The following is a 115,343-nucleotide window of genomic DNA, read 5'->3' as shown; positions in this document are numbered from 1 at the left end:
ATCCGGTCTGTTTGCCATCAAGGGTCCCATTGGTGGGTTGAATGCTGAATTCTTGGGCTATGAATTGCAAGGGATAAAGATCGCGGATAAAGATACTATTATCTTGCTTATGGAACCGTCCAGGACGTCTCTTGACGAAACCGTGGTGGTTGGTTATGGAGCGGAAGTAATCAAACCTGAGCCGTTAGCGGGCTGGCGGGCGTACCATCGTTACCTGAAGCGGGGTGTCGGGCAAGCTGGTGGGTTTAAAGGCACCGTGCATTTAACCTTCACCATTGATGACAACGGATGTCCCATTGATATCCAGCTTGTCCAAGCAACCGACCCAACCTTGGGAAAAAGGGTTACCGAGCTGGTCAGCGATGGCCCGAAATGGAAGCTTGGCAAAAACGGTGAACGGAAAGCCGAATTGCAGGCGACGTTTTGACACCTCGCTTCGTGCTCACCGTTAATGAATGTTAAAAAATGGGCGATGCCCCGCAAGCTGCATATCTTTGCCGCTATGAGACATCGTGTATCCCTACCCATCGGCTGGCTGCTCCTTCTGCCCTTTTTAGTATCGGCTCAGCCGGCTGATGACTGGGGTGCCTTTGCTCAACGCGTTCCGGTGGAGGCGCATCAGGGCAAACATTTCCGGCTTCAGGCGGCCGTAAAGGTTGAACTTTTGGATTCGACGGCAGAAGCCGAGATCTGGGCGCGGGTCGACCGGAAGAACAAACGTACCGGTTTTTTTTACAACATGATGGATAAGCCCATTCGAAACAGCCAATGGCAGGTATATGCCATTGAAGGAACCATCGATCTGGATGCGGAATTCCTGGCTTTTGGCGGGCTCTATAGCCGTCGAGGCCGATTCTATTTCGACGACTTTCAGTTATTTGTGGAAGACAGCGACGGAACCCTCACCCGTATACCCATCCCCTCCGGCGATTTTGAAGGCGATAGCGTGGCGCATCATTGGGGATACCTGAAGCAACACGATGCATTTACACTTTCCGGTACCGGAGAATCTCCATATCTAGGCAAGCGATCCGCAGTGGTAGACGGTTCAGACTTCAAGAACTAAAAAATTCGAGTTCCGGTTTATGTACGCCATCCGGCGTCGTATAAAATGGTCGGCCTTCGATAACCGCGTGTTTTTGCGGATCAATACCCAGGGCATGATAGATGGACTGGTGCACCTGTTCGATGCGTATGGGCTTTTCGATGGTTTTGCAGGGACGCTCATCCGCAGTTTTTCCGTACACGAATCCCTTTTTAATGCCACCGCCGAACATGAGCATCGAACACCCGTCGGTAAAATGCCGGTGCATCCCGTAGTTTTTAATGTCGTTGATAACATCGGGTTGATCTACCTGGTGTTTTACTTCGGCGCCGGGGCGGCCTTCCATAACCATGTCACGGCTGAATTCGCTTGCAATGATCACCAAAGTACGGTCAAGATGTCCGCTGCGGTCCAGATCTTTGATCAGCTGGGCTACCGGCGCGTCAATGAGCTTTTTCATATCTCTTGCACGGGTATGTCCGTTTTCGTGTGTATCCCAGCCCATAAACGGTTCGTATTCAGTTGTTACACTGATAAACCGCGCCCCTTGCTCGATCAACCTGCGTGCCATCAGGCAGCCAAGACCAAACCTCCCGGTGTTGTAGATGTCGTAACTTTCCTTCGGTTCGTCGTGCAGGTCAAATGCCTTAGCTTCGGGCGATTTGAGCAACATGTAGGCTTGTTCCATCGATCGCTTGAATGACTCTTTTTGATAGTCACTACCATAGGCTCCAATGGCGTTCTGGTTCAATAGATCTGTGTACAGCTGATTACGCCGTTCAAACCGGCTGAACGACATCCCTGCCGGAGGTTTTACCGCATCCAAGCCGGAAGAAGGATCAGGTATCATGAACGGACCGTATTCGCTGCCCAGGAATCCGGCGGTATGAAAAGCTTTAAGTTCTTCGGCCTCTCCCACAGTCATCCGTTGGCCGATGTCGATAAAGGCAGGGATTACCGGGTTTTTTGGCCCTAACTCCTGCGCGATCCAAGCGCCGATATGCGGAGCGGCTACGGTTTGCGGGGGCTCGTAGCAGGTATGCCAATGATATTGGTGCCTCGAATGAAGGATATGTCCCAAATCGGCTGCCACATAGGACCTTATCAACGTACCCTTATCCATCAACGCCCCGATGGATTCCAGTCCCTCGGAAAAATGGATGCCGTCAAGTGCTGTGGGTACGGATTTGAACGTACTCAATACACGATTCGAATCCAATCCCTTCTCAAAGGGCGTATATGCTTTCGGGTCAAACGTATCAGTGTGCGCCATTCCGCCGGCCATCCACAGCAGAATGACCGCATCGGCGCCGCCCTGTTTGCCGGAACAGGAACTTAGAAATCCAGAAAGCGGCGCTCCCGCGGCAAGTGCCGCCAATGTTCCGGCACCTGCCGTTTTTAAGAAATCTCTTCTATTATAGTAATGCTTCATGACTTTCACTCAATAAATTGAAACTCAGGCAATAATATGACAGCCCACAATAAATCCTCTACGGCATTGGTATCCACGCCGTTGGTTAATATCTCTTTTGCGATGCGCCGTTCATCCTCTGTAGGCATGCGTCCGAAACTTTGTTTGAATATTCCCTCGGTAAGTGATTCGGGGTTCTCATAACCGGCTGCCCATTTCTGTGCACCCGCTATCAGGGTTTCGTTCAGCAAGGCTCCGTTTGTTAGCTCCATGGCCTGCAGCAGAGTCGCCTGGCTTTCGCGCACGCTTGTAATGTTTTCGCGGCTTGGGCGGCCCAATGCAGTTAGAAAGGGATCGTTCTGCACGAAGGCAGCACGCACAAAAGGGTTCGTGTTTTTGAAACCTGCTTCATCGCCTTGGGGATTGTACTTAAGCGCCGCCACTGAATAGACCGGATGTACGACCATACTTACCGCATCGGCAAACTGCTCTGCGGTAAGTTTGCGCTTTAACATCCCGTTGAATACAAATTTATCGGTATTGATCGTCGCCGGATCAGCAACTGATACCGAAGGCAATTGATACGTTCTCGATGTCGTAATCAGGTAAAGAAGTTTTTTGATATCGTATCCCTGCTCGACAAAATAGACCGCCATCCAGTCCAGCAAATCTTGGCTCCAAGGTGCTTTGTCCATTTCATCGGTGGGGGCCACAATTCCCCGTCCCATCAATTGCGCCCATATACGATTCACCAACGTGCGATAGATCCGTCCATTTTCGGGCTGGGTGAGCGCTTTGGCCAGTTCTTCGGATTTCTGCTGGATGGAAGCACCGGCAGAAATATTTCCCAACTCAGGCCACAGCAACCGTGTATCCGCCATCTTTCCAGTCGGAATATCACATCGATTGATTTCCAATGGTTTTTCCGAAAAGATATTGGCGAATGCGTAGGCATCATCCAGCTTCCAATCGCTGACAAAACTATCATGGCATGACGCACATTTGAGATTGACCCCCAATAATGCCTGGGAAACGTTCTGTGCTGCCTGCATCGCCGTGGTTTGGCTGCTATTTACGGCTCCGCGCCATTCGATACCTTTGATGAACCCTTTCGATGCCTCATTGGGTGCAATCAGTTCCCTCACAAACTGGTCATAAGGCTTGTTGTTGACCAGCGATCTATATAACCAATCAGAGATGTTGAAACGTCCATTGGTGATGTAACCGGGGCCCGTATAGTCGTTGCGCAACAAATCATTCCAGAAGGTGGTCCAATGCGCAGCATAATCGTTATCCCGGGCCAATAATTCTTCCACCACGCGTTGGCGTTTGTCAGGATCGGGATTCGATTGGAAATCGGCCAACTGCTGAGGGCTGGGTGGCAGGCCAATCAAATCGAAATAGACGCGTCTCAGAAATACCCGATCGTCCACGACAGTAGGCCATGGAAGTTTGTTCTTTTTGAAGTATTCATTGACCCATAAATCCAAGGGATTTTCGAGTCCCGCTTCCGCTACCGGCAGCTGAGGGTGCCGTGGTGCTAGCGGCGCCACCCGGAAAATGCTCGTTGCTTGGTCTGGCCAGGGAGCACCTTTTTCGATCCAAAGTTTTATCAGGGCGATGTCGTTTTCACCCAACGGCTTGCCCTTTCCCGGCATTGCTTCCTTGTGCCCCGCCGGCAGCGTGATACGCCGCACCAGTTCGCTTTTCTGAACGTCGCCCGGAATGATAACAGGACCTGATTCACCTCCTTTGAATACCAGTTCCTTTTGATCCAGCCGTAGTTTCCCCTCGGTTTTGTCACTGCTGTGGCACTGAAAACAATGATGAGCGAGGATCGCCCGAACCGCCAGATTCAGATTCGTTTCCTGTTCGCTATCCAAGCTGTCCAAGCTTGCAAAAGATTGCCATTCGACCGGTGTTGAAGGACCACCGATGCCTGCTAGCGACTCATCGCCTTCCGAAGCCCACGGAGTGACGCTGAGTAAGTAATCCTGTCCGTGTGTGAGCGAACCTCCGTAGTGGCCGGCCACCGATACGCCAACCGTCGCGAGTATTAACAAGGCTTGATAAGCCTTTACGTAGGCTGCCTGCTTGCTGCGGATTCCCATCCAAAGAAATAGGGCGGTCAGTCCCCCCAATACAGCCGTGGCGATGCCGATCCACTGATGTGCCGCAAAGGTATCTCCGCCGTAGCTGCCGGACGAAGCCAGCAGCCACCCAAAAATAGCCGCTATGATGCTACCTCCCGCTCCGATGAAAACCAACCAATTGATGCCGGCACGTAGAGGCGATTGGAACTTGCGGAACGTCAGGATTTCCATAGCCGCAGCGATCAAGAGCAACGATACCGGAAAATGAACGATGATCGGGTGTAATCGCCCCAAAAACTCCCAGCCCCACCAAAGGTTTTCTGCAGACGTGGCTGTTTCTGTAACGACGGGTTCTGCAAAGACTACCGTAGTGTATACCAGAAAAGCGCTAACAGCTCCAATTATCTTCCCGTACCTAAAAAATGCCACGTTTTAGTTATTTTGGTTTATAAATATGCGGATAAAAATACGAAATACTTTTGACGGGTTATCCTGTGCTTTCCTGTATGCGTTTTCCGGTCAACCATCCGTTCCATGCCGACGGTTTCCCATCCGTATCTTTTGACTCGGTAATTCCCAAATTGGGGGCCAGATGTGGTAAGCTAACGATACATGTTTTGCCGGCACAATATTGACAAAAGTGAGAACGTTATTAACGATACAGACTGTGATTATCTATAGTGATTATTCGGAACAAATGAACTTAAAAGAGACATCCCGTAACCCATCGTACTTACCTGTCGCCTGGGAGTACCGGGAAGTGATTGAGGAGGAGATCGAAAAAAAGACGCAGGGTAAGATCTTTTATTTCTGTTCTGATGAAGGAATTTGCGAAGCTGAGGGCATTGTTTTACGTATGGAAGAAGAGAAAAATCAGGGGCTGTTTATTACGTTGAATACCGAAACCAAAATACGCGTAGATCGGATCATTACGCTGTTTGGTAAGCCCGGTGCCGCCTATGACGAGTATGATGCCTATGCAAATGCTTGTATGGATTGCATGGGCGGTTATGAGAAAGACGAACTTTAAGCGTATTTGCAACAGACAAAAACCAACCTTAGCTATTTTCATTTGAAATACTAAAATAAACGTTTACTTTTGCAGCCATTCGGAGAGGTGTCAGAGTGGTCGAATGAGCACGCCTGGAAAGTGTGTATACGTGTTGAGCGTATCGAGGGTTCGAATCCCTCCCTCTCCGCAACACAAAAGAAGCCCCGCAACGCGGGGTTTTGTTGTTTAAGACGGTGAGTCAGGCTTGCTTGGGCAAACGGACTAACAATAAAGACAACGTTCTATCACGTATATTTGAAGCCCATCCCTACTGGATCACAGGCCCGATATTCGTTGTTTTCTTTTGCATTTTACTATATTTACCTTAGTGTAAACGAAAGTCGGCAACCATGGAAGAAAAAATGAATGAATCGACGCCACAACGTCCGGAAGGAGAACGGTTGGTGGATGCACCTTTAGTGACTATCGACCTTCCAAAATTCATGAGGCAAATTAAAAGTGAACCCGCATGGCTGAACGGTACCCGGAATGCGATCACAGTTTTTAAGTCGGATCATATGCGTCTGGTACTCATTGCGCTGCATAGCGGTGCGGAACTCCCTACTCACACAGCAGATGGTACCATTAGTGTGCAGGTTCTGGAAGGAGATATTCAGTTCGGAACGACGGATGAAGCGGTGCAATTGCGGGAGGGCCAAATGGTTACCCTGCATGAGGGAATACCGCACAACGTCCGGGCGATCGCGGATAGTCTGTTTCTATTGACACTCGTCCCCCGTCCGAAGTAATGATACCATATGCCTATTGATTGGAAGACGGACGTAGTTCTTCTATCCGCTGCTTGACGTACGTACGGTATCGCTCTTCCGCTTTCGTTGGCTCCTGTTTGAGGTACAAACGGTAGTATCGTAAGGCATGGCTGGAATCATTCAATTTCCGGTCATAGATCACGGCGAGGCTGTAATAATGGAGAGGTATGGTTTCAAACTGAAAGCTCCGCAGGTAACTGGATGCGGCTGCGGAAGGCTGATTGGCGAGGTCATGGAGGTCGGCCTTGCGTCCGTAATAAAAGGCTGTGTTTGGCGAGACCGCCATTTCCAGCACCTTATCCATATACGTCAGACCTTGTTTGTATTGCTTCATGCCTTTATAGGCCATGGCAAGATAATAATAGTCTATCTCCCCCATCTCCTTATACAAGGCCACCAGGTGATTGTATGTTTTTTCACAATCCGCCAATTTATCGGTGTGAAAATATCCGCGGGCAAGTAGCGAAAGCACCTGTTGACTTTCGTCGCCAAGCGTACGCAATTGCTCGCCTATTGTGACCATTTCCGGGTAGTTCTTTCGCTTTTCGGCAACCCGAAGTTTACCTAATAGGAGTAATCCGTTGTCTGGATCCGTTTCCAACGCTAACTGCAAGACCGAATCTGCTTTTGCATATTGTTCGACGTTTACGCACAGCTGCGAAAAATTATAGGCAATATCGCTGTTTGAAGGCTGGAGATCATTTGCTCGTTCCAGATACGTGTAGGCCAGCCCTAGGTCTCCCTTCCTTTTCATTAATTCCGAAAGTGCTTCATACGCTGCAGCATGCGTCGTATCCAGTGCTATGACCTGTCGGTAGTATACCGTTGCTGGCAGATACTTCCGACGCTGCACATTGATGGTTGCCAAATTTAACAACGTCGAGATCCGTAAGCTATCCAATCTGTACAACCGGAGGTAGTAGCGCTCGGCTTCCGCATAATCACCTGCCATCCTGTAACAGTAACCCAAGCGGCCCAGTACTGCCGGATCAACGATTGTGTCGGAATAGAACGTTTTTAGATATTGAGCCGCTACCCGATACTGCTGGGTCTGGTAAAATTCGAGCAGTTTGTTGTTGTCGGGTTGCATAGGTTGTTGTGCATGTGCAATGAAGCCACAGAAACGTAAATAAAATTGAAAAAAGGCAAAAACCAACCATTTCATAGAGCCTCCGATATTATCAACTAAAACTTTCGCAATATAACTAAATTATTAGTTTATCAAAAACATTTTTCCCTATTTGCTGTTTAATCACAATAAAAACGGATGTTATGGATAAATTAAAGAAATTTGAGTTGATGGAAAAAATCGTCCGAGAATTGGAAGATTTAAAAAGAAGTGGACAAGCGGTATTGGAGAAAATCGGCAAAATCGAGGTGGATAACATCGAATTAGGCGATAGCCGGCTGGAAAAGATACTGCCGGACATCTACCAACGCACGGCTGAAAACTCCGACGCCATTACGGAACTGTTAAATGCTTTTGCCGAGACAACCGAGGACTTCGGGGCTAAAAATAATGTGGATCAGCTCCGCCAACAACAGGAACTAGAAGGAAACCGGAACGGATAAGCGATTACGGATTGGATTGTTTATCTTGTCCGGAACGAAAAGCATTTTTGATCTATTGGATAATATAATCCATAATTTGATTAACTTATTCATTGGTTACAGTTAGGTTGTTTCCGTCATTTGTTGTTATAAACACGAATATGATGGAAGCAGCCTTGAATGCATTGCCCAATTTGGACGATCGGTATGAGATCCACGATGAACACGTCCAAGAATTTAAGCGAAACGGTCATATACAGACGTTAAATGTACTGAATGCGGGAGAAGTAGCGGCGTATCGGCGCGTAATAAGCAGCGCCGTGAATCAACGCAACGAAGAAAAGCGAAGTCTGTCTGAACGCGATACGTATGGTAAGGCATTTCTACAGATAATGAATCTATGGCGTGTAGAGGACACGATCAAAAAATTCGTGTTTGCCAAACGCTTCGCGCACATGGCAGCTACCTTACTGGAGGTAAAAAATGTGAGGCTATATCACGACCAAGCACTTTTCAAGGAACCGGGGGGTGGTCCTACTCCCTGGCACCAAGATCAAAACTATTGGCCGTTGGCCACGAACAAAACAATCACGATGTGGATGCCTTTGGTAGACATTCCAAATCCGGAAATGGGAATGCTGACTTTTGCTTCCGGATCCCATCACAATGGAGCGGTATCCGATTTGGTGATCTCTGACGAATCAGAGGATGCATTTGAACAATATGTCCGTCAACATCGATTTCCGTTGGTTAGGCCCGCAGCCCTGAAAGCAGGGGACGCTACCTGGCATACCGGTTTCACCATTCACAATGCCCCCGGGAATCACAGCGATCGGATGCGTGAAGTAATGACGATTATCTATTACGCAGACGGCACAAGGATTTCGCCGCCGCAACATCAGTTTCAGGAGAATGACCTGAAAACCTGGTTGGACAATAAGGCTCCGGGATCACTTGCCGACTCACATTTGAATCCGTTGTTACTTTAGTGTTGGATAAACCGGCGCCGATAATCCGACGGACTGAATTTCATCATTCTTTTGAATGCGCGGTAAAAAAATGATACATCTGGAAACCCGCTTTGGAATGAAATTTCAGACACGGGCTTATCGGTCTGTGTCAATTGTTGTGCGGCGTAGTTGATTCTATATTCCATAACCGTTTCCATAAATGTCTTTCTGGTGGCCTTTTTGAAATACTTACAAAAAGCTTGCGGGGTCATATGGGCAAGGGATGCTGCTTTTTCCAAAGAAACCTTGCCTCGGTAACTTTCTACCAAATAAGCAAAAACAGGGCTTAATCGTTGTTGAGAAACGCTGTGCTGGATGGCGACCGCATTTTGCGGACTGAATACCGTACATGTTGGGGCTTCCGAAAGCTGTTGTAAAACTTCCAACAATCCGGTAAAGCGATAAAATTCCGTCTTTTGGTCCAAGATACGCAGTTGCTGCCCTATGCTTCCCGAAATAGAATTTTCAAAGCAGACGCCAATCGTTGCATATTCCAGGAATTTGGAGACGGCTGCCAATTCTTTTTTGGTTAACAACGTTGCTCCCAGCGTAGCTTCCGAAAACTGGACGACAATTGCTCCGGCATCAGATTGATCGGCAGGTTCCAGTTTCCAGCAATGGGGAATATTTGGACCAATAAGCACCAGGTCGCCCGCGCCGAAATCATTCTGATGGCTTCCGATATACCGTTTTCCAGTGCCATTGACAATATACGTTAATTCGTAGGCGGGATGAAAATGGTAGGGCGCCTCAAAAGCTTCAGGGCCGAAATTTCGCAACCAAAACGAGTGGTTGTCTTGGGAATGGAGGTATTCAAGGGAAGCCTTCAACATGATGTCTTATTTTATACAAGCCGCCGATTATGTGTGAATTACGGGTGCGGGGAAACAAAAAGCCCCGGTTACCTCACAGCCCCGGGACCTGTTTAAGTTTATAATTAGTTCGTTTGCGCAATAAAAATATGGAAAATTTATTGACTTTGTCAATAATTTATCCAAAAAAGTCAACATTTTTTACACTTTCGATTTAACTATTTGTTAATCAATCAATTTAACGAAGTCAACGATACTTATCGGCGAAAAATCGTATGGAAATACAGGAGTTGATAAACGATGGACTGCTGCCAATACGCCCAATTATGTGCGCCGGGCCCGGTGATATACATATGGGGAATGTTTCTGTCCAGCAGCTTCTGATGTAATTGTTCATTGACAGGATAAAAGAAATCACTCGTGCCACAGTCAATCACCAAGGCTAACGTATCCGGCGTGAGTTTGTGTAACTGATTGATTACCGTGTGTGCCTCCCATCTTTCGGGATGGTCTGCATACCTGCCAAGACGTTTGGCCATATCCCAGTTAAGTGGAAACGGACGAATATCCACGCCCCCGGCGGTACTACCCGCCGCCCCGTAGACATCCAGATGTCGCATAGCAAGATACAGCGCGCCGTGTCCACCCATACTCAGTCCGGAAATTGCCCGGCCTTTACGGCTTTTCACTGTTTTATAGTTACTGTCGACCCAATTCACCAGTTCCTGCGATACAAAGGTTTCGTATCGAAACGATTCGTCAATCGGACTGTCCCAGTACCAACTGCTGTATCCTCCATCAGGGCACACAATCATAAACTGGTACCGATCGGCGAGCTCTTTAATTTCGGGCACTTTGGTTACCCAATCCGCATAGTTACCACTGTACCCATGCAAAAGGTATACAACGGGCAAAGAATCGAGCGTCGCATAATTCTCTGGCACAATGACCACGGTTTTTACGGTTTTATTCATCACGCGGCTGTTCACGGACACGGTGTCTACCTGGCTTGCGTAAACGTCAGCCAGGCACAAAGTCGCCAGCAAAGTTAGTACGAGTTTCATTCGATAATTTGTTTTTTTAACACACGGAAAGCTGCTTGCATTATTTCTGTTCATTTGCTCATTAGTGATTTGATTGCCGCGGGTAAAAGTACAAAATAGCCGTGAAACCCAACGGGGCTTCACTTAATGTATAATAGCCCCGTCCATCCCGCGAAAAGGCGACCGCTTCCCCCTGCGGTTCGGGTCGATACGGTAACCGGACTGCCGGCCGTTTCAATGACTGCGGGATGGACTCACCGGGCGATCGTTGCCAATAAAAAACATTCAAAAGGTTCTTCATCAATATCTCGGTCCCATCTTCACTAAGATCTGCCGAAGTAATAAACGTATGGGGTAACGTGCCTACGTGCTTTAAAACCAATGTATCGGTCGGTGTTTCCGGAAAAACCGTCCGATAAATGCCCGATCGCAATTCTCGTTTGCTGATCACATATAAGTAATTGTCTATCGGATCGAAAAATAAGGATTCGGCGTCACGCGGGCCGTCTTCATACTTCAATACATAGGTGGCAATGTGTTCCCTTGGGATGGTATCGATTGAGATTTCCCGGCGGTGCATCACCGGTTCTTCAATCCTATGCACCTTTATATATGGGCGGCGACCTCCGTTGTCGCCGATATCGCCCACCAGCAGGTAATTTCGTTCCGACCGTGCCATCGTGCCAATGTCTTCCCAATCGCGGGCGGTAACTCCCTGCAAATAATAGGTGGCTTTAAGCTGTGCCGAATCGTCAATCAAAAATATTCGCGCTGCGTCGCCACTGTCGTTATGCGTCCAAAGGAAACCGGGATTTTTTACCGAGGTCACCAGGCCTGAAGCTTCATTGATTTCTGCATGAGAAATTTTGCCTTTCGCCCGGCCTTGTGTAAAAGGACTGTCGTCTTGCGCCCAGGCGCCGAATGCCGCCAGGCTACCTAGCATACACGCTACGAGTTTTTGGTCCAATGCCATGTGCCCAAAATACAAATTAAATCCACAAAAAACATTTGCCTATCTTTGTTTCGTAAATGCCACACAGATGAATGTACACCAATTTTATGACGAAGGACTGGCGCAGGCTTCCTATGCCATCATCAGCCAGGGCCAGATTGCATTGATAGACCCCGGGCGGGCCCCGAAACCTTACCTTGATTTCGCGGCGAGCCATCATGCACGGATATCCGTGATTATCGAAACCCATCCGCACGCAGATTTTGTTAGCTCGCATATGGAACTGTACGAGTTAAACGAAGCTCCGATTTACACCAGCAGCCTGACCGGTGCGGAATACCCCCACATACCCTTCGACGAGGGCGATCGCATTCCATTGGGAAATGTAGTGTTACAGGCCATTCATACTCCAGGTCACTCCCCCGATAGCATCAGTGTCCTGCTATTGGATGAACAGGGCCAGCCCCACGCCCTTTTTACAGGCGATACCCTATTTGTGGGAGATGTGGGAAGGCCGGACCTGCGGAAAGACGCAGGAAACATTCAGGCGGAAGCCGATATTCTTGCCCGGCAATTATACCATACAATACGTGAAAAGCTGATGAAGCTTCCACACAACGTACGGGTATATCCGGCACACGGACGGGGCTCGCTCTGCGGCAAAAATATAGGTGACGACCGCTACAGCACGATTGGCCGGGAAATTCGCGAAAACTATGCCTTTCAGCCCATGACCGAGGAAGCGTTTGTGGCGCTGATATTGGACCAGCTACCTTTCGTTCCGAAATACTTTCCATACGATGTGAAGCTTAACAAGCGGGGTGCAGCCCCTTTCTTGCCGAGCATTAAAGCAATCCCGACACTAACCGCCCTAACGGAGTTAGCATCCGGGATAATGATCGTGGATGGCCGTGCTGCGGAGCAATTTCGATCGGGGCATGTTCCGGGCTCCATCAACATACCGGATGGACCCCGATTTGAAACCTGGCTGGGGTCTATTATCAGTCCCGACGAAAGGTTTTATCTGCTGGCTGTCGATCAGGATCACTTGCGAACCCTGCTCGAAAAAGCCGCTAAGATCGGTTATGAGCAGTTGATCGAGGCAACGTTACCAATTACAGATGGTCCCTTGAAATCGGCGCATTTCGACCCCGCGCACTTTGCTGAACATCAACAGGAATACCATATCGTGGATATACGGACCCGCCAGGAATCGGCATCCAAGCCAATTTTTGAAAACGCAATACAGATTCCTCTACCGGAGTTGCGTGAACGCCTGAATGAAATCCCTACGGACAAGCCGATTGCGGTGCATTGCGCGGGCGGGTATCGTTCGGCCATCGGTTCCAGCATTGTGGCGGCGGCTTTGACCGGTACAGCCGTGGAGGATATGGGTACAAACATTGTGGATTTTGAACGAGCGGCCGACTAATGTGGAAGCTATTTGCGCTGGTGCACGTGATCTGCGGAGGCTTGCAGCAGGACTCAACGATTCATACCGAGTTTGCTGATCGGCTTAACAGTGTATACCGACACAGTGTACCCGCCGTGACGGTCGAAGAATTAAAAGTATTGATAAAACAGGGAGTTACCTTGCTGGATACACGCGAAGATGATGAATTCGAGGTAAGCCACATCCGGCATTCACGTCATGTCGGCTACATTTGGTTTGATATGCGAACCGTCTACGACATTCCGAAGACCGATACGCTTGTCGTGTATTGTGCGATCGGTAACCGAAGCGAACGCATCGGAGAAAAACTCCGAAAGGCGGGCTATCGGCATGTTTATATGCTGTTCGGCGGCATATATGAATGGATCAATCAGGGAAACCCCCTCTATAATAGCCAAGACGTACAAACCACCGAGATTCACGTGTATGATAAAAACTGGTCTCGATGGCTTGAAGCGGGTTCGCCGGTCTACTGACGAGATAGCTTATGCGATTGTATATTCCTTGGCTGCTAGATAGCGCTCGGCTTCCAGGGCTGCCATGCAGCCCGTTCCTGCGGCTGTCACCGCTTGCCGGTATATGTGATCCTGCACATCACCGCAAGCAAATACGCCTTCGATATTGGTGCGTGTGCTGTCCGGTTTTGTGATTAGGTAACCATTGGCATCCATATCCAATATCCCATGGAACAGTTCGGTGTTGGGTTTATGACCGATGGCGACGAAAAAACCGGTAACGGGCAATACGCTTTCTTCCAATGTTTGATTATTGTAAACCAATACCCCTGTCACGTTTTGTCCGTCCCCCACAATCTCTTTGGTCTCCGTGTTATAATGGATCACGATATTGGGGGTGTTTAACACACGGTGCTGCATGGCTTTCGAGGCCCGGAATTCATCTCGTCGCACCAACATGTGCACTTTACTGGCAAGCTTAGCGAGATACGTCGCTTCTTCAGCGGCTGTGTCACCGGCGCCTACGATCGCTATGTCCTGACCTTTAAAAAAGAAGCCATCGCAAACAGCACAAGCGGATACTCCGAAGCCATTGTACTTTTGTTCGCTTTCAAGCCCCAGCCATTTGGCGGTAGCTCCGGTAGCGATGATGACCGTGTCAGCGGTAAGCGTTCGCTCACCATCCACGACAACTTTATGCACATCGCCTGAAAAATCCACCGATGTGATGTAACCAAATCGTATGTCGGTCCCAAAGCGTTCTGCCTGTTTCCGAAAATCTTCCATCATTTCCGGTCCCTGTACGCCGTCCGGATAGCCCGGAAAATTTTCTACTTCAGTGGTCTGTGTCAATTGGCCACCTGGGACAATGCCCGTATACAATACGGGTTTCAAATCGGCACGAGCGGCATAGATCGCAGCTGTATAACCTGCTGGACCTGAACCGATAATTAGGCATTTAATATGTTCACTTTCTTGTGGCATGGTAAGAAGTCAAAGTCAAAACCGAGCTAATAAGCCCATCAAAACAAATAAAACGCAAAGATAACGGATTCGCCGAATCCATTCAACATCCCTTTGTCATTTCCCAAACTTCGCCTGTAGGCTTTTCAGCATATCATCGGTGATCGGTCCGGGCTTTTGCTTCGCCTGTGATTGCTGTTGGCGATGCGGTCTATCCGGGCGCTTGTCGGGACGACGAGGCGCCGTTGAGGTGGTTTCATTCGCGGCAGCTTCCTTCGGGGTAGGTGGTGCCTGGCGCTGTTGCTTCTGCTTAATACGGAACCGTTGCCATACTTTATCTACGCACTTTTTGGTGTATAATGGAAAATCACCCTGCATTATCCACGAGTAATAGCTAGGTTCTATGCTGAACACTTCTTCAACGGTTCGCCCTTTGTGCTTTCCAAAATTGAAGACCTCTTCCCCCTGCTCGTTGAATACCATTCTCCCGGCAAAGTCTACCGGACGGCTCAGATTTGTAAAATGATGCAAAGCTTCGACATCATTGACGACGGGAACGCATTTATTGCCGGTCTTGTCCTCCCATTCTACATCTTTATAGCGATCTAATTGGGATTTCAATACTTCATACGTGGCACGGACATCATCCTCGGCGCTATGTGCGTTCGTTAATTCTTGTCCGCAATAAAAACGGTAAGCCGCCTTCAACGTCCGCTGTTCCATCTGATGAAAGATGTTCTGTACGTCAACAAAACGTCTGCCCTCAAGCGAAAAATCGATACCGGCACGGATAAATTCTTCCATCAGCATCGGGATGTCAAATTTGTTGGAATTGTAACCTGCGAGATCTGCGCTCCCGATAAAAGCGGCCAAATCTGCGGCAACCTCCTTAAATGTAGGTGCATCTTTGATGTCTTCGTCATAAATTCCATGAAACATCGATGATTCCAATGGAATCGGGATCTCTGGATTTATTTTCAGTGTCTTGACGGCTTCGACATCTCCGGGAGAAACCTTTAGAATGGAAATTTCAACGATTCGATCCGTGGATACATTCACACCGGTGGTTTCCAGATCAAAAAAAGCCAACGGACGTTTCAAATTGAGGTTCATTGTTATTTGCTTTGCGGAATACGTTAGGTTTCGATATGTGGTAAATTGAAAATCAGCTAAATATAATAATACCTAATAGAATGCCAACTGCCATAATTACGTAAAGCAGTATTTCATTTCCGGCAAAACGCTTATACCTCGTCCAGAAGCTGTACTCTTCTCTTTCGGGTTGTTGGATTTCCATTATGGGACAAAGGTAAACAATATTTCTCATCCATCAATCATCGATGGCCGTTGCCACCAATTGTCTGAATTTCCAAGCGGTTTGATCATCTACAGGACCCTGTGTCTGTTTCATCAGGATGCCAATCGTCTGTTCTTTCGGGTCGGCAAAATATTGGGTATTGAAGTATCCGCCCCAAGTGAACGTTCCTTGACTGCCCTGTCCGCCTTTGGCCGACCCTTGTTCAGTCAACACACCGAATGCCAATCCATAGTATTGATCGGTTCCCATCAGATTACCAACCTGATTGGCTAGTATGCTGGCCACCGTGGTACGGCTGAGTATCCTTACGCCATTGAGTTCACCTCCATTGAGATACATCTGCAGGAAAGTTGCGTAATCTTTGGCTGAACCGACCAGGCCGGCACCGCCTGCGAAGAATTTGCGGGCGCCCGTAACCGGGTAATCTGGATCATAAAACGTTTTCGGGTAATTTGCCCACTGGCCATCCTTCCGATACTGGACAGCCACCAAGCGGTCTGCTTTGTCTTTCGGCAGGTAAAACCAGGTATCAGTCATACCCAACGGATCAAATAGCCGTTCTTTTAGGAAGCGGTCAAAAGGAAGCCCCGATACCACTTCCACAAGATAGCCCAGTACATCGAGACCCATGCTGTAAGTGAATTTTTCGCCCGGATCGTGATGAAGTGGCAACTTAGCCAATTTTTCCACCACACTTCCTATCGATACATCCGCCGTCGTAAACAGGTCCGTGGTACCCGCTTTCTGATAGATCAATTTCATGCGCTCGTCGCCGTCAATCACGCCATACCCCAGTCCCGACGTGTGCGTAAGCAGGTGCCTGATCGTGATTTCCTTGTTTGCCGGACGCGTTGTAAAACTGGTATCTGTGTACCGGAATGACTGAAGAACTTTCGGGCTTTTGAATTCGGGGATGTATTTGGATATCGGATCGTCCAACTGAAACCTTCCTTCTTCCCATAGCATCATGACGGCTGTTGCGGTGATTGCTTTCGTCTGGGAAGCGATACGGAAAATATCATCCACCTTTTGTTTCCGTCCGGTTTGTGCGTCGGCCGTGCCAAACGCCTTGTGATATACGATTTTGCCGTTACGCGCAATCAAAGCAACCGCGCCGGGGATCTGGCCGTCAGATACGGATTGTTGAAGCATCTCGTCGATCCATTTTAGTCGATCAGGCGAGATGCCTACATTCGCTGGCGCTGCTTCGGTGAGGGGTGCGGATTTTTGAATAGAAGGCGTTTGCGCAGCAAGCATAGATACGGCTGCCGCAAGCAGGAAGGTCCCAAAGATTTTCATTTGAATCATTATTCATTATCTATTTGCTCAATTGGTATTCGTGAGACCGCTTCGCTAACGGCGTACAGGAGATCGCCCCGCCGGTCATGTCATACATCATTCCGCTAATATAGAAAAACCGGGTTATAATTCGTATTCCAATTGTTCGTAGGCAATGCCCGCCTTCGCCAGAAGCTGCTCAATGGTCTGCGAATGATGCCCATGAGCCTCAATCCGAAGAATCCTGTCACAATCCTCCAGATCAAACGTCCACTGTTTGATCGAGGTATCCGCTTTAAAAAGCGCACTTACCTGCTGTACATGTAATGAACTGCTTACGTCGGTTTTGTAAATAAATACGCTCTTCATGGTCTGCTCTCGTTAGATTTTTCTCCGTTATCACGTACCTCGGGATGTTCAATAGCTTCTCCTCGTTCCGGTCTGGGTTCCCAGTGACACCAGCTTTCCCGCATGTAAGCTTTAAACCGCTCCTTATCGGTCTCGCCCATCCGGTCGAATTTTCTGCGCATGGCTGCTTTTTTCCATCGCGGACCGCCGCGTCCCGGGCCGCCCCCTCCGAATCCGAACAATAGCTTACAGAGAAAGAACAAGGCCATAGACTGCCAGAGATTGATGGTCCCAACCCCCAACAATGCCGGTAAGGTATAATTCCATAGGTGCATCACCACAAAACTTACCAGGAAAAGAAACCCAATGGCGAGGATGGGGATGAAAATAAACCGGATTCTACTTCTAAATAACCTTTTCATCTTTTTTTATTTATTACTTAATTATTTTGCTCCTAACTCATCATAGAAAATCTTCAACCGTTTCCGGAGATGCATGACAGCGTAGTGCTTGCGCAATATCAATTTGCCAGTCGGCTCCCCGGTGATTTCGGCAATTTCGGCGAAAGACAGTTGTTCCAATTCATGCCAGATAAACACTTGCTTTTGCGCGGGCGGGAGTTCTTCCAGGGCCTGCCACAACCGTTGCCATGCCATGCGGCCTTGGTACGCTGTTTCCGGATCGTCATCGGCTATCGGCGTGAATCGGCCGAATTGTGCCTCCTCGCGGTCGACGCCTGCTGCGGAATTCCAAGTCGATTCCGATTTCTTCCGCTTTTTGTCGATGATCCTGTTTTTTGCCACCCGGTACAACCAGGCGCCCACTTGTTCTACCGGCCGTGTATTGATCACTGCACTCAGTTGGTACCATACATCTTGCAGGATATCTTCCGCGTCGGCATCGTTGTGCACGTGTTTTCTAATGAAGCCGCGCAACCCTTTCGCGTAAGAAGTGACGGTTGCCGTTATTTTAACTTGCTTTTCATTAGTCATTTTACCTGCATCAGTTAACGATCTCTGGACCTTTTGTTTCTTATAGACGAACGAACCCGGAAAACATTTCAAAAAAAATTCACTTTTGCATGACCCCGATCTAACTGCTAATCTTCGTACCTTTGTTCCATGCAAGTGTATTTTGACAACGCCGCCACAACGGCTCTCGATCCCCGGGTAGTCGAGGCAATGGTTGAAATTATGGAGTTCAATTATGGCAACCCATCGTCCATCCACGCACATGGGCGGCAGGTGAAGACCATCGTCGAACGTGCACGCAAAACGGTGGCTGGATTGTTGAATACCTCGCCATCTGAAATCTTTTTCACTTCGGGCGGAACCGAGGCCGATAATACGGCGATTGCAAGGGGCATTCTCGACAACGGCATTTCGCACGCCATCACTTCACCGCTGGAGCACCATGCTGTATTGCACACGTTGGAGGCGCTCGAACAAAGCGGTGCCATTAAGCTGAGCCTACTGGACGTGGACCGGCTGGGGCGTGTGGATGTGCAGCAGTTGGAACAATTGCTGGCAAATAACCCTCGTACATTTGTATCGTTGATGCATGCCAATAACGAGATCGGCACGCTGACAGATATCGAGTACATATCGGCATTATGCAAGCAATACCGGTCTATTTTTCATTCAGATACTGTACAGACTATGGCGCATTATGTGCACGATCTGACCAAGCTGCAAATTGATTTCGTAACCGGTTCCGCACACAAATTCCATGGTCCAAAAGGCGTAGGCTTTCTATACATCAATCACCAAACAAAGATAAAGCCGTTCATATATGGAGGTGCCCAGGAGAGAAACATGCGGGGTGGGACGGAAAATGTCTATGGCATCGTGGGCTTAGCCAAGGCGCTCGAAATAGCCTACAGCGAAATGGATGACCATCAACGATACATACAAGGATTGAAGGATTACATGATCGCCCAACTGAGGGAGCATATCCCGGACGTTCGATTTAATGGCGACATTACGCCGGAAAACAGCCTCTATACGGTGCTGAACGTTTCGTTTCCCTGCACGGATATGTCAGACATGATGCTCTTCAGCTTGGATATATCCGGCATATCAGCGTCCGGGGGAAGCGCCTGTAGTTCGGGGTCCGATATAGGTTCCCATGTGTTGCAGGCAATTGGTGCCGATCCGGGCCGCCCCAGCGTCCGTTTTTCGTTCTGCAAAAACAATACCCGTGAGGAAATTGATTTCGTGATAGGTAAACTGAAAGCACTATGCCTCGAAAAGGCATGATTTTGCAAACAATGAACCAAGTCGGCTGTTGTCCCCTACAGTAGGCATCAATAGAAAGGAGAACAGACGATGAATCGAAAAAATCAAGCAACAGACCCTAAGCAGGATACGTATAACAAGCCCCTTACTAAAAAAGGAAAGGACGAAAATGAGGTGGTGGCAGAGGCCGAAGAGGTAATGGACATTGACAAGGAAAGTTTTGCCGACCGGAAACACAAAAGAAGGCACGACTCCCCTGCCGATGTCAGCAATCCCGGCACGGTGTAGTCACTCGTCATCCTCATCCATCTCTACGGCCGCACGATAAGCGGCCTGCAATTCGGACAGTGCATGCATATCGCGTTTAGCCCGCGCATTATGCATGCCTTTTTCATACGTTGCGATTGCGTTCTCCTTTTGATCCAGGGTTTCGTATAACTTGCCAAGGTGATAGTATGTGCCCACGTACCCAGGATGTTTTTCCACTAATCGCTCGTAATACCGCAGCGCGTTTTCGACGTGCCCCAATTTAAGATATTCAGTAGCAAGCGCATAATTGAGAAACGGATCATCCGGAGTCTCTGCCAAAAAATCAATCAATTGCTGTAAGCGGTCAGTCATAACGAACGATTGAACTATCTAAGCGGCAAACTTAGATAAATTGACGTTTAAATGCAATCGTTCCGGCTGTCAGTTGCGGTAAGCCTACCACTCCATTTTTGGCTTGCATATCCCCGGAAGTTTGCCGATGTTTGTATAAAACCCTTGTTTTATGAAGATACTAGTTTGCATCAGTAACGTGCCGGACACGACCTCCAAAATAACCTTTACCGCCGATGGTACCGAACTCAATACAGCGGGTATTCAATACATCATTAATCCATACGACGAAATAGCTTTATCCAAAGCTGTTGGGCTGGCCGAGGAGAGCCAAGGTACGGTGACGGTTATCAACGTTGGTGAGGCGAATACGGAGGCAACCATCCGGAAGGCGCTGGCCATCGGCGCTGCCGAAGCGGTTCGGGTAAACGCGGCTCCTCGCGACGGCTGGTTTGTTGCCAACCAAATAGCGGCTTATGCCAAGGATAAAGGATTTGATCTCATTCTTACCGGCAGGGAATCAATCGACTATAACGGCGTTCAGGTTGCCGCCTATGTGGGCGAATTGCTTGGTATCCCTTCGGTCTCCACCGCTAAGAAAATAGACATTGCAGACGGCGTGGCAACCGTAGAACGGGAAATTGAGGGCGGGAAAGAAGTGCTTTCCATTCCGTTGCCATTCATAGCGGGTGCGGCCGAGGGAGTCGCGGAACCCCGTATTCCCAATATGCGTGGTATCATGGGCGCACGTACGAAACCGCTTGACGTCATTGCCCCCATTGAGGTTCCTATGTTATCTAAGGTGCTCAATTACGAAACCCCTGAACCCCGGGGGGCCGTTACATGGGTAAATGCGGAGGAAGTAGAAAAACTGGTGGACCTATTGCACAACAAGGCAAGGGTTATCTAACAATCATTTTCAATTCTCGTTCAATTTCAATTTTCATTCTTTTATCATACCGACTATGTCTGTCCTAGTATATGCCGAAAACACCGGCGGTTTGTTTAAAAAATCCGTTTACGAAGTAGTTTCTTACGCCAAGGCTATTGCCGATAATTTGAATACCACGGTCACGGCTATCTCCATTGGGAATGTGGAGCAACCGGCATTGGCTTCATTGGGCAACTACGGCGTCTCGCGGGTACTTAATGTATCCGGCGATCAGCTCAAGCAATTCGTTAACCAAGCCTATGCGTCGGTGATTGCCGCTGCAGCGAATCATCTAGGCGCAGACATCGTGATTATTTCCAATTCCTTCAGCGGGAAAGGATTAGCGCCGCGCGTAGCAGCGAAGCTCGAAGCGGGATTGGCAGATGGAGTGGTCGAATTGCCTAACATCGACAATGGTAAGATGACGTGGAAAAAAGCCGCGTTTTCCGGCAAAGCCTTTGCCATTACCGAACTTCTATCGGCCAAGAAAGTAATTGCGCTAACGCCAAATTCGTTTGAACTCCGGGAAACCGGCGGCCATGCAGAGATCGAGAGTTTCCAACCCGATATCCCGGGTGGAGATTTTGCGTCAGTTGTGCGGGACATTGTCCGGGCGACGGATAAAGTGACACTACCCGATGCCGAAATCGTGGTGTCGGCGGGCCGCGGACTCAAAGGCCCCGAAAACTGGGGCATCATTGAGGAATTGGCAGATGCATTGGGTGCAGCTACCGCTTGTTCAAAGCCGGTTTCGGACGCCGGATGGCGGCCACACGCCGAACACGTCGGCCAAACGGGGATTGCGGTGAGTCCCAACCTGTACATCGCGATCGGGATTTCGGGCGCTATCCAACACCTGGCCGGTGTAAGCGCTTCCAAAACCATTGTCGTCATTAATAAGGACCCCGAAGCGCCCTTTTTCAAGGTCGCCGATTACGGCATCGTTGGGGATGCTTTTGATGTGGTGCCCAAACTTACCGCGGCCATTAAGGCGTATAAAGGGTCAGAATGATAAAAGCACGTAAAATAACTGTATTTTTAAATAACTATTCGCATCTTTGTGTGTCCCGTACGGGAATTACGTATGAAGAAGATAAAGTTAGATATTGTCGGTTTGTCCTATAGCCAGACCCAATCCGGTGCTTATGCGCTCGTGCTAGGGGAAGTGTCAGGCCGCCGTCGCTTACCTATTATTATCGGTGGTTTCGAAGCTCAGGCCATTGCCATTGAAATCGAAAAAATGACTCCGAGCCGCCCCTTAACCCACGATCTGTTTAAGACCTTTGCTGAAACTTACCACATCCGGATTGATGAAGTGATCATTTATAATCTGGTGGACGGCATTTTTTATGCAAAAATTATCTTCAACGACGGACAGAAGCAAACTGAAATCGATGCACGCACGTCAGACGCCATTGCACTGGCCGTGCGCTTTAAGGCACCTGTGTATACGTATGAATTTATTCTTGCCTCGGCAGGTATCGTCATCGAAGGGAATGACTTCGTGTTTCTTGAAAATATTGAATCAGCCGGATCCGGTGATCCGGAAACCGTTGCTTCCAAAGACACTTCTTCTTTCGCGTCAATGACCGATGAGCAGTTGCAGGAAACTCTTTCAAAAGCCTTGGCCGACGAACTGTACGAAAAGGCCGCCCGCATCCGGGACGAAATTAGCCGCAGAAAATCATCCTAGATTTGCGCCATGCCGATAAAAGTCAGACTTACCGTGATGAATTTCATTCAGTTTTTCATCTGGGGTTCCTGGCTGATTTCCCTCGGCGGTTATATGGGGAGTCAATTAAACTTTTCGGGCTTACAGATTGGATCGGTCTATTCGACCATGGGCATTGCATCGGTGTTCATGCCTGGGTTGCTGGGCATTGTTGCCGATCGATGGGTGAATGCTGAGCGTGTATTTGCCATGGCGCATTTTATAGCCGCAGGTGCGCTGATCGCTGCAACCCGTGTAACCGACTTTCAGACTTTTTACGTGCTGATGCTAATCAATTCATTGTTTTACATGCCAACCTTAGCGCTTTCCAACTCGGTATGTTATAACGTGTTAACGCGAAAGGGATTTGATGTGGTAAAAGCATTTCCCCCGATCCGGGTGTGGGGAACGGTGGGGTTTATTGTTGCCATGTGGATTGTGGACCTGCTTGGATGGACCAAGAGTACCCATCAGCTTTACGTTGCCGCGGGGGCCGGGCTATTTCTGGGTTGCTATGCATTTACCGTGCCGCCTTCTCCCCCATTTCTTGATGAAACCCGCAAAAAATCTTTGATTTCGTCGCTCGGATTGGATGCCTTTGTTTTGTTCAGAAGGAAAAACACCGCATTGTTTTTTGTTTTTTCCTTGCTGCTGGGAGCTGCCCTACAGATTACGAACGCGTTCGGTGGTCCCTTTTTGGATGACTTTAAAACCACGTACCCCGATTCATTCGGCGTACGGCATCCCAATCTGCTACTTTCCATTTCCCAGATTTCAGAAACCTTTTTTATTCTGCTGATCCCTTTTTTTCTCAACCGTTTTGGGATCCGCAACGTCATTCTATTTAGCATTCTTGCCTGGGTACTTCGTTTCGGCTTTTTTGGTTTGGGAAATCCGGACGATCGACTGTACCTACTGGTCCTATCCATGATCATCTACGGAATGGCCTTTGATTTCTTCAACATTTCGGGCTCGCTGTACGTCGAAAAAGTCGCGGATTCTAAAATCCGTTCCAGCGCGCAGGGACTTTTTATGATTATGACCAATGGGTTTGGAGCCATCATTGGTGGCTATGGCAGTGGTTGGGTAGTAGACCATTTTACAGGTGCCGATGGAACCCGGAATTGGCCGAGCATTTGGTTTACGTTCTCGGGTTATGCACTGGTGTTGGCGATACTCTTCCTTGTGATATTCCGAGATAACGATAAAACGATCAAAGCTTGATATGCGTCTACTGCATCTTGATACGGATAAGACGATTGTCGATCGGTAATTGCTCTACAGAGATAACCGCCACCAGATCGTGATACCCAGGAAATAATGGATTGAGCAGGCAGTTGAATTCTTTGGGATTGACGGCCGATCGTACCCGGATTCCCAAATATTTGGCTTCCCGCATCCAGCGATTGCCGAGCCGTTTGTTTTCCAGGTGCCCCAACCGGGTCCAATGTTTCGGATAGTCCGAATCGGGCAGTGTATGGATCAATCCAGGTTTGCCGCCAACCTCAATCGCCATGATGTAAAGTTTGGGCGGAATGATATCCGAATCGAAATGTACCAGGTTCTCCAAATAAGCTAGTGAGCTGTTCTCACTGGTATAAAGCATATAGGTTCCGGGATTGTTCCAGCGTCCGCCGAATTTGTAGGCCCCCATTCCTGACAGGTCCGTAGCGCGCTGCCTCGATTTGGCGATTCGATACAACAACATCAGGAGTATACTCCCTCTTCAATGCGTCCCAGGACGGTATTGACCAGTGCCAATCCCGTAGGCATGTGAAATAGCTCCAGTGGACGCATCCCATTAATAGACCGGTTGGGCGTAGCCAACCAATCCCGCACCTTATCTTCATCTTCAAAGACCGCCACCGCATGTTCCACCACTTTGGCGATCTCAATAACGTGTGATGAGGTATGCCGGTCTAACCGGTCATCGCTCCGCTTGCGTTCGATCGTTTTGATCGATAAATCCAGAACGCTTTCTACAAACTGCTTTTTAGGCATTCCCAGAAAGGAAATAAGGGCATCGAGCGATGCGCGCTTCAACCCCTCATTGCTCAAGGCAATCAGATCAAATTCTGTTTTGACGCCTGTGCCGAGTACTTCCCTTCCTCCCAACAGCGACACCACGTCCCAATAAACCTTCGTTTCTCTTTTATTGCTTGTAGCCATATGCGACATTTTTTCCAAAGTTAAGGATAATTTGTCGTTTTTCAAAATCACCGACTTTAAGGCTGTGGGATGGTCCCTACAACAAGCCCAGCAACGCATCTTTATCCAGCGTCCGAAAAAACGACGCACCACCTCCTACCAATCCATCCGCTAGCGTGCTTTTGGTGTCCTGCAATTGCACTATTTTTTCCTCGACGGTGCCTGGCGTTACCAACCGGTAGGCTACGACCTTCTTTTCCTGCCCGATACGATGCACACGATCTATAGCCTGATTTTCTACTGCCGGATTCCACCACGGGTCTACCAAGTACACCACTTCGGCAGCCGTCAGATTTAACCCCGTTCCCCCGGCCTTTAGGCTCACTAAAAAGACCCGAATCTCGGGGTCCTGCTGAAAGGCATTGACTACCTGTTTCCGTGCCCGTGTGCCGCCCGTAAGACTCACATAACGGATGCCAACGTCATCCAGCATCTGTCCGATGAGGTGCAGCATGGATACAAACTGCGAAAAAATGACCACCTTATGGTAGGGCGATTTATCCATGATCTGTTCTCTCAACAGTTCGATCTTGGCGGATACGGCTATATTTAACATCCCGTCAGGCAGCAACGCGGGCGAATTGCAAATTTGCCGGAGACGGGTAAGGCCGCGCAGGACATGCATGGGACTATGGTCCAGCTCGTCACCCGACAGCGCACAGACGAAATCCCGGAATTCTTTTTCGTAAGCTTCATAAATCTTCCGTTGCTCCGCCCCCATTTCGCTGTATAAGACCAAAGCGACTTTTTCGGGCAGATCGTCTGCCACTTCCTGCTTCGTGCGCCGCAGAATAAAAGGCCGAATTTTCTGCTGAAGTTCTTTCCGTCGCTTCTGGTTTTTGAACTGGTCAATCGGCTTGCCATATACGTCGCGGAAATACCGCTTGTCACCCAATAATCCCGGACATGCGAATGATAGCTGACCATACAGGTCAAATGAACTGTTTTCGAAGGGCGTGCCGCTCATCGCGATACGATTGCGTGCCCTCAAAAGACGGACCGCCTTGTACCGCTGCGAATCGGAATTCTTGATGTTTTGGGACTCATCCAGGTATATATAGTTAAAATCAATCTCCTTCAAAAAGCGAACGTCCGTTAACAGCGTCGTATATGACGTCAATACTACATCATGCTGTACGATGGTTGTCGCTGATTGCGGGCGGCCAGAACCGTACAGCGTCAAAACACCGAGTGAAGGTGCCAGTGCCGCCAGTTCATGCTGCCAATTAAAAATCAACGTGGCGGGTACCACCACAAGGTCTGTACCGCTCCGGCCACCCTCTCGTTGTGATAGCATAAATGCGATAATCTGCACCGTTTTTCCGAGCCCCATTTCATCCGCAAGAATACCTCCGAAGTTCATGCTGTCCAGGAAATGAAGCCAGTTCAGTCCCTGCCGCTGATAGGGCCGCAGTGTGGTCTGTAGGGCTATAGGTTCCTTCACAGACGGGTTGGCATCGAAGTTATTGAGTCGCTGGCGAAGCCGTTCAATTTCTGCGGCAACCGCTTCGTCCAGCATTGCAGCGTCATAGAGAGCGGTTACTGTTTCGAAATTGGCTTTAGCAAAACGGATGGTTTCGTCATCCACCACTTCGCCTTCCTCGAAATACTTTGCAAACTTTTCCAGCCACTCCTGAGGTAGGATACCCTGGGTACCATCGTCCAATGTTACATACTTGCTTTTGTTGCGCAGTGCTGCCTGGATTTTTTTCAACGATGCCTTTTTTTTGCCAAAACGCACATCGTGCATAGCATTGAACCAGTTGACCCCACTGATGACGTTGATCGAAATGGCTACTTTATTAGGATTTAGTCGGTTGCCGCTCAACTCGTTAAACCCAAAAACCTCAATTCCGGCTTCTCGCCAAATATCGAGCACCGGAAGAAACCAGTTTTCGTCGAGGAAGTATTTCTTATGCAGATAAAAATAATACAGCTGGTTATCCAGTTGCTCGAGGAAATTGGGATGCTGTTTGACCAGCAAAGTCAGGAACGCCTGCTCAACCTCATCGTTCCGAGGCACGCTGAAATCATTCCCCTTACTGTCCACGGCCTTCAGTTGCTTTTCGGTACGGATGGCTACCTCTGCCTCGCCATAACGAACAACAGGAATTATCATCACATGCGGACCGAAGTCAGATAGGTAGATCAGTCGCTCAGGAGAAGCCAAGAAGCCGGTTTCCGCCAGTTGTGCAGGTGTCCCGGACGCGACGTCCGGATATTCAACGCGTATACTTTCCGACAATTTATCGAGTAACTGTCGTTGGAAATCTCGGTATTTGCTGGCATGGATCAGCAGCTTGCCTCCCTGTTCGCGCAGCAATGCCACGACGGAGAGCAGCAGCGAGCTATCAGCCAGATAAAGCGTATTTTTCAATTGGAAAAAACATCCCAACTTAAGGGGGAGTTCATGCAGCGCATACGATTTGCCGCCTAACTTAATCCCCCCGGTTATCACATAGAAAGCTCCCTCCGCGCGAATGGACAGATAGACGGTATTGGGCATCACCTTCGCCTTCACTGGCACCAACGATTTGGAAGAAAAATTTTCGCCCATTTGCTCGTCGTGGTAATAAAATGGATAATCGGAACCGGTATTGATCACAGTACGCAACGCTTTGAGATCCGATGCGATGCGGTCGCCGGTTTCCACCTGCTGGATCTGGGCGACCGCCGCGTAAAACTTCGCTTCGTCGATTCCGGTCGCCATCCCAAGCTGTCGAAGTGGCTCAATACGGTTAAAAGGGGGCTTTAAGTTGCCCGACTTCGTTCGTTCGGCAACAAAGAGCTCCACCACCGGATTCCGATAGTATTTATGTCGGCTAAAGACCAGGATAGTCTGTTCGGTTTGTATTCCTGCCCATGCTTGTGGATGTTGGCGATTTTCGGCCTGCTCCCTGAGTTCACGTAGCTTGGGCGAGGTAAGTGGCAACAGCCCTGCCAAACGCGGCCGGATAACCAGCCGTCCTTCGGCAAAAACCAGCATGAGGTATCGGTCTAGATCAGGCTCATGTTCAAGCCCATACGCAGGGGCTGCCTGTTGCAACCGGCGCCGCCGCAGCGAAGGCCTGAAAAAAACGCCCAACTCGTCCCTCCGCAGGAGTGCCACCAACACGGTGGCCTCCGCTATCGTAAGGGTTTCTGCCTGGCCATTCTGATCGCTGGATACCATCAGATGCCCGTTTTCCTGAATCACGCTTACGGTCGCTATCCCACCGCTTGGTAAGGAGCAGGTAAATAACCCCACATCTACATTCAACTCCGCAGGCTGTGTCGACCCAATGACGTGAGATTCCACCCAGAAACCACGTTCACAAGCAGAGATAATGCCGGCTTCGGAAAGTTGTTCGACCGCGGTATCGCGAAAAATAAAAATATGGGATTCCCGAGTTTCCAGCATATCCGCAAATATATCCTTTTCCTATCTTTGCTCACAATGATGGCGCATTTTAATCCATTCACAATAGATTTACCGATTACCGAATCCCTCCTGCAAATAAGGCAGCTTCTTTCAGCGCATAATACCCTTGTTCTCAGTACGCCTCCGGGAGCGGGAAAAAGTACCATCGTGCCACTCGCGCTGTTGGATGAACCCTGGCTTCGGGGCCGGAAAATCATCATGCTCGAACCGCGACGGCTGGCAGCGAGCAGTATCGCCCATCGCATGGCATCCCTTTTGGGCGAAAAGACCGGCGATTCCATTGGGTATCGCGTCCGCTTTGAAAACCAAACCTCGTCGCGTACACGTATCGAGGTCGTCACCGAAGGCATTCTCACCCGTATGCTCCATCAGGACAATGCGTTGGAAGATGTGGGAATTGTTATCTTCGACGAATTCCATGAGAGGCGCCTGCATACGGACCTATCCATGGTATTGTGCCGAGAGAGTCAAGAAGTATTGCGGCCCGACCTCCGGTTGCTGATCATGTCTGCCACATTGGATACGGATCGACTTGCCGCGCTTTTGCAGGCTCCGGTAGTGGAAAGTCGCGGGCGCATGTACCCCGTTGAGATCATTCATACGCAGGAACCAGATTTACGCGAGCTCCCGCAGGAATGTGCCCGTACGACCGTCCGGGCCCTTCGGGAACAGCAGGGCGATGTACTCGTCTTCCTGCCGGGCGAGGCGGAGATCCGCGCGTGTGAACAGCTGCTCCTCACCCATACAACGGGCGCAGCCATCCACCCACTCTATGGGCAACTGTCGCTGGCTGAACAGCACGCCGCTATCCAACCCAATCGCCAAGGCCAGCGGAAAATCGTGTTGGCCACCTCCCTCGCAGAAACCAGCCTGACCATTGAGGGCATCAGCACCGTGGTTGATTGTGGCTACACTCGGACGATGGTGTTTGATCCACCTTCCGGTTTGTCGCGCCTCAAAACCATTCGCATCTCCAGGGATGCGGCAGACCAACGGGCAGGCCGCGCGGGGAGGCTCGGACCAGGAACCTGTTACCGCCTGTGGAGTACGGCCACCGAACAGCGCATGGCCCCTTACCGGACCCCGGAAATCCTCGAAGCCGACCTCACCTCCCTCCTGCTTGACACCGCCCAATGGGGCGTTCAGGACCTCAATCAGCTAAACTGGCTTTCGCCGCCTCCACCCGCCACGATAACACGAGCACACGACCTGCTGGTCAGATTGGGCGCACTTGACGGCAGGAAGATTACGCCACACGGCACAACCATCCATACGCTACCCTGCCATCCCCGCATCGCCCACATGTTATTGGAAGGCAAGCGTCTGGGAATGACCAGCCTTGCTACCGATATAGCTGCCCTTTTGGAAGAACGCGATCCATTGGGCCGTGAGGACGGTACAGATATCAACCTGCGCATTGAGGCATTGCGCAGGTACCGAACCGGGGATAAGCCGGGAAAACGTCTGGAGAATATCGAAAAAATAGCCCGTTCCTACCGCCGATTACTTGGTGCGAAAGAAGATAACGGAACAATTGACACCTACTCCACCGGCCTTCTCCTGGCATATGCTTATCCTGAGCGTATCGCCAAGGCACGAAACGATGGCACGGCAACCTATCAGCTGGCTAACGGCAAGCGGGCTAGGATGCCGACCGATGACGATCTTGCCCACCAACCGTGGTTGGTCATCGCTTTGCTCGATGCACGAGAGGGACTGGGTAAGGCATTCCTAGCCGCTGCAGTCAATCCGGCCGACCTTTCGCCATTTGTTCAGGTGTCGCAACGCATTGTTTGGGATGCCCACAAAGGGGGCGTGATTGCTTCCAATGATCACCGAATCGGCAGCATAACACTGGAGTCGGCACCGCTGTCGGCACCAGACGAGACCGCGGTTGTCGACGTGCTTTGCGGCGCCATCCGCAACGAAGGTGAACAATTGCTAGGCTTCACAGAGGCTGTGGAACAATGGCAAAGTCGCGTACTTAGCCTCCGGTGCTGGCGTCCAGGGGAAGCGTGGCCTGATGTATCTACCGGCAGCCTGCTCCGCAATCCCGAACAGTGGCTTGCGCCGTATCTGACCGGGATCCGAAAAACTGAAGATTTAAAAAAGCTGGATCTGGTTAACATCCTACAACACAGCCTCGAATATGAGCAGCAACAGACACTGAATTACCTAGCGCCTACCAATCTCGAAGTTCCCAGCGGTTCATCCATAAAACTACGCTATTCTCCCATCGGTGAACCGCCCGTATTGGCCGTCCGTCTACAAGAAGTGTTCGGGCTGCTGGATACACCTCGGGTTAACGATGGCAGGACATCCGTGGTACTTCACCTCTTATCGCCGGGATTCAAGCCCGTACAGGTGACCGCCGATCTTCGAAGCTTTTGGCAAACGGCCTATTTTGAAGTGAAAAAGGAATTGAAAAGGCGATATCCTAAACACGCCTGGCCGGAGGATCCCCTGCAAGCACAGGCAATACGCGGTGTGCCTAGGAGCCATCGGATTTTGAAAACCTGACGAGTTAGAAGACCTTCAAAAGACAGGAAGGGTTTGTGTTGTTAACCTCCGAAGTGACGACGACTGTCACCGAAATTTCTTACTTTTGGACCATGAGCAATCCTTTATTGAGCCCGTTTGGCACCCCCTTCGACAGTGTGCCTTTTGAATCCCTGAAACCGGAACATTTCAAACCGGCTATTCTTCAGTTGATTGAAGATGCCAAACGGGAAATCGACGCCATCGTCTCTAACCCCTCCGCGCCGGATTTTGCCAACACCATCGCAGCATTGGAGCGCGCCGGAAAGCGGCTTAATATTGCATCTGCCACATTTTTCAATCTTGATTCAGCGGAAACGAACGACGAGATCCAGCAGCTTGCACAGGAACTGTCTCCGATACTGGCGGAATACGGCAACGACATCATGCTAAACGAACAGCTGTTCCAACGGGTGAAACAGGTGCATGATGACATGAACACGGCTGAGCTGACACCTGAAGAAGCCCGGCTGTTGGACAAAACATACAAAGGATTTGCCCGCAACGGTGCATTGCTGTCGGCTGAAAATAAGGAAAAATTGCGCGATATTGACAAACAGCTTGCCACGCTGACCATGAAATTCTCGCAGAATGTGCTTCAGGAAACGAATGCCTATCAGCTGCACATACAGGATCTACAGCAATTGACCGGTCTGCCCGATTCCATTCTGGCTGCCGCTGCAGCGGAAGCCGAGAAACGCAAGTTGGCAGGATGGGTATTTACCCTCCATTTCCCCAGTTATGTGCCGTTTATGAAATACGCGGCCAACCGCGATCTGCGCAGAGAATTGCACTTGGCGTCGGCTACCCGCGCCCTGAAACCCAACGAATACAACAACGAAAGCATCGTACATAGTATTGCCTCGCTGCGCAGCGAGCGGGCCAAATTACTGGGCTTCGGCACCCACGCGGACTTTGTATTGCAAGAACGCATGGCAGCATCCCCAACCATTGTACTGGATTTCCTGAATGATCTGCTGACAAAAGCCAAACCCCGTGCACAGCAAGAGATTGATCAGCTGAAAACATTGGCACGGCAGGACGGCATTGACGAATTGATGCCTTACGACCATGCTTATTATGCGGAAAAACTGAGGGAGGCCAAATTCGACTTGTCGGACGAAACGTTGAAACCCTATTTTCCACTGCAACGTGTTCTAGAGGCCGCTTTTAATGCCGCTAACCGCTTGTACAGCCTGACATTTAACGTGCGTCATGATATCCCCAAATATCACGACGAAGTAACCGTGTATGAGGTAATGGAAAATGGACGGCACAAAGCGTTATTGTATACCGACTGGCATCCCCGGGAAGGCAAACGGGCAGGGGCATGGATGACCGCTTATCGAGGGCAGTGGAAAGAGGGCGACAGCGAGGTGCGTCCGCACATTTCCATAGTCTGCAACTTCGCACGGCCCGTAGGCGACATTCCATCTCTCCTGACCTTCAACGAGGTGACCACGCTCTTCCACGAGTTCGGGCATGCTTTGCACGGCATACTGGCTGATACAACTTTCGAAAGCCTTTCCGGTACCAACGTCTACTGGGATTTTGTGGAGCTTCCCTCCCAATTCATGGAAAACTATTGTTATGAAAAAGATTTCCTGCGTTCCTTCGCACGGCACTACCAAACCGGCGAACCGTTGCCCGAAGGGGAAATAGACAAAATCGTCGCGGCTGCCAATTTCATGGAAGGCTACCAGACCGTTCGTCAGGTTAGTTTTGGGCTATTGGATATGGCGTATCATACCGGCAAACTGGATAACAATACCTCTATCGAGCGTTTTGAAAAAGACACATTGCGTGAAACCCAGCTTTATCCCGACGTGCCCGGCACGGCGCAAAGCCCTTCCTTCTCCCATATTTTTGCAGGCGGTTATTCCGCAGGATATTACTCGTATAAATGGGCCGAGGTACTGGATGCCGATGCGTTCTCGTATTTCAAGGAGACCGGCATTTTTGACGGGGAAACGGCGGCCAAATTCAAAAGGCTTCTCAGTAGCGGCGGCACGGTAGATCCGATGCAACTTTATATCGAATTCCGAGGCCGCAAGCCTGAACCCGAAGCCTTGTTGAAGCGGGCAGGATTGATTGGATAGGACGATTTGGCAGAAAAGTGTGCACATAGGGACATTACACCTTTTTTCATACCTTTGCGCTAATAAATTAACATCATGAGCGACCGTTCTAAGAAGATTTTCCTCGTTATTTGTATTATCGTACCCTTTTTACTGTATTGTTTTTACTATTACAGCCAGATGTTCAAAAAAGCACCGTTTCGTTTTTCTGATTTTGAGTCGATTGTGCTAAAATACGGTGAAGGAAACGACCTAATCAATCAATTTGATTCAGAAACCGGCCAGTATCAATACCTGAATACCAGGGACTCGCTGGTAACAGACACCGTACGACTCCGTAAAGACGATCTGCAATACCTACATGGAAAAGCGACGCAATTGGGATTCTGGAATTTGCCCGACGACATGACCGGGGATACGACGACTGGAAATAAGGTTGCCCGATTCTACCTGCAATATAATTACAAGGAAAAGAGCAAGGAGGTGACGCTGGACACCGATTTCAATGGAAATGAAAAAATGCGTGATGCGGCCAAAACCATGGTCGACGAAGTGATGCGGGTTATTAACGACGCCCGCGACCGTTGATGGGCTTCACGGGAGCCACGGGCCGCTTTACTATTCCGGAAACTGAAGGCTTCTCGATTGGTCTACTGCTCCGCGCGATAGGCGAAGGCTGCGTATGTCATCCGACGCAGGCGCCTCAAATACTTCAAGTTGAAAATAGTTAATGGCAGACAATAAATGATCGAAAATATCCGACATGATATCTTCGTATACCGCCCAACGGATATCCGATGTAAAGATATACACTTCAATGGGCAAGCCATGTTCCGTGGGCTGTAATTGGCGGACCAGCATCGTCATGTCTTTGCGTATTTGCGGGTGATTTTGGACATAACGATTGATGTATTGCCGGAACAGTCCCACGTTTGTCATGTTACGTCCATTCACCGGCATCGACCGGTTCACTTTAGTTTCCTCGTTATACCGGTCGATTTCCGCTTGCCGTTCCTGAATATACGGAGCTAGCAATTGAATAGTAGCCAAACGATCAATTTCGTCTTTGCTCAGAAAGCGGATCGACGATATCTTTACATTGATCGACCGTTTTATTCTACGGCCACCGGCATTCTGCATACCGCGCCAGTTTTTAAAAGAGTCGATAATGAGGTAATAGGTCGGGATGGTGGTGATTGTCTTGTCCCAGTTCTGAACTTTTACGGTATTCAGATTGATCTCTATGACATCTCCGTCAGCTCCATATTTGGGCATTTCGATCCAGTCGCCGACCCGAACCATATCGTTTGTCGATACTTGTATACTCGCCACGAAACCGAGTATGGTGTCTTTAAACACCAGCATTAGGACCGCAGAGGCGGCACCTAAAGCGCCCAAAAAGGCCCAAGGTGATTTGCCTGTAACCATGGAAAAAATGACGATGCCCGCAATGAAAAATAAAAAGATATTGATCACTTGCAGGTAGCTGTCGATGGGCTTATCCTGAAACCCTGTTCTGGTTCGCAAATGATCACGCACCGATCGGAAAAGTGCCCGGAGCAGCAGCACCCAACCAAACACCAGCAATATATCGATAAATTTACGTGCCGGGCCAATCCAATCTGGAAACCCGGAAAACACGATCGGAATAAATTGGATTGAGATAATAAGCGGTATCAATCGGGCAAAATGCACCAATGCTTTATTCCGTACCAGGTAATCGTCAAACTGGGTGGAAGATCGCTTCGCCACGGACATCAACAGATTGACCAATACTTTGCGCACGATAAAGTCAACAATCCCTAATAATACAACGAGCAGCCCCAACAACACAAAGAAACTGACCAGATTTGCCTGCTCAACGGGTATGCCCCAGCTGATCAGCTGGTCGTAGGTCCATTGGTAAATAGCTGATTGGTAAACAGTTAAAGAATGAGCAGTGTTATGCAATTCCATGGGCTACTAACGATAAAAGATTAGCGGATTGTAAAAAGATGTAGTGCGCAAAGGTACGAATTACTTCTTTTATGACAAAATCAGCTGAGCTTGATTCTGGTATGATAAGGTCCAAAAAAGATTATATTTTCACCTAAAAATTTCTTATTTTCGCATGCGCAATAAGCGAACCTGCTTATATCTGTTTACGCGCAGTGATTTAAGAGAACTGAAAACGTATAATGGCTGAAGAGACAGAAAACGAGAACAACCTTGTTCCGGCGAACGACCGGATCATTCCCATCAACATCGAAGACCAAATGAAATCGGCATACATTGATTACTCAATGTCTGTCATTGTTTCCCGTGCACTGCCCGATGTGCGGGACGGGCTGAAACCCGTACACCGTCGTGTATTGTATGGCATGCTTGACCTGGGGGTAACCAGCGGCAAGCCCTACAAAAAGTCTGCCCGTATTGTCGGCGATGTACTTGGTAAATACCACCCGCACGGGGATTCCTCCGTATACGACACCATGGTTCGGATGGCACAGGATTGGAGCCTGCGATACCCTTTGGTGGATGGGCAGGGAAACTACGGTTCGGTGGACGGAGATCCGCCGGCGGCCATGCGTTACACAGAAGCACGATTGAAGAAAATCGCGGAAGAATTGCTTTCCGATATCAACAAGGATACGATCGACTATCAGCTTAATTTCGATGACTCCCTCGAAGAGCCAACGGTATTGCCTACCCGTATCCCCAATCTCCTGGTAAACGGCGCTTCCGGTATAGCGGTGGGCATGGCTACGAATATGGCACCTCATAACCTGTCGGAAGTGGTGGATGGCATCGTCGCCTACATCGACAATCGCGATATCGAAATCTCCGAATTGATGCAATACGTCAAAGGTCCGGACTTTCCGACCGGCGCTATTATCTACGGTTACGCAGGTGTACAAGAAGCTTTTCATACGGGACGAGGACGTATCGTCATGCGAGCCAAAGCTGAAATCGAAACAACAAAGACGGGACGTGAGCAGATCATCGTCACCGAAATCCCTTATCAGGTAAACAAATCGGATATGATCAAACGCACGGCGGATTTGGTCAACGAAAAAAAGATCGAGGGGATATCCGAGATTCGCGATGAGTCCGACAGGCACGGTATGCGTATTGTATACGATATTAAACGAGACGGGAATGCGTCAATTGTCCTCAACAATCTGTATAAGCACACTGCCTTACAAACCTCGTTTAGTGTAAATAACATCGCCTTGGTGCATGGGCGCCCTATGCTGCTCAATCTTAAGGATATGATTTACCATTTTGTCGAGCATCGTCACGAAGTGGTAATTCGTCGCACCAAGTTTGAATTAGCAGAAGCCGAAAAGCGGGCGCACATTCTGGAAGGTTTGCTCATTGCCCTGGATCACCTTGATGAGGTAATCCGCCTAATCCGCTCATCCGAAACCCCTGAAGACGCCCGCGTGGGATTGATGGAGAAATTCGGCTTAAGTGACATCCAAGCCCGCGCCATTCTTGATATGACGCTTCGACGGCTCACTGGACTCGAGCGGGATAAGATCAAGGAGGAATACGCAGAGCTGATGAAGACCATTGAATACTTGAAGTCCGTATTGGAGGACGAAGGTTTGCGGATGAAGATCATCAAGGATGAGTTGCTGGAAATCAAGGAAAAATATGGCGACGAACGCCGTTCCACCATTGTCCATTCCGCAGAGGATATGCGCATGGAGGATTTCATTGAGGATGAAGAAATTGTCATCACCATTTCCCATGAAAGTTACGTAAAACGCACGCCGCTGACCGAATATCGTAGGCAGGGCCGCGGAGGCAAAGGATCGTTGGGCAGCAATACGCGTGAGGAGGATTTTACCGAGCATATTATTATCGCATCCGCTCACAATTATATGCTCTTTTTCACCGAAGCGGGACGTTGTTTCTGGCTACGAGCGTTTGAAATTCCCGAAGGTACGCGGACCTCTCGGGGCCGAGCGATACAGAACATCATCAATATCCCCAAAGAAGAAAAAATCAAGGCGTACATTAAAGTGAAAAATCTTAAGGATACCGAATACCTTGAGAATAATTTCATCATCATGTGTACGAAACGCGGCACGATCAAAAAGACTTCACTCGAAGCGTATTCACGTCCGCGTGCCAACGGCATCAATGCCATCAACATCAACGAAGGCGATCAATTGCTGGAAGCCTGCTTAACCGATGGCAGCAGCGAAATTGTTATGGCACTACGCTCAGGACGGGCCATTCGCTTCAACGAATCGACCGTGCGTCCGATGGGACGGACGGCGACCGGTGTCCGGGGTGTGACGCTGGCCGGTCCGGACGACGAAGTAGTTGGCATGATTAGTGTTAATAATTCTGAGACAACCGTATTGGTTGTGTCGGAGAAAGGATACGGAAAACGTACGGATATCGAAGATTACCGGGTAACCAATCGGGGTGGTAAAGGCGTAAAAACCATCAATGTAACCGATAAGACTGGTAATTTAGTGGCCATCAAGGACGTAACAGACAACGATGACCTGATGATTATCAATAAGTCCGGCATTGTGATTCGAATTGCAGTCAGTGAGCTGCGCGTCATGGGCAGAGCAACACAGGGAGTCCGGCTAATTAGCCTGAAGGGCGACGACGAGATCGCCTCGGTAACCAAAGTGGAGCATGAAGATGAAAATGAGGAAAATCTGGAAAACATCAATAATAGCGATGAGAACAACGGTGAAACGGACGAATCGGCTCAGACCGAAGAATAATCTGAACGTATTGCTAACGATTACCGGGTTATTAGTCGGAGGCGTATTGCCCGTGGCGGCTCAGTCTAATCTGAAGGAGGGTAACAACAATTTTGCGCTTTATACGAAGTCCAAGGATTTCAAGTATCTGGAAGCGGCGCGCAAATTCGCTGACGAAGCTTATAAGACCAAAAGGGATTCGGTCAGTTTCCGGAATATTTTGTTACGCGGACTGGTTTACAGTACCCTCGCGGTAGTCGACTCAAATCGCACGCAGAAATATACCGCGGATCCTGCTGATATCGGACTGTCGGCATTGAGACGTCTGACGAACAAATCGCAGAATGCGGAATATGGCCCCGAAATCAATTACATTAAACGATCGCTGGCAAATGCGTATTTAATCAAGGCGAACCGTGCAGTAACGGGCGCAAATTTTGAAGAGGCCTATCGTCAGTACCGTAAAGTTGATTCCATCAGCGGATCTGCCATCGATGTGAAGCACAACCTTGCCGTATTGAGTACCAAGATCGGTGGAAAAGAAGATGCCATAAAGCGTTATCAAACCTTTACCGGTCAACGGGAAACTTCCTCTCCGGCTTATATTCTTGAGCTGGCCGAATTATATCGCCAACAGGGTGACAACCGGTCTATGCTGAATACGCTGCTAACAGGAAGGGAACAGTTTCCGAAGGATAAAGAAATCCTCTTTACGTTGATTAATACGTACCTTGCTAACGAGGCGTATTCGGCAATTGTACCTCTTGTCGAAGAAGCGATTGCACATGAACCTGAAAATGTGAATCTCAACTACATTGCGGGCTACGCAAACGAAATGGAGGGTAACGACGCGGTGGCCAAAGCCTTTTATGAGAAAGTCATTAGCCTGGATGCCAACAACTTTCAAGGTAACTTGGAACTGGGGCTGATGTATCTGAAAGAATACATAGCCAACCCGACCGACGAGGAAAAACAAAACAAAGCGCAGGATTATTTGTTAAGAGCAAACCAAATACAACCCTCCGAGGTAAGAGCGTTGAAATCTCTCGCCGTATTATACGATCAATCGGGAGACATTATTCAAAAAGAACGGGTAAATAGCATTTTAAATCAACTCACACAATAGACTAAGATCATGAAAGTGAAATCCATTTTATTAGGTACACTGGTTCTCGCCTCCTTGACAGCGTTTTCGCAAACCAGCAACCTAAGGAAAGCAAAAACAAGCTACGATAAGTTCAATGAGGTGAAGTCCGTCGGCAATGCTGCGTTGGGCGTAAGTGATTTGAATATTGCCAAGGAAGCGTTGGAAAAGGCAATTGAACATGAAAAAACCATGAATTTGGCGGAAACATGGACCTACTATGCGCTGGTAAATGCCGATTTGGCTTTGTTGGATTCTACAGAAGCCTCAGAGCAATACATCCAAAAGGCTGTTGAGGCTCGGGAGAAAGCAATCAGTCTGGATACCGAAAAAGAAAACGCGCAGAACCTAAATATCCTCGGATCTATTCTTGCTCAATATGAACTGAACAAGGGTGCTAAACTTTGGGATAGCCAGGACTTTCAGGGAGCATATACTGCGTTTGATAAGGGGCTGACGTACCTGCCGGGCGATACTACGCTATTGTATTATTCAGGGATGGCGGCTGTCAATGCACAAGATTACGACAAAGCATTGGCAAAATATGTTGAATTGGTGCCGATTGATAGCTTTTCCAACAATCGGCAGATTATCTTGGATGTCTCCCGCCTTTATTTGATGCAGGGTGATACCGCCAATGCGATCAAATACGCCGAAATAGGAACCCAGAAGTATCCAGGAGACGCTGAATTGGCCACGCAGCACATCGAACTCAACCTGATGGCGGGTAACGACGATCAAACCATTAAAGCCATCAACGATCAGGTGAGTAAAGATCCGGACAACAAAAACTTGCACTATTACCTCGGAATTGCATATAGCGAAACCGGTGATACCGAGAAAGCTGAAGCTTCTTACAGAAAGGCACTGGAAATTGATCCAAACTATCTGGATGCGAATATCAACTTGGGTGGATTGATCTTGAATAAGGGAATTGATCATTTCAATAAGACGAACAACGCCAATCTTCAACAAGCTGAATACGATGCTGAAATCAAGAAAGCTTATGACATCTTCGACACGGCCCTACCCTATCTAGAAAAAGCAGTAGAGATCGACGGAAAATCTCAAGTGGCACTGACCAACCTAAAAAGGTATTACGAAATCAAGGAAGACCAAGCAAAAATTGATGAGTTACAGGCACGCTTGGATGCGTTGCAATAGGCTATTGACTTAAAGCTTAGTGTAGCCCACAGAATTATGATCTGTGGGCTATTTTTTTGCCGATCTGCTTAATGAGCGCCGGCCCCTCGTATATAAAGCCGGTATACAATTGGATCAAAGCTGCTCCCGCATCCAGCTTCTCCAGCGCATCCTCCGGCTTATGTATTCCGCCGACGCCAATGATCGGGATGGTTTGATTGGAGTGGGTCGAAAGGTAGCGGATGATATCCGTTGAGCGCTTTGTCAACGGAACGCCACTCAAGCCCCCTGCTTCCGAGGCCTTGCGAACGTCTTTCAATCCCTCACGTCCAACAGTAGTGTTAGTCGCGACGATCCCGGCAATTCCGGTTTCCTGGACAATCGCAATGATATCATCTAACTGGCCATCTGTTAGGTCTGGCGCGATTTTGAGTAATATGGGACGCGATATCCCTTCTTTTTGATTGCGTTGCTGCAAGGCATTCAAAATACGCATCAACGGTTCCTTATCTTGAAGCGCTCGTAATCCGGGCGTATTGGGTGAACTGACGTTGACGACAAAATAATCCACCACATCAAAAAGTGTGTCGAAGCAAACGATGTAATCCTTTACCGCATCTTCGTTGGTCGTTGTTTTATTTTTACCGATGTTGCCTCCAACGACTATCGACGTATGCTTCTTTAAGTGCCGCAACCGGTTTGCGGCCACATCCACCCCCTGGTTGTTGAATCCCATCCGGTTAATCAGTGCTTTGTCATTGACCAAGCGAAATAGCCTCGGTCGCTCATTACCGGGCTGCGGTTTTGGGGTAACGGTCCCGATCTCAACGAATCCAAAGCCCAATGCGTCCATTTCTTCTACGAAAGCGGCATTTTTGTCAAACCCCGCGGCAAGCCCGATGGGATTTTTGAAGGTCAGCCCAAATACATTACGTGCAAGTTTGGGATGCTCGTAAGCATAGATGGATTTGAGCACACGCTTCCCGCCCCATACCTTGCAAAAAGATCGCAGACCGCCCGAAACCAAGTGATGTGCTTCTTCCGGATCGAGGGAAAATAAAATGGGTTTTACCAGTTTATACATGGCCACAAAGGTAGGTTTTAGAGCGAAAAAAAACGTACTTTTGCATCCGAAATGATTGCGATAAATAACCTTACATTTGAAATAGGTGCCCGTGCGTTGTATGATGAAGCCAACTGGCATATAAAACCCGGTGACAAAACTGGTCTTATCGGAGCCAATGGTACCGGCAAAACGACATTGCTAAAACTGATTGTAGGCGAATATGCCCCAACGTCGGGAACCATCTCAATGGCCAAAGACCTCAAAATCGGATACCTCAACCAGGATTTATTGTCGTATGAATCCAACAAAAGTATCCTTCATGTTGCCATGGAGGCTTTCGAACGCCAAAATCAATTGCACGCCGAGATTGAGCGGCTGCTTAAAAAACTTGAAACGGACTACTCCGATGACATTATCCAAAAGCTGAGTGACAAGCAATCTGAGTTTGAGGCGCTGGACGGATATAGCATTGAATACCGGGCCCATGAGATCCTGGCTGGCTTGGGCTTTAGCGATGATGACCAGAAACGACCGCTCTCTGAATTCTCGGGAGGCTGGCGTATGCGGGTAATGTTAGCGCGAATATTGCTCCAGGCACCTGACATCCTGCTGCTCGACGAGCCAACTAACCACCTGGACTTGCCTTCCATTAAGTGGCTGGAAAGTTACTTGCAAGCATTTGACGGGGCCATCGTCATCGTATCGCACGATCGCTACTTTCTGGATCGTGTTGTCAATATCATTGTGGAGTCTAAACGCGGAAAACTTATTCAGTATGCCGGAAATTACAGCTTTTACCTAGAAGAAAAAGCGCTGCGAGAGGAAATCCAAAGCAATCAATATAAAAACCAGCAGGCTAAAATTAAACAAGAAGAACGTTTAATTGAACGGTTCCGGGCAAAAGCCAGCAAAGCCAAAATGGTGCAGTCGCGCATTAAGGCCCTGGAACGCATGGAACGAGTGGAAGACGTGGACGATTATAATCCGACAGTCAATTTCCGGTTTAAATTCAGCAAGCAATCCGGGCGGCACGTGGTACGGCTTGAGGACATCAGTAAATCCTATCCAGGCCTGCCCATCCTTGAGCATACGGATGCAATCATTGAAAAGGGCGATAAAATAGCACTGATTGGCGCCAATGGAAAAGGAAAATCAACGTTGTTGCGTATTGTGGCAAACGCCGACAATGATTTTACAGGAAAAAGCGAAACGGGCCATAATGTCACGCAGACTTTCTTCGCCCAGCATCAGCTCGAGGCGCTTCACTTGGATCACGAAATTTTGCAGGAACTGCAGGCTTTCGCGCCGAAGCACACCGAAACGGAACTCCGTTCCATTCTGGGATGCTTCCTATTTACCGGTGACGACGCATTCAAGAAGATCCGTGTATTATCCGGTGGGGAAAAATCGCGTGTAGCCCTGGCAAAGGCACTCACCGCAGATGCCAATTTTCTGGTGCTGGACGAGCCGACCAATCACCTCGATATTCAGTCGGTAAATATACTGATACAGGCACTACGACAGTTTGAAGGAACGTTCATTGTCGTTTCGCACGATCGCTACCTGCTCGATAACGTGGCCAATAAAATCTGGTACATTGAAGACCGGAAAATAAAGGAGTATCCCGGCACTTACCAAGAGTTCGAGGAATGGCAGTCAAAACGTACGCTAACGGCAGCTCCGGAAAAAGCAGCGATCAAACCTCTTAAACAACATACGCCCGCGCAATCGGCATCGCCCAAGAGTGAAGATCGCGACCGGCAAAACAAAAAATTGCAGAAAGAGTTGGAAGGGGTTGAACAGCGCATTGCCGATATCGAACAAACCATCAAGGAAACCGAGGGCCTTATGGCACAGGAAACCATTTATACAAATCCCGAAAAGCTAAAAGAAGCTTCTAGGCACTATGAAACGCTAAAAAAAGAACTTATGGAACTCCAACAGCAATGGGAAAAATTAGCGGAGGAGATTATTGTCAGTGATTAGTTTTCAACTAGTAATCTTACCAGGTTTGAGGAAATTAATATTGATAATCGTTCTGTCACACATCTGTTTGGGGTTAATTGCCCAGAAGCAGAAAAAAAAACGGACATCTCGTGAACGGAGCCCGCAGCAAGAGTTGGTGTACGACAACATCAATTACCTGCAGACCATTAAATCGGTTCAGTTTTATCCAGTGGACCAAGAAAACGCATTTCCCGTCATCGAACTGTTCAGCGACGATCAATTGATGCTGGCATTCGATGACTTACGCGGGGACGTCCGTAATTACTATTTCAGTATCGAACATTGTGACGCCAATTGGGTTCCTAGCAGACTTTCACCGTTGGAATATGCCGAGGGTTATAACGAAGACCGCATCCTTGAATACAGCACTTCCGTGAATACCCTTCAGTCTTACGCCCATTACCGTGTTAATTTTCCGTCAGAGAACGTTAGGCCTAAGTTAGCAGGCAACTATTTGCTGAAGGTCTACGAAGATGCGGATAAGAGCCGCTTGATCATCACCAGACGCTTCTATGTACTAGCCCCCTTAATGTCGGTTTCATTCCAATTGGTCCCTTCCGTGGACGTCGCTAAACGAAATAAAAATCAGAAACTGAATGTTACGGTAAATACCGGAGGGCTTACGGTAAACAATCCTTATCAGGATGTCAAAATCTTAGTTCTGCAAAACCAGCGTCCTGATATTCAACAATGGCTTACTACGCCTCAGTTCGTAAATAATAGCGAATTAAGGTATCATGACAACCGTACACTGGATTTCGGAGGAGGCAATGAATTCAGATATATCGATTTACGCAGTCTGAGATTGGCTTCGGAACGGATGGCCAATATCCAGATTGACAGTACCGTCCGCGTTGATCTTATCCCTGACGAAAATTACAGCAATGCCTCCTATGCCTCAACTTTCGATGAAAACGGACATTTTTTTATCCGTAATCAGGATAAAAATAATGCAGATACCGAGTCAGATTATATAAACGTGCAGTTCACCTTGGCCAGTGATGCAGTGACGGAAGGAGCTATTTATGTCGTTGGGGGCTTTAACGGCTACCAACGGGACGAAACCAATAAATTACAGTATGATCCCGGCCAAAAACAATGGAAGGGGACGCTCTTGCTCAAACAGGGATTGTATGATTACGAATACGTATACGTCAGTCCGTCCGGCGAGGTAAGTACGACTTTCTCAAGCGGGGATCACTTCGAAACCAACAACACCTACCAGGTTCTCGTCTACAATCGCCGACAGGGTACTACTTGGGACGAATTAGTGGGATTTTCGGAGGCGAAGTAAGTAAGCGTTGACGTTTACATTGCTAGCGTTCAGCCCTGCATAAGCAGTAATTTCTCCTGTAACATACGGGAGATACGGTTGAAATAGCGCTTCTGTTTATACCCCATTACCCACTGAACGCCATGTATCGCATTGGTATGGAATATCTCATCTGCCTGGCTCATGATAGCCGGACTGATTTGAGCTTCGATTACCTCCAATCCGTCTTCCAGCGCCATTTCAATCACAATCCGACGCATGACGCCATCAATGCACCCTTCGCTAATCGCTGGAGTGTAAAGCTTCTTTCCATACCAAATAAAGATATTCGAACTGAGGGATTCGCACAGAAAACCCTCCTGATTAAGAATCAGAACATCATCCAAACCGTTCTTTTTGCGGTATAAACCCGCCATCACATATACCAAGGAGTTGGCCGATTTAAGCTTGGAAAGCTCACTGTAAGGCTTCCGAAAATCGGAATATACGTCAACTATCAGCCCGATTTTACGGTGTTTGACATCGTCCGGATCGAGTTTGGCGACACTCATCACATAAGCGGCTTGGTTCTGCTGCGGACTATAAAGCCCTCCGCCATCTCGGTATACCTGAAGACGAATGCGCACATGATGCCCTTCCAACCCGTTTTTTCTAATAAGTTCAATAGCGCGCGAACGGATAAAATGTGCATCAAAATCAGCAGGACGTTCCAATTGCAGAAGACGCATTCCGTCTTGTAGTCTTGATACGTGATGGGAAAGAAAGCGGATATCTCCATCCATCCAACGCATGGTTTCGAAGAGTCCGTCGCCATAACGGAAAGCTCGGTTTTCGACAGTAAGAATGGCTTCTCCTTCGGGTACTAATTGATTATTGAAATCGATGTAATGTACGGGCATTTATGCTTCTGTGAATTGAAAGTTTGAATTGAAATTGAAAGTCTGCTCCGCGTTTATGAGTCACTGTTCGTTGCGTACGCCCTCCATTTCTCCAGGCACGAGCTGAAATCCGCCGGCAACGGCGAAGTAAATTCCATTTGTGTTTTGGATGTAGGATGCTGGAATCCGAGACTCTGTGCATGCAACGCTTGACGCGGGAGCAACGCAAAACAGTTCTCCACAAATTGTTTGTATTTAGTGAATACCGTCCCTTTTAGGATCCGATTTCCCCCGTACACCGAATCGTTAAACAACGGATGACCAATGGATTGCAAATGGGCGCGAATCTGATGGGTACGGCCGGTCTCCAATTGACATTCGATCAGCGTCACGTAATTGAGCCGTTCCAATACGCGATAATGTGTAACGGACCACTTTCCGTTATCTGGCGTATCGTATACCGCCATTACTTTCCGGTCTCTCTGGCTTCGGCCGATATATCCCGTAACGGTACCATCTGCCGAAAGATCGCCCCAAACCAATGCGATGTATTTGCGGGTTATGGTGTGGTCGAAGAATTGTTTCGCCAGATAAGTTAATGCCCATTCGTTCTTGCCGATAACCAAGAGACCGCTGGTGTCTTTATCGATCCGATGCACGAGCCCCGGGCGGCCATCGTTGCCCGGCAGTTGCGGGAATCTCGAAAAATGATATACCAAGGCATTGACTAGGGTGCCCGTGTAATTGTTGTACCCCGGATGTACGACCATGCCGGCCGGCTTGTTTACGATCAGCAAATCGTCGTCTTCGTAATATACATCGAGGGGAATATTCTCGGGATAGATTTCAGTATCCCTTGGCGGATGCGGCAACACCACTGAAATGACATCCGACGGCTTTACTTTGTAACTGGATTTTACCGGTTGTCCGTTGACGAGTACTGTTCCGGCAGCAATCGCATTCTGAATACGATTCCGGGAAGCATTCTCAATCCTGTTTATTAGGAACTTATCGATACGCAGCAATGCCTGCCCCCTATCCACCACGATACGCAGGTGTTCAAACAAATCCTGTTCGTCGGATTCCTGCAATTCCAAGTCGTCAACCATGGCGCAAACTTAGGCAAAAAGCGAACCAAAATTCAGTATTTTTGCAAAAAACGGCATGTTTCCATTCGACTTCTACAGCCCCATTGAACCGCTTGATTTCCCCATCTTCCGGGAGAAAGGACTAACCCTACACATCAAGCGTGATGATCTCATACATCCCTTTATATCAGGCAACAAATGGCGAAAGCTAAAGTATATACTGGAAGATGCGGCCAACCAACGGAGAACGCACTTGGTTACATTTGGCGGTGCCTGGTCTAATCACCTTTTGGCCACAGCGTGTGCTGGTGCCAAGTTCGGATTCAAAACGACCGCATTCGTTCGTGGCGAATCGGTATCGAACGCAAACTTGTCGCTCTGTGCGCTATTCGGGATGGAATTACGATTTGTGGATCGCGCCGCATACCGGGACAAGCATGATTTATTTAATCAAGCCTTTGGCGGAGAACCAACCGCATACTTTGTCGACGAAGGCGGCTATTCGGGCGAGGCATCTAAAGGATGCGGTGAAATCGTAAGCGAGTTGTCAGAGCGCTATGACCATATCTTTTGCGCAGTCGGCACGGGCACTACCTTAGCCGGAATCACGGATGCCCTGGCCACAAAAACATTAAACACGCGCGCACACGGGGTTTCTGTGCTGTCGGGAGGGACTTTCTTATACGGGCAAGTTGCCGATTTATGCTCGCAAGGGGGTATCGACCTATGTACCCTGCATACCGATTACCATTTCGGAGGATACGCCAAAACCAAGCCCGAACTCAATGCATTTATTAGTTATTTCTGCCAAAAAACGGGCATTCTGATTGAACCGGTGTATACGGGCAAGCTGTGTTACGCTGTATTTGACCTCGCACGGGCTGGCTATTTCGCTGACGGTGACAAGATACTTTTAATCCATACGGGTGGGCTTGTCGGAATATTGGGCATGGAAAAAAGTTTGCATGCGTAGCGTCAAAAAGCTATATTTGAAAGAACCAGCCCGTATGAATTATGTACAAAATCACGGTCCCACCCGATCAGGTGCGTCAGACGTTGGCCAAACATATATTGGCGGATGGTTACGACCTAACTTTTGATTTGGCCCGAAGTCGTGGAGTCACCATATATGACTCCAAGCACCAGCGCGAACTACTCGATTTTTTTACTTGTTTCGCTTCCGTTCCTCTTGGTTATAATCACCCAAAAATGTTGGACGATCAGGCGTTTAGGCAAAGTTTGCTGAACGCCGCGTTGGTCAATCCATCCAATTCTGACATCTATACCGTTGAGTATGCGCATTTTGTGGAAACGTTTTACCGTATAGCAGTCCCGGATTACCTACCACATGCATTTTTCATATCGGGAGGCGCGTTAGCCATTGAAAATGCGTTAAAAGTTGCCATGGATTGGAAGGTGCAAAAAAACTTCAAGAAGGGTTATAGATATGAAAAAGGAGGAAAAATACTTCACTTTGAACAGGCATTCCACGGACGGTCAGGCTATACGCTAAGTCTTACCAATACCCAGCCTAATAAGACGAAGTGGTTTACAAAATTTGAATGGCCGCGCGTAAGCGCTCCCAAGTTGGTTTTTCCGCTGACTGCCGAAAACATCGACGACGTAATAAAGAGAGAGCTATACAGCGTGGAACAGATAAAACAGGCTTTTATAGAAAACAAAGATGACATCTGTGCCATTATCATTGAACCGATACAGGGCGAAGGGGGCGACAACCACTTCAGAACCGAATTTATGGAACAATTGCGGATTCTTGCCGATGAAAACGAAGCCTTGCTGGTCTATGACGAAGTGCAGACCGGTGTAGCACTAACCGGCAAATTTTGGGGGCATGAACATTTTGGAAAAGACGCCCGGCCAGATATCCTTGCCTTCGGCAAGAAAATGCAGGTGTGTGGTATTCTTGCGGGCACACGGGTGGATGATATCGAAACCAATGTCTTCCGTGTCCCTTCCCGTATCAATTCAACCTGGGGTGGCAGTCTGGTTGATATGGTCCGCGCGACGAAAATCCTGGAAATTATTGAAGAAGATCAATTGCTTTCCCATGTGAATCGTGTGGGCAATCACCTCCAGCACCGGCTGCTCGAACTGGCGGCCCGCCACAACCAATTGTCTAACGTACGCGGGAAGGGACTTTTCTGCGCATTCGACTTACCCGACAGGTCAAAACGTGATGCGTTCTTGAAAACCGGGATGGAACACGGCGTATTGTTCCTGGGGTGTGGCGAACGGTCGGTCCGCTTCCGGCCCGCGTTAATTATTCAGCAAACAGATATTGACAAGGGAATGGCAATAGCCGATCGGATTTTGTTAGGTATTTAGTAACTTTAGTTCGATTTTTCTATCCATTCTATACATGAAATTGAGTATTCACAATAATTTTAATTACTATGGCAAAACGCATCTTATTGTTAGTAGGTGATTACGTAGAAGATTATGAAGCAATGGTTCCGTACCAAGCCATGTTGTCTGTTGGCCTTTCCGTTGACACTATCGCCCCTGACCGAAAAAAGGGTGATACGGTGCCGACGGCGGTGCACGACTTTGTAGGCGACCAGACGTACCGCGAAACACCGGGACATAATTTCGGGATCACGGCTGACTTTGACGCCGTTGATCCGGCAACGTACGATGGACTTTACATTGCTGGGGGGCGGGCACCCGAATACATCCGTCTTAACAAACGGGTGCTCGAAATTACACGTCATTTTTTTGATGAAAATAAACCGGTAGCAGCTATCTGTCATGGTATCCAGATTCTAACCGCCGCGAAAGTGCTTTCTGGCCGCACACTCACGGCATACGTAGCGGTAGGACCGGATATCGAATTGGCGGGCGGCACTTGGAAAAATATTCCGGCTACGGAGGCCATTGTCGATGGCAATCTGGTCACCTCCCCGGCTTGGCCTGGCCACCCCGCTATCCTGAAGGAATTTTATCGATTGCTGGGTTTGCGTATTGAATAACCGCCCACGAGCGTATTTTTTAAAACAAAAAAGAGCTGTAAACCAACGTATACAGCTCTTTTTTGTTGCGAAGGGATAGGTTTGTCGTCTCTTAAGGCCTGCTATGGTAATTAGGCGCCTCTTTTGTGATGGTAATGTTATGGGGATGACTCTCACGTAAACCTGCTCCGGTGATCTTTACAAATCGTGCTCCCTGCAACGCCTGAATTGTCGCGGCACCACAATATCCCATACTGGCTCGCAATCCACCGACGTATTGGTATACGACTTCAGCCAACGTCCCTTTGTAAGCCACCCGTCCAACAATCCCCTCCGGTACCAGCTTTTTAATGTCATCTTCCACATCCTGGAAATAGCGGTCTTTGGATCCCTGCTCCATGGCCTCGACAGACCCCATCCCGCGGTAAGATTTGAATTTACGGCCTTCGTAAATAATCGTTTCGCCCGGCGCCTCTTCCACTCCCGCAAACAGTGAACCCGCCATGACGGTATCGGCACCCGCAGCAATCGCTTTTGCAATGTCACCGGTCTGTTTGATGCCTCCATCGGCAATAACCGGAACCCCGCTTCCGCGGAGCGCTTTTGCAACCTCATAGACTGCATACAACTGAGGCACTCCCACTCCGGCAATGATACGGGTGGTACAAATTGACCCCGGACCGATTCCTACTTTTACCGCATCAGCACCGGCAGCCGCTAGCGCAAGGGCAGCTTCCGCTGTAGCGATGTTGCCTACAATGACCTGAAGATCCGGGAATGTAGCTTTCACTTCCTTCAATTTGTCTATCACCCCCTTTGAATGCCCATGTGCTGTGTCGATCGTAATGACATCGACACCGGCCTTTACAAGCGCGTCGACGCGGTCCATTGTGTCGGCGGTTACACCAACGGCTGCTCCCACCAGCAGTCTGCCATGACTGTCCTTAGCGGCGTTGGGAAAATGCCTGTATTTCTGGATATCTTTGAATGTAATCAATCCCACAAGTACGTGGTCATCATTGACCACGGGCAACTTCTCGATTTTATGATCCTGTAGGATGGTCTCCGCTTTCAGGAGGTCCGTTCCGATCGGTGCCACGACTAACCCCTCTTTGGTCATCATCTCGGCGATGGGACGCCTCATGTCTTTCTGGAAGCGAAGATCGCGATTCGTCACAATACCCACCAATTTATTATTGCGGTTGATGATGGGAATTCCCCCGATTTTGTGCTCCTTCATAATCTGAAATGCATCGCCTACGGTCGCATCCTCGTGCAGGGTAACGGGATCCTGAATCATACCGCTTTCCGACCGCTTTACTTTGCGTACCTCAGCCGCTTGGTCTGCGATGCTCATATTTTTATGTAACATACCCAATCCTCCGGCCTGTGCAATCGCGATCGCAAGGTCTGAGCCGGTCACCGTATCCATGGCCGCCGATATGAGGGGAATCTTCAATCGAATCGTTTTAGTCAGATGTGTACTGGTGTCCACATCACGGGGCAGGACTTCTGAATAAGCAGGTATTAAAAGCACATCATCGTAGGTGAGGCCCTCAGCTACGAATTTTTCGGGATCTAAATGCATGGCAAATATGTATTGGAGTTACTATTTGCCGGGCAAAATTACTAAATTTTTATCTCTTCTACAAGTAAAAAAGTCATCAGGTAGGAGAACGGAAATTCACGCAAAGCATGCAAACATTTCTTTAGAGCTGTACCCAGAACATACAGCATCTTTGCAACCTTTGCGTGAATCCTGGCATTAAAAGGAATAGCTTAAACCTATCTGAAACACCCGGTTAAGCGAAACCTTATCTGGGTCATCGAATATTCCTAAGAAATAGTCATTGTTGAAGGCATCCAGCAATCCGGTCTTGAAACGCCCTTCGACCGTCAATCCGAATGGCAGTGTATAACCAAGGCCAAGGGCGATTCCGAGGTCGACCCCACCATAATCGTCGTCGTCGAAATCAATGCGGGGAAAATTTTTCCCGATTTTCATATCGAGCGAAGGACCAACCAACCCGTGAAATCCTTCAACAAAATAGAATTTATTGACCACTCCCAACGAAAGATACTGAATGGTTACGTCTTCGTGTCCGTTGGGCTGTCCGGTCTCTTCGTCCACAAAAGCAACGCTATTAGCACCCTGCCGGGTATAGATCAATTCTGGCTGCAGGGTATAGCGTTGCGCTAAATTGAGGCTAAGGATGGCTCCAGCGTAAAAATCGGTCTTGAAATCGGCGTCGATATTGCTTAACGTCGCGATATTGACTCCCGCGCGTATGCCGGGCGAGACCTTCTTTTGCGCGTACAAAGGCGCGGCCGCAACGAATGCGACCACAGCCAATAGTAATATGTTTTTTCTCATGATAAGCGGTTCAGGCGGCCCGTTATTTGAAGGTAAACTTAAATCCTAATGTGAAACGTGCCGGCTCGAAATGGCTGTTATTGGATAAGTTCCACCAGGGTTTCCAATCGAAATGGAAAGCGAAAGGTGCGGACGGGATTTTGAACTCCAAGCCCACAGCTGGACGAATGGCTACAAACGTTCTATTGTCATCCCAATCGTCATCGTCGTACCACCACCGGCCATTGTCTACAAAGGCCAACTGCGGACCGACACCTACGTACCAGCTTAGGCCGTTTGCCCCGCGAATAGGTTGGTTGTACGAATAATCCACACCCAGCACCGTAACGTTATCGCCGAACAATACTTGTGCGTTCCCCGCGTTAGTCGCATCGAAAAAATGTTTAATTTGTGGTCCAACTAACGTCGGGCCGTCGCCCAAATCGATCCCCAGCCCTAAAGCGGTCCGATAACGGCTTTGAGCGTCGGCATCTTGTGTCCCCAATGCCACGATTGAAGCAACCAAGAAAAGTAAAAATACGTTTTTCATCTGATTAATTTGTTTAATGGAATTTATGTAATGTTGTTTTTAGCGTGTCGGTAACCGCACACCTAGTCAGGCGCATCACGCTGCATATGCAGGTTATTATACCTCGTATTTGCAGCTGCTGCAGTTCGAAACGCCACGGATACGCAAGCAAATAGTTTGCCAAACTACTGCATCGTTCAGGTGTGCCCAGCGAACTGACTTCTTGTTACGACCGATAAAACGTGCCTGACAGCCGGATAGGCAGTGAAGAAACTGTAAAATACACTTTCATTATCTAAAAATTTTATACCTTTGCCGTCTTAACTAAATTTTGTAAGGAAATAGATAGATTAATACTAAGCTAACGTAAGAACATGCAAGGTAAAGGGCTGATTAAATTTTTGGTGATAGTGGTCACGATCGCGTGTCTCTATTCCCTATCGTTCACATTCGTCACCCGCAAGGTGGAACGGGATGCCGTGGCATATGCCAAAGGTGATTTTGCGAAAGAGAAGGCATATTTGGATTCCATGGCCGGAGAAGTGGTGTACAACTTGGGTATTGCCAAATACACCTACCGTGAAGCCAAAGGAAATGAAATCGCTTTGGGATTGGATTTGAAAGGCGGAATGAACGTAACGATGGAAGTATCGTTACAGGAATTAGTGCGTAATCTGGCAAATAATCCGAAGGATGAGAACTTCAATAAAGCATTGGAAAATGCCAATATCCGGAGCAAGAACAGCCAAAATGGATACGTAAGCCTCTTTGTTGAAGAGTTTAAAAAACTCAGCCCAAATGCAACGTTAGCTAGCTTTTTTGCCACAAAAGACAACAGTGCCTACGTAAATGCAAATAGTACGGACGGCCAAGTGGAAAGTTTTCTTCAACGGGAAGCCACCAATGCAATCGATAATTCGTTTAAGGTACTACGTACCCGGATCGATAAATTTGGTGTGACTTCGCCTAACATCCAATTGCAACAAGGGACCAATCGTATCCTTATTGAACTGCCGGGCGTTACGGACCAAGAACGTGTTCGGAAACTCCTGCAGGGTTCCGCAAGGTTGGAATTCTGGGAGACCTATCACAATGTTGAGATTTACCCGATGCTGGAAAATGTGAACAGCGCATTGGCCGCTACGTTGAAAGAAACGGAAAAAGCAGCCGGAACCGCCGCTGACACAACCAAGGCAGACAGCACGGAAGCGGGACTATTGGCAACCTTGGGAGCAAGCCAGGATTCTCTAAACGCATCAGATTCCTCGGCCAACCTGCTGGCGCTCCAAAATCCCCTATTCAATGTTTTGCGTCCGGCTACCGCAATGGGGCCTAATAATCAGCCGATGCTGGCATCTGGGCCGATTGTCGGATATGCCCAGCTCCGCGACACGGCCAAGGTTAATCGGTATCTGGAAAATCCGGTTGTCAAGCAGATCATTCCTACGAATGTGAAGTTGCTTTGGGGCGTGAAGCCGAATCCGCAGACGCCTGAGCAATTGGAGCTCTATGCGGTTAAGCCAAGTGGTGTAGAAGCCGGGCCTATTCTGGGCGGTAACGTGATCACCGATGCGAAAGACGACTTTGACCCGCAGTCCAATAGCCCGATGGTAACCATGTACATGAATAGCGAGGGTGCCCGGGAGTGGAGAAGGATTACGGCTACGGCTTCCGCCGATGCAAATAACAAGCAAGCGATCGCCATTGTACTCGATGGCGTGGTATACTCAGCGCCTACCGTACAGGGCGAAATTCCGAACGGAATTTCTCAAATTACCGGCAACTTTACCATTGAAGATACTAAAGACCTCGCTAACGTATTAAAGGCGGGTCGTCTGCCCACGACAGCCAAAATCGTGGAAGAAGCTGTAGTTGGACCGTCCTTAGGGCAAGCCGCTATTGATGCGGGAATTAACTCGTCGGTTATTGGATTGATCGTGGTGTTAATCTTCATGATTCTTTATTATAACCGTGCGGGATTGGTTGCGAACATTGCTGTCGTTTTTAACGTATTCTTTATCATGGGGGTGTTGGCATCGTTAAACGCGGTATTGACACTTCCTGGGATCGCGGGTATTGTGCTGACAATTGGAACGGCTGTAGATGCAAACGTGCTCATTTATGAACGGATTCGAGAAGAATTACGGGGTGGCAAGTCTATCCGGCAGGCGATTTCTGATGGGTATAAACATGCCATGTCGTCCATTTTGGATTCTCAGATCACTACATTTCTAACTGGTGCCATTCTCTTCTTTTTCGGAAGCGGCCCGATTCTCGGATTTGCAACAACCTTAATGATTGGTATCATCACGTCGTTGTTTACTTCGATATTTATTTCGCGGATTATCTTCGAATGGATGCTTACCAAGGGGTGGTCGATTACGGTTTCTCATCGTTGGAGCGAGCATACCTTACAAAATGCCAATTATGGATTTGTGCCAAACCGGAAAAAATTCTATATTGTTTCTGCAGCAGTTATTGTGATTGGACTGATTTCTATCTTTACTAAAGGTTTTAGTCTCGGAGTAGACTTCCAAGGCGGGCGAACCTACACCGTCCGGTTTGAACAACCTGTAAATCTGGAGGAAGTCCGGTCCAATCTTAACGAAGCGTTTGAAATGAACACCGAAGTGAAAACATTCGGTGGCGATAGTCAGGTGCGGGTTACAACGGCTTATCAAATCGAGGAAACCAGTGACGAAGCTGATCAAGCGGTATTGGACAAACTAAATAGTGGCCTGTCCAAGATTCAGGGCAATAACTACGAGATTGCGAGTTCGCAAAAAGTTGGTCCTACCATTGCAAATGATATGAAAACGCGAGCCATCTATGCAGGTATCGCATCGATTATCGTAATTGCGCTGTACATCTTGTTGCGTTTCCGTAGGTGGCAGTTTAGCGTGGCCGCGGCCATTACTACGGTTCACGACATCGTGATTATCCTCGCCCTGTTTTCGTTGTTAGACGGGATTGTTCCGTTCGCATTGGATATCGATCAGCATTTCGTTGCGGCCATCTTGACGGTCGTCGGATACTCGATCAATGACACGGTGGTTGTATTCGACCGCCTGCGTGAGTATCTGGGGCTGTCTAAATCTAAAAAGGATATTGGTGCAACGGTAAACGAAGCCATCAACAAAACGCTGAGCCGGACGGTGATTACTTCGCTAACGGTTATTTTTGTATTGGCCGTGCTTTTCGTGTTCGGTGGAGAAGTGATCAGAGGGTTTTCATTCGCTATCTTGGTTGGGATTATTGTGGCCACTTACTCCTCGATTTTCCTGGCAGCACCATTGATCGTGGATTTGGACAGCAGACAGCCCGCTGAGCCGGCAATAACAGATGCAAAAAGTAAGGCCGCATTGAAAACTGCTAAGGCCTAAGGCGTTTGGTGTACAGACTAAACATCAAAAGAGGTTGCAGAAAAAGAACTGCGACCTCTTTTTTTTTACTATTGCCGATTATAATCTTATTTTTGTGTCGCTGCTGCTCACAAAACTATTCGCTAGTCGTCTCAGCATTACCTAAAAAGCGTATTTTATCCGAATGAAGCTACACACAAAGATTTTTATAGGTATGATATTCGGCATCGTGGCCGGATTAATTGTAAAAAACCTCGGACTTTCACCCGAAACCTTGTCTACCGTTGTAAAATGGGTCGAACCGATCGGAAAGATCTTTATGAATCTGATCTTTATGATGGTCATTCCCCTTATCCTGTCGGCATTGATACTGGGCATCGCCGAAATTGGCGATGTGAAAAAATTGGGCCGTATGGGAATCAAACTGTTGATTTACACGATCATTGTAAGCTTTGTTGCCGTACTCATCGGGGTTACGATGGTTAACGTATTCAATCCCGGAAAACACATATCGGACGAAACCAGGGAATATTTGGTCAGTGAGTTTGGTGCTGAAGCCGCCAAAGCGGCGGTCCAGGCGCAGGCGATTGAAGCCGATGAACGGACAGTAGGTGATATTTTGGCGCAGATTATCCCGCGCAATCCGTTTGACGAAATGGCGAATGCATTTAACTCCAACCACACCGGAGGCGGCCTTTTGTCGGTTATGTTCTTTGCATTGATTTTTGGGGTGGCTATGGCTGCCGTGGGCGAGGAAAAAACCGCCACACTGAAAAGTTTCCTCGAAGGGCTATACGAAGTGGTGATTAAAGTGATCGGTTATGCGATGGCCCTCGCACCGTACGGGGTGGCCGCCTTGCTGTTTAATATGGTGCTCAACGTCGGTGCAGACTTTCTTATTTCCCTGCTTTGGTATGTGCTCATCGTACTCGGCGCATTGGCAATCCATCAGTTTGTGGTATACTCCATTGTTCTCAAATATTTCGCTAATCGCAACCCGATCCGTTTTATGAAGGATATGGGCGAGGTAACGCTTACCGCGTTCTCAACCAGCTCGAGCAACGCCACCCTGCCTACCGCCATACGCGTAAGTATTGAGAAGCTGAAAATTCCAAAGCCCATCGCGCATTTTGTACTAACCATTGGGAGTACGGGAAACCAGAACGGAACCGCATTGTTTGAGGGAATCACGGTGTTATTTTTGGCACAGGTATTCAATGTTGACCTCACGTGGGGGTCGCAAATCACGGTCGTACTGCTCTGCATACTGGCTGGAGTCGGTACCGCTGGCGTGCCCGGAGGATCCTTACCAGTCATTGTTACCATTTTGATTTCAATCGGAGTCCCGGGCGAGGCGATTGCGCTTATCTACGGCGTCGATCGCATTTTGGATATGTCTCGCACTACGCTCAATGTCAATGGAGACATCACAGCGGCGGCGTACATACAGCATGTCGAGGAAAAAGCGGGACGAGTTCACGAGTAACGACCTCACGAAAAGCAAGTTACTGGAAAAAAAACACTTTGTGAACCGGACGGTACAGGATCCGTTTGGTTTTGTCGCATTGATTTCATATATTTGTTGTGCTAATTATTATCGTGCTAATGGAACAATATAACGCGTATTCTTTTCTCCTAGATCGCACGGCCCGCCGCGTAAAACAGTATGCTCAATATCAATTCAATTGCCAACAGTTCGGTATTACCGTCGATCAATGGGCTATCTTAAAAAATCTCGGACAATACACAGACTTGTCCCAAAAGGAACTGGCCGATTACTGCGGAAAAGACCAACCTACGCTCACCCGTATTGTTGATATATTAGTCAGCAAAAATTTAGTGGAGCGCAGGGCTAATCCGACCGACAGACGTAGTTTCGTGGTTCATTTAACCAAAGCGGGCGTCCAAAAAATCGAAGCCCTGTCAGCTCAGGTAAGTGAGATTCGGATGCAAGCCTGGAAGAACCTTAACGAGGAGGACTTTCAGCACTTAAAACGGATATTAAATACAATATACAATAACCTGGAAATTGACAATGGAAACACAGAAATTTCAAGCTAACAATCCAGCGGCCTTGGCCGACGACCATATATCAACTGACATCTGTATCATTGGGGCCGGTCCCGTAGGCTTATTTGCCGTGTTTGAGGCTGGACTGCTTAAAATGCGATGTCATTTAATTGATGCACTGCCCCAAGTGGGCGGGCAGTTATCGGAAATCTATCCACATAAACCCATATACGACATTCCGGGTTATCCCGCAATCAGTGCGCAGGAGTTGGTGGATAACCTAATGGAACAGATCCAACCTTTCCAGCCGTCTTTCACGCTCGGCGAACGCGTGGAGACGCTGGACCGGCAGGCCGATGGTTCTTACTTGGTAGTTGGCAGCGAGAACACGGTTATCCATGCGCAGGTGATCGTTATCGCAGGTGGGCTCGGTTCATTTGAGCCCCGGAAACCTGAGATACCCGGACTGACAGACTTTGAGGGGCGCGGAGTAGCCTATATGGTTAAGAATCCCGAGCATTACCGGGATAAGCGCATTGTTATCGCGGGCGGAGGCGATTCGGCACTCGACTGGACGGTATTTCTCAGTGATGTCGCCCGCCAAGTAACCTTAATCCACCGGAGCGATAGCTTCCGTGGCGCTCCAGACTCGGCCGAAAAGGTTTTTGCCTTAGCGGCAAGCGGAAAAATACAGTTGCTCCTACAAAGTAATCTCAGCAGTGTCCGTGGCAACGGTGTACTAAGCCAGGTGGGTGTGACCGATAAACACAAGCAGGAACAGTTCATAGAGACCGATGCGCTCATCCCGCTGTTTGGATTAAGTCCGAAACTGGGCCCGATTGCTGACTGGGGACTGAGCATCGATAAGTCCGCGATCGCCGTGGATACGAAAGATTACTCGACCGGGGTCGAACGTATTTATGCCATTGGTGATATAAACACGTATCCCGGTAAGCTTAAACTCATCCTTTGCGGTTTCCATGAAGCCGCATTGATGGCACAAAGCGCCTTCAAATACGTGCATCCGGAACAGAAGTTGAGTTTTAAATACACTACCGTCAACGGCGTAAATGCTTTTTAACACCCTATAAAATGGACGAAATTATTCATATCACAGTAGAGGACCAACACGGTGGTATCCGTCAGCTGGAAATCCCCGGGGGCATTAACCTCAGTTTGATGGAAGTGTTGAAAGCTTCCGAGTATGATATCCTGGCTACCTGCGGGGGAATGGCGCTGTGCGCGACCTGCCATATCGAGGTGCTGGAAGGCAGGGAAAATCTCGATTCGCTCAGTGAAGCAGAGATGGATATGCTGGATACCCTTCCCGACGCCAGTGAGATGAGCCGGCTAGCCTGCCAGGTGCGGCTGACCCCGGCGCTGGACGGATTGAAAATCCGGGTATTTGGAAACAATTAAACCTGTTAACCGTTCGTACTAATAAATCGGGGGACGTTAATTATCTGAACAATGAATACAAAATATTCCAATCATAAATTTCCACGGGTGGTTATCATCGGTGGCGGTTTCGGCGGCATAGAAGTAGCAAAGGCACTTAAGAACAAGGAAGTTGAAGTCATGCTACTGGATCGTAACAACCACCATACCTTTCAACCGCTCTTGTACCAGGTCGCTACCGGTACATTGGATGCCCCTTCTATCGCCTTTCCGCTGCGTAAGATGTTTAGAAAGCAAGAAAATTTCACGTTCCGGATTGCCGATGTGTTGGGCATCGACGCAAAAAATAAAACCCTCGATACCGACATCGGCTCCATTTCATACGACTACTTGATCATTGCAACGGGTGCAACCACCAATTTCTTCGGGAATCAAGACATTGCTTATAATGCGATGCCCATGAAGAACGTCAAAGAAGCCGTCAACATCCGCAGCTTTCTCCTGCAGAATATCGAAGAGTCGCTCTTAAAGACCAATGCCGAAGAGCGCGCGGCTTTCCTTAATTTTGTGGTGGTGGGCGGAGGTCCTACTGGGGTCGAACTTTCGGGGGCCATTGCGGAAATCCGTAACCATATTCTCGCCAAAGACTACCCGGAACTGAAAAAAGAAGACATGAACGTGTACCTTGTGGAGGGACTTCCCAAAATACTGGCAAACCTGTCTCCCCAAGCTTCCGAAAAAGCAGAACTCTACCTGAATGAATTGGGCGTAAGGGTGTTGTTGAACGTGCAAGTAACCGGCTACGATGGAGATGTGATTACCTTTGCCGATGGCAACCGGATCAAAACCAAGACGGTGCTTTGGTCAGCCGGCGTAATGGGGCAGTTTCCCACCGGTATCAATCCGGATATCGTGGTACGTGGTAACCGCATACGGGTCGACGAGGAATGCCGTGTGGTAGGTATGCAGGACGTCTATGCGATCGGGGACGTTGCCGCCATGATCACCGATGAATTGCCCCGCGGCCATCCTGGAGTAGCTCCTGTTGCCCAACAGCAAGGTCGATTTCTGGCAAAAAACATCATCCGCATGTTGAACGGGCAGCCTACAGAAAAATTTAAGTATTTTGACAAAGGATCCATGGCTACCATCGGCCGCAACAAAGCCGTAGTCGATATCGGGAAAATCCGCTTTCAAGGGTTCTTTGCCTGGTGGGTATGGATGTTTGTACACCTGATGTCACTCGTCGGTTTCCGTAACCGGGTGGTCACATTTATCAACTGGACGATCAATTACCTAACCTTCAATGCGGGTATACGGCTGATCATCCATAAATACAGACGGCCGGAACGGATCCGCGAACACGCGGAATAGAACCGATCAAAAAACTTTGCGAACTTTGTATGAAACGCGTAATTTGCGGCAATGAACAACAAGACGATCGCAAAAACCATCCGGTTATACGCCCAATTGATGGAATTGCATGGGGAAAATGCGTTTCGGACCAAATCCATTGCAGCGGCAGCCTTCAAATTGGACAAATTGCCTTTTTTGGTTACGCCGGAATCAGTAGAGAAGCTCAACGAAGTACCAGGCATCGGAAAAAGCACCGCCGAAAAAATTTCGTCGTTGCTCTCTACCGGATCATTCCCAGAGTTGGACAGACTGCTAAGTGCTACGCCCGAAGGGGTACGCGAAATGCTGACCATCAAGGGCCTGGGGCCAAAGAAAATCCAGGTTATTTGGCGTGACCTGGGGATAGAAAACCTCGGAGAATTGTTTTATGCCTGCAACGAGAACCGTTTGATCGAAGCCAAAGGGTTTGGCCTGAAAACCCAAGAAGAAATCAAACGAGCCATTGAATTTTCCATGGCAAACCAAGGGTGGTTCCTGTATGCCAATGTCGATCAGCTTGCGGAAGAAGTAATCACCTCTTTAAGAAACTCGCTGCCTAACGATCGAAAAATTTCCTATACCGGTGATTTCCGCCGGAAATGTGAAGTCCTGGAATGCGTAGATATATTGGTTGAGGCTTCGCTCAATGAACTTACTACGGCCGTTATGAATATAGCGGGGTTATCCGTCCTGTCGCTGACCGACTCCCCGCCGCTGGAAGCGCAGACAGAAACGGGTATCCGCTTCCGCTTCCATCCTACTGATCCGGCATCATTTTACCGGCAGTTGGTCATTTCAACAGGGTCCGACGCACATTTACGTCAACTGGAAGACCGATTAACGGCTCCCCAGCTACCCGAATTTGATTCGGAAGAAGCGATTTATCAATCGATGGGGCTGGCATATGTTGAACCGGAACTACGCGAAGGCACCAACGAGCTCGTATTGGCCGAAGCCGGCCTCCTCCCTACCCTGATCAATTACGCGGATCTCCGGGGGGCTTTACATAATCACAGTACCTACAGCGACGGCGTCAATACACTGGAAGAAATGGCGCTTTATTGCCGGGACGAATTGCGCCTGGAATACCTTGGCATAAGCGACCACTCGAAAACGGCTGTCTATGCCAAAGGGCTGACGATTGAACGTGTACTGGAACAATGGGCCGAAATCGACGCACTCAATGCCCGACTGGCCCCCTTTCGCATTTTTAAAGGGATCGAGTCCGACATATTAAGTGATGGCTCTTTGGATTATCCTGAGGAAATCCTCGCTGGATTTGACTTTGTGGTGGCATCGATCCACGCAAACCTCAGAATGGATGTGAATAAGGCCACAGTACGGCTGCTCCGTGCCATTGAAAATCCCTACACCACCATCTTAGGCCATCCCACGGGACGTCTGTTGCTCAGCAGGTCCGGATATCCGATCGATTATGCACGTATCATTGACGCCTGTGCGGCTCACGGCGTTGCCATTGAGATCAATGCCAATCCGCTGCGACTCGATCTGGACTGGCGATGGCATCGATATGCCGTCGAAAAGGGTGTACTGCTGTCCATCAATCCCGATGCGCACCGCAACGCTGGATTCCATGACATGCAGTACGGCGTGCTGGTAGCCCGTAAAGGTGGCCTCGCTGCCGAAAATTGCCTTAATACATTCACATTAGGACGAATAAAGGAGTTTTTCAACGGTAAACACACATAGCGAAATGAAACGACTGTTGTTTTTATTCCTTTTTGTATCCGTGGCCATGGATGGACAGGGGCAGTTGCTGAAAGCCCGTGAAATTTTTAACCGTGCCGATTCATTACGCGGACAATTGACTCCGTTCCGTACATGTTACGACATCAATTACTACCATCTCGATGTACGCGTGGATCCCGACAAACGTTATATTAGTGGCTCCAACCGCTTCCAGTTTACAGCGTCAGAGGATTTTTCACGGTTACAATTTGATTTGTTTGATAACCTTTCCATCGAAAAGGTCGTGTACCACGAGCAAGAGCTCCCTTTTACGCGCGAATACCACGCCGTATTTGTTGACTTTCCTCAAACGATCCGTAAGGGGCTCCAAGATTCCTTTACCGTCTATTATTCGGGTCAACCGGTACAAGCCAAGCGGGCACCTTGGGATGGTGGCTTTGATTTCAAGAAAGATAGCCAAGGTAAACATTGGATCGCTACCGCCTGTCAGGGCTTAGGAGCCAGCGTATGGTGGCCGAACAAAGACCACCTATCGGACGAAGTGGACAGCATGTTGATCAGCATCAGTGTGCCAACGGGCCTCACCAATGTATCCAACGGACGGTTCAGGGGTAGCGAAGACCTGGGCGACGGCTATACGCGTTTCAATTGGTTTGTCAGCAATCCCATCAATAATTATAACGTAGCCATAAACATCGGTGACTACATCCATTTTGCCGATACACTTCACGGTGAAAACGGCGTGCTTGACCTCGATTATTGGGTGCTCCGTGAAAACGAGGCCAAGGCCAAGTCTCATTTCGACGCTAATGTTAAACCAACACTTCGCGCATTTGAACATTGGTTTGGACCGTATCCGTTCTACGCGGATGGCTACAAACTGGTGGAAACGGCCCATCTCGGCATGGAACACCAAAGCGCCATTGCTTACGGCAACAAATACCAAAATGGTTACCTTGGCAGGGATGGCTCCGGCACCGGATGGGGCAATAAGTGGGATTTCATTATCATCCACGAAACAGGTCACGAATGGTTCGGAAATAACATTACGGCGGCCGACCTTGCCGACATGTGGATACACGAGAGTTTTACCAACTATTCCGAAGCACTTTACATCGATTATCACTATGGAAAGAAGGCCGGTCGGGAATATATACACGGCAATCGCGGCGGCATCCAGAACCTCACGCCACTCGTGGGCGTTTACGGGGTAAATCACGAGGGCTCAGTCGATATGTATAACAAGGGAGGGGTGCTGCATCACATGGTGCGTACCGTCATCAACGACGATGAAAAATGGCGACAAATTTTACGTGGATTGAATAGACAGTTTTATCACAAGACGGTAAACTATAAAGACATTGTCGATTATATGAGCAAACAATCTGGGCGGAATTTGGCCCCGATATTTGCCCAGTATGTGCGTCATCCCAACATTCCAACGCTGGAGTTTTATTTTAATTCCGACGGAAAGGCATTCTGCCGATGGATTGCTGACGAAATCGACTTTGATATGCCGGTACGCATACGCGTTAAAGGTGGTGAATATCGCTTTATTCATCCAAAACGGCATTTTACACCCATTGATATGCCCGGGCTGACACGTAGCAGCCTGGAGGTCGATACGTTCAACTTTTACATCGGTGTCCTCGTCGAGTAACGCTTACCTCGTGGCTAATAATGCCTTACGGTTATCCAGTTTATATATCCGGTTGACGAACTCGCTGAATTCAGCGTATTGGTCCGCCGGAAAAGTACCTTCGCGGAGAAGGAATTTCCGATGATAGATAAGCTGATTTCCCTTTTGTTCAATCGTAGCCTGATAATGGCCGAAAGGACTATCAATGGTTTCTTCCCAGCTTCCAGAAGTCAATGTGCAGCCGTCGGGCAAAGCAAAAACAAGGTGGTCTTCGTCGAGATACCCCCGATTGATATAGACGGGAAGCGTCCGGTTCTTCAACATCGGGATCGTACCCCGGCGATTGAATACATTGGGAATGAGGAATACCTGCTCCTTGTTGGGGGGCGCATAACCGGTTAAGGTAACGTCGAAGGTTTCCAGCAGGATCGGCGTATCGGATTCCTCTTTCTGGTAAACGATGTTGTGGAAGCTGATGTGATCAATGTCATAAGTGTCCTTCAACCGCTTCATCTGTTCAGGGCCGCTGCTTTGGGCAATTTCGAGGTGATTGTCATACTGGCCAGCAATGAATTCCGTTGACACGGTCCCGGTGAGCGTACCATCATCCTTCAGTACCAATGTGGCTTCCCGCCGCTGGAGATTTGCCTCCTCTGCATAACGCGGCGTCCGTAGGAGTTTGCCGCCGTTAGGCGTGCAGGCAAATACCGTTCTGTCATCGGTAAATGAGCCCAGAAAGCCAAACGGTGTGCGTTGGCTGGTGCATTCCAGCCAGGTGGTATCGTTTTCGAAGGGCAAGCAGAGGATGATATGGTTTCCCTGTTCCATACCCGCGAAGTCTGGCTGTATATCACGTTTGGCGCTGCCCGCCTGTACTACGCAATAGTATGAAGGGATTCCCACTACATTCAAAAGTGCCTGCATATAATTGACCAGTCCCTTACAGTCACCATATCCAAGCCGGTCCACATCGCTTGCGGTGGTGGGTTTGAAACCGCCGATGCCAATCTGGACACTGACATATCTGGTTTTTCGCTGGAGGTACGCATACAGTGTTCGGGCTTTTTCGCGGTCGGAGGTCTTGTCACTTACCAATTGCTTAACTTCCCGGATGGTGTTTTCGGGAAGAGTCAATCCATCGGCCAAAAGGGCGTTGTAAACCCATCCACCCAGCTCTGTCCAATCGGAATATTGCCCCCGGTGCTTGTAATAAACGAAATCGACCGGAGCAACCCGCACGGAGGTGCAGTAAGTATCCGGATCCGGACTATAGGGTTCCTGCCGCCGTGCCGCCAGGTTGGACACCTCCCAGGTCAGGACTTTCCGGCCATCTATATCGTCTCTAACAGGTTCACCCGCATAGTTCATGGCCTTGATACGTACCTTGTCGGCTGTCCCGCATACAAACGTATACCGACTGTGCTGAATCGCAACATCCGGATAAGCGTCCGGCCGCCAAGCCGGAATAATCAGGTTTTGCTTCAACTCCAGTTCATATTCGTATTCAACGGTATACGGATAGTGGGTTACTGCGGGAAGAAAATACTTTACCCGATTGTCTTCATACAACGAAAAGCTGCTCACTGCGCTTTCATCCGTGAAATCACGGTGTGTGAATTTACCTGTCTGGAATCCATCTGCGTCGAACACCCGCCCCGCTATACGCTTGATCTCCGTACTCTTGTCATAATAGATAACCAGCCGGGCCTTGTCTTCACCCCCTTTATTAAATACCGTGATTGCTTGTTTTACCTGATAGTACACTTTAGTTTGCGCTTGCATGTCTACGTTAATGGTTTCATTCCGTACCACCGCATCTGCCCGGGCTTTGAGCACAGCAGGTATGTTCGCGATCGCGTAGTCGGATTGCACTTGACTCCCATAGGCGGCGATCGCTATCGCGATCATCGCAATACTACTTCCCAATATCTTCATCTATCGGTTACTTCGGTTATTTTATTGAATACAACATCGATTTTCTCCTGCCGGATGATCCTGCCGAAAAGTTCCTTTAACGCAAAATAACTCTCAGGCGGATAGGTAGTGTGGTTAAGTGTTAGCAGTTGCGAAAACGAGAATGTATTGCCAGCCAGTAGCGTTTGCGTAACGTACCGGCCGCCGTTATCTTCCAGGGTTAGGTTGCAATCCTCGGGTTTCGATCTCAACACGTAGCCGTCCGGCAATTTAATCGTCATTACCACGCGATCCTCACGTGCGGCTCCTAAATCTACGGGATAGGTACGTTCCTCGAGATTGAACGGATTTTTGCCGATCCGATTGAGAAAAAATGGATTGAAGAAAACGGTTTCAGCGGCTAAGCTATCATACAATTTCATCTCTACCTCGTAGCGCTCCGTCAACGGCACCTCTAAGTCCTCCTTTCCGTCGATTTCGCAAGCAATCATATGGAAGCCGGGAAGCTGTTCGTTCCTGTGTTCCATGTATTCCTCCACCGTATTGTAGTCCGCGAGCTCCCGCCGTTTGCGATGCGCGGCGTAACCGAGGCTTTGGGACATCAACTGTCCCTTGAGTGTCCCGTCCGGGAGCAATTCTGCCATCAGCGTATACCGGATCGTCGATTTTTGCGAAGAGGTAGGTTCGATCCAATACGAAGGTTTCTTAAGGTTGATCACGCGGGCCTTTCCGTTGATGCAATGCAGCGGAAGGAGGCCGAACGGCAGCAGCGGGTCTGTGGCGTCCAGCAGGTAATAATTGTCCCCAATATTTACCTTGGCAACAACGTAATTGAAATTGCTTAAAACCGGATGCACGTCGTTAACCAGACCGTTATCGCGTGTCGACAGGATAACCGCCTCGGCATCCAGTCCGGCCGCGCTCAGTCCGGCAATCAGCGCGAGGTTAATGTCTCCGGTATTTCCGGACCGATGTTCAAGGGCGTCCTTGACCCCATTTTCACTGTATTTCCCTAGATAACGGTTCCATTTGATGTTCTGTTGGATGTAGTGGTAGAGCGCCTTGGCTTTGCCAAGATCATCCGTCGTGCCTTCCAAAATCTGCGGTAACATCGATTTGAACACTTGGTCGCGTTTCATCTGGCCGCCGAATCTTGCATCGGTGGCTAACTCATGATCCACATTCCGCCATTCCTTTGTGATTTTCAGGTTAGCCCCGTTGAGCCGATATATATCAGATAGTTCAAAATAAATAGCTGACTTAAAGTTGCTTGCAGCGGTCATATAATCTTCTGCAACAAAGGCTGGGATGCGTCGCATTCCGTACGTCATGTGCGAACAGTCGATATCCCGGCCCGCAATCCGGAAAGCTCCCCGGTTCAGCTTGGCATCCTGCGTAGTCAGCGGATAAGGACCCCGCAACGTGACGTTGTAGGTATACACGGCCGGTATGATCGCTTCAAACAGGCTATTGATTTTCGGAATATCATCCTGAAGGTGCCACGTCTTAAAATTGAAAATATGCGGAGATATCAGTCTGTAACTGTATTCGATGATGCTTCCGTCTTGAAGATCCGGAAAGGTGAATTTTGTAAGCGTAAGGTATTTACTCATATTTTCCTTGTATATACGGTCTTTCTCCAACGGGATGGAAACCACACGTCCATCTACAATATTGATGGTTACGGCCTTGATTTCCAATAAAGCATCTGTCCGCTCGCCGCTTTCATCCCTGTAGGCTGGCAACTCGATATCGGCGTACCGGTAACCGTCCCGGTTAAAGAGTTTGATACGCACGTGGTAATCTACGATCAACTCGGTGTACCCCCTTGTATCGTTGTACACCATAAAGGCTTTGCCGTATTCATTCAATACCGCAGCATTGGAGAAGCTGTCTAGGTCATTTTTGGCAAGCTTGATCTCTTCCGGCGTTATTGAACCGAATGCAAAATCCTGGCCTACCAAATACCAGGGAAGTAAAATGAAAAAGATGAAGGTTACGAAGGTTTTTAACATGTCAGGAATAAATCAATTGTTACTGGTTAAAGTTATCAGTTTTTTTGGTAGGTTTGCACCTAATTTAAAAATCTTATCATTTTTGCCGGATGGGCTTATTTAACTGGTTTACACAAGAAGTTGCTATTGATTTAGGTACCGCCAACACACTCATTATTCATAATGACAAGGTGGTCGTGGATGAACCTTCCATTGTTGCGTTTGACCGTACGACTAACAAAGTTATTGCAATCGGGAGACAGGCCATGCAAATGGAAGGCAAGACCCACGACAACATCCGTACGGTACGGCCATTGAAAGACGGGGTAATTGCTGACTTTAATGCTGCAGAACACATGATCCGGGGCATGATTAAGATGGTGAACAATGGTAAGGGGTGGTTTTTCCCTTCCCTGCGTATGGTGATCTGTATTCCTTCCGGCATTACCGAGGTGGAAAAGCGGGCGGTACGTGATTCGGCGGAGATCGCCGGAGCCAAGGAAGTATACTTGGTGCATGAGCCAATGGCTGCAGCCGTAGGCATCGGTATTGATGTGGAAGAACCCATGGGCAACATGGTCATTGACATCGGCGGTGGCACTACTGAAATTGCGGTCATTGCCCTATCGGGAATTGTCTGTGACCAGTCTATTCGGGTAGCCGGAGATAACTTCGATTCGGATATCGTTCAGTATATCCGTCGGCAGCATAACATTATGATTGGCGACCGTACGGCAGAGAAAATCAAGATCGAAGTCGGATCGGCCTTGCCGGAATTGCAGGACCCTCCCGCCGACTTCGCGGTACAGGGGCGGGATCTTATGACGGGGGTGCCTAAGCAAATAACGGTTTCTTATACGGAAATTGCACATTGTCTGGATAAATCCATTTCTAAAATCGAAGAAGCAATTCTGAAAGCGCTAGAAATCACGCCTCCTGAACTGTCGGCCGACATTTACCAGACCGGCATCTACCTGACGGGCGGTGGAGCGTTGTTGCGAGGTTTGGATAAACGCGTTCAGGCCAAGACAAAATTACCTGTTCATGTTGCCGAAGATCCATTGCGCGCCGTAGTGCGTGGTACCGGTATCGCGTTGAAAAACATTGGCACGTTCAAGTTTTTGATGCAGTAATCAGGGCCGCAAACGGTTAGCTACAGGCCCACGTCGTTAGCTCTGGCTATTTGTCACGGCTTAAAATAGATTCATAGCATGAAGAACCTTTGGCTAATTCTAACTAAATACAACGCGTTTTTTTTCTTTGTCGTGTTTTTTGGATTTGCCTACTACCTGGTTGTTCAAAATAATACATTTCAACGGGCGTCAGCAGTAAACTCTTCCAACCAATTGGTTGGCGGTGCCTACGCAAAAATCAATGGTTGGAAAAGCTACCTCCACCTCAGTGAAGACAATGCCTTGTTGGCGGAGGAAAACGCGAAGCTCAAAGAGGAATTGCAACGACAGATGGCTCCCGATAGTCTCGCTCAGGGAACGGTGGTGGATTCGGCTCAAAATGTACAATACCATTACATCGTAGCGAAGGTGACCAACAATAGCATCCACCAGAAAAACAACTACATTACCTTAGACAAAGGGCGTATACACGGAATCAAGAAAGGCATGGGCGTAATTTCGGCCGGTGGCATCGTAGGCATTGTGCTCAACGTGTCCGATCATTTTTCTACGGTGCAATCGCTGTTACACAGCGAAACTCGTGTCAGTGCCGCGTTGGAAGACAGCAAAGCCTTCGGGTCGTTAACTTGGGGCGACAGCTATGACGCCAGAATCGGGATGTTGAAAGATATTCCCAACCATGTAAAAGTCCGCAAAGGCGAAGCGGTCTTCACGTCGGGATTCTCTCTTTTTCCTCCGGGTATTCCCATCGGCAAGGTAATCGAAACCGGCATATCGGGTGGAGATAGTTTCTTAGCCATTAAAGTTGAGCTAAGTACCCCTTTTCATAACCTCCAGCATGTCTACGTGGTTGATGACCTGTTAGCCGACGAACGAACCGAGCTGGAATCCCAAAACGAGAACAATGGCTAAGGTTTTTGTATATAACGCAGTCCGTTTCGTTATTTTGGTTATTTTGCAAGTATTCTTATTTAAGAATATCGGCTATTACAATTTAGCCACCCCTTTTCCCTACATCCTGTTTATCCTGCTTCTCCCCGTAGGAATTCCTAATTTTCTATTGTATTGTCTCGCATTTGTCACGGGCATCACCGTTGATGCATTTTATGATACGTTGGGCGTCAATGCCGCGGCATGTGTTGCCTTGGCTTGGGCGCGGATCAATCTCGTCCGGATCTCGCTGCAAACAGACCATTATGAAAGCTATCTGACGCCGCTTTGGGGCAATGTTCCCTTCCGGTGGTATTTCCTGTACGTGTCTGTACTCACCCTTTTTCACCACGCCGTCTTATTCATGATGGAAACCTTTTCTTTCCATCAATTCCATTACACAATCGTCCGTATCTTATTAAGTTGTATATTTACGGTCATTATCATCTTGTTGTTCAGCTTGCTGTTTTATCGAAAAAAACAGCGCTAGTACTACCATGAAGTCTACTGCGGGTAAATGAATAGTTTTTTTGAACGGAAGTACGTTATTCAGGGCATTTTCATAGCAGTGGCAATTATCATTGCCGCCCGGTTGTTTTACCTCCAGCTGATTGACGAGTCGTACCTGCTTTCGGCCAATAATAACGTCTTGAGAAAGATGGTTATCTATCCGGCCCGGGGCGTCATACTTGACCGCGACGGAAAAGTGCTCGTCCAGAATGAACCGGTTTATGACTTGTTGGTGACTCCGCGGGAGGTACATGATATTGACACGGCATTGTTGTGTGAATTGGTTGGCATAGACAAAGAAGGTTTTATTCGCCGGATGGCTACCGCACGCAGCTATTCTCCCTATAAAGCCTCTCAGTTTGAAAAGCAGATTCCTGCCACTGCCTATGCCAAGTTACAGGAACATTTGTATAAATTCAGGGGATTTTATGTGCAGAATCGGACGGTTCGTAGCTACCCGGATAGCATCGCTGCTCAATTTCTGGGTTACATTCAAGAAGTCAATGACCGCGATATTGAGCGGTCAAAAGGCTTCTATCGACCGGGCGATTACATTGGAGCCAGTGGGGTCGAAAGTGCATACGAAGACCTCTTACGGGGTCAGCGGGGAATAAAAAATGTGATGGTTGATGCGTTCAACCGGCCACAGGGCGTTTTTGCCGACGGAAAGTACGATACCTTAGCTGTGGCGGGCGATGGATTGGTATCGTCGTTGGATAAAGATTTGCAGATCCTTGCCGAAAAATTAATGCGTAACAAAATCGGCAGCGTGGTAGCTATCGAACCGGCCACGGGTGAAATACTCACGTTTGTTAGCAGTCCCAGCTACGATCCAAATATGATGGTAGGGCGTGAACGAGGCAATAATTACATGAAGCTTCTCCACGACCCCTATAAACCCATGTTTATCCGTCCTATACAAGCGCAATATCCGCCGGGCTCTGTATTCAAGGTCGTTAGTGCGCTAACCGCTCAGCAAGCCGGCTTAATTGACCAACATACCATATTCAACTGTCCGGGTGGGTATCGGTACGGAGGCGGCCGAGCGATTATGCGCTGTACACACGTAGATGGCCCAATTCCTTTGATCACTGCCATCCAGCGTTCATGTAATACCTATTTCGGTTACACATATGCCCGGATGATCGATCACCGTGGCATGCCGACGGGCGAAGCGTATACGCTGTGGCGGGAAGCGTCGATGAAGTTTGGCATCGGCCACACATTGGGAATCGACTTACCCGGCGAAAAGAGTGGGCTTTTACCCACAGCCGACTTCTACACCGAACGATATGGAAATGCGAAATGGGGATCCGGCTACAATATTTCCCTGTCCATCGGACAGGGAGAAATGGGTATAACGCCGTTGCAAATGGCCAATATCATGGCTATCGTGGCTAACCGGGGGTTCTATTACCGCCCACATCTTATTAAGGGAATCGGCGAAAAAAAAATTATTAAACCTGAATTTACCGAGAAAATCTCTGCCGGTGTGGATGAAAAATACTACGAGCCCGTAATCGAAGGGTTAAGTCGTGCGGTGAATGTCCCCGGAGGTACGGGATACTCGGTACGAATTACGGACATTGAGATGTGTGGGAAAACCGGGACAGCGCAAAATCCGCACGGCGCTGATCATGCGGTGTTTTTCGCGTTCGCACCGCGAGAAAATCCGAAAATAGCAATTGCGGTGGTCGTGGAAAACGCCGGATACGGAGGGACATGGGCGGGCCCTATTGCCAGTATGTTGATTGAACAGTATTTGAAGGATACCATCACGCTTCCCAAATACATCCAGGATCGCATTTATAACGCTGATTTATTGCCGAAGCCCAAGACGGAAAAACCAAAGGAAACGGTTCGGGCAGCTCCCCAGCGGGATCCGATGCCGTTAAAGGATCCCGACGAAGACGTTCAATTTATTCACCACAGTTTATTAGCAAACAACCGATATGAGTAACCACCCCAAGCATCGATTATTTGGAGGTGACGTCGACTGGTTCACCGTGTTACTGTGGTTTGCGTTATGCATCATCGGCTGGTTCAACATCCATGCTGCGGTATTCGATCCAGAATATCCGAGCTTGTTCAATCTGAACACCAATTACGGCAAGCAATCCATCTATATTTTTTCAGCAATTATCCTTGCGGTCACCATCTTGATTGTGGACGCGAAATTTTACAGCTCGGTCTCTCCTATTCTGTATGCGATCACGATTCTGTTGCTCATTACCGTACTGATTGTTGGCCGCAACGTCGGTGGCAACCAGGCATGGATACCGATCGGCTCATTCAGGCTACAGCCTTCGGAGTTTGCGAAGCTGGCGACTTGCCTGCTTCTGGCTCGGTACCTCAGTGCGCAAAGTACCAAAAGCCCTACCCTGAAAAGCCTCTTTTTTGGCGCAATTATCATCCTTTTGCCGGTCTTTTTAGTATTGCTGCAACCCGACACGGGATCCGCGCTGGCTTTTTTCGCGCTGATATTCGTCTTTTACCGTGAGGGTTACATCTCAGGCGCATGGATGCTATTCGGCGCACTGTGTATTTTACTCTTCGTACTTGCATTGGCCTTCAATCCATGGATTGTCGTGTTGATCTTGGCGGCAATCTGCGGACTTGGCATCTATTACCTCCGGAAGAAAACCAAGATCATAATCAATCTTATTGTCTTGTTTGTGCTATCCGCCCTCTACATTTTCAGCGTTGAATTTGTGTATGAGAATGTCCTCCAATCCCACCAGCGAAATCGCATTGATGTGATATTGGGAAAAATAGACGATCCCCGCGGAGAGGGATACAATCTCAACCAGTCCATGATCGCCATCGGCTCCGGACAGTTCTGGGGGAAAGGTTACTTGCAGGGTACCCAAACCAAATACAACTTCGTTCCGGAGCAAAGCACCGATTTTATCTTCTGCACAGTTGGCGAGGAATGGGGATTTGTTGGTTGTATGGTCGTAATAGGCATTTACCTAACACTCTTATTGCGTATAATCAACATCGCCGAGCGACAACGTACCGCGTTTGCGCGTATCTACGCCTATGGGGTCGCCTGCATTCTGTTTTTTCACTTCGCCATCAACATCGGAATGACCATCGGCATCGTGCCGATCATCGGGATCCCACTGCCCTTCATCAGTTACGGCGGATCGTCCTTATGGAGTTTCACGATCCTTCTGTTTATCATGATTAAATTTGACGCGAATCGGAAAGGAATTGTTTAGTTACCAAATGCGCGGCCCTGCAAGGGTCGCAGGGCACTACGCAAATGGCTGCACACATGAATGACGACAAATTTAATAGATTAATAACAAAATCCTAAATTTTTTGAAAAATTTTTATTATCCTCAAAAAACGTTTACAAATCCGCTTGTTCCTCCACCGGAACACTTCGAATGAAGTCCTCATAAAACGGATTATCCTGGTCTGAATAGGTACCGTATGCGTTAAGCAGGTAGCCCACCTGGCCATCGTCTGCTCGAATCGCGTAGATAACCGCCATATCGGCCGGATCGGATTCGCCTTCAAATCGATAAACCTTAATGATGGTAAGTGAGGACGGCTGGTAAATCATCGATTGCCCTTCAAAATAAGCGCCTTCATTGCCGATCTTTAATTCTTGGCCGTACCCCTTTTCACGGAGACGCTCCATTACGACAGACAAGGGGGTCATGGATCTGGATGTGCTCATACGTTCTTTTTTTAACTAAACAAGCACAACCGCATAATGTTTAGGCTTGCCGCTTCATCGTAGGTAAATGCGTCTCGCATAGTTGCCGGTTCTATCCAGATTTTTTTTATCTTTATTCGCTTAATAATTCGATCCGAAAAGAATCCATATGAACCGTAGACAATTTATCGCCGCAGGCGCCGCGTCCAGTGCTGTTTTAGCAAGCCCCCTTAAATTTGAGGCAGGTTCTCAACCAGAAAAACGCTATCAAAACGGGGTAAGTCCGTGGCCTATCTGTTTGGATACGGCTACCATCCGCCCCGCTTCCTCGCTTCGTGAAAAGGTAACCATTGCGGCAAAAGCAGGGTACGATGCCATCGAACCGTGGGACAGTGAACTGGAAAAATTTGAGGCCGAGGGAGGCAATCTGAAAGATTTGGGCAAGGAAATTAAGGACCTGGGGCTTTTTGTTCCGAGTGTCATCGGTTTGTGGAATGCGCTTCCTCCTACCAAGGAGTTATTTGAAGACTCGCTAAAAGACACCCGCAATCGGATGCGAATGGCAGCGGACATTGGATCTCAACATATTCAGACCATCCCCAATACTGTAGGTGATCCCTATGATCCCAAATGGGTGGCTGCACGCTATCGCGATATCATCGAGATGGCAAAAAATGACTACAACCTGGAAGCGGCCCTCGTGTTTGTTAAGTATTTTCCGCTCAAAACGCTTGGCCAGGCCATGGCCATCGCATTGGATGCAAATCATCGGGGAGCCTTAGTAATTCCAGACACTTACCACATGTATATATCCGAGGGGGGCTTTGACGGATTGCCGCTTATCAGTGGCAAAAGCATGGCTATTTTCCAGTTTTCTGATGCGCCGGCATCCCCTGCCATTGACCAATTGGAGGACAAGCATCGGGTTTATCCGGGCGATGGTGTATTACCGCTCGTCAAGGTGCTTCAAGACCTCAAGGCCATTGGTTTCGATAAATGCATATCGCTTGAATTGTACAATCCAGAATACTGGAAACAGGATTTGCAGCAAGTTGCAAACACCGGACTTCGCAAAACGCTATCGGTCATCCGCGAGGCGGGTGTATAAGCTGCCTCAATTTTGCACCAGCAAGCCCCGAGAACCCGCTAATAGGCCCAGCTATGCACGCGGCCATCACCGATACCAATACAATTGCCGGCACGTCTGTCAAGGCTGGGAATCCGGCAGTGAAGATGCCAACCACCTTGGCAGTCAACTTGGTTTCAGTGCTTAGGTGCAGGTAAATAGAATACCCCACCCACAGCGTAATGCCGGCAAATGCAGCAGACCAGAATGCCAATGCCGTTTTCTGTGGAAGGAAGAAGCAGATTATAAAACAAATCGGGGCAATCGTCCACCAAGGTCCGAAATAGGAACATATTCCGCCAAAAAGTAGCATCAGTAAGTATGGCATGGCTATCTATTCTCGGGCTTCAATGAAAAGCGATGAACCAGCCTTTCCGATTCCGCATTTACTTCTTTCATAAATATTAATGTATCTAACTGACCAGCTGCCCAGCGGTCAATCATATTATCATAGAATTTGCTTCCCGGATTACCGGATTGCCCGCCAGGATATATACCATATGCCACCGGCCAATCTTTATCCAACTGTACCACCATGCGCCATGAAGGCCCGTGCGTACCTGAAGTAGCATTGACCACACCGTTTCCACCGCCGTTTATAACGTCCGAGCGGCCAAACGATGTGAAATCTGGAACTAGGTGCCTGATTCGGGTATGCTTAACCTTGGCCCATTTCCAGTTATCCGCCGATAACTCCCCGAAGCGTTCGCGCAATTTCCGTATCGCCGTTTTAAAACTTTCACAGATAATATCGTCCATGGTTTCAAGGGTATCTGGCGTATCTACACGATCAAACCACTTAGCATCCGGTTCATTGTCAATGAGTTCAAACGTGCGGTCCAAACTTGGATATAACATCTGTGCATCTGCTGGAAAGTCGTCTCCCCATATGCCAGTGAGCAGGTCATCCAGCCAGTTCTCAAAAATAGATGCCCCGACAGCATCCGCGTTATTGTGGTAGTCCCATCGTTCGAGTGCGTCATATTCGGCCGAGCGTTTTATGGAATTGTCTGACGCCAGCGAAACCAATAAACGGGGCAGTATCCGTCGCGCATCTATATTATAGTTGTCGTTCTGCAATACACGCAGGCTGTCTGCGGTAGCATGCACCATCGCATCCAAACGTTCATTGATACGTATGGCTCGGCTGGAGTGAGCAAATCGCCACCCTAAGTAGTAAGGATAGGTTGTATCGGCGGGAAATTGGTTGGCAGAACTGACAAATCCCCGCGGAGGGTTTTTTACACCCGGATTTTGGCCTCCCGGAATCCAACCCTGCCAGTCGTGTGCAGCAAGCGTACCATCCAAAAGATACTTTCCTTGTTCCTTCCACTTTAGAGGTAGTTTTCCATTGGATATAATCGCGATATCACCCCCATTACTTGAAAATACAAAATTCTGCGCCGGAGCGGTAAAATAGGTTAGCGCTTTGCGATAGTCTTCGTAACCTGTCGCGCGATTAAGATAGTGGAACGTCAATAGATCTGCGCCATCTGCTTCGTTGGCAACCCAACGCATAGCATAGCCTACTGGAATGTTTGACGAATAATTGGTCGGCCGCGCTTCGTGGTAAACGATGGGCCCGTGGTGTGTGTAGTACAATGTATCCGTCACCGTAGAGCCACCTTTCATCCGGTACGTTTCGATATGTGGAGTTGTCGGCTTCCATTTCCCATCGTGCCAATAGAACCTCCATGTGGCATCTCGGAAGCGTAGTCGATAGAAATCCATTACATCGGACCCCGTATTGGTGACGCCCCAAGCAACATCCTTATTAAAACCGATAATGACCGCAGGTGTCCCAGGCAGTGCTACCCCATATACGTTTACATTGGGAGACGCCAGTTGCATCTCGTACCAGATGGAGGGCAGGGTCAGCTGCAAGTGCGGATCATTGGCCAGAATAGGTAGACCTGTAGCAGACTTGCTTCCGCTCACGGCCCAGTTATTACTTCCAACCTCCGGACGCGGCGCAGGCACATAAAAGGCAATTAAGTCACTTTTGGGAGGGGCTGCCATCGTATCAGGCGCACCGGGTACCGTCAATGGCGAGAATTGCCAGGGAGTCCCTGGCGGCACAATAGGCGACTCAACGGCCGGGTAATCCGGGAAAAGATTGGCCACAACGTCGGCCCCATAGGTAGCGAGTACGTTGGTCAGGCGGTAATCAAAACTTCCTCCATTCAATGTATGGCGCATGTTCATCAACATCAAAATGGACTTGTACGGCGACCAGCGTTCGGGTTTATAGTTGAGTAGTTTATATTCAACCGGCAGGTCTCTTCGGCTCAATTGATCAATGTACGCATTCACACCGGCGGCATAGGCTTCCAGAATCCGGTTAGCAACCGGATCGCCCTTTAGTTTTTCAGTGATTTCTACAGCCGTCCGTGCCATTCCAATGCGCCGGTTGTATCGGTCGTATTCCAGCGCCGCCGCCCCGACCACCTCGGTAAGCCTTCCAGCGGCAACTAATGTATAAAATTCCATTTGCCAAAGTCGGTCTCTTGCGACAACATACCCTTGCGCGAAGTAGAGATCTTCGTCATTCTCGGCAAAAATATGTGGAACCGCACGATCGTCATACCAAACGGTGACTTCGCCACGCAGCTCCTCCCCGACCACTTTTGCGTCGTGAATCTCAGGCGGTCGCTCCGCGTTCTGCAGAAACCCGACAAACGGATTGAACAGGTTACCCAACGGGGGGACCACTCCCCACGACCGGTGGAAAAGGTAAAGGAAAAATGCTGCTAAAAAAAGGGGCCAAAGATGTCGGATTAATTGCATCACTATTTAGGTGTCGTTTACCGGGGACCTATTCATCCAAACATAAATAAACAAAACGACACCGCCAAATCCGATTGGAATTTGTTTAGTAAAAGCCTTTTTTAAGTCGCAAAGCGCAAATAAGCATACAAAGTCTACCAATATTGTATATATTTGCACCTCCAAAAGTGACAGGAATGGTGATTACCTTTACAAAGCGCCTCGTGGCAAAAACGTTTGGCTTATTTGCCGGGCTGGCGTTCGTGCTGGGCAGCTGCGCACCGAAAAACTCATCCGGTTGGGATCCGGAGAAGGGGTTGCAAGGGACGATCAGCGTGTCGGGCGCCTTTGCGCTGTATCCACTGGTCGTGCTGTGGAGTGAACAATTTAAGGAAATTCATCCCCACGTTCGATTCAATATTTCGGCAGGAGGTGCCGGCAAAGGCATCGCTGATGCCCTTACCGGAATGGTTGACATCGGACTGGTTTCGCGTGACATTCACCCCCAGGAAATTGACCGCGGCGGCTATGTTATCCACGTGGCGCGCGACGCAGTCGTTGCGACCGTCAGTGACCAGAATCCCAACTTACATCACATTCTCCAACACGGGATCAAGCAGGCGGAGTTTAAGCGCTTGTTTATCGACGGAACAGCCTCGCTATGGAACCAGATAAATCCTTTGTTTTCCAGCGATGATCTGCATGTGTACGTCCGTTCAGATGCTGCCGGAGCGGCGGAAACCTGGGCGGCTTATCTCGGAAAATCGCAGGAAGACTTAAAGGGCATCGGGATCTTCGGTGATCCAGGCATGGCCCAGGCCATCCAAAAAAATCCAATGGCTATTGGATTCAATAATATCAATTACGTCTACAACATTAAAACCGGCAAGCAGTTTGAAGGCATTCGCGTCGTTCCCATCGACCTGGATAACGATGGCACGCTCGGACCCGATGAAAATTTTTATGGCCAACTTGACAGCCTCACAAATGCGGTCGCTACGGGAAAATATCCTTCGCCTCCATCGCGTAATCTTTCGTTTCTGGTGAGGGGAAAACCAACGGATGCAGTCCTTATTGAATTTATCAAATTCGTACTCACAAGCGAATCACAATCGCTGCTATTGGAAAACGGCTACATCCCTTTGAATAATGAACAGTTAATGGAAGAACAAAAAAAACTGAATTAATTTGAATTTTAGAATAGTAAAAGACAAGCTGATTGCGAATACGATGCTGATCCTTTCGATCTCGTCGGTTTCTTTTGTTTTTCTGATCGGCATCGGCCTATATATACGCGCGGCACCCTTGTTTGAGGAACACTCGCTATTTTCACTGTTCCGCGGGAGCGATTGGGCACCGTCAAAAAACCAGTTCGGTTTCTACCCATTTATCATGGGTACCCTATGGGTTACCGTGATCGCCATCGTGGTAGCGCTGCCTTTGTGCTTACTAACGGCTATCTACCTGACTGAATACGCCAAATCAGGTATCCGGAAGGTCATGTTGCCGCTGATGAATATTCTTGCCGGTATTCCTCCCGTAATCTACGGTGTATGGGGTATTTTCTTCGTAGTACCCATTGTTCGTGAATACGTAGCACCCCGGTTTATGGAGTATTCCAGCGGTTATACCGTGCTTACGGGAGGCGCAGTGCTGGCGGTAATGATCTTTCCGATCTTGGTCAGCATTGTCTCTGAAGTATTACGCACCATCCCCAAAGAATTGAAAGATGCCTCACTTTCTTTGGGAGCAACCAAATGGGAAACCATCAGAAAAGTGGTGGTAAAACGTGCACTTCCGGGTATCGTAGCGGCTACGGTGTTGGCGGTTTCCAGAGCGTTTGGAGAAACGATTGCCGTACTGATGGTGTGCGGAAATGTCCCGATCGCTCCTGCATCGGTATTTGACGGAGGATACCCCCTACCCGCTTTGATCGCCAATAACTTCGGAGAAATGATGTCCATTCCGCTATACGACTCGGCCCTGATGTTTGCCGCTCTGCTATTGTTTGTGATCATTTTCCTATTTAATTTAATTTCACGCATCATTCTCAATCGTATCGAACACAAATACAGCTCGTGATGGGTATCAGAAAAAGAAAAGCCGAAGAAACGTTTTTCAAAATATTGATGGTGTTGGCCTGCATCATTGTCGGCTCCAGTTTATTTTTGATTGTAGGCACCATCGTTGTAAAAGGCGTTCCGTATCTCACCTGGGACATGGTGTCCAAAGCTCCGGAGGGCGGCTTTTACATCGGTAAGGAAGGAGGCGTACTCAATGCCATCATCGGATCGCTCTATGTAGCCGGAGGAGCTACTTTGTTGGGATTGATCATTAGCATTCCTATTTCGGTATACCTGAACATTTACCTGAAAAGCGGAAGCCTTTTGAGTAAGTCTGCCAAGCTCGCCTATGATGTGCTCTTCGGTATCCCTTCGATTGTATATGGCGCTTTTGCATTTAGCATCATGATCTGGCTGGGCGTTCGGGCGTCCTTGTTGGGCGGCGTCATTGCGGTCACGTTGCTCATTATTCCGATTTTGGTCCGCACATTGGACGAGGTGATTGCTACGGTGCCGCGGGAGCTTAAGCACGCCGCCCTATCGTTGGGTGCTACGCGGTGGGAAACCGCCCGTGTCATACTACGGCAAATTAAACCGGGTATCTATACCGCTGTATTACTGTCTTTCGGGCGAGGAATCGGTGATGTAGCGGCGGTGTTGTTTACCGCGGGTTTCAGTGACAATATTCCGATCTATATCGACGAACCTGCCGCGACGCTGCCCTTGGCGATCTTCTTCCAATTGAGCAGTCCGATACCCGAAGTACAGGGACGCGCTTACGCGTCTGCACTCATCCTCACCTTAATTATATTGGTGATTGTTATCCTATCTCATTTTCTAGCAACAAAGCATAAACACAAAATATAAGCATGACGCAGCATCCACTTATCCGTGTCAGGGACCTGAATGTTCATATTGACGGACATCACATTTTAAAGAACATCAATATCAGCATCCCGGACAAAAGTGTGACTTCCATCATCGGTCCGTCGGGATGCGGTAAAACCACCCTATTAAAAACATTCAATCGGCTGTTGGACGACACCGCTAACGTGACGGTCTCCGGAAGTGTATTGGTAGATGACGAGGATCTCTATGCACCTCAGGCGGAAGTGACCCACATCCGGAAAAAAATGGGATTGCTATCCCAGCGCCCCTATCCCCTTCCAATGTCGATTTATGATAACGTAGCTTATGGTCCTCGAATACACGGCATACGGGACAAAACTACACTAGATTCGATCGTCGAAAAGCAATTGAAAGATACCGGTTTATGGGACGAAGTGAAAGATCGTTTACACGGACCGGCGAACAAGCTTTCCATTGGGCAGCAACAACGATTGTGTCTAGCTCGCGGTTTGGCCGTGGAGCCGGAAATTATTCTGGGCGACGAATCAACATCCGCACTTGATCCCGTATCCACGCACACCATTGAAGATCTATTTGTTCGGCTCAAGGAACAATATACCATCGTGCTGGTCACACACATTCTACGTCAGGCACGCCGTATTTCGGATTACATCATCTTTGTATACATGGGCGAAATTGTTGAGTTCGGACCTACGGACGAGGTGCTGCTTCATCCCAAAGAAGAGCTCACCCGCCAGTACGTGAAAGGATTTATCAGTTAGCGGCCTTCTATTTACCGCTTACCTGGTTCCTGAAAAGTCAAACATAGTTTTTCAGCAAGAGCCTCCACCGTGGCGCATTTTGTCAAAAGGATATCGATTGACGAAAATTGCGGAATCGTTTGTAATTTAAGTAAATCCCTTCGATCGGCAAACAAGGCTAATTTCGCGTCTGGAAGCCGTGTTCGGAGCTGTCGGATACAGGTCCTGTCCACCGGATTTAGTACGAGACCTGCTTCCAGTATTACGAGGTCATAAGCGGGTTCGTGTCGGTTTAATTCTTCCGTCAATTCATGCGAGTTCAGGGTCTTGGTGGCCGACTCGGGCAGGTAGTGCCGCGCAATCTCGAGAAGCAACTGGCGCTCCGTTGCGAAGTCGTTAACAATTAAGACCTTAAGTCCCTTTTTAGGGTAGGCAAGGGAATCGATGTATCGGGTGATTGTTTTGGGAAAAAACATGATTTGTCATTTTTATACGGCTACTCTATGATAAACCTACGGAACATGTGTTGTAGATTTCCACCAGGTAAGCTCACGATATCGATCATTGAGCCCGGGAAACCAGTCCTGCGGAATGTACGTGGTAAGGCCGCAGTGGGCATCGATCCTGAAGCCCAGCTGGCCAGGAATAAATGAGGGCGTAGCTGCCTGATAAACAACGATGGTACGAAGCAGCAAATCCAGCCCAGCACGCTCCGAACTCGCAACTTTCCGACCATAATAATCGACGAAATCAAAAAACAGACGGTGGTTTGGATATCTGTCAAAATGCTGTATATCCGCAAATTCATCTGTCGCAACCGGTCCGGTCGCATGTTGCCTTATCCACGCTGCTAAAGCGGATAGGCCTGAAGTATTGACTACGGTCACGGTCGCAGAGCGATAATCGCCGGATTGCGCGTTCCAAAAGTCAAAATACGATCTCGCGAACCCAACCAGATCGGGTTGGGGCTGATACAGCAATGGTAACGCGGTGGGGTAAATCGGTAGAAAGCCAGGTGAGACGATTTCCGCAGAAGATGAAAAGATGTAATCGGTTTTATCTTTGAGTTCGTAAAGTACCTCAATACCTGCCATAAAACAGGCTTCAAAGCCGATAAAATCAAAGAAGTGATCAGGAATCGAAGCTGCGAACGCTTGCAGATCCAGTTCATCTGAACCATCCATTGCGATCGTGTAAGTCTGTATGGGAGCGACGTCCATCGGCAAAATAGCTGATTCAGGACGAGCAAGGGTACCTTTGGGTAACCAACCGGAGGCGTGAGAGAACAGTATCAGTCCGTAGGAGGCTGCCGGAAACAAGCGTTCAACATCGTCCAGAACCGATTGAAAGATGGTACCGGATGCACTGTTTCGTTCAGGATAGACTTTTACGGTACGTATTTGATTTTGACCGGTCGCATCAACATAGACATTAAGCAATTCCGGCGATCCGTGACGGCTATCTTTGTAGATGACCAAATTATTGCCACGCCCGGGAAAACCCGAACGCAAGGCACCGATTTTTTCGTCGGCCTCTGCGTACAGGCTATTGTCGGCCGCTAAATAATACAAAATAGTGCGATTAGGTAAATCAGATCCAAGCTTTATATCGCCTTCTCTGCTGCATGATATAAAAAGGAAAAGGCTCAAAAACGCTCCGATAAAATGTAATCGGTATAAAAAGTATGCTGCCATGCTTTCTGCTCCTATTTATGGATCGTAGTAATCGTGTATTGGAAACCCGGAGTCCCAAAGAAGGACGACCTTCCCTTGTTAAAGGCTCCCTTCAACGGTAGCGACGGAGAGCTGAATGCGTCTTCGGGCATTTCTCTTGCAAACGAGGTTCCGTTCGCCGCTACGATATTGATAATGTACCTATTATTACGTAAAATCGGCACGAGATCATGGGTGTCATTTTTAAAGTCAATCCGATAGTAGTATTTCCTCTCCGGCTCGGAAGACGAGGGAAATTTACCGCCTACCACCAACGCGGTAGCATTAAGGTCAGGGGTTCCCAAATCGGAACCCGCCGGTGCTTCAAACAAATAAATCGAATTTATCAAGCCATTGGGCGATTCGGGAACCGGCGTATAGGCTACGATTTCATTCCCAATAGCGCCAGTTGGCAGGCTTGGGCTATATGAATTGGGAATGACAAGCCCACGAGTCTTGCTATTGTAAACGTACACATCTGTAAGTATAAAGTCCGACGTAGCAACTTGATTGATGACATCAACTACCGCCATTCCACGTAACAAGTTAACGCCGAGGACCTCCGTGCCTTCGTCGATACCATTGATTACAACGGATTCCCCCCACATGGGTACCGCTGCATTCCATGGTGTTCCCGGCGTTTTCTCATAGATTAGATTTTCGGCGAAATCGGTTTTGGTTTGGCCAATATGAACGTTAAAAGCATTTAATTGTCGCCGCATGTTTGCCAGGACAACCAAGCGATAATTTCCTTCTCCTTTTCGTAAACTCGTTTGGAAAAAGATCTCACCCGGAGCCGTCCCCGGTCCGATTTCGGTGGCCACACTACGATGACTGAATCGCTCCTTACTGTCTACTTTAAACACAAGCACGTCCACCTCGTTGATTTCTTCCTCCATGTCGGCATATGTCTTAACGCCGGTTTGAGCGATCGGTATGTGTACGGAGAACCTAACGGGGATTTCTTCTTCGCTGGATTGAATGCGGTGGTCGTCGGATTTACGACAAGACGACAAAAAACTGAATTGCAAAAGGATGCACAACGACATCCCCATAAAATGCATGGATAAGCCCTTATAGTTTTTCGAGTAGCTGTTATTGCAATTCATAACCCTTCTCAGATACCAGCCATTGGTTGATGTATATTCTTATTTTTAGATTTGCGGTATAAAGAAAACCGATATCAAAACTGGAGGCGCATTCGGTATCCAGTCCGGGTACACGTTCAAGTAATTCATGAAGATTCTCGTCGATTAGCTTAAAGCCCGTATCCGGGTTAATGACCTGTATTCTGGTAAATAGTCCTTCACGATTCAAGGGCCAATTAATCTGTGACTTTCCTATTAGGATGTTATCCTCTGCTTCCATCAAGGGCACAATGATTGGCGGATTACCCGTCAAAAAGAACGGTCTATTATCAAATGTGTATCGGGAAGCATTTCCCGTTAAAACGACCTGGTAATCTTCATTGCCGTCGAGTCCGTCAGCTGTGATATTTAAAGATTTTGTCCGTTGGATCATGGTAATCATGTGCGTTTGTTCCGGCGTATCGGGCGACACGGTAAGCGAGGTGACACCTTGGTAAAGCGTGTATTCAGCAGATCGCAAGATACCATCCGGTTGTTCGAAATAAGTGGCTACCGTTACCTCTTTTAAAGACGTAACTCCCGGAATAAGCGGAATTCCGGTCAATTGCTCTTCCTCGTAACCCGCTACGGCGACCAACCGATAGCTGGGGGCCGGTAACAACGACACATCCATCTCGTGTGCGAATCCAAGAAACGCCGTGTCCAGCCGCTGCACAAACAGTCCATTTTCGTCGAAGATGAAAAGCGTCAATCTGTTTACATTTTCCAATGCAGTTACCGCTTCGTCACAATCTATGGAACGAATAAACGTAAAAGCAACCCGGACCGTTTGAGGCAGACAAAATTCCATAGCTTCTTTGATGCAACTTGTAAACGCTAGTATTAGCCATATACAACCGCATAATCTGAAATGATAGAAGATGCCCATGAATGTATCTTTGCCTGGTCCCGGTTAAGGGTATGGCCGTCTTTTTGAAGTAGACAAGGCCATACCCATATTTCAGTGTCTTCGCTATTAATATAGTTCGTAGTCGCTCGGTGCAGGCAGGTTCCAAGGCACCAAGCTCAATGAAGTAGTCAGAGGTTCTCTTACAATAGGCACAATGCGATCCGATGGTGTAATAACCGGATTGACCTCAGGTATGGGCGCACCGGGATAAGTTGGCGTGTTAAGAGATCCCGGCAACACATCCGGACCACTAGTGCCGATTGTATTGATGTGTGTTATTGTGGCGACATAAATATTATTTCGGTAAAGACCATAGTTTCCACCCTGATTTAGGTATATGCGGTAATAGCAGTAACCGCTGGTATAGGTGTGAACCGTTGGAGCGGCGATTGCTGGGTTGGCGGCGACATATGCAATCGCATTATCTTCGTCGTAAAAATAGCGCTGTCCAATACCATCCTCGTCGTCATTTCCGGTAAATACGGCGTAGAACGTACCGTCCCAAAGGGCTGGCTGGTCGGCAGGATCTTCAAACTGATTGGGTTCAAACTTTGCCCTGACACTCACATACGTTACATCATTGTGCTGGGCTGCTCCACCTGCGTCATCAATCGTGTTTTCGGGAGCATATACTTTTTGCGTAGCATCATCCGCCCAGTTCGTTACTGATGCCGCATTAACCGGAACGTACGATGCGTCATTTACGAGAGCAAGTTGCAAAGCAGCAGCAGCCGAACCATTTAAGTAATTTGGATCGGCAGGTTCGTCGCCCGCTTTATGTATTAAGGGCAGAACGTAGGCAACTTGGTTACGTTGGCCGATGGTAAATTGCAAATCGGAGAGCGTACCTCCAGAAGCATCCACGGTAAGTAGATCCGCTGCTTGTTTAACGATAATTTTAGAAACCAATCGCGCTACTTCTATGGTAACCTCATTGGTTCCGCCTTCAACAATATTAAAGATATGTTTGCTATTGTTATGAGTGCCGTCGTCATCAATATCTGCGTTAAAAAAGGCAATATTTCCATTTGCATTCACAAAATTGATACTTGAAAATACTTCATTTACGTAATGGCCGGTCTTAAGTCTATCAACGATTTCATCCGGAAGGTTTACCCCTACATATATTTGCTTCCTACCGGTTCGGACATCAAGTGTAGGTGTAATTTCCCGGAGATTAGGAAAAGGGACCGTACCGACGCCAACTTCAGCAGCTGTATAACGTTTGTAGGTAAGCCCAAACCCATCTCCATCGTCATAAACGAACACATCCACGTAATCAATTTCAGTCTCCGAAATAGTTGCATTGGGATCGGACTCGCCGGCGTAGGTCTGTATGATGTTCGGCAATGTCAATGACAACTTTAGTTTAGCCGGCATTCCTTTGGGGCCGGCAACATCGGGATTTTCATGTTGAAGTTTGTTACAAGCGCTCAGTACCAATCCGATTAGCGACAGAGTTAATAATTGTCTAGTTTTCATAAGTAAATTAATTGTTTAACATTTGATTGTTTGAGTTAGTAAATATGTGGAACTAATAAAGTGCATAAATTGCCGTCAAGTATACAATGGATAGCGACGACTTACCTGGTCCGAGGTACCGTCTTGTACCCGAGCCCTTGAAGGCTCCACAGGTCTGACATTCGTAACTATCGTACCAGAGATACGAAAAAACAAGTGTCGTCCCGATTTCACCCCGCCATCTACCCCCTAAGCCAAATTGATTCGCGTAGGTAATGCCTCCCCCGGCCCCTTGCCCCTGATAACGGGTATTTTCGGAATCGGGAAACATGTTAAAAGGAATCGCAATTCCCCCTGTATTGTAATACAGGTAATGTAATTGAACGCCAACGAACGATTGTACGTTGATAAACGAGCCGCGAAAGGTTTCTCCAAACCATAATCGGAACTCGGGCTGAAAAGCCAGGTGCTTGATTTTTTTGTTGCTGTTAAACGTCCAAGGATTGTAACTGACAGGGAGACTAACACTGAACCGGCTTTCCGAGAACAGTTCAACTCCGATATTCAACGTACTCGTGGCCAATTCGGTTACATTAGCCCTGATTGTCAACGTCGGACTCACCCACCGACTTCCACCGATCTGGGTGGGCGACGCTGTCGGAAAAAACGTAGAAAATGTCTTCGCTCGAGAATTCCCCGGCATGAAAGCCTGGTACGTATGCACCTGCTGTGCATGGACGTTGCCAGCGATGAACATTGGCAGGACGATAGCCATTCCCGGCGCCAACCGACACGCCGACGTTATGACGGAAATCGCTTTTTTTACCCAAACCACAAACAAACTGGTATATGAATGAACTGAACAAAAAATAGTATAGATGGCAAGAGATATTAATTTTAACTTGCTGGCATTACCTAGCTACCGCTGCTAAAGCCGTGGACTTAAAGGTTGAAAGGTAATAGGTGAATATTAAGAGTTACATCATAGTAAGGTTTATCGATGATTAATTAATTCTAGTCAACGCTGATTAGTTTAGTATGTATTTCCATGGACGATCGATTTCTGTTTGGCATTATTTATGGTATAACGAAACAGAATTTATCAAAAGTTATATTTGTGTTTTCATAGGCAATTTTATTAAAAAACGACGATAGACGCCACTAATATATAGAATATTTTCTACATACAATAATTCAATAGAAAATTTTCATGACTTGCTCACATGTTGAATCCATTAAAACGAATTAAGGATTATCTTGACTATAAGGGGATTAAAATAAGCTCTTTTGAAAAGTCTGTAGGACTTTCCAATGGCTCCTTTGGTGGTCAGTTAAAAAAAAATCGAACCATAGGGATTGACAAATTAGAGAATATACTAAAAACATATCCTGACCTTAATGCTGATTGGGTATTAACCGGGAGAGGGGATATGCTAGGAGGCAAACACGACCCTGTGCAGACACAGCCGTCGTTGACCAACGCTTTGTCATTAAACCAACTCAACTACGAACGGACAATTGAGTCGTTGAATCAGGTGATTGTGGCTCAGCAGAAAACAATTGCTGCTTTGGAAAAGCTAATGGAGATGTCGGCTTTGGTCAACCAATCACAAAGCGGCACGCAAACGCACTAATTTAACCAATAACTCTTCCAACAGATCCAAATGCAACATATTTGCTCCGTCAGATTTGGCATTGGCCGGGTCGGGATGCGTTTCAATGAACAAACCGTCCGCGCCAACCGCTATTGCGGCTTTTGCGATTGTTTCAATAAGTTCGGGCCGTCCGCCGGTGACTCCTGAAGATTGATTGGGTTGTTGCAGCGAGTGGGTGCAGTCCATAATAACCGGTACACCAAACGTTCGCATTTCGGGTATTCCCCTGAAATCGACAATCAGGTCTTGGTAACCGAAGGAATTTCCCCGGTCGGTTAGCAATACACGCGCGTTACCCGCGTCTTTTACTTTATCGACGGCAAACCGCATAGCGCCTGCTGACAGAAATTGACCTTTCTTTATGTTTACGGTTTTGCCCGTTTTTGCCGCAGCTACAAGCAACTCCGTCTGTCTGCACAAAAAAGCCGGTATTTGCAGCACATCAACGTACTCCGCTGCTACGGCGGCTTCATGGCTCTCGTGGATGTCCGTAACCGTAGGAATACCAAACGAGCGACCCACTTTCTGAAGAATGCTTAAAGCTTTTTCATCGCCGATTCCGGTAAAAGAATCCACGCGCGAACGATTGGCCTTGCGATAGGAACCTTTATAAATGTAGGGGATATCCAGTCGGTCGGTAATGGATACGATACGCTCAGCAATGCGCATAGCGATGTCTTCCCCCTCGATCACACACGGACCTGCCATCAGGAAAAAATTTGCAGAATCAGCATGCTTGATACCAGGTACAGTATGTTGCATTATTTTATTCGTTAATAATTGTTGGGTACCAGGTGCCGGAAATCAATTCCCTAACTCCGACATAAATTTGATCCGCATCAGCTGGATTTCTTCATACGTATAGTCTTCGGGACCCAAGTCGCGAAGCGCTTGATCGATCGAGTCTATTTCGGCACTGCGGAAATAATCGAATACTTCATCCTGACGATCTTCGTCAATAATTTCGTCTACGAAATATCCGAGGTTAAGCTTCGTTCCGGAGTTAACGATGGATTCAACCTCCTTCAACAGGTCTTCGTAAGTGATTCCCTTTGAGTGCGCAATGTCTTCCAAACCGATTTTCCGGTCGATGTTTTGGATAATAGAGACTTTCAAGGCAGATTTATTGGCTGTACCTTTGATTACCAGATCCTGTGGCCGGTCGATCTCATTTTCTTCTACATACTGTTTGATGAGTTCCACAAACTGGCTGCCGAATTTCAGCGCCTTGCCGGCCCCTACGCCATGTATTTGCTTCAGTTCATCGATGGTCACTGGATAATGTGTACACATCTCGTCCAACGAAGGGTCTTGAAACACGACAAACGGGGGTAATCCTTTTTGTTTGGCGATCTTCTTTCGCAGATCTTTCAGCATCTTCAGCAACTGCGTATCCACGGCGCCTCCCCCCTGTTGTGTCGGTTCGTCCCCACCGTCTTCGGTCGCAGCTTCCATCGGCTTATTCAAAATAAAACGGATACCATACGGATTCTCGATAAACCGTTTACCCGACTCGGTCAACATTAACAACCCATAATGGTCAATATCTTTTGCAAGAAAATTATTTAGCACAGCCTGCCGGATTAACGACTTCCAATAGATGACGCCGTGTTCCTTTCCGCTGCCAAACATGGGATGTACATCGTGCTTATAAGACGATATAGGTTGGTTATTTTGGCCAACAAACACATTAATTATGTGGTGGTCGTCAAACTTTTCGCCCTGTTCCTGAATAAATTTCAGCACGTTCAACAACGAGCCCTCTGCATCAAATTGCGTTTGCTGGCTGCCGCAATTATCACACATGCTGTTACAGCCCGTCTCGTCAAAATTCTCGCCGAAATAGTGAAGGATCTGTTTCCGTCTGCATACCGAAGATTCCGAATAGTCAATTACTTCCTTGAGAATCTGGGTACCGATCTCCCGCTCTGAAACCGGTTTGTCCTTCATGAACTTAGTCAGTTTCTCGATGTCTTTTTCTGAATAGAATGCCAGGCAATATCCTTCGCCTCCGTCACGCCCCGCACGTCCCGTTTCCTGGTAATAGCCTTCCATGCTCTTCGGGATATCGTGATGTATGACATACCGAACATCGGGCTTATCGATTCCCATACCAAAAGCTATCGTTGCGACGATCACCTCCACATCTTCCATCAAGAATTTGTCCTGTGTCTCGGCCCTTGTCTTCGCATCGAGCCCAGCGTGGTATGGACGTGCCTTGATCCCATTGATGTTAAGCACTTCCGCTATTTCTTCCACCTTCTTACGGCTGAGGCAATAGATAATTCCGGATTTCCCTGCATTGTTTTTGATGAATCGCACAATTTCCTTCACGACGTTGCGCTTCGGCCGTACTTCATAATACAGGTTGGGGCGGTTAAACGAAGACTTGAATAGCGTCGCGTCATTCATCTGCAGATTTTTGCGGATATCGGACTGCACCTTGGGTGTTGCCGTAGCAGTTAGTGCTATTACGGGAATATTGCTGCCAATCGAATTGATAACCGACCGGATTTTACGATATTCCGGACGGAAGTCGTGCCCCCATTCCGAAATACAATGGGCTTCGTCAACCGCTACAAACGATACGGTGATCAGTTTTAAAAATTCAACATTTTCGGTTTTGGCCAGCGACTCGGGTGCTACATAAAGCAATTTGGTCTTACCGGCCATTACGTCTTGCCTTACGCGGGTTATATCGCTTTTGTTTAAAGAAGAGTTTAAAAAATGGGCGATGCTGTCATCACCGCCAAATGAACGGAGTTGGTCGACCTGATTCTTCATCAATGCAATCAGCGGCGAAATAACAATCGCCGTCCCTTCGCTCATTAATGCGGGCAATTGGTAGCAAATGGACTTCCCGCCACCTGTGGGCATGATGACGAATGTATCCTTCTTTTGCAAGATATTGGTGATGATCGCTTCTTGATCACCCTTAAATGTGTCAAATCCAAAAAATTCCTGTAAATTATCAAATAATCTTTTCTCTATTTCCATTGCGCCTTTCGCAAAAATTAGATAGACTCCTATCAAAGAATGCCCAAAATAACATATTTTTGCGCATATCAGTATCTAAAATTAGAAAATATATTTGTGAAAAGCAATTCCGAAATCAAAAATATCGCAGCAAGTGTACTAAAGCAAGAGGCGGATGCTTTGAACAAATTAACCGAACGGATTGATAGTGATTTCATTGCCGTCGTAAACGATATTATTGCGCTTCGCGGGAGAGTCGTTGTGACCGGAGTGGGCAAAAGTGCAATCATTGCTCAAAAAATTGTGGCCACGCTGAATTCTACGGGCACACCTGCTATTTTTATGCATGCTGCCGATGCCATACATGGAGATCTCGGCATCATCCAACAGGACGACATGGTCATTGCCGTTTCGAAAAGTGGCAACACACCCGAAATTAAGGTACTGGTTCCCTTGCTACGCCAAACATCCAACCGGCTGGTGGCGTTGGTGGGGAATACACAATCCTACCTGGCTGATCACGCCGACTACATTTTGGATACAACCGTTGAAAAAGAAGCCTGCCCGCATAACCTAGCGCCTACTACCAGCACAACCGCCCAATTGGCAATGGGGGATGCGCTTGCGATCTGTTTGCTGGAATGCCGCCAGTTCAGTGATCGCGATTTTGCACGCTATCATCCGGGCGGAGCGTTGGGCAAGCGCCTGTACCTAAAGGTTTCCGATCTGGCTACACAGAACAGCAAACCCTCGGTACGCCCCGAGGCCACCGTGCGGGAAGTTATCATATCCATCACCCAACACCGGTTGGGCGCCGTTGCCGTAGTCGACGGTACACAAGTAGTCGGCATTATCACCGACGGAGACATCCGACGCATGTTGGAAAACCACACGCACATCGGTCAACTTGCCGCCCAGGATATCATGGGGCGAACGCCCAAAACCATTGACAGAAACGAACTGGCCGTACATGCGTTTGACATCATGCGAAAAAACAACATTACGCAACTTTTGGTGTTACACAATCAATTATACGACGGGATCATACATTTACATGACTTATTGAAAGAAGGCATCATTTAAATCGAACGCAGATGACACACAGATTGCCACAAATTTTGCATATTTGCCCCAATGGCTTAACGTTTGAAACCAAAAAACAGATAAATTAAACGCTGATAGTTGACAGCGGACTGCTGAAAACTGAAAGGAACCATACATGAAGAATTACTATGCCATAATTATGGCCGGTGGGATCGGAAGCCGCTTTTGGCCCGTGAGTCGCACACAATTACCCAAACAGTTCATTGACATGATGGGTACGGGAAAAACGCTTATTCAGGCAACGTACGACCGCTTCCGTAAAATTGTACCGAAGGAAAATATTTTCGTGGCCACCAATGAATCTTATGCAGGTCTGGTACGGGAGCAGTTGCCGGAGTTATCTGAACAGCAACTTATCTTGGAGCCCATCATGCGCAATACAGCACCCTGTATCGCTTATGCGAGTCATAAGATACAACAATTGAATCCGGATGCAACGATGGTCATCGCCCCAGCAGATCACCTGATCCTTGAAACCGATGTGTTTATCGACGACATCACCAAGGGATTGAAGTGTGCCGAGAGCAATGACTGGCTGATTACATTGGGCATTAAACCTTCCCGGCCCGATACGGGCTATGGTTATATTCAGTACGGAAAAAGCGCAACGGTACCGGGATTAAAAAAGGTAAAGACATTTACGGAAAAGCCCAATCTGGAACTCGCCAAAACGTTCCTTCAAAGCGGTGATTTCCTCTGGAATGCAGGCATCTTCATCTGGTCCGTCAAATCGATCATCCAGGCATTCGATAAATACCAGACGGAGATGAATGAGGTGTTTAGGGAAGGCAGCGAGGTATATAACTCCGACCGGGAAGCAAAATTTATATCCGGAGCCTTCGTTCGCTGTGTCAACATCTCGATTGACTTTGCCATTATGGAAAAGGCCGACAACGTGTATGTGCTACCGGCCGACTTCGGTTGGTCAGACTTAGGTACGTGGGCTTCGATTTATGAAATCGCAGAAAAAGACTATCTGGGCAATGTATCTACTTCATCCGAACATGTGATCGTATACGATTCGTCGAATTGCATGATCCACGCGCCCAACAATAAGTTAGTTATTGTTAAGGGATTGCATAATTTTATTGTTGTTCAGTCGGACGATACACTCATGATTTGTCCTAAGGATCAGGAGCAGGGTGTCAAGCAAATTGTCGCCGACGTCAGGGAAAAATTCGGAAATAAGTATGTTTGACAGGCATGGATTCAGGATTTGTAAAGACGGAAATCAGCGGCGATGGCCTCGCAACGATAACGTTTGGACATCCCGCTCACAATTCGTTGCCATTGGATTTGCTCAAAGAAATGAGCAGACAAATTCAATCTGCCGGTAACCACTCCGATACGCGACTTATCCTGCTACAAAGCGCGGGCAAAGGAACTTTTTGTGCGGGCGCAAGTTTTGATGAACTACTTGCCATAACCGATGCGGAAACGGGAACGCTTTTTTTTTCGGGGTTTGCCGATGTAATTAACGCAATACGTACATCGTCGAAACTGGTCATCGGTCGGGTGCAAGGAAAGGCGGTAGGCGGCGGCGTCGGACTGATCGCAGCGTGTGATTATTGCATGGCAACCGAACATGCGGCTGTGAAGCTCAGTGAAGTGAGCATCAACATCGGCCCTTTTGTCATTGCACCTGCTTTGGAACGCAAAATAGGCATATCGGCGTTCACACAGCTTTCGCTGAATCCCACACGATTTTTCGACGCCCAGTGGGCACTGCAACGCGGACTTATCCAGTCGGTATTCCCAACGATGGCTGAAATGGACGGTGCCGTCCAGCAGTTTTGTAAATCCTTAATGGATAAAAGCCAGGAAGCGCTCACCGCGCTTAAGCAAACCTTGTGGCGAGGTACCGAACATTGGTCCAGGCTGCTCTATGAACAGGCAACCATCAGTGGCCGGTTGGCGCTGGGTGCGGAAAGCAAAAAATTGCTCAGGGAACTTAAAGGAAAATAACCGCATATTATGCTAAGGTTCCTATATATCTGTATGTTATGCAATATGCTATTTTGCTTTTTAGGGTATACGCAACCACGGTCATCAAACAAACGGGCGCAGGCAGCATTCGAAAAGGCGGGCAGCCAATTGAGAAACCATCAGTATGACCAAGCCATCGCTTCGCTGGAATCCGCTATCGCCCTGGATGGTGGGTTTGCAGCGGCCTATCAACAACTTGGTGACATTTATCGCAAGCAACATAATTATATCAAAGCTGCCGCGAATTACAACCACGTTATCCGGTTGGATTCGACATTGACAACCCTCACTTGGTTTGGATTGGGAGAAAGTCTCCTTCACACGGGGCAATATCAGGAAGCTCTGTTGCCCTTCCAACGATACGTGGCTACACCCGGGTTGAATGCAGCAAGTAGACGGCTTACCATGAAATACATAGCGGATTGTCAATTTAGCCTTCAGGCACTCAAGCGACCGCAATTGTTCCGTCCGCACAATCCAGGACCGGCGATCAACAGCACTTATGACGAATATTTTCCGCGGCTCACCGCAGATTACCGTAACATTATTTTCACACGCAAGGAAAACAACCGTGAGAATTTTTACGAAAGCACCCAAGATAGCACCGGAGAATGGCAGACAGCGCGGCTTTTACAGGGGGATATCAACTCTGAGCTATACAACGAAGGCGCCCACTGCATTTCTCCCGATGGCAAATATTTATTTTTCACTGGATGCAACCGACCAGATGGCAGGGGAAGCTGCGATATTTATGTGTCCCGACGGGAAGGAGACCGTTGGGGGGCTCCACATAACCTCGGAGCCCCGGTAAATAGTGGCGGTTGGGAAGCGCAGCCAGCACTCGCTGCAGATGGACGTACGCTTTATTTCGTGAGTAATCGGCGCGGCGGACAAGGCGGTTATGACATTTGGAAATCGACACTTCAGAGCGACGGACAATGGGGCGAGCCACAGAATTTGGGGCCGACGATCAATACCGTTTATGACGAGAGTTCGCCCTATATCCATGCCGATAACCGCACGCTTTACTTTGCCTCAGACGGGTGGCCGGGATTTGGGAATAAAGACATCTTCCGAAGCCAATTGGATAGTGCCGACAGGTGGCAGGAGCCCGTCAATCTCGGTTATCCCATCAACGATCACCACGAGCAAAGTGCCCTCACGGTAAGTATGAATGGCAAACAAGCTTTCTTTTCGACACGCAGAGAAGATGCAATAGGCGGATTGGATATCTATGCGTTTGATCTACCCCAGGCGGTGCGCCCTCACCCGGTAGCATACCTGAAGGGAATGATTGTAGATGCGGAAAATGAATCGCCGATTCAGGCAAGCGTAACACTGACCGATATCGTCGCCGGTCGGGTTGTGTATAATGAACAGGCGGATTACGAAGATGGTTCTTTTCTAGCTCCCCTACCCTTTGGGAAAACTTATGCTTTGCATATCAAAGAGCCTGGGTATCTGTTTTTCTCCGAAAATTACCCGCTTGACGACAGTACCAAAATCAACGATGCTTATGAAATCCGTATTGCCCTATCCCGTATCAAAGTCGGCAGTACGGGTACACTTAACAATATTTTCTTTGATGTTGATCGCTACGAGCTGCTTCCAAAATCCAGAATCGATCTCGATAACCTCGTAGAATTTCTGAATCTGAATAACACCGTACGGGTGGAAATCAGTGGGCACACCGATAACACGGGCAGTGAAACACACAACCAGACGTTATCAGAAAACCGGGCGAAGGCGGTACGTGATTACCTGATTCACGCAGGCATTGCCGCGTCCCGCTTGACCTACAAGGGGTACGGTCAATCGCAACCCGTTGCCAGTAACGAGACGGAGGACGGCAGGCAGCTCAATCGCCGTACCGATTTTAAAGTGATTGAATGATTTTGGCAACCGAATAATTTGAATAACAAGGAAACCTGCATGAGTTACCGCTCAGAAGTGAACGCGAATAAAATAGCTCACGCAAGCTTCATCACCGATAAAGAGCAAAATTTAACCAGATGAAAAATTATACGCTGATTGTCTTACTAGCTACTTTCACAGGCTTCGCAGTGAACGCCCAAGTAGTAGAATCCGGCGCCCAACTACAGCTGATTGCTGATCATTTTAAGTTTACTGAAGGCCCCGCCGCAGATGCAATGGGAAACGTCTTCTTTACGGACCAGCCGAATAACCGCATATGGAAATACGGAACGGACGGAACGCTTTCCGTTTTCATGGAACCAGCTGGCCGGGCAAATGGCCTGTATTTTGATCGGGAGGGCTACCTGATTGCTTGTGCGGATGAACACTATGAGTTGTGGCGGATCGGAATGGACAAACAGGTCCAGAAGTTAGCGGTCAATTACAAAGACTCCCTCTTCAATGGCCCCAACGACGTGTGGGTATCGCCGTCGGGAATGATCTATTTCACGGATCCTTACTATCAGCGGGATTATTGGACACGCACTTCACCCAAAATGCACAACCGAGCTCTATATGTGTATAACGACGGTCGGGTAACACGTTTAGATAGCCAATTCAAGCAACCGAACGGTATTATTGGCACACCGGATGGCAAATTCCTCTATGTCGCGGATATTGGAGACAGCAAAATCTATCGCTATGCGATCCAGGCCAACGGCACGTTAGCTGATAAACAGCTATTTGCTTCCCAAGGATCCGATGGAATGACCATCGATGCCGAAGGCAACATTTACCTTACCGGCAAAGGCATTGATGTGTATAACCCCGCTGGTCAGAAAATTGAACATATTGATATTCCTGCCAACTGGACCGCCAATGTCTGTTTCGGCGGGCCAAACCGGGATTTGCTTTTTATTACCGCCAGTGAAAAAGTATTTATCCTAAAAATGGCAGTAAAGGCCACTCATTGAAAGCCGGTATCTGCTAACCGTAAAAAGCTGAGCGGTAAATTTTCCCTATCGGAATGCAATCGCCCATTATTATTAAACTATTTTTTGTCATTACATCGATATGTATTCGATTAACCATGTATGAGCGGTGCACCCGAGCAAACGAATCGGATGGTAATGTACCCCCCAATTGCTTCATGGTCATGTAAGTCATAAAATTACCTTTGCTCGTCCGCAGTTGGATGTAGTCTTTAACCGACCGGGCATAATAGATATCTCGGTGGAAAATCTTAACCAATTGGCCGGATATTTTGAAAAATGAATAATCTTTTTTTTCTTCCGGCTCTTTTAATGGCGACTTATGCAGGAAGCGCTCGATGCCCCTTGAAAAACGTTCATAGGTAATGGGTTTCAGCAAGAAATCAACGGCGTCCAACTCATAACCATCAATGGCATGTTCAGAGAATGCCGTTGTGAAGATAACCTTCGGCGGATGTTTAAGTGATTTCAGGAAATCAATGCCATTAATGGATGGCATCCTAATATCAAGAAACATCAAATCTACCTGTTTGGTAAGTAGTACATCAAATGCTTCCAATGCGTTGGGACATTTTGCCAGCAGCTGTAGCTCGCCATTGCGAATAATGTGTTTCTCTAAAATTGAAATGGCAATGGGTTCGTCATCTACGATGATACAGTCTATGCGTTTCACGACAATGTCAAATTTATTAGAAAAAAATCCGCTTCGTCTACAATTGCCAAGGTATGCCGTTTTGGATACAACAAGGTCAATCGTTGTTTCACATTATACAGTCCAATTCCTCCCTTGCTTTCGGTCATAACCGAACTGGATATCTTGCTATTCATTACTTGAAAATGCAGTTCTCCACCAAATGATATGAACACGATGCTCACAAACGAACGATCCACGGTGTTACTGATTCCGTGCTTAAATGCGTTTTCCACGAAAGGTAAAAAAATCAACGGGGCTACAAGTACCCCTTCAACGTCTCCTTGCATATCTATCTCTATTGAAGCTCGGTTTGTATGTCTGAGACGTTCGATGTCCACATAACTTTTCAAAAAAGAAATTTCCTGTCGCAAAGGTACCATCGGGTTTTGGGCGCGGTAAAGAATATAACGCATCATCTCGGCTAATTTCCCTACCATGGGGGCCGTATCTTTCGAACCTTCTAGCGCCAATCCGTAGATGTTGTTTAACGTATTGAAAAAAAAATGGGGCTGCAATTGAGCTTTCAGATACTTAAGTTCTGAAATTAATTGATCCTCTCTCAAGCTGTTGAGTTGTTCACTTTGTCTTAAAGAGTGAACAAAATAAGACAAAGCACTGATTACCAACATCTCGCGAAATACATAAACAAAACTGTAACCTATCGATTGTGATTCATAAAACCTTAAAACGCTACGTCGAAACTCTTCTGAAAAAAAATCAATACGGGCATACAGGAAATAAACTGCCTTTTGATAGAAACCATATCCGACTAAAAACAGTATGACGAGAATCACAAATGTCCAAACACGTCTTTTTTGAATACAAGAGTGCAAGCCCTTATAGAACAAAAGAAAAGCAGGCAAAGCTGCCGTTCCAAAAGCCAAAACGGACTCAATATCCTTCCAGGAAAGGCCCGTATATTGTTCTTCCCAGAAATTGTATTCTAGATCTGTCAGTATACGAAAACCAAAAAAATAGGTTAGAAAAAATACTACCTCTATCTTTGTATACTTAGAAAAGCCAACCAACGGACTCTTAGACATAGCCACAAGGTAAAAATAATTTTCAAAGCTAATTTCTGGTACGGAAGGTATTTCGACAAAAGGCTTCGTTTTTTCGACCAATGGCCATTCACGTGTTCCTGTCTAATTATTTTACGCATTTGTCTAAAAGAAAAAACATGAAAGTCGGTACCCATTATTTTTAAAGAAAAGTACAGAAAAGACAATGAAGCAATATCCAATCCTTCTTATCCTAACTTTAGTGTTCATGAATGTCACAAATGCGCAACGAACATTCGAAGCGACAGATGTATTAAAAAAGACCTGTGAAACATTGAACAACCTTAAACGGATTTCTTACTCAAGCCATCGAGAAATTAGCAATATCAGGAGTAATGATTTTGTGAAAAACTCAGGGGATTCCTATTTTGAGTATCATCCAAACAAAGAGGGAAACGTTTCCAGATTTCAGCTTTATTCCACAGACGCTTTCCAAGTCTACAATGGAACAGAGTACTTCCTTTTAAACCACAAAGACTGTACGATTGATCTACAAAAAGCCACAATAAATAAACTGGGAAATTTGACACTGCTCCATAACTCAATTACAACGCTTCGTGTTGCATTGCCGTTGCTAATAGCCAACGATTCGATACCAAAGTCTATCCAAGATACTTTAATCGATAACAAGTCGTACTATCTGATAAAATTTGAATTATATAAAAAGACATTGGATTTTCCTAAAGGCGTTTGGGGTTTGAAGTCTGATGTCACACGTTTTTATACGTTGATTGTCGACAAAATGACTTATCTTCCTTATATCGTATTCGACAGTAACAGCATTGAAAACGATCGTTATTATACCAAAACTGTTTTTACAAATATTAATACCGATCCAATGGAACCTACGGAAAATTCTTGGTTTTTTTCGAGTTATAATGGCTATAAACCGTTAAAAGATGAGGCCCAAAAGCCAATGATATCCGTTGGACATGCGTTGCCGAATTGGAAGCTACCCGAAATCAAGAAACAAACCACGGATACCCTTACATCCAGCGATTTCAAAGGAAAAATGATACTTGTCGAATTTTGGATTAAAAACTGCGGATACTGCTTGGCCGCCTTTCCAGAACTCAAAGCGTTACAGGAAAAATACGGAAAACAGATCGAGATTTTAAGTATAAATGCATACGAAGCAAAAGATGATGTCACATTTTTTTATAACCGCGAAAGCCCTGCCTACAGAATGCTGTATGACGGTCAGGCATTGGCTGATAAAATCGGAATCTATGGTTATCCCACCATAATTTTAGTTGACCGAGCCGGAAAAGTCGCTTATGTCTCATTAGGGTTCAATACAGAAAAGATTGAAGCAGCAATAAAAAAAGCTTTATAGGTTATCGTGCATAATCACCCCGGCCGAAAAAGTTTCTGCCAGGGTGATCGAATCCATTGCCGATCGTTGTAGTTTCGATCAAGCATGCTGCCCCGCGTGTTTTCCCTCCGCAAATTCCTCGATAACCTTTTCGTTGAAATCAGGAAGGTCATCCGGGGTGCGACTCGTGACCAGCCCCTGGTCAACCACCACGGGGCTATCTTCCCAAAGCGCCCCCGCGTTGATCAGGTCCTTGCTGATATTTTTTACGGACGTCATCTTCCGGCCTTCCACCACTTCTGCATCAATGAGTACTTGCGGGCCGTGGCAAATTGCCGCTACCGGCTTTCCAGCATTAAAAAAAGCTCTTACAAAATCCAATGCTTGCCCGTTAACGCGAAGCTTATCCGGATTGATCACACCACCGGGTATTAATAACGCGTCGTAATCGTCGACGCTTGCCCGGTCCAACGGCACATCCACATCGAAATCAAGGCTCCAATCATTCCCTTTCTTGGCCCGTACAATATCTTGGTTGGGTGATACAATATCGGTGATTCCACCCGCCATCTGTATGGCGTCCCGCGGGCTTGTCAATTCGATTTCTTCAAATCCATCTGTCGTTAAAATTGCCACTTTCCGATCTCTTAGTTCATCAGCCATAATTAATCCTCCTTTTTAACTCTTTTACTATGAATAGTTACGGGGAATGGCTGCAATTGTTTTGGAAAATGGAAAATCAAACTACCCATTCCAGCACTTTGTCGCCCACCGTTGGATAAATACGCGCGCCGCGTGCAGGCTGTACCATGTGAAGTCCCGTCAGCATGCCAAATGCCGGCAATACGAATATTTGCTTGTAGAAATAAAAGCACGGTAAGCGGTAAGCCTGTTTCCCTTTTGTGGGAATAAGACATCCCGGATGAACATGGCCAGCGATGTTCAACCGTCCGGCAAATCCATCCCCTGCTGGGTGATGAGTGCAGTGAATGTGCGGTGCAACAGCATATGAGGACACCACATCAACCGCTGCGTTTTCCAATAAATCATCCGGCAAAATATCGTGGTTGCCACGGGTAAGAATAAACCGTATAAATGGATTAGCGGTTCGGAACCGTTCAAACACTAACCATTCGCTATTGAAATCGCTGTGAAACAGATCACCAAGAAAAATCAAGGTTTCGACCTCGTATCTATCCAGCAACGCCTGGAGGCGCACCAGATCTTTATCAACCGGCAACACCGGCATGAAAATACCTGCCTTACGAAAGTGTGTCCCCTTGCCCAAATGCCAGTCGGCAACCACCAAGGTGCGGTATTCGGGGAGCAGCAAAGCTCTTTCAGGTAATAACATGAGCCGTGTGTCCATCAGTTGGATTGTCTTCCCCATACCGCTATGTCTCCAATTGGGTTTTCAATTTCTCTAACCGAGCCTGCCAATCTTCATTGCTGTACCGCTCACGGAATGACTCGGCAAATACGGGAAAGGCAAACGGCGTGAGCTGATCCGGCCGTTGCACAACGATGCGATGCGTGCTGATCCGCTCGAATGCTTTGTGCATGCGAGAGGCCTCTAATTGGAAGTCATATACTTCATCGTAAGCTTGCCGGAGCAGCAGATTTCCAGAATCATATTCCTCGAATACCGAAAAAAACAAGCCTGAATTGGCTTGTATATGTTTTGTTTTCATCGGCTTACCCGGATACCCCTGGAACACGAGACCCGCGATTCCGGCGATGTCACGGAACTTGCGTCGTGCCATCTCCCGAATGTTGATACCACTCCGTATATCGTCGAATAGTTTTGCGGTTGAAAACAACCCCGCTTGCAGTGCTTCATCCAACGGCAGCGGGTCATCGCAGAGCAGCTCAAAACCATATTCGTTACTGGCGATGCTGAAGGTCGCTCTCCGGATGCTGCTCAGCCGATACGCCACTACAGCCGCCATGCCCTCGTGCACCAACTTTCCCTCAAACGGGTAAACAAACAAGTGATAGCCGTGGCGGGTATAAATGTATTCCACCAGCAATTCGTCTTCCCCCGGTAGCGCCGAAACCCGGCGCTGTTCGGCAAAAAGAGGTTGTAGGTACCGCAGCTCTGTGGGAAGGCTGCTGCTCTTCCGGTGAATCTCGGTAAACGTATGCCGAAGCGCTGCCCCGAAATTATCCGATATGGGGAATCGGCCGCCCATCCACGATGGGACAGCGCCTTTTTTACCGGCGGCCGGCCGGACAATAGCCTGGATGTCCTTTACCCGTACCAGTTCAAGCAGCCGTCCCGAAAACCAGAACGTATCGCCGGGTTGCAGACGGGAGATGAACCATTCCTCGATGGTACCAAGGTATTTGCCACTCAGGAACTTTACGCGCATCATCATATCGGACACAATGGCCCCGATACTCAGCCGATGCCGCATGGCAACACGCTTGCTGGTCACTTTATACACACCGCTATCTATGACTACTTTGTGAAACTCTTCGTACGTATCCAGTGTGCGGCCGCCCTGGGTCACCATCAGCAGGCATTCGTCAAATTCATCGCGGTTGATGGAAGAAAAGCAGTGGGTTTGCTTAATCTCGTTATATAGTTCATCCGCACGAAAGCCATCGGATACCGCCAGTGTGACCATGTACTGCAACAGTACGTCAAACGAGCGAACGTAGGGCAGCCGCTGCTCCAGCAATTGATGATGTACCGCATATCGGATCGCTGCCCCCTCCATAATTTCCAAGGAGTGCGTAGGGAGGAAATAGATTTTACTCGTTTCGCCTGGGCGGTGGCCACTTCTGCCGGCGCGCTGTACAAATCGAGCGACACCTTTGGGCGACCCGATCTGCACCACACAGTCTACCGGCCGGAAATCTACTCCTAGGTCGAGGCTGCTCGTGCATACAACCGCCTTAAGTATTCCGCGATGCAGCGCATCTTCCACCCACAGGCGTAATTCATCGCTGAGCGATCCGTGGTGGATGGCCAACGCGCCGGCGAGCTGCGGTGCAGCATCCAACAATCGATGGTACCAGATCTCTGCCTGCGAGCGGGTATTGGTAAACAGCAAGGTAGACTGATGAGCATCGATGATGGGTAACACCTTGTCAATCATCGTCGTACCCAGATGACCCGCCCACGGAAAGCGTTCCAAGACGTCGGGTAGCAAGGTTTCCATGTGAATGTCCTTTTTCAGCCTGGCACGAACCAACGTACCTTTGTCCTTCCCACCCAACAGGATTTCCATGGCTTCTTCGAGATTGCCAATGGTAGCGGAGATTCCCCACACCTGCAGATTGGGACAGATCGCACGAAGCCTGCTAAGGGCAAGCTCTACCAACACGCCCCGTTTGCTGCCCATTAATTCATGCCACTCGTCGATCACTACAAACTCCAGCCCGCTGAAATACTCGTGGTAACCTTTTGATGCCATTAACAAATGGATACTTTCGGGGGTAGTAATAAGTGCCTGCGGTGCTGAAGTTTTCTGCCGTTGCCGTTCGGCAGCACCGGTATCGCCGGTGCGCAATCCAATTCGGTAATCGAGCTCCAGGTCGTCGCTTACCGTACGGGTTGCTTGGAGTATTTCTGCAGAAAGCGCCCGTAACGGAGTGACCCACAAACAGTGAAGCCCTTTTTTTCGCCGCTCTTTCCGATAATAGCGCTGAAGTACACCGAACCAAACAGCGAAGGTTTTCCCATATCCTGTGGGTGCATTCAGTAGCCCCGACCGCCCCTTGGCAATGGCCGACCAAGTTTCCTGCTGGAAGCGGTGGGGTTGCCACTGTTGATTGAAGAACCAAGTTTCGGCGAATGTATTCAATGATATGGGTTTCCTTACGTTAGTGGTTCGCTTTTAATCTCTTGCCAGTAATGCTGGTCGGTCTACAAAGGTACAATTTCATCCATTGACCGCCGCAATGAGCTGCAGCAAATCAGCTTTGGTATTTGCACTTTCGGGTGTCTTGTCTCGTCGCCACCGCAGGATGCGGGGAAAACGTAATGCCACGCCTGATTTATGCCGACTACTTTGTTGGATTCCCTCAAAAGCGATCTCAAAGACATGGTACGGCGTCACGCTGCGTACCGGGCCGAAGCGTTCAGTTGTATTCCGTTTAATCCAGCTATCCAATTCCACAATCTCTTTGTCGGTGAGCCCCGAATACGCTTTGGCGAAAGGCACCAACGTTCCGGTTTCGTCCCATACGGCAAACGTATAATCCGTATACAGGTTTGCCCGGCGCCCATGACCACTTTGCGCATAGATCAGCACGCCATCTGCCGTCAGCGGTTCGGTTTTCCATTTCCACCAGTTTCCCCTTCGACGACCGTTGCCATAAGCACTGTCGCGACGTTTGAGCATGACGCCCTCACAATGAAAATCACGTGCGTGCTGGCGAAAAACGGCTACTTCCGCCCAGTTGTTGAACGGCATGATTTCCGACAGCAACAATACATCATGGGCAAACGTCGGTGAGGAAAACAAGGTTTCAAGAAGGTTGCGACGGTAGCGCATCGGCATGTCGCGGATGTCTTCGCCCTTCCACTCCAGCAGGTCGTAGCAAACCATCACCAAGGGTGCCTCGCGGAGCGACTTTTGAGATAGGTTCTTCCTCCCGATGCGTGTCTGCATGAGTTGAAAAGACAAGGGTCGCCCGCCCTGCCAAGGAATGATTTCCCCGTCGATGACTGTTCCGTCGGGCAAAGACTGGCTCAGCCTGGTGAATTCCGGAAATTTATCCGTCAGCAAATCTTCTCCCCTGCTCCACACAAATAGTTGGTTGTTGCGCACGATGATCTGACCCCGTATGCCGTCCAATTTTTTCTCAATGTACCAGTCACCGATATTGCCGAGTGTCTCCGCCGGGGCATCTAATTGATAGGCGAGGTAGAAGGGATAAGGTTGGAAATCACGGGTACCCGAGGCGGATTCCGAAAATAATGATGCCATGGTTTCCATTGCCGGAATCCATTTACCCATCAGGCGATGTGCCACCGCAGCTTCATCCATACCTAGGTGGTTGGAAAGCGCTTTTATAACCAATTGGCGGGATACGCCAATCCGAAAATTCCCGGTAATTAGTTTTGTAAAGATAAATCGCTCATCCTTGTCCAGGTGCCGCCAATATCCGGTAATGATCTCCTTTTTCTGTTCGTCGTTTTTTCTCGGCAGTAGCGATAACTCGTCAATTATGTCCGTTAGCTGATAATCGCTTCCGGAAAGAGGGTCTGGCGGAAGGACCAACGCGATGGCCTCGGCCAGATCCCCGACAATGTGATAGGATTCTTCGAATAGCCAGTCGGGTATTCCAGCCATTTCGGCTGCCCACGCCTTGAGTTCGCCGGTCGTTACCGGCCGTTTCGGCCGATTGCCGGTCAGTAACGCTACGGCGTATAGGTTACTTCGATCGTCGCCGCCTGCAAGGTAGTCAACGATAGCTGCGATTTTCTCGTTGGTTTTTGTCGTCCGGTCGATGGCCGCAAACAAGTCAGTGAATCGCCTCATAAATCTTCCTCCCCTGTTTCGGAGCCCTGCAGGTGAACTTCCTTTGCCTGCAGTCCTTTTTCTTCGCGTAGCCACCGGGCAAAAGGTCCTTCGTAGCCGTGCGTTACATAGATCGTATGAGCTCCCGTGGCAGCAATAGCGTCATTCAGCTGTCTCCAGTCACAATGGTCAGAAAGCACAAAACCGCGGTCGACCCCGCGACGCCTGCGCGCTCCGCGAAGCTGCATCCAGCCACTGCACAAGGCGATTCGATACGGCGTTAATTTCTTAAGCCAAGGCGAACCGAGTGCAGATGGCGGAGCCACGATGATAGCACCAACTATCGCTTTCCGGTCAGTATCGGTAGTGATGCGCTCGCCCGGGAACTCGTAGCCGATTTCATTCAGCGCCCCATTTACGTTGGCCACCGCCCCGTGAAGGAATACCGAACCGATGGTTGTATCCAGGTGCTTCAGTATAGTCTGCGATTTGCCTAAGGCATAACCCAAGAGCACGCTGTTTACGCCTTCGCCGGCGTTGTGTTTCCACCACGTGTTGATGTCCTGAAAGACCACCCTGGGGTTTGGAAATTGATAAACCGGCAATCCGAATGTCGATTCGGTGACGAAATGGTGACAGCGTACCGGTTCATAGGGAACGCTAAGCCCATCATCGGTAAGCTTGTAATCCCCCGAGACAACCCATACTTCTCCCTTGTATTCCACCCGTACCTGGGCAGAACCGATGATATGCCCAGCAGGATGTAGGCTGATGTGCACGCCATTGATCGTGAGCCGCTCTCCGTAATCCAATACCTGAATCGTAATATCCGCTCCCAATCGCAATCGCAGGATGGGAGCCGTATGTGGGTGGCAGAGATAGCGCCCCATTCCCCACCGGGCATGATCGCTGTGCCCGTGGGTCACGATGGCCTTTTCCACAGGTTCCCAAGGATCGATATAAACGTCGGCTATGGGGCAGTATATGCCCCGCTCGGTAAATTTCAGCATCGTTTTCTTAAACAAAAAAACGCCCATCTTGGTTTCCGCATTTTATTGTTATGTTTGAATCATGGAAAATGTTTTCTACGAAGGGCAGATCATTTGGGCTCAGATTGATGCAAACAGGCACCTCCGCCACTCGGCATATGCCGACCTTTGTGCGCAGGCCCGAAGTAACATGCTTAGGGATATGGGGCTTTCTCTCGACAAGATTGCAGAGTCGAATATCGGACCGGTGCTGTTCCGCGAGGAGTTGGTATATTTACGAGAAATACACCTCAATGACTTGGTCAAGGTTACGGTTGTGATGACCAAATATAATACAGTGAATTCGCGGTTTTCCTTCCGGCACGAGATATACCGGTCCGATGGCACAAAGTGCGCGATTGTTACGGTAGACGGCGCGTGGATGGACATTGGGAAACGTAAGTTAACGGTTTTGCCTTCTGAATGGCAAGACATTGTGGAACAGTTGCCCAAAGGTGAAGATTATCAAGAGATAACGTCATAGTCGCTAAAGGAAAAAGCCCACGGAATTAACGTCCATGGGCTTTTTCTGTCTTTTGTTCTTTCTTTGATCGGTTTTATTTTACTTCAATCAACCGTGAAGCTACTTTTGCCTCCTCCTTCTTGCCTATCGCCACTTTCAGCACACCGTCTTTATAGTTGGCGTCAATGCGGTTGTGATCAATGCTCTCGGGCAACGTGAAGGACCGAGTAAAGGAAGTGTAGCTGTATTCACGCTTGCTGTATTTCTTATTCTCATCCGTGCTCTCGGTCTTCTTCTCGCCGGAAATAGTCAAGACATCACCGTCCACGTTGATTTTAAAGTCGCCTTTTTCCAGCCCCGGTGCGGCTAATTCTATATGGTAAGCATCACTCGTCTCCGCCACATTCACGGCCGGCACACGAGAAATAAATCGATCGGACAAGAATGAGTCATTAAAAATGGGATTGAAAAAATCATTTACCCAATTGTCCACTCCCCTGTTTTTGTTTCCTGAAAATTTTACCAATGTCATAATTATCTCCTCCTATATATTTTTGTTTAAAACTTTGGTAAGTTTTCTCCAAAATATATACCAACCGCACAAAAAAAAATTTTAGCGACTTTTTGACATTATCACACAAAATACACATGTCATTATGACACAAACACATCAAAAAATTGGCGATTTGTCTTGGCCTAGCCGTCAAGCTCCCACCGCATCGAAACCCCCGCCTTAGCGCGATCGGCCCCAAAAGGCGGTTGGTTCTTGTAAATTGCGACTTCGATTTCATCTGCCAGCGGAAATTCGCTTCGAATGCGCATAAGCATTGTTTCGACAACGGTTTCAAGTAATTTCCGGGGCAGCTGCATTTCGGATTTGGCAATGTGATATAAGGTTTCGTAGTTTACCGTATTATCAAGCTCCTCCTCCATTCCTTTCCTTCGGTTAAATCCCGTTCGGATCGCTACGGTAAATTCATTTCCCAGTACCTGCTCCTCGGGATAATACCCATGAAACGCATAAAAGCGCATATCGGCCAGGGTTACGTATTGACGGATCGTTTCCATCAAGCAAACCTACGTGAATTCAAACACCTTTGCAAGCGATCCATCACGACCATGCCTGCCTCCCTAAACCAGATTAAATGCCTGGGCGAATTTGATCATATCGTAATGTGTCTTAACACCGAGCTTCTTCTTGATATTCCGTCGGTGCGTATTTAGCGTCTTTTGGGAAATACAAACCCGGTCGCTGATTTCCGCTGTTTTCACACCCGAGGCAATGTATTGCAACAGTTCCTTTTCACGAGCTGTCAGCGATGCGTAACGCTGGTAATTATCCTTCAGCAACAAGTTCTCCTCCATAAGCCGCTCTGCCTTTTCCGCCAAGTGATGGTTAGGGTCCAGCTGCAGCGCAAACGTAAGCGAAAGCAGCGGCTCTCCAGCTTCGTCGTAAAAAAACGGCCGCGCCGCACTCAAATACCACTCGAAACCTCGTCCTTCACCTGTGGTCACTTGCTGAAAAAAGGAAAACCACTTGGACCTATTCCCCGTCTTCAGCCGTTCCTTAAATTTAGGAAGGTAAAATGCCACATCATCCGGATTGAAAAATCTAGTGAGGTATTCCTTTCCCATCCGCCTTACCTCTTTCAGGTCCGTCCCCAGTAACTTTAACCCATTCGGCGAAAGGTATACAACCGAAAAATCCCGCACGTCGTGAACGATGAAAACAGGTAATTCATCGGCTATTGCATCCAGTGCGGCCAACTTTTGCTCGATTATTTTACGGACTTCTTTACTACAATTAAAATCGGCAGGTAAAAGGTAGTTCATTCGGCTTCTGTCTGTTTAGATAACGGAACAATAATAACGAAAAGCACTCACTTTTACGCACTTTTCCCATTACTTTCATTCACGGATGATGAACTTCAGCGGTTCATTCACCGACCTGTTCTCAAAATCAACTTTTATCCCTATACTTGTACGCCGAGTATACAAATATGAGCCAATATACCGCACCGGATTATTACCTGCTGGATGAACTGGTCAGCGAAGAGCATTTGCTTATCCGCGACAGTGTCCGGCAATGGGTAAACCAGGAGTTGCTGCCCATCATCGAAGACTATGCCCAGCGTGCGGAGTTTCCGCGGCACCTAATTCCAGGCATGGCTCGACTGGGCGTATTTGGACCAACGATACCGGAAGCATATGGGGGAGCTGGATTGGACTACCTCGCCTACGGCATCATGATGCAAGAACTTGAACGAGGCGATTCCGGCATTCGTTCCACGGCTTCTGTCCAGGGATCGCTCGTTATGTATCCCATCTACACCTACGGAAGTGAGGAACAAAAATCAACGTACCTCCCCAAACTGGCCAACGGTGACCAAATAGGCTGCTTCGGCCTGACCGAACCTAACCATGGTTCCAACCCGGCAGGTATGCTTACCCGTTTCGAGGATGCCGGCGACCACGTCGTACTGAATGGCTCAAAAATGTGGATATCCAATGCGCCGTTTGCCGATATCGCCGTCGTGTGGGCAAAAAACCCGGAGGGGAAGGTCCAAGGACTGATTGTAGAACGGGGCATGGAGGGATTCAATACGCCGGAAACGCACAACAAATGGAGCCTTCGGGCTTCCGCTACCGGGGAATTGGTGTTCGACAACGTACGCGTACCCAAAACCCATATCCTGCCCGGCGTAATCGGCATGCGCGGGCCGCTGAGTTGCCTGAATCAGGCACGGTATGGTATCGCTTGGGGAGCACTCGGTGCTGCGATGGACTGCTACACGACAGCGGTTCGGTATGCCCGGGAACGCGAACAATTCGGTAAGCCTATCGGTGGCTTCCAGCTGCAACAGAAAAAACTGGCGGAAATGCTTACCGAAATTACCAAGGGGCAGTTATTGGTTTGGCGCCTTGCTACGCTTCAAAACGAACAACGTGCCACGCCTGCCCAAATTTCCATGGCCAAGCGGAATAGTGTCGCCACCGCCTTAAACATAGCCCGGGAAGCCCGGCAAATTTTGGGCGCCATGGGTATTACGGGTGAATACCCGATAATGCGGCACCTGATGAACCTGGAATCTGTGGTGACTTACGAAGGTACGCACGACATTCATTTGTTGATCACGGGAATGGACATAACAGGCATCAATGCATTTGAGTGAGGAACCAGTGGGTAAGTGAGGATGTGACTTATGAGTAAGTGTAAAACAAAAAGTTATAATTAATAGTAAGATGAATATCAAATCGTTTATTTCCGCTGGGTTGGTCACATTGCTGGCAATTCCAGCCCTGGCGCAACAGAACAAAATGAAACCCGAAGAAACCGAAGTTTGGGAACCGGAACCGCGTATGGTTACGACGTCACCTGACAAAGCTCCGTCAGACGCGATCGTACTTTTCGATGGGGCATCGCTAAACCAGTGGGTAAGCGATAAAGACGGCTCCTCTCCTGCGGAATGGGAAGTGGCCGACGGCGCTTTTACAGTAGTGCGCGGCAAAGGCGGTATACGCACCAAGCAGGAATTTTCGGATTATCAACTGCACGTAGAATGGAAAAGCCCAACTGAAATTGTCGGCGAAGGGCAAGGCAGAGGCAACAGCGGCATCTTTATGCAAGGTCTCTACGAAGTACAAGTATTGGACAGCTACAACAACCGCACGTATTCTAACGGGCAGGCAGCCAGTCTTTATAAACAACGTATTCCATTGGTAAATGCCACTAAACCTCCGGGCGAATGGCAAACCTACGACATTATCTGGACCGCGCCGCGTTTCAACGCCGATGGCATCCTGATCAGCAAAGCCCGTGTAACGGTCCTGCACAACGGCGTACTTGTACAGAATAACGTCGAATTGGATGGCCCAACGGAATTCATCGGCATCCCCAAGTACAAAGCCCATGGCGCTGGTCCCATCGTATTACAAGACCACGGAAACCCAGTAAGCTTCCGCAATATTTGGATAAGACCTTTGTAAAATTGAAAACTCAAAGATTGAAAATTCAAAAGGCCGGAAAGCTCACAACGCATTCCGGCCTTTTTATTTTGGTCAATTGACAATTAGTCGCTAACGGTCTCTATCAATTTTCAACAACCAACACGTCAAACTGAAATTTTCAATTTTCAATCACCCTTCAATTTCATTTAAACCAACAACCGACTTTTCATAACTTTCATTATGCACACTAGCCACGGCACGTCCGGATGGATCGTTCACATTCTGGAACGAGGCGTCCCAAGCCAATGCTTCCGGCGTACTGCACGCCACCGACTTGACCGACGGCACAGTCAGTGCTGCGGTAGTAGAAGGAAAGTGTTCGGTAAATATCGACCGATACAGATATTCTTCCTTATTTTGGGGTGGGTTCACCGGGAAGCGCTCCGCTGCCGCGGCAAGCTCCTCGTCGCTTACGCGCAAAGCGGCCTGCTCCTTCAACGTGTCGATCCAGCTGTATCCTACTCCGTCAGAAAACTGTTCTTTCTGACGCCAAGCGATGCTCTCCGGTAAATAATCTTCGAACGCCTTGCGTACAATCCACTTCTCCATCCTCCCATCCCGGATCATTTTATCGGCTGGGTTTAACCGCATGGCAACATCGACAAATTCCTTGTCCAAAAAGGGAACACGCCCTTCCACTCCCCATGCAGCCAGCGACTTGTTCGCGCGCAGACAATCATACAAATGTAACTTGCTCAACTTGCGGACGGTCTCTTCATGAAACTCCTGTGCGTTAGGGGCCTTGTGAAAATAAAGATACCCGCCGAATAATTCATCGGACCCTTCGCCGGAGAGCACCATTTTGATTCCCATTGATTTGATCACGCGGGCAAGGAGGTACATGGGCGTCGACGCACGGATTGTTGTGACGTCGTAAGTCTCCAAATGATAAATAACATCCCGGATGGCATCGAGTCCTTCCTGGATCGTGAAATTAATTTCGTGATGAATGGTACCGATATGGTCGGCAGCTTTCTTGGCTGCTATCAGGTCCGGCGACCCCTTCAATCCCACCGCAAACGAATGCAAACGCGGATACCACGCTTTCTCTTGATCGTTCGACTCAACCCGACGGGAAGCAAATTTCTTTGTAACGGCTGCGATCACAGAAGAATCCAAACCGCCCGACAACAACACGCCATAGGGCACGTCCGACATAAGTTGCCTATGCACCGCATCTTCCAATGATTTGCGCAACGCATCTATATCGGTAACATTTTCCTTTACATTGTCATACCGCTCCCAATCCCGTATGTACCACTTACGGGGCGTATTGCCTTCTTTGCTGTAAAGATAATGTCCCGGAGGGAACGTTTCGATCCGACTGCAGTACCCCTCTAAAGCTTTCAATTCGGAAGCAACGAAAAGCGTTCCTTGATCATCCCATCCCATATACAAAGGAATAATTCCGATGTGATCCCGGGCTATTAAGTAAGCGTCCTGCTCTGCGTCGTACAGTGCAAAAGCAAAAATGCCGTTCAGATCTTCAATGAATCCTGGACCTTTTTGCTCGTATAACGCTAAAATCACCTCGCTGTCGCATTGCGTGGAAAACGCATAATTAGGCAATTCATTGCGCAATTGCTGGTGATTATAAATCTCCCCATTCACGGCCAGCACAACGTTTCGATTTTGGCTGTACAGAGGTTGCTGGCCAGATTTTGGATCAACAATTGCTAAACGTTCATGCGCTAAAATAGCTCGCTCAGAGCTATATATCCCCGACCAATCCGGCCCACGATGACGAATCTTTTTCGACATCTTCAACACTTGGGGGCGCAATTCTTCCGACTTTGTTTTCAAGTCAAAAGCACCAATGATTCCACACATAAAATAGACAGTTAAATATTCGTTATAACTATAAGATTGCAAAGTAACAAATAAAATATTGATATTCGCAACAATTTATATATTTTCTAATCATTTTTTCAATGAAATTGCTTTTTTTAAGAAATTGTATTAACAAAAGCAAAAATAAGCTGTCACAATTCTAATGTAGAAGGTACATCTATTCGGTCACCGAGTTCGCTTGTTTGTAGTTCCCTGGATTTCCTTTTTTGTTCTAATATGATAGAAAAGGCTATTTTTGCCGCTGTAAAACAAGGGAATGCTCATCTCGTGCGCAGCACTGCAAACAGGGGCAATTTACATGTTCATATGGATTTAACAAGTAATTCATTACATTTGGATGCAGTCAACGGAATGTGCATCTACAAGCGTATAAAAAAGTGAAAAAACGAATTGCCATATTTGCTTCCGGCTCGGGGTCGAACGCTCAAAAAATCATGGAATATTTCAAATACCATGACCAGATTGAGGTGGCCCTTGTATTAAGCAATAGCCCGGATGCCTATGTATTACAGCGGGCCGATAATTTCGAGGTTCCTACCCATGTCTTTGACAGGCATGATTTTTATGAGACCGACGAAATCGTCAAGCTTCTGGAAAAACTGAAAATAGACCTAATTGTATTGGCTGGATTCCTATGGTTGGTTCCCAGGAATTTATTACAAAAGTTCCCCAATAAAATCATCAACATCCATCCCGCCTTATTGCCTGATTATGGCGGCAAGGGCATGTATGGAGACCGTGTGCATCAAGCCATATTAGATGCCGGCGAAGAGGAATCAGGCATCACGATCCATTTTGCAAATGAGCACTTCGATGAAGGTGAAATTATCTATCAGGCACGGTTCCGGATTGACCCCGGAGATACGCTGGAAATCATTAAATTCAAGGGACAACAGCTGGAACATGTGCATTATCCAAAAATCATCGAGAATCTGCTAAGGAAAATGTAGATCCATGCTCGTTTGGCGCATCGCCGGCACAAACATTCCATGCGAATAAAAGGCTTTTACTTTCCGCAAAATTAGCTAAGTTTGCGACTCGTAAACTAAAATAGCTGAATAGCGAATGAGCCATCCCGTCAAAATTAAAAATGCTTTGATATCCGTCTATTACAAAGACGGTCTCGCGCCATTGATTGAACTATTAAACCAGCAGGGTGTCACCTTTTATTCCACGGGGGGCACGGAGTCTTTTATCCGCGAATTGGGACACGCGGTTGTACCGGTAGAAGACCTCACCGGATACCCGTCCATCCTGGGAGGACGTGTAAAAACCCTGCACCCAAAAGTATTTGGGGGTATCTTATCCCGCCGCCCTCTCGAATCCGACAAACAACAGCTAAATGAATATGAGATACCGGAGATCGATCTGGTAATTGTCGACCTCTATCCGTTTGAGGAAACCGTGGCTTCAGACGCAAATGAACAGGCCATTATCGAAAAAATCGATATCGGTGGGATTTCCCTGATTCGTGCAGCTGCCAAAAATTTCAATGACGTGGTAATCGTCGCCTCGAAAGACGACTACACCCGCTTGGCAGACATCCTTACCGAAAATGAAGGTTATACGTTTTTGGAGCACCGGAAGGATTTCGCCAAACGGGCTTTCAACGTTTCTTCGCATTACGATACGGCCATTTTCAATTACTTTAACCAAAGCGAGCCTCTCCCGGTATTTAAACAGAGCGAACAGCGAACTCAAGTACTCCGCTACGGCGAAAACCCCCATCAAAAGGGTGTATTTTATGGCGACCTCGATAGGCTTTTCGATAAACTTAACGGCAAGGAGCTTTCCTATAATAATTTGGTAGATGTAGATGCCGCGGTAGCACTCATCGATGAGTTTGAAGAACCTACATTTGCTATCCTAAAGCACACTAACGCCTGCGGTGTTGCAACCCGGTCCGATCTTCTGTCGGCATGGATAGATGCCTTAGCCTG

The 115,343-nt window shown here is 48.1% G+C and carries 102 protein-coding genes and 1 tRNA gene (2 of these 103 running past the window's edge); 56 read left to right on the top strand and 47 right to left on the bottom strand.

The genetic code is table 11. From position 1 onward, the window contains the following. Window positions 1–427: the 3' end of a carboxypeptidase-like regulatory domain-containing protein gene (locus ACFQRK_RS05120; protein ID WP_379004311.1), read on the top strand. The gene continues 881 nt to the left of window position 1, outside the view; 427 of the gene's 1,308 nt are visible here — the last part of the coding sequence; its start codon lies off the left edge, out of view; it ends in the stop codon at window positions 425–427. Between the two features lie 75 nt (window positions 428–502). Next, the gene (locus ACFQRK_RS05115) at window positions 503–1,066 is read left to right on the top strand and encodes a hypothetical protein (RefSeq protein WP_379004309.1); all 564 of its coding nucleotides are present in this window, start codon (window positions 503–505) and stop codon (window positions 1,064–1,066) included. Here ACFQRK_RS05115 and ACFQRK_RS05110 read toward each other — a convergent pair. After that, window positions 1,056–2,477: a DUF1501 domain-containing protein gene (locus ACFQRK_RS05110; RefSeq protein ID WP_379004307.1), complete on the bottom strand. Its 1,422-nt coding sequence runs from the start codon at window positions 2,475–2,477 to the stop codon at window positions 1,056–1,058. The genes ACFQRK_RS05115 and ACFQRK_RS05110 overlap by 11 nt on opposite strands. A 5-nt stretch (window positions 2,478–2,482) precedes the next feature. Further along, entirely contained in the window at window positions 2,483–4,978 is a 2,496-nt protein-coding gene (locus ACFQRK_RS05105) for a DUF1549 domain-containing protein (protein ID WP_379004305.1), read from the bottom strand. A 211-nt stretch (window positions 4,979–5,189) separates the two neighbouring features. Here ACFQRK_RS05105 and ACFQRK_RS05100 point away from each other — a divergent pair, with 211 nt between their 5' ends. The 3 genes from ACFQRK_RS05100 to ACFQRK_RS05090 all read left to right on the top strand — a co-directional run bounded on the left by ACFQRK_RS05100 (window position 5,190) and on the right by ACFQRK_RS05090 (window position 6,349). Beyond that, window positions 5,190–5,579, top strand: a complete 390-nt coding sequence (locus tag ACFQRK_RS05100; RefSeq protein WP_379004303.1) for a hypothetical protein — start codon at window positions 5,190–5,192, stop codon at window positions 5,577–5,579. An 81-nt stretch (window positions 5,580–5,660) separates the two neighbouring features. Beyond that, window positions 5,661–5,748: transfer RNA gene (locus ACFQRK_RS05095), tRNA-Ser, on the top strand. 202 nt (window positions 5,749–5,950) lie between these two features. Next, window positions 5,951–6,349 (top strand): cupin domain-containing protein, encoded by a 399-nt coding sequence (locus tag ACFQRK_RS05090; RefSeq protein WP_379004301.1) that lies wholly within the window; start codon window positions 5,951–5,953, stop codon window positions 6,347–6,349. Window positions 6,350–6,362: 13 nt separating this feature from the next. On the opposite strand, the gene ACFQRK_RS05085 is transcribed toward ACFQRK_RS05090, so the two are convergent. Then, window positions 6,363–7,535 carry a tetratricopeptide repeat protein gene (locus tag ACFQRK_RS05085; RefSeq protein ID WP_379004299.1) on the bottom strand — a complete coding sequence of 391 codons (1,173 nt, stop codon included), beginning with the start codon at window positions 7,533–7,535 and terminating at the stop codon, window positions 6,363–6,365. Between the two features lie 107 nt (window positions 7,536–7,642). Here ACFQRK_RS05085 and ACFQRK_RS05080 point away from each other — a divergent pair, with 107 nt between their 5' ends. Beyond that, the gene (locus tag ACFQRK_RS05080) at window positions 7,643–7,942 is read left to right on the top strand and encodes a hypothetical protein (RefSeq protein ID WP_379004297.1); all 300 of its coding nucleotides are present in this window, start codon (window positions 7,643–7,645) and stop codon (window positions 7,940–7,942) included. Between the two features lie 140 nt (window positions 7,943–8,082). Then, window positions 8,083–8,910 (top strand): phytanoyl-CoA dioxygenase family protein, encoded by an 828-nt coding sequence (locus ACFQRK_RS05075; RefSeq protein WP_379004295.1) that lies wholly within the window; start codon window positions 8,083–8,085, stop codon window positions 8,908–8,910. Here ACFQRK_RS05075 and ACFQRK_RS05070 read toward each other — a convergent pair. The 3 genes from ACFQRK_RS05070 to ACFQRK_RS05060 form a co-directional block, all read right to left on the bottom strand. After that, entirely contained in the window at window positions 8,907–9,764 is an 858-nt protein-coding gene (locus ACFQRK_RS05070) for an AraC family transcriptional regulator (RefSeq protein WP_379004293.1), read from the bottom strand. The two genes, ACFQRK_RS05075 and ACFQRK_RS05070, sit on opposite strands and share 4 nt — an antisense overlap. Window positions 9,765–10,000: 236 nt before the next feature. Next, window positions 10,001–10,807, bottom strand: a complete 807-nt coding sequence (locus ACFQRK_RS05065) for an alpha/beta hydrolase (protein ID WP_379004291.1) — start codon at window positions 10,805–10,807, stop codon at window positions 10,001–10,003. 61 nt (window positions 10,808–10,868) lie between these two features. Next, the gene (locus ACFQRK_RS05060) at window positions 10,869–11,759 is read right to left on the bottom strand and encodes a hypothetical protein (RefSeq protein ID WP_379004289.1); all 891 of its coding nucleotides are present in this window, start codon (window positions 11,757–11,759) and stop codon (window positions 10,869–10,871) included. A gap of 67 nt (window positions 11,760–11,826) precedes the next feature. On the opposite strand from ACFQRK_RS05060, the gene ACFQRK_RS05055 reads away from it, so the two are divergent. Both ACFQRK_RS05055 and ACFQRK_RS05050 read left to right on the top strand, forming a co-directional pair. Continuing rightward, window positions 11,827–13,170 (top strand): MBL fold metallo-hydrolase, encoded by a 1,344-nt coding sequence (locus ACFQRK_RS05055; protein WP_379004287.1) that lies wholly within the window; start codon window positions 11,827–11,829, stop codon window positions 13,168–13,170. After that, window positions 13,170–13,667, top strand: coding sequence for a rhodanese-like domain-containing protein (locus ACFQRK_RS05050; protein ID WP_379004285.1), 498 nt, complete (start codon window positions 13,170–13,172; stop codon window positions 13,665–13,667). The genes ACFQRK_RS05055 and ACFQRK_RS05050 overlap by 1 nt, the downstream gene beginning before the upstream one ends. 9 nt (window positions 13,668–13,676) lie before the next feature. Here ACFQRK_RS05050 and trxB read toward each other — a convergent pair whose 3' ends face one another. The 6 genes from trxB to ACFQRK_RS05020 all read right to left on the bottom strand — a co-directional run bounded on the left by trxB (window position 13,677) and on the right by ACFQRK_RS05020 (window position 18,545). Further along, window positions 13,677–14,630: a thioredoxin-disulfide reductase gene (gene trxB, locus ACFQRK_RS05045; protein WP_379004283.1), complete on the bottom strand. Its 954-nt coding sequence runs from the start codon at window positions 14,628–14,630 to the stop codon at window positions 13,677–13,679. 96 nt (window positions 14,631–14,726) lie between these two features. Beyond that, window positions 14,727–15,722: an exonuclease domain-containing protein gene (locus ACFQRK_RS05040; RefSeq protein ID WP_379004281.1), complete on the bottom strand. Its 996-nt coding sequence runs from the start codon at window positions 15,720–15,722 to the stop codon at window positions 14,727–14,729. A 217-nt stretch (window positions 15,723–15,939) separates the two neighbouring features. After that, window positions 15,940–17,235 (bottom strand): serine hydrolase domain-containing protein, encoded by a 1,296-nt coding sequence (locus ACFQRK_RS05035; protein WP_379004279.1) that lies wholly within the window; start codon window positions 17,233–17,235, stop codon window positions 15,940–15,942. A 114-nt stretch (window positions 17,236–17,349) separates the two neighbouring features. Next, entirely contained in the window at window positions 17,350–17,574 is a 225-nt protein-coding gene (locus ACFQRK_RS05030; protein WP_379004277.1) for a hypothetical protein, read from the bottom strand. Next, window positions 17,571–17,975, bottom strand: a complete 405-nt coding sequence (locus ACFQRK_RS05025) for a hypothetical protein (protein WP_379004275.1) — start codon at window positions 17,973–17,975, stop codon at window positions 17,571–17,573. Before ACFQRK_RS05025 ends, ACFQRK_RS05030 begins: the two co-directional genes overlap by 4 nt. Before the next feature lie 21 nt (window positions 17,976–17,996). Continuing rightward, entirely contained in the window at window positions 17,997–18,545 is a 549-nt protein-coding gene (locus ACFQRK_RS05020; protein ID WP_379004273.1) for an RNA polymerase sigma factor, read from the bottom strand. A gap of 129 nt (window positions 18,546–18,674) precedes the next feature. Between ACFQRK_RS05020 and ACFQRK_RS05015 the strand changes: the two genes are divergently transcribed. Beyond that, window positions 18,675–19,811 carry a cysteine desulfurase family protein gene (locus ACFQRK_RS05015; RefSeq protein WP_379004271.1) on the top strand — a complete coding sequence of 379 codons (1,137 nt, stop codon included), beginning with the start codon at window positions 18,675–18,677 and terminating at the stop codon, window positions 19,809–19,811. A gap of 69 nt (window positions 19,812–19,880) precedes the next feature. Continuing rightward, on the top strand, window positions 19,881–20,078 hold the full coding sequence (locus ACFQRK_RS05010) for a hypothetical protein (protein ID WP_379004269.1): 198 nt from the start codon (window positions 19,881–19,883) through the stop codon (window positions 20,076–20,078). Here the strand turns inward: ACFQRK_RS05010 and ACFQRK_RS05005 are convergent, their stop codons facing one another. After that, window positions 20,079–20,411 (bottom strand): tetratricopeptide repeat protein, encoded by a 333-nt coding sequence (locus ACFQRK_RS05005; RefSeq protein ID WP_379004267.1) that lies wholly within the window; start codon window positions 20,409–20,411, stop codon window positions 20,079–20,081. 151 nt (window positions 20,412–20,562) lie between these two features. Here ACFQRK_RS05005 and ACFQRK_RS05000 point away from each other — a divergent pair, with 151 nt between their 5' ends. From ACFQRK_RS05000 to ACFQRK_RS04985, 4 genes are all read left to right on the top strand, one after another. After that, a complete protein-coding gene (locus ACFQRK_RS05000; protein WP_379004265.1) occupies window positions 20,563–21,300 on the top strand; it encodes an electron transfer flavoprotein subunit beta/FixA family protein in 738 nt (245 codons plus the stop codon). A gap of 55 nt (window positions 21,301–21,355) precedes the next feature. After that, window positions 21,356–22,333, top strand: a complete 978-nt coding sequence (locus ACFQRK_RS04995; protein ID WP_379004263.1) for an electron transfer flavoprotein subunit alpha/FixB family protein — start codon at window positions 21,356–21,358, stop codon at window positions 22,331–22,333. A 72-nt stretch (window positions 22,334–22,405) separates the two neighbouring features. Continuing rightward, on the top strand, window positions 22,406–23,014 hold the full coding sequence (locus tag ACFQRK_RS04990) for a bifunctional nuclease domain-containing protein (RefSeq protein ID WP_379004262.1): 609 nt from the start codon (window positions 22,406–22,408) through the stop codon (window positions 23,012–23,014). 9 nt (window positions 23,015–23,023) lie between these two features. Next, the gene (locus tag ACFQRK_RS04985) at window positions 23,024–24,256 is read left to right on the top strand and encodes a nucleoside permease (RefSeq protein ID WP_379004260.1); all 1,233 of its coding nucleotides are present in this window, start codon (window positions 23,024–23,026) and stop codon (window positions 24,254–24,256) included. A 7-nt stretch (window positions 24,257–24,263) separates the two neighbouring features. Here the strand turns inward: ACFQRK_RS04985 and ACFQRK_RS04980 are convergent, their stop codons facing one another. The 3 genes from ACFQRK_RS04980 to ACFQRK_RS04970 all read right to left on the bottom strand — a co-directional run bounded on the left by ACFQRK_RS04980 (window position 24,264) and on the right by ACFQRK_RS04970 (window position 28,640). Then, window positions 24,264–24,740, bottom strand: coding sequence for an RES family NAD+ phosphorylase (locus tag ACFQRK_RS04980; protein WP_379004258.1), 477 nt, complete (start codon window positions 24,738–24,740; stop codon window positions 24,264–24,266). After that, window positions 24,740–25,201 (bottom strand): antitoxin Xre/MbcA/ParS toxin-binding domain-containing protein, encoded by a 462-nt coding sequence (locus tag ACFQRK_RS04975; protein WP_379004256.1) that lies wholly within the window; start codon window positions 25,199–25,201, stop codon window positions 24,740–24,742. Before ACFQRK_RS04975 ends, ACFQRK_RS04980 begins: the two co-directional genes overlap by 1 nt. Before the next feature lie 76 nt (window positions 25,202–25,277). After that, window positions 25,278–28,640, bottom strand: a complete 3,363-nt coding sequence (locus ACFQRK_RS04970; protein ID WP_379004254.1) for a DEAD/DEAH box helicase — start codon at window positions 28,638–28,640, stop codon at window positions 25,278–25,280. Between ACFQRK_RS04970 and hrpB the strand changes: the two genes are divergently transcribed. The 3 genes from hrpB to ACFQRK_RS04955 all read left to right on the top strand — a co-directional run bounded on the left by hrpB (window position 28,617) and on the right by ACFQRK_RS04955 (window position 33,865). Next, window positions 28,617–31,181 (top strand): ATP-dependent helicase HrpB, encoded by a 2,565-nt coding sequence (gene hrpB / locus ACFQRK_RS04965; protein WP_379004252.1) that lies wholly within the window; start codon window positions 28,617–28,619, stop codon window positions 31,179–31,181. The genes ACFQRK_RS04970 and hrpB overlap by 24 nt on opposite strands. A 92-nt stretch (window positions 31,182–31,273) precedes the next feature. Next, entirely contained in the window at window positions 31,274–33,298 is a 2,025-nt protein-coding gene (locus tag ACFQRK_RS04960; RefSeq protein WP_379004250.1) for a M3 family metallopeptidase, read from the top strand. A gap of 75 nt (window positions 33,299–33,373) precedes the next feature. Then, complete coding sequence (locus ACFQRK_RS04955; protein ID WP_379004249.1) at window positions 33,374–33,865, top strand: hypothetical protein; 492 nt, start codon at window positions 33,374–33,376, stop codon at window positions 33,863–33,865. Between the two features lie 30 nt (window positions 33,866–33,895). On the opposite strand, the gene ACFQRK_RS04950 is transcribed toward ACFQRK_RS04955, so the two are convergent. After that, window positions 33,896–35,233 carry a mechanosensitive ion channel family protein gene (locus ACFQRK_RS04950; protein ID WP_379004247.1) on the bottom strand — a complete coding sequence of 446 codons (1,338 nt, stop codon included), beginning with the start codon at window positions 35,231–35,233 and terminating at the stop codon, window positions 33,896–33,898. A gap of 221 nt (window positions 35,234–35,454) precedes the next feature. Here ACFQRK_RS04950 and gyrA point away from each other — a divergent pair, with 221 nt between their 5' ends. The 3 genes from gyrA to ACFQRK_RS04935 are packed head-to-tail and all read left to right on the top strand — an operon-like array spanning window position 35,455 to window position 40,300. Further along, entirely contained in the window at window positions 35,455–38,013 is a 2,559-nt protein-coding gene (gene gyrA, locus ACFQRK_RS04945) for a DNA gyrase subunit A (RefSeq protein WP_379004245.1), read from the top strand. Further along, complete coding sequence (locus ACFQRK_RS04940) at window positions 37,967–39,118, top strand: tetratricopeptide repeat protein (protein ID WP_379004242.1); 1,152 nt, start codon at window positions 37,967–37,969, stop codon at window positions 39,116–39,118. The genes gyrA and ACFQRK_RS04940 overlap by 47 nt, the downstream gene beginning before the upstream one ends. Window positions 39,119–39,127: 9 nt before the next feature. Beyond that, on the top strand, window positions 39,128–40,300 hold the full coding sequence (locus ACFQRK_RS04935; RefSeq protein ID WP_379004241.1) for a tetratricopeptide repeat protein: 1,173 nt from the start codon (window positions 39,128–39,130) through the stop codon (window positions 40,298–40,300). A gap of 34 nt (window positions 40,301–40,334) precedes the next feature. Here ACFQRK_RS04935 and ACFQRK_RS04930 read toward each other — a convergent pair whose 3' ends face one another. Continuing rightward, window positions 40,335–41,363: a quinone-dependent dihydroorotate dehydrogenase gene (locus ACFQRK_RS04930; protein WP_379004239.1), complete on the bottom strand. Its 1,029-nt coding sequence runs from the start codon at window positions 41,361–41,363 to the stop codon at window positions 40,335–40,337. A 51-nt stretch (window positions 41,364–41,414) separates the two neighbouring features. Between ACFQRK_RS04930 and ACFQRK_RS04925 the strand changes: the two genes are divergently transcribed. Together ACFQRK_RS04925 and ACFQRK_RS04920 are read left to right on the top strand one after the other, a co-directional pair. Continuing rightward, window positions 41,415–43,331 (top strand): ABC-F family ATP-binding cassette domain-containing protein, encoded by a 1,917-nt coding sequence (locus tag ACFQRK_RS04925; RefSeq protein ID WP_379004238.1) that lies wholly within the window; start codon window positions 41,415–41,417, stop codon window positions 43,329–43,331. Window positions 43,332–43,356: 25 nt separating this feature from the next. Beyond that, on the top strand, window positions 43,357–44,646 hold the full coding sequence (locus ACFQRK_RS04920) for a type IX secretion system plug protein domain-containing protein (RefSeq protein ID WP_379004236.1): 1,290 nt from the start codon (window positions 43,357–43,359) through the stop codon (window positions 44,644–44,646). Window positions 44,647–44,675: 29 nt separating this feature from the next. Here ACFQRK_RS04920 and ACFQRK_RS04915 read toward each other — a convergent pair whose 3' ends face one another. Beyond that, window positions 44,676–45,524, bottom strand: coding sequence for an aminotransferase class IV (locus tag ACFQRK_RS04915; RefSeq protein ID WP_379004235.1), 849 nt, complete (start codon window positions 45,522–45,524; stop codon window positions 44,676–44,678). Window positions 45,525–45,577: 53 nt separating this feature from the next. After that, window positions 45,578–46,612, bottom strand: a complete 1,035-nt coding sequence (locus tag ACFQRK_RS04910) for an RluA family pseudouridine synthase (RefSeq protein WP_379004233.1) — start codon at window positions 46,610–46,612, stop codon at window positions 45,578–45,580. Window positions 46,613–46,667: 55 nt separating this feature from the next. Here ACFQRK_RS04910 and ACFQRK_RS04905 point away from each other — a divergent pair, with 55 nt between their 5' ends. From ACFQRK_RS04905 to ACFQRK_RS04895, 3 genes are all read left to right on the top strand, one after another. Next, a complete protein-coding gene (locus tag ACFQRK_RS04905; protein WP_379004232.1) occupies window positions 46,668–47,564 on the top strand; it encodes a 1-aminocyclopropane-1-carboxylate deaminase/D-cysteine desulfhydrase in 897 nt (298 codons plus the stop codon). A 41-nt stretch (window positions 47,565–47,605) separates the two neighbouring features. Next, window positions 47,606–48,937, top strand: coding sequence for an L-lysine 6-transaminase (lat, locus tag ACFQRK_RS04900; RefSeq protein ID WP_379004230.1), 1,332 nt, complete (start codon window positions 47,606–47,608; stop codon window positions 48,935–48,937). A gap of 68 nt (window positions 48,938–49,005) precedes the next feature. Continuing rightward, entirely contained in the window at window positions 49,006–49,581 is a 576-nt protein-coding gene (locus ACFQRK_RS04895) for a DJ-1/PfpI family protein (RefSeq protein WP_379004229.1), read from the top strand. 91 nt (window positions 49,582–49,672) lie between these two features. On the opposite strand, the gene guaB is transcribed toward ACFQRK_RS04895, so the two are convergent. From guaB to ACFQRK_RS04880, 3 genes are all read right to left on the bottom strand, one after another. After that, a complete protein-coding gene (gene guaB, locus ACFQRK_RS04890; protein ID WP_379004228.1) occupies window positions 49,673–51,148 on the bottom strand; it encodes an IMP dehydrogenase in 1,476 nt (491 codons plus the stop codon). Between the two features lie 177 nt (window positions 51,149–51,325). Further along, a complete protein-coding gene (locus ACFQRK_RS04885; RefSeq protein ID WP_379004227.1) occupies window positions 51,326–51,934 on the bottom strand; it encodes a porin family protein in 609 nt (202 codons plus the stop codon). 22 nt (window positions 51,935–51,956) lie between these two features. Further along, window positions 51,957–52,463: a hypothetical protein gene (locus ACFQRK_RS04880; RefSeq protein WP_379004225.1), complete on the bottom strand. Its 507-nt coding sequence runs from the start codon at window positions 52,461–52,463 to the stop codon at window positions 51,957–51,959. A 353-nt stretch (window positions 52,464–52,816) separates the two neighbouring features. Between ACFQRK_RS04880 and secDF the strand changes: the two genes are divergently transcribed. The 8 genes from secDF to ACFQRK_RS04840 all read left to right on the top strand — a co-directional run bounded on the left by secDF (window position 52,817) and on the right by ACFQRK_RS04840 (window position 63,977). Then, window positions 52,817–55,825, top strand: coding sequence for a protein translocase subunit SecDF (secDF, locus tag ACFQRK_RS04875; protein ID WP_379004223.1), 3,009 nt, complete (start codon window positions 52,817–52,819; stop codon window positions 55,823–55,825). A 163-nt stretch (window positions 55,826–55,988) separates the two neighbouring features. Then, on the top strand, window positions 55,989–57,290 hold the full coding sequence (locus tag ACFQRK_RS04870) for a dicarboxylate/amino acid:cation symporter (RefSeq protein WP_379004222.1): 1,302 nt from the start codon (window positions 55,989–55,991) through the stop codon (window positions 57,288–57,290). A gap of 119 nt (window positions 57,291–57,409) precedes the next feature. Next, window positions 57,410–57,865 carry a MarR family winged helix-turn-helix transcriptional regulator gene (locus ACFQRK_RS04865; RefSeq protein WP_379004220.1) on the top strand — a complete coding sequence of 152 codons (456 nt, stop codon included), beginning with the start codon at window positions 57,410–57,412 and terminating at the stop codon, window positions 57,863–57,865. Further along, complete coding sequence (locus ACFQRK_RS04860) at window positions 57,840–58,895, top strand: NAD(P)/FAD-dependent oxidoreductase (protein WP_379004218.1); 1,056 nt, start codon at window positions 57,840–57,842, stop codon at window positions 58,893–58,895. Before ACFQRK_RS04865 ends, ACFQRK_RS04860 begins: the two co-directional genes overlap by 26 nt. An 11-nt stretch (window positions 58,896–58,906) precedes the next feature. Beyond that, complete coding sequence (locus ACFQRK_RS04855; RefSeq protein ID WP_379004216.1) at window positions 58,907–59,233, top strand: 2Fe-2S iron-sulfur cluster-binding protein; 327 nt, start codon at window positions 58,907–58,909, stop codon at window positions 59,231–59,233. Between the two features lie 51 nt (window positions 59,234–59,284). Next, window positions 59,285–60,586, top strand: coding sequence for an NAD(P)/FAD-dependent oxidoreductase (locus tag ACFQRK_RS04850; protein ID WP_379004214.1), 1,302 nt, complete (start codon window positions 59,285–59,287; stop codon window positions 60,584–60,586). Window positions 60,587–60,637: 51 nt separating this feature from the next. Then, complete coding sequence (locus ACFQRK_RS04845; RefSeq protein WP_379004212.1) at window positions 60,638–62,317, top strand: helix-hairpin-helix domain-containing protein; 1,680 nt, start codon at window positions 60,638–60,640, stop codon at window positions 62,315–62,317. A 4-nt stretch (window positions 62,318–62,321) separates the two neighbouring features. Then, entirely contained in the window at window positions 62,322–63,977 is a 1,656-nt protein-coding gene (locus ACFQRK_RS04840; RefSeq protein WP_379004210.1) for a M1 family metallopeptidase, read from the top strand. Between the two features lie 3 nt (window positions 63,978–63,980). Here ACFQRK_RS04840 and ACFQRK_RS04835 read toward each other — a convergent pair whose 3' ends face one another. Together ACFQRK_RS04835 and ACFQRK_RS04830 are read right to left on the bottom strand one after the other, a co-directional pair. Then, window positions 63,981–65,891 (bottom strand): DUF3857 domain-containing transglutaminase family protein, encoded by a 1,911-nt coding sequence (locus ACFQRK_RS04835; RefSeq protein WP_379004208.1) that lies wholly within the window; start codon window positions 65,889–65,891, stop codon window positions 63,981–63,983. After that, entirely contained in the window at window positions 65,888–67,885 is a 1,998-nt protein-coding gene (locus ACFQRK_RS04830) for a transglutaminase domain-containing protein (protein ID WP_379004206.1), read from the bottom strand. The genes ACFQRK_RS04835 and ACFQRK_RS04830 overlap by 4 nt, the downstream gene beginning before the upstream one ends. An 89-nt stretch (window positions 67,886–67,974) precedes the next feature. Here ACFQRK_RS04830 and ACFQRK_RS04825 point away from each other — a divergent pair, with 89 nt between their 5' ends. From ACFQRK_RS04825 to rodA, 5 genes are all read left to right on the top strand, one after another. After that, window positions 67,975–68,997: a rod shape-determining protein gene (locus ACFQRK_RS04825; RefSeq protein ID WP_379004204.1), complete on the top strand. Its 1,023-nt coding sequence runs from the start codon at window positions 67,975–67,977 to the stop codon at window positions 68,995–68,997. A gap of 78 nt (window positions 68,998–69,075) precedes the next feature. Further along, the gene (gene mreC, locus ACFQRK_RS04820) at window positions 69,076–69,909 is read left to right on the top strand and encodes a rod shape-determining protein MreC (protein WP_379004203.1); all 834 of its coding nucleotides are present in this window, start codon (window positions 69,076–69,078) and stop codon (window positions 69,907–69,909) included. Beyond that, window positions 69,902–70,417 carry a rod shape-determining protein MreD gene (locus ACFQRK_RS04815; protein WP_379004201.1) on the top strand — a complete coding sequence of 172 codons (516 nt, stop codon included), beginning with the start codon at window positions 69,902–69,904 and terminating at the stop codon, window positions 70,415–70,417. Before mreC ends, ACFQRK_RS04815 begins: the two co-directional genes overlap by 8 nt. Window positions 70,418–70,444: 27 nt before the next feature. Further along, window positions 70,445–72,397 (top strand): penicillin-binding protein 2, encoded by a 1,953-nt coding sequence (gene mrdA / locus ACFQRK_RS04810; protein WP_379004199.1) that lies wholly within the window; start codon window positions 70,445–70,447, stop codon window positions 72,395–72,397. After that, window positions 72,390–73,661, top strand: coding sequence for a rod shape-determining protein RodA (gene rodA / locus ACFQRK_RS04805; protein ID WP_379004197.1), 1,272 nt, complete (start codon window positions 72,390–72,392; stop codon window positions 73,659–73,661). Before mrdA ends, rodA begins: the two co-directional genes overlap by 8 nt. A 134-nt stretch (window positions 73,662–73,795) precedes the next feature. Here rodA and ACFQRK_RS04800 read toward each other — a convergent pair whose 3' ends face one another. Further along, window positions 73,796–74,128: a hypothetical protein gene (locus ACFQRK_RS04800; RefSeq protein ID WP_379004195.1), complete on the bottom strand. Its 333-nt coding sequence runs from the start codon at window positions 74,126–74,128 to the stop codon at window positions 73,796–73,798. 148 nt (window positions 74,129–74,276) lie between these two features. Between ACFQRK_RS04800 and ACFQRK_RS04795 the strand changes: the two genes are divergently transcribed. After that, entirely contained in the window at window positions 74,277–75,215 is a 939-nt protein-coding gene (locus ACFQRK_RS04795) for a sugar phosphate isomerase/epimerase family protein (protein WP_379004193.1), read from the top strand. Here the strand turns inward: ACFQRK_RS04795 and ACFQRK_RS04790 are convergent. Together ACFQRK_RS04790 and ACFQRK_RS04785 are read right to left on the bottom strand one after the other, a co-directional pair. Continuing rightward, window positions 75,193–75,561 (bottom strand): hypothetical protein, encoded by a 369-nt coding sequence (locus tag ACFQRK_RS04790; RefSeq protein ID WP_379004191.1) that lies wholly within the window; start codon window positions 75,559–75,561, stop codon window positions 75,193–75,195. The two genes, ACFQRK_RS04795 and ACFQRK_RS04790, sit on opposite strands and share 23 nt — an antisense overlap. Window positions 75,562–75,563: 2 nt before the next feature. After that, window positions 75,564–78,020 (bottom strand): penicillin acylase family protein, encoded by a 2,457-nt coding sequence (locus ACFQRK_RS04785; RefSeq protein ID WP_379004189.1) that lies wholly within the window; start codon window positions 78,018–78,020, stop codon window positions 75,564–75,566. A 176-nt stretch (window positions 78,021–78,196) separates the two neighbouring features. On the opposite strand from ACFQRK_RS04785, the gene ACFQRK_RS04780 reads away from it, so the two are divergent. The 4 genes from ACFQRK_RS04780 to ACFQRK_RS04765 are packed head-to-tail and all read left to right on the top strand — an operon-like array spanning window position 78,197 to window position 81,693. Then, on the top strand, window positions 78,197–79,186 hold the full coding sequence (locus ACFQRK_RS04780; RefSeq protein ID WP_379004186.1) for a PstS family phosphate ABC transporter substrate-binding protein: 990 nt from the start codon (window positions 78,197–78,199) through the stop codon (window positions 79,184–79,186). Between the two features lies 1 nt (window position 79,187). Then, a complete protein-coding gene (pstC, locus tag ACFQRK_RS04775) occupies window positions 79,188–80,081 on the top strand; it encodes a phosphate ABC transporter permease subunit PstC (protein ID WP_379004184.1) in 894 nt (297 codons plus the stop codon). Next, entirely contained in the window at window positions 80,081–80,929 is an 849-nt protein-coding gene (locus ACFQRK_RS04770) for a PstA family ABC transporter permease (RefSeq protein WP_379004182.1), read from the top strand. Before pstC ends, ACFQRK_RS04770 begins: the two co-directional genes overlap by 1 nt. Window positions 80,930–80,931: 2 nt before the next feature. Beyond that, complete coding sequence (locus ACFQRK_RS04765) at window positions 80,932–81,693, top strand: phosphate ABC transporter ATP-binding protein (protein WP_379004180.1); 762 nt, start codon at window positions 80,932–80,934, stop codon at window positions 81,691–81,693. Window positions 81,694–81,704: 11 nt separating this feature from the next. Here the strand turns inward: ACFQRK_RS04765 and ACFQRK_RS04760 are convergent, their stop codons facing one another. From ACFQRK_RS04760 to ACFQRK_RS04735, 6 genes are all read right to left on the bottom strand, one after another. Continuing rightward, window positions 81,705–82,148: a hypothetical protein gene (locus ACFQRK_RS04760; protein WP_379004178.1), complete on the bottom strand. Its 444-nt coding sequence runs from the start codon at window positions 82,146–82,148 to the stop codon at window positions 81,705–81,707. A 36-nt stretch (window positions 82,149–82,184) separates the two neighbouring features. Further along, window positions 82,185–83,243, bottom strand: a complete 1,059-nt coding sequence (locus ACFQRK_RS04755) for a clostripain-related cysteine peptidase (RefSeq protein WP_379004176.1) — start codon at window positions 83,241–83,243, stop codon at window positions 82,185–82,187. 134 nt (window positions 83,244–83,377) lie between these two features. Next, complete coding sequence (locus ACFQRK_RS04750; protein ID WP_379004174.1) at window positions 83,378–84,493, bottom strand: FimB/Mfa2 family fimbrial subunit; 1,116 nt, start codon at window positions 84,491–84,493, stop codon at window positions 83,378–83,380. Further along, entirely contained in the window at window positions 84,480–85,322 is an 843-nt protein-coding gene (locus ACFQRK_RS04745) for a FimB/Mfa2 family fimbrial subunit (RefSeq protein WP_379004172.1), read from the bottom strand. Before ACFQRK_RS04745 ends, ACFQRK_RS04750 begins: the two co-directional genes overlap by 14 nt. 165 nt (window positions 85,323–85,487) lie before the next feature. Next, complete coding sequence (locus ACFQRK_RS04740; protein ID WP_379004170.1) at window positions 85,488–86,903, bottom strand: Mfa1 family fimbria major subunit; 1,416 nt, start codon at window positions 86,901–86,903, stop codon at window positions 85,488–85,490. Window positions 86,904–86,955: 52 nt separating this feature from the next. Beyond that, a complete protein-coding gene (locus ACFQRK_RS04735; protein WP_379004169.1) occupies window positions 86,956–87,717 on the bottom strand; it encodes a DUF3575 domain-containing protein in 762 nt (253 codons plus the stop codon). Window positions 87,718–88,105: 388 nt separating this feature from the next. Between ACFQRK_RS04735 and ACFQRK_RS04730 the strand changes: the two genes are divergently transcribed. Then, the gene (locus ACFQRK_RS04730) at window positions 88,106–88,516 is read left to right on the top strand and encodes a SlyX family protein (protein WP_379004167.1); all 411 of its coding nucleotides are present in this window, start codon (window positions 88,106–88,108) and stop codon (window positions 88,514–88,516) included. On the opposite strand, the gene kdsA is transcribed toward ACFQRK_RS04730, so the two are convergent. Next, a complete protein-coding gene (gene kdsA, locus ACFQRK_RS04725) occupies window positions 88,490–89,245 on the bottom strand; it encodes a 3-deoxy-8-phosphooctulonate synthase (RefSeq protein WP_379004165.1) in 756 nt (251 codons plus the stop codon). The genes ACFQRK_RS04730 and kdsA overlap by 27 nt on opposite strands. 96 nt (window positions 89,246–89,341) lie before the next feature. Further along, complete coding sequence (recQ, locus tag ACFQRK_RS04720) at window positions 89,342–91,534, bottom strand: DNA helicase RecQ (protein ID WP_379004163.1); 2,193 nt, start codon at window positions 91,532–91,534, stop codon at window positions 89,342–89,344. A 96-nt stretch (window positions 91,535–91,630) separates the two neighbouring features. Here recQ and ACFQRK_RS04715 point away from each other — a divergent pair, with 96 nt between their 5' ends. From ACFQRK_RS04715 to ACFQRK_RS04695, 5 genes are all read left to right on the top strand, one after another. After that, complete coding sequence (locus ACFQRK_RS04715; RefSeq protein WP_379004161.1) at window positions 91,631–92,596, top strand: SIS domain-containing protein; 966 nt, start codon at window positions 91,631–91,633, stop codon at window positions 92,594–92,596. A 136-nt stretch (window positions 92,597–92,732) separates the two neighbouring features. Continuing rightward, on the top strand, window positions 92,733–93,815 hold the full coding sequence (locus ACFQRK_RS04710; protein WP_379004159.1) for a mannose-1-phosphate guanylyltransferase: 1,083 nt from the start codon (window positions 92,733–92,735) through the stop codon (window positions 93,813–93,815). Between the two features lie 5 nt (window positions 93,816–93,820). Then, window positions 93,821–94,582: an enoyl-CoA hydratase/isomerase family protein gene (locus tag ACFQRK_RS04705; RefSeq protein ID WP_379004157.1), complete on the top strand. Its 762-nt coding sequence runs from the start codon at window positions 93,821–93,823 to the stop codon at window positions 94,580–94,582. Window positions 94,583–94,591: 9 nt separating this feature from the next. Beyond that, the gene (locus ACFQRK_RS04700; protein WP_379004155.1) at window positions 94,592–96,496 is read left to right on the top strand and encodes an OmpA family protein; all 1,905 of its coding nucleotides are present in this window, start codon (window positions 94,592–94,594) and stop codon (window positions 96,494–96,496) included. Between the two features lie 119 nt (window positions 96,497–96,615). After that, entirely contained in the window at window positions 96,616–97,491 is an 876-nt protein-coding gene (locus ACFQRK_RS04695) for an SMP-30/gluconolactonase/LRE family protein (protein ID WP_379004152.1), read from the top strand. Window positions 97,492–97,504: 13 nt separating this feature from the next. On the opposite strand, the gene ACFQRK_RS04690 is transcribed toward ACFQRK_RS04695, so the two are convergent. Together ACFQRK_RS04690 and ACFQRK_RS04685 are read right to left on the bottom strand one after the other, a co-directional pair. Then, window positions 97,505–98,182: a LytR/AlgR family response regulator transcription factor gene (locus ACFQRK_RS04690; protein WP_379004150.1), complete on the bottom strand. Its 678-nt coding sequence runs from the start codon at window positions 98,180–98,182 to the stop codon at window positions 97,505–97,507. Continuing rightward, window positions 98,179–99,246, bottom strand: coding sequence for a sensor histidine kinase (locus tag ACFQRK_RS04685; RefSeq protein WP_379004148.1), 1,068 nt, complete (start codon window positions 99,244–99,246; stop codon window positions 98,179–98,181). Before ACFQRK_RS04685 ends, ACFQRK_RS04690 begins: the two co-directional genes overlap by 4 nt. 226 nt (window positions 99,247–99,472) lie before the next feature. On the opposite strand from ACFQRK_RS04685, the gene ACFQRK_RS04680 reads away from it, so the two are divergent. Next, window positions 99,473–100,600, top strand: coding sequence for a TlpA family protein disulfide reductase (locus tag ACFQRK_RS04680; protein ID WP_379004146.1), 1,128 nt, complete (start codon window positions 99,473–99,475; stop codon window positions 100,598–100,600). Between the two features lie 78 nt (window positions 100,601–100,678). Here the strand turns inward: ACFQRK_RS04680 and ACFQRK_RS04675 are convergent, their stop codons facing one another. From ACFQRK_RS04675 to ACFQRK_RS04655, 5 genes are all read right to left on the bottom strand, one after another. After that, window positions 100,679–101,242: a type 1 glutamine amidotransferase domain-containing protein gene (locus ACFQRK_RS04675; protein WP_379004144.1), complete on the bottom strand. Its 564-nt coding sequence runs from the start codon at window positions 101,240–101,242 to the stop codon at window positions 100,679–100,681. A 76-nt stretch (window positions 101,243–101,318) separates the two neighbouring features. Further along, on the bottom strand, window positions 101,319–101,969 hold the full coding sequence (pdeM, locus tag ACFQRK_RS04670; protein ID WP_379004141.1) for a ligase-associated DNA damage response endonuclease PdeM: 651 nt from the start codon (window positions 101,967–101,969) through the stop codon (window positions 101,319–101,321). 4 nt (window positions 101,970–101,973) lie between these two features. After that, complete coding sequence (locus ACFQRK_RS04665; RefSeq protein WP_379004139.1) at window positions 101,974–104,391, bottom strand: ligase-associated DNA damage response DEXH box helicase; 2,418 nt, start codon at window positions 104,389–104,391, stop codon at window positions 101,974–101,976. 78 nt (window positions 104,392–104,469) lie between these two features. Continuing rightward, complete coding sequence (locus tag ACFQRK_RS04660) at window positions 104,470–106,074, bottom strand: ATP-dependent DNA ligase (protein WP_379004137.1); 1,605 nt, start codon at window positions 106,072–106,074, stop codon at window positions 104,470–104,472. Then, entirely contained in the window at window positions 106,071–107,063 is a 993-nt protein-coding gene (locus tag ACFQRK_RS04655) for a ligase-associated DNA damage response exonuclease (RefSeq protein WP_379004135.1), read from the bottom strand. The genes ACFQRK_RS04660 and ACFQRK_RS04655 overlap by 4 nt, the downstream gene beginning before the upstream one ends. Before the next feature lie 61 nt (window positions 107,064–107,124). Here ACFQRK_RS04655 and ACFQRK_RS04650 point away from each other — a divergent pair, with 61 nt between their 5' ends. Continuing rightward, complete coding sequence (locus ACFQRK_RS04650; protein WP_379004133.1) at window positions 107,125–107,565, top strand: acyl-CoA thioesterase; 441 nt, start codon at window positions 107,125–107,127, stop codon at window positions 107,563–107,565. A 73-nt stretch (window positions 107,566–107,638) separates the two neighbouring features. Here the strand turns inward: ACFQRK_RS04650 and ACFQRK_RS04645 are convergent, their stop codons facing one another. From ACFQRK_RS04645 to ACFQRK_RS04635, 3 genes are all read right to left on the bottom strand, one after another. Then, window positions 107,639–108,076, bottom strand: a complete 438-nt coding sequence (locus ACFQRK_RS04645; RefSeq protein ID WP_379004131.1) for an Hsp20/alpha crystallin family protein — start codon at window positions 108,074–108,076, stop codon at window positions 107,639–107,641. Between the two features lie 164 nt (window positions 108,077–108,240). After that, a complete protein-coding gene (locus ACFQRK_RS04640; RefSeq protein ID WP_379004129.1) occupies window positions 108,241–108,612 on the bottom strand; it encodes a dihydroneopterin aldolase in 372 nt (123 codons plus the stop codon). A 63-nt stretch (window positions 108,613–108,675) separates the two neighbouring features. Next, on the bottom strand, window positions 108,676–109,377 hold the full coding sequence (locus ACFQRK_RS04635; protein WP_379004127.1) for a LuxR C-terminal-related transcriptional regulator: 702 nt from the start codon (window positions 109,375–109,377) through the stop codon (window positions 108,676–108,678). 167 nt (window positions 109,378–109,544) lie between these two features. Here ACFQRK_RS04635 and ACFQRK_RS04630 point away from each other — a divergent pair, with 167 nt between their 5' ends. Together ACFQRK_RS04630 and ACFQRK_RS04625 are read left to right on the top strand one after the other, a co-directional pair. Continuing rightward, entirely contained in the window at window positions 109,545–110,717 is a 1,173-nt protein-coding gene (locus ACFQRK_RS04630) for an acyl-CoA dehydrogenase family protein (protein ID WP_379004125.1), read from the top strand. A 70-nt stretch (window positions 110,718–110,787) separates the two neighbouring features. Then, window positions 110,788–111,531 (top strand): DUF1080 domain-containing protein, encoded by a 744-nt coding sequence (locus tag ACFQRK_RS04625; RefSeq protein WP_379004123.1) that lies wholly within the window; start codon window positions 110,788–110,790, stop codon window positions 111,529–111,531. A 150-nt stretch (window positions 111,532–111,681) separates the two neighbouring features. Here the strand turns inward: ACFQRK_RS04625 and asnB are convergent, their stop codons facing one another. Next, window positions 111,682–113,382 carry an asparagine synthase B gene (gene asnB / locus ACFQRK_RS04620; protein WP_379004121.1) on the bottom strand — a complete coding sequence of 567 codons (1,701 nt, stop codon included), beginning with the start codon at window positions 113,380–113,382 and terminating at the stop codon, window positions 111,682–111,684. A 398-nt stretch (window positions 113,383–113,780) separates the two neighbouring features. Between asnB and purN the strand changes: the two genes are divergently transcribed. Together purN and purH are read left to right on the top strand one after the other, a co-directional pair. Next, window positions 113,781–114,353: a phosphoribosylglycinamide formyltransferase gene (gene purN, locus ACFQRK_RS04615; RefSeq protein ID WP_379004119.1), complete on the top strand. Its 573-nt coding sequence runs from the start codon at window positions 113,781–113,783 to the stop codon at window positions 114,351–114,353. Between the two features lie 115 nt (window positions 114,354–114,468). Further along, window positions 114,469–115,343: the 5' portion of a bifunctional phosphoribosylaminoimidazolecarboxamide formyltransferase/IMP cyclohydrolase gene (gene purH, locus ACFQRK_RS04610; protein ID WP_379004117.1), read on the top strand. 652 nt of this gene lie beyond the right edge of the window; 875 of the gene's 1,527 nt are visible here — the first part of the coding sequence; it begins with the start codon at window positions 114,469–114,471; the stop codon falls past the right edge of the window.

This window comes from Parapedobacter sp. GCM10030251, assembly GCF_042666505.1.
Taxonomy (GTDB): domain Bacteria; phylum Bacteroidota; class Bacteroidia; order Sphingobacteriales; family Sphingobacteriaceae; genus Parapedobacter.
The sequence above is the reverse complement of the archived record's forward strand: the minus strand, read 5'-3'. Positions and strand labels throughout refer to the sequence as shown.

Coding starts and splice junctions, on each gene's coding strand:
- ACFQRK_RS05115 (WP_379004309.1), top strand. CDS start 503: ATGAGACATCGTGTATCCCTACCCATCGGCTGGCTGCTCCTTCTGCCC.
- ACFQRK_RS05110 (WP_379004307.1), bottom strand. CDS start 2,477: ATGAAGCATTACTATAATAGAAGAGATTTCTTAAAAACGGCAGGTGCC.
- ACFQRK_RS05090 (WP_379004301.1), top strand. CDS start 5,951: ATGGAAGAAAAAATGAATGAATCGACGCCACAACGTCCGGAAGGAGAA.
- ACFQRK_RS05085 (WP_379004299.1), bottom strand. CDS start 7,535: ATGAAATGGTTGGTTTTTGCCTTTTTTCAATTTTATTTACGTTTCTGT.
- ACFQRK_RS05080 (WP_379004297.1), top strand. CDS start 7,643: ATGGATAAATTAAAGAAATTTGAGTTGATGGAAAAAATCGTCCGAGAA.
- ACFQRK_RS05075 (WP_379004295.1), top strand. CDS start 8,083: ATGATGGAAGCAGCCTTGAATGCATTGCCCAATTTGGACGATCGGTAT.
- ACFQRK_RS05070 (WP_379004293.1), bottom strand. CDS start 9,764: ATGTTGAAGGCTTCCCTTGAATACCTCCATTCCCAAGACAACCACTCG.
- ACFQRK_RS05065 (WP_379004291.1), bottom strand. CDS start 10,807: ATGAAACTCGTACTAACTTTGCTGGCGACTTTGTGCCTGGCTGACGTT.
- ACFQRK_RS05060 (WP_379004289.1), bottom strand. CDS start 11,759: ATGGCATTGGACCAAAAACTCGTAGCGTGTATGCTAGGTAGCCTGGCG.
- ACFQRK_RS05055 (WP_379004287.1), top strand. CDS start 11,827: ATGAATGTACACCAATTTTATGACGAAGGACTGGCGCAGGCTTCCTAT.
- ACFQRK_RS05050 (WP_379004285.1), top strand. CDS start 13,170: ATGTGGAAGCTATTTGCGCTGGTGCACGTGATCTGCGGAGGCTTGCAG.
- trxB (WP_379004283.1), bottom strand. CDS start 14,630: ATGCCACAAGAAAGTGAACATATTAAATGCCTAATTATCGGTTCAGGT.
- ACFQRK_RS05040 (WP_379004281.1), bottom strand. CDS start 15,722: ATGAACCTCAATTTGAAACGTCCGTTGGCTTTTTTTGATCTGGAAACC.
- ACFQRK_RS05035 (WP_379004279.1), bottom strand. CDS start 17,235: ATGATTCAAATGAAAATCTTTGGGACCTTCCTGCTTGCGGCAGCCGTA.
- ACFQRK_RS05030 (WP_379004277.1), bottom strand. CDS start 17,574: ATGAAGAGCGTATTTATTTACAAAACCGACGTAAGCAGTTCATTACAT.
- ACFQRK_RS05025 (WP_379004275.1), bottom strand. CDS start 17,975: ATGAAAAGGTTATTTAGAAGTAGAATCCGGTTTATTTTCATCCCCATC.
- ACFQRK_RS05020 (WP_379004273.1), bottom strand. CDS start 18,545: ATGACTAATGAAAAGCAAGTTAAAATAACGGCAACCGTCACTTCTTAC.
- ACFQRK_RS05015 (WP_379004271.1), top strand. CDS start 18,675: ATGCAAGTGTATTTTGACAACGCCGCCACAACGGCTCTCGATCCCCGG.
- ACFQRK_RS05010 (WP_379004269.1), top strand. CDS start 19,881: ATGAATCGAAAAAATCAAGCAACAGACCCTAAGCAGGATACGTATAAC.
- ACFQRK_RS05005 (WP_379004267.1), bottom strand. CDS start 20,411: ATGACTGACCGCTTACAGCAATTGATTGATTTTTTGGCAGAGACTCCG.
- ACFQRK_RS05000 (WP_379004265.1), top strand. CDS start 20,563: ATGAAGATACTAGTTTGCATCAGTAACGTGCCGGACACGACCTCCAAA.
- ACFQRK_RS04995 (WP_379004263.1), top strand. CDS start 21,356: ATGTCTGTCCTAGTATATGCCGAAAACACCGGCGGTTTGTTTAAAAAA.
- ACFQRK_RS04990 (WP_379004262.1), top strand. CDS start 22,406: ATGAAGAAGATAAAGTTAGATATTGTCGGTTTGTCCTATAGCCAGACC.
- ACFQRK_RS04985 (WP_379004260.1), top strand. CDS start 23,024: ATGCCGATAAAAGTCAGACTTACCGTGATGAATTTCATTCAGTTTTTC.
- ACFQRK_RS04980 (WP_379004258.1), bottom strand. CDS start 24,740: ATGTTGTTGTATCGAATCGCCAAATCGAGGCAGCGCGCTACGGACCTG.
- ACFQRK_RS04975 (WP_379004256.1), bottom strand. CDS start 25,201: ATGGCTACAAGCAATAAAAGAGAAACGAAGGTTTATTGGGACGTGGTG.
- hrpB (WP_379004252.1), top strand. CDS start 28,617: ATGGGATTCCCGAGTTTCCAGCATATCCGCAAATATATCCTTTTCCTA.
- ACFQRK_RS04970 (WP_379004254.1), bottom strand. CDS start 28,640: ATGCTGGAAACTCGGGAATCCCATATTTTTATTTTTCGCGATACCGCG.
- ACFQRK_RS04960 (WP_379004250.1), top strand. CDS start 31,274: ATGAGCAATCCTTTATTGAGCCCGTTTGGCACCCCCTTCGACAGTGTG.
- ACFQRK_RS04955 (WP_379004249.1), top strand. CDS start 33,374: ATGAGCGACCGTTCTAAGAAGATTTTCCTCGTTATTTGTATTATCGTA.
- ACFQRK_RS04950 (WP_379004247.1), bottom strand. CDS start 35,233: ATGGAATTGCATAACACTGCTCATTCTTTAACTGTTTACCAATCAGCT.
- gyrA (WP_379004245.1), top strand. CDS start 35,455: ATGGCTGAAGAGACAGAAAACGAGAACAACCTTGTTCCGGCGAACGAC.
- ACFQRK_RS04940 (WP_379004242.1), top strand. CDS start 37,967: ATGAGAACAACGGTGAAACGGACGAATCGGCTCAGACCGAAGAATAAT.
- ACFQRK_RS04935 (WP_379004241.1), top strand. CDS start 39,128: ATGAAAGTGAAATCCATTTTATTAGGTACACTGGTTCTCGCCTCCTTG.
- ACFQRK_RS04930 (WP_379004239.1), bottom strand. CDS start 41,363: ATGTATAAACTGGTAAAACCCATTTTATTTTCCCTCGATCCGGAAGAA.
- ACFQRK_RS04925 (WP_379004238.1), top strand. CDS start 41,415: ATGATTGCGATAAATAACCTTACATTTGAAATAGGTGCCCGTGCGTTG.
- ACFQRK_RS04915 (WP_379004235.1), bottom strand. CDS start 45,524: ATGCCCGTACATTACATCGATTTCAATAATCAATTAGTACCCGAAGGA.
- ACFQRK_RS04910 (WP_379004233.1), bottom strand. CDS start 46,612: ATGGTTGACGACTTGGAATTGCAGGAATCCGACGAACAGGATTTGTTT.
- ACFQRK_RS04905 (WP_379004232.1), top strand. CDS start 46,668: ATGTTTCCATTCGACTTCTACAGCCCCATTGAACCGCTTGATTTCCCC.
- lat (WP_379004230.1), top strand. CDS start 47,606: ATGTACAAAATCACGGTCCCACCCGATCAGGTGCGTCAGACGTTGGCC.
- ACFQRK_RS04895 (WP_379004229.1), top strand. CDS start 49,006: ATGGCAAAACGCATCTTATTGTTAGTAGGTGATTACGTAGAAGATTAT.
- guaB (WP_379004228.1), bottom strand. CDS start 51,148: ATGCATTTAGATCCCGAAAAATTCGTAGCTGAGGGCCTCACCTACGAT.
- ACFQRK_RS04885 (WP_379004227.1), bottom strand. CDS start 51,934: ATGAGAAAAAACATATTACTATTGGCTGTGGTCGCATTCGTTGCGGCC.
- ACFQRK_RS04880 (WP_379004225.1), bottom strand. CDS start 52,463: ATGAAAAACGTATTTTTACTTTTCTTGGTTGCTTCAATCGTGGCATTG.
- secDF (WP_379004223.1), top strand. CDS start 52,817: ATGCAAGGTAAAGGGCTGATTAAATTTTTGGTGATAGTGGTCACGATC.
- ACFQRK_RS04870 (WP_379004222.1), top strand. CDS start 55,989: ATGAAGCTACACACAAAGATTTTTATAGGTATGATATTCGGCATCGTG.
- ACFQRK_RS04865 (WP_379004220.1), top strand. CDS start 57,410: ATGGAACAATATAACGCGTATTCTTTTCTCCTAGATCGCACGGCCCGC.
- ACFQRK_RS04860 (WP_379004218.1), top strand. CDS start 57,840: ATGGAAACACAGAAATTTCAAGCTAACAATCCAGCGGCCTTGGCCGAC.
- ACFQRK_RS04855 (WP_379004216.1), top strand. CDS start 58,907: ATGGACGAAATTATTCATATCACAGTAGAGGACCAACACGGTGGTATC.
- ACFQRK_RS04850 (WP_379004214.1), top strand. CDS start 59,285: ATGAATACAAAATATTCCAATCATAAATTTCCACGGGTGGTTATCATC.
- ACFQRK_RS04845 (WP_379004212.1), top strand. CDS start 60,638: ATGAACAACAAGACGATCGCAAAAACCATCCGGTTATACGCCCAATTG.
- ACFQRK_RS04840 (WP_379004210.1), top strand. CDS start 62,322: ATGAAACGACTGTTGTTTTTATTCCTTTTTGTATCCGTGGCCATGGAT.
- ACFQRK_RS04835 (WP_379004208.1), bottom strand. CDS start 65,891: ATGAAGATATTGGGAAGTAGTATTGCGATGATCGCGATAGCGATCGCC.
- ACFQRK_RS04830 (WP_379004206.1), bottom strand. CDS start 67,885: ATGTTAAAAACCTTCGTAACCTTCATCTTTTTCATTTTACTTCCCTGG.
- ACFQRK_RS04825 (WP_379004204.1), top strand. CDS start 67,975: ATGGGCTTATTTAACTGGTTTACACAAGAAGTTGCTATTGATTTAGGT.
- mreC (WP_379004203.1), top strand. CDS start 69,076: ATGAAGAACCTTTGGCTAATTCTAACTAAATACAACGCGTTTTTTTTC.
- ACFQRK_RS04815 (WP_379004201.1), top strand. CDS start 69,902: ATGGCTAAGGTTTTTGTATATAACGCAGTCCGTTTCGTTATTTTGGTT.
- mrdA (WP_379004199.1), top strand. CDS start 70,445: ATGAATAGTTTTTTTGAACGGAAGTACGTTATTCAGGGCATTTTCATA.
- rodA (WP_379004197.1), top strand. CDS start 72,390: ATGAGTAACCACCCCAAGCATCGATTATTTGGAGGTGACGTCGACTGG.
- ACFQRK_RS04800 (WP_379004195.1), bottom strand. CDS start 74,128: ATGAGCACATCCAGATCCATGACCCCCTTGTCTGTCGTAATGGAGCGT.
- ACFQRK_RS04795 (WP_379004193.1), top strand. CDS start 74,277: ATGAACCGTAGACAATTTATCGCCGCAGGCGCCGCGTCCAGTGCTGTT.
- ACFQRK_RS04790 (WP_379004191.1), bottom strand. CDS start 75,561: ATGCCATACTTACTGATGCTACTTTTTGGCGGAATATGTTCCTATTTC.
- ACFQRK_RS04785 (WP_379004189.1), bottom strand. CDS start 78,020: ATGCAATTAATCCGACATCTTTGGCCCCTTTTTTTAGCAGCATTTTTC.
- ACFQRK_RS04780 (WP_379004186.1), top strand. CDS start 78,197: ATGGTGATTACCTTTACAAAGCGCCTCGTGGCAAAAACGTTTGGCTTA.
- ACFQRK_RS04770 (WP_379004182.1), top strand. CDS start 80,081: ATGGGTATCAGAAAAAGAAAAGCCGAAGAAACGTTTTTCAAAATATTG.
- ACFQRK_RS04765 (WP_379004180.1), top strand. CDS start 80,932: ATGACGCAGCATCCACTTATCCGTGTCAGGGACCTGAATGTTCATATT.
- ACFQRK_RS04760 (WP_379004178.1), bottom strand. CDS start 82,148: ATGTTTTTTCCCAAAACAATCACCCGATACATCGATTCCCTTGCCTAC.
- ACFQRK_RS04750 (WP_379004174.1), bottom strand. CDS start 84,493: ATGAATTGCAATAACAGCTACTCGAAAAACTATAAGGGCTTATCCATG.
- ACFQRK_RS04745 (WP_379004172.1), bottom strand. CDS start 85,322: ATGGAATTTTGTCTGCCTCAAACGGTCCGGGTTGCTTTTACGTTTATT.
- ACFQRK_RS04740 (WP_379004170.1), bottom strand. CDS start 86,903: ATGAAAACTAGACAATTATTAACTCTGTCGCTAATCGGATTGGTACTG.
- ACFQRK_RS04730 (WP_379004167.1), top strand. CDS start 88,106: ATGTTGAATCCATTAAAACGAATTAAGGATTATCTTGACTATAAGGGG.
- kdsA (WP_379004165.1), bottom strand. CDS start 89,245: ATGGCAGGTCCGTGTGTGATCGAGGGGGAAGACATCGCTATGCGCATT.
- recQ (WP_379004163.1), bottom strand. CDS start 91,534: ATGGAAATAGAGAAAAGATTATTTGATAATTTACAGGAATTTTTTGGA.
- ACFQRK_RS04710 (WP_379004159.1), top strand. CDS start 92,733: ATGAAGAATTACTATGCCATAATTATGGCCGGTGGGATCGGAAGCCGC.
- ACFQRK_RS04705 (WP_379004157.1), top strand. CDS start 93,821: ATGGATTCAGGATTTGTAAAGACGGAAATCAGCGGCGATGGCCTCGCA.
- ACFQRK_RS04700 (WP_379004155.1), top strand. CDS start 94,592: ATGCTAAGGTTCCTATATATCTGTATGTTATGCAATATGCTATTTTGC.
- ACFQRK_RS04695 (WP_379004152.1), top strand. CDS start 96,616: ATGAAAAATTATACGCTGATTGTCTTACTAGCTACTTTCACAGGCTTC.
- ACFQRK_RS04685 (WP_379004148.1), bottom strand. CDS start 99,246: ATGTCTAAGAGTCCGTTGGTTGGCTTTTCTAAGTATACAAAGATAGAG.
- ACFQRK_RS04680 (WP_379004146.1), top strand. CDS start 99,473: ATGAATGTCACAAATGCGCAACGAACATTCGAAGCGACAGATGTATTA.
- ACFQRK_RS04675 (WP_379004144.1), bottom strand. CDS start 101,242: ATGGCTGATGAACTAAGAGATCGGAAAGTGGCAATTTTAACGACAGAT.
- pdeM (WP_379004141.1), bottom strand. CDS start 101,969: ATGGGGAAGACAATCCAACTGATGGACACACGGCTCATGTTATTACCT.
- ACFQRK_RS04660 (WP_379004137.1), bottom strand. CDS start 106,074: ATGAGGCGATTCACTGACTTGTTTGCGGCCATCGACCGGACGACAAAA.
- ACFQRK_RS04655 (WP_379004135.1), bottom strand. CDS start 107,063: ATGCTGAAATTTACCGAGCGGGGCATATACTGCCCCATAGCCGACGTT.
- ACFQRK_RS04650 (WP_379004133.1), top strand. CDS start 107,125: ATGGAAAATGTTTTCTACGAAGGGCAGATCATTTGGGCTCAGATTGAT.
- ACFQRK_RS04645 (WP_379004131.1), bottom strand. CDS start 108,076: ATGACATTGGTAAAATTTTCAGGAAACAAAAACAGGGGAGTGGACAAT.
- ACFQRK_RS04640 (WP_379004129.1), bottom strand. CDS start 108,612: ATGGAAACGATCCGTCAATACGTAACCCTGGCCGATATGCGCTTTTAT.
- ACFQRK_RS04635 (WP_379004127.1), bottom strand. CDS start 109,377: ATGAACTACCTTTTACCTGCCGATTTTAATTGTAGTAAAGAAGTCCGT.
- ACFQRK_RS04630 (WP_379004125.1), top strand. CDS start 109,545: ATGAGCCAATATACCGCACCGGATTATTACCTGCTGGATGAACTGGTC.
- ACFQRK_RS04625 (WP_379004123.1), top strand. CDS start 110,788: ATGAATATCAAATCGTTTATTTCCGCTGGGTTGGTCACATTGCTGGCA.
- asnB (WP_379004121.1), bottom strand. CDS start 113,382: ATGTGTGGAATCATTGGTGCTTTTGACTTGAAAACAAAGTCGGAAGAA.